This is a genomic window from Sphingomonas sp. LY29 (assembly GCF_035593985.1).
Lineage (GTDB): Bacteria > Pseudomonadota > Alphaproteobacteria > Sphingomonadales > Sphingomonadaceae > Sphingomicrobium.
The window spans coordinates 2,333,155-2,442,082 of record NZ_CP141587.1; the positions used below are offsets into that span (position 1 = coordinate 2,333,155).

General features: G+C 64.4%; 117 protein-coding genes, 1 tRNA gene, 2 pseudogenes and 2 riboswitches (2 of these 122 running past the window's edge). Of the genes and pseudogenes, 59 read left to right on the forward strand and 61 right to left on the reverse strand.

The features are described from left to right. The 4 genes from cphA to SH584_RS11950 all read right to left on the reverse strand — a co-directional run. Positions 1-1,785: the 5' portion of a cyanophycin synthetase gene (gene cphA / locus SH584_RS11935; RefSeq protein WP_324807348.1), read on the reverse strand. 1,014 nt of this gene lie to the left of the window's left edge; only the first 1,785 of its 2,799 coding nucleotides appear in the window; the start codon lies at positions 1,783-1,785; its stop codon lies beyond the left edge, outside the window. 43 nt (positions 1,786-1,828) lie between these two features. Further along, positions 1,829-2,677 (reverse strand): cyanophycinase, encoded by an 849-nt coding sequence (locus SH584_RS11940; protein ID WP_324807350.1) that lies wholly within the window; start codon positions 2,675-2,677, stop codon positions 1,829-1,831. A gap of 200 nt (positions 2,678-2,877) precedes the next feature. Next, positions 2,878-2,954: transfer RNA gene (locus SH584_RS11945), tRNA-Arg, on the reverse strand. Positions 2,955-3,006: 52 nt separating this feature from the next. Beyond that, positions 3,007-4,311 (reverse strand): SLC13 family permease, encoded by a 1,305-nt coding sequence (locus SH584_RS11950; RefSeq protein WP_324807352.1) that lies wholly within the window; start codon positions 4,309-4,311, stop codon positions 3,007-3,009. Positions 4,312-4,683: 372 nt separating this feature from the next. Between SH584_RS11950 and SH584_RS11955 the strand changes: the two genes are divergently transcribed. The 8 genes from SH584_RS11955 (at position 4,684) to alr (ending at position 11,746) form a co-directional block, all read left to right on the forward strand. After that, the gene (locus SH584_RS11955; protein WP_324807353.1) at positions 4,684-5,172 is read left to right on the forward strand and encodes a hypothetical protein; all 489 of its coding nucleotides are present in this window, start codon (positions 4,684-4,686) and stop codon (positions 5,170-5,172) included. A 79-nt stretch (positions 5,173-5,251) separates the two neighbouring features. Beyond that, complete coding sequence (gene phaR, locus SH584_RS11960; RefSeq protein WP_324807355.1) at positions 5,252-5,791, forward strand: polyhydroxyalkanoate synthesis repressor PhaR; 540 nt, start codon at positions 5,252-5,254, stop codon at positions 5,789-5,791. Continuing rightward, the gene (locus SH584_RS11965) at positions 5,788-6,207 is read left to right on the forward strand and encodes a hypothetical protein (RefSeq protein ID WP_324807357.1); all 420 of its coding nucleotides are present in this window, start codon (positions 5,788-5,790) and stop codon (positions 6,205-6,207) included. Before phaR ends, SH584_RS11965 begins: the two co-directional genes overlap by 4 nt. Before the next feature lie 306 nt (positions 6,208-6,513). Then, positions 6,514-7,047, forward strand: coding sequence for a hypothetical protein (locus SH584_RS11970; protein ID WP_324807359.1), 534 nt, complete (start codon positions 6,514-6,516; stop codon positions 7,045-7,047). Between the two features lie 100 nt (positions 7,048-7,147). Beyond that, the gene (gene glmU / locus SH584_RS11975; protein ID WP_322840943.1) at positions 7,148-8,503 is read left to right on the forward strand and encodes a bifunctional UDP-N-acetylglucosamine diphosphorylase/glucosamine-1-phosphate N-acetyltransferase GlmU; all 1,356 of its coding nucleotides are present in this window, start codon (positions 7,148-7,150) and stop codon (positions 8,501-8,503) included. Beyond that, positions 8,504-10,327, forward strand: coding sequence for a glutamine--fructose-6-phosphate transaminase (isomerizing) (gene glmS, locus SH584_RS11980; protein WP_324807362.1), 1,824 nt, complete (start codon positions 8,504-8,506; stop codon positions 10,325-10,327). It begins immediately after the preceding gene. Further along, complete coding sequence (locus SH584_RS11985; protein WP_322840941.1) at positions 10,324-10,707, forward strand: GFA family protein; 384 nt, start codon at positions 10,324-10,326, stop codon at positions 10,705-10,707. Before glmS ends, SH584_RS11985 begins: the two co-directional genes overlap by 4 nt. A 10-nt stretch (positions 10,708-10,717) precedes the next feature. Next, positions 10,718-11,746 carry an alanine racemase gene (gene alr, locus SH584_RS11990; protein WP_324807364.1) on the forward strand — a complete coding sequence of 343 codons (1,029 nt, stop codon included), beginning with the start codon at positions 10,718-10,720 and terminating at the stop codon, positions 11,744-11,746. On the opposite strand, the gene SH584_RS11995 is transcribed toward alr, so the two are convergent. The 6 genes from SH584_RS11995 to SH584_RS12020 all read right to left on the reverse strand — a co-directional run bounded on the left by SH584_RS11995 (position 11,743) and on the right by SH584_RS12020 (position 15,078). Then, positions 11,743-12,120, reverse strand: coding sequence for a tetratricopeptide repeat protein (locus SH584_RS11995; RefSeq protein WP_324807365.1), 378 nt, complete (start codon positions 12,118-12,120; stop codon positions 11,743-11,745). The genes alr and SH584_RS11995 overlap by 4 nt on opposite strands. 74 nt (positions 12,121-12,194) lie before the next feature. Then, positions 12,195-12,851: an endonuclease III gene (gene nth / locus SH584_RS12000; protein WP_324807367.1), complete on the reverse strand. Its 657-nt coding sequence runs from the start codon at positions 12,849-12,851 to the stop codon at positions 12,195-12,197. Then, positions 12,848-13,561, reverse strand: a complete 714-nt coding sequence (gene dapB, locus SH584_RS12005; RefSeq protein WP_324807369.1) for a 4-hydroxy-tetrahydrodipicolinate reductase — start codon at positions 13,559-13,561, stop codon at positions 12,848-12,850. The genes nth and dapB overlap by 4 nt, the downstream gene beginning before the upstream one ends. Positions 13,562-13,583: 22 nt before the next feature. Next, complete coding sequence (locus tag SH584_RS12010) at positions 13,584-14,342, reverse strand: DUF72 domain-containing protein (RefSeq protein WP_324807371.1); 759 nt, start codon at positions 14,340-14,342, stop codon at positions 13,584-13,586. A gap of 36 nt (positions 14,343-14,378) precedes the next feature. Next, entirely contained in the window at positions 14,379-14,780 is a 402-nt protein-coding gene (locus SH584_RS12015; protein WP_322840935.1) for an acyl-CoA thioesterase, read from the reverse strand. Between the two features lie 34 nt (positions 14,781-14,814). After that, positions 14,815-15,078 carry a DksA/TraR family C4-type zinc finger protein gene (locus SH584_RS12020; protein ID WP_324807373.1) on the reverse strand — a complete coding sequence of 88 codons (264 nt, stop codon included), beginning with the start codon at positions 15,076-15,078 and terminating at the stop codon, positions 14,815-14,817. Between the two features lie 67 nt (positions 15,079-15,145). Here SH584_RS12020 and SH584_RS12025 point away from each other — a divergent pair, with 67 nt between their 5' ends. Continuing rightward, positions 15,146-15,853 (forward strand): NAD-dependent deacylase, encoded by a 708-nt coding sequence (locus SH584_RS12025; protein WP_322840933.1) that lies wholly within the window; start codon positions 15,146-15,148, stop codon positions 15,851-15,853. On the opposite strand, the gene era is transcribed toward SH584_RS12025, so the two are convergent. Genes era through lepB form a run of 3 tightly spaced genes read right to left on the reverse strand, consistent with a single transcriptional unit; the run spans position 15,850 to position 18,250 of the window. After that, positions 15,850-16,743: a GTPase Era gene (era, locus tag SH584_RS12030; RefSeq protein ID WP_322840932.1), complete on the reverse strand. Its 894-nt coding sequence runs from the start codon at positions 16,741-16,743 to the stop codon at positions 15,850-15,852. The genes SH584_RS12025 and era overlap by 4 nt on opposite strands. Beyond that, positions 16,740-17,402 carry a ribonuclease III gene (gene rnc / locus SH584_RS12035; RefSeq protein ID WP_324807376.1) on the reverse strand — a complete coding sequence of 221 codons (663 nt, stop codon included), beginning with the start codon at positions 17,400-17,402 and terminating at the stop codon, positions 16,740-16,742. Before rnc ends, era begins: the two co-directional genes overlap by 4 nt. Next, positions 17,399-18,250, reverse strand: a complete 852-nt coding sequence (gene lepB, locus SH584_RS12040; RefSeq protein WP_324807378.1) for a signal peptidase I — start codon at positions 18,248-18,250, stop codon at positions 17,399-17,401. The genes rnc and lepB overlap by 4 nt, the downstream gene beginning before the upstream one ends. A 79-nt stretch (positions 18,251-18,329) precedes the next feature. Here lepB and pgi point away from each other — a divergent pair, with 79 nt between their 5' ends. The 4 genes from pgi to SH584_RS12060 are packed head-to-tail and all read left to right on the forward strand — an operon-like array spanning position 18,330 to position 23,978. Next, entirely contained in the window at positions 18,330-19,841 is a 1,512-nt protein-coding gene (gene pgi / locus SH584_RS12045) for a glucose-6-phosphate isomerase (RefSeq protein WP_324807380.1), read from the forward strand. Beyond that, the gene (gene gorA / locus SH584_RS12050; protein ID WP_324807382.1) at positions 19,838-21,184 is read left to right on the forward strand and encodes a glutathione-disulfide reductase; all 1,347 of its coding nucleotides are present in this window, start codon (positions 19,838-19,840) and stop codon (positions 21,182-21,184) included. Before pgi ends, gorA begins: the two co-directional genes overlap by 4 nt. Then, on the forward strand, positions 21,184-22,776 hold the full coding sequence (locus SH584_RS12055) for a phytoene desaturase family protein (protein WP_324807383.1): 1,593 nt from the start codon (positions 21,184-21,186) through the stop codon (positions 22,774-22,776). Before gorA ends, SH584_RS12055 begins: the two co-directional genes overlap by 1 nt. Further along, positions 22,773-23,978 carry a CaiB/BaiF CoA transferase family protein gene (locus SH584_RS12060; RefSeq protein ID WP_324807384.1) on the forward strand — a complete coding sequence of 402 codons (1,206 nt, stop codon included), beginning with the start codon at positions 22,773-22,775 and terminating at the stop codon, positions 23,976-23,978. Before SH584_RS12055 ends, SH584_RS12060 begins: the two co-directional genes overlap by 4 nt. On the opposite strand, the gene SH584_RS12065 is transcribed toward SH584_RS12060, so the two are convergent. Together SH584_RS12065 and SH584_RS12070 are read right to left on the reverse strand one after the other, a co-directional pair. Then, positions 23,975-24,697 (reverse strand): hypothetical protein, encoded by a 723-nt coding sequence (locus SH584_RS12065; RefSeq protein WP_322840925.1) that lies wholly within the window; start codon positions 24,695-24,697, stop codon positions 23,975-23,977. The genes SH584_RS12060 and SH584_RS12065 overlap by 4 nt on opposite strands. Beyond that, entirely contained in the window at positions 24,694-25,914 is a 1,221-nt protein-coding gene (locus SH584_RS12070) for a toxic anion resistance protein (protein ID WP_324807386.1), read from the reverse strand. Before SH584_RS12070 ends, SH584_RS12065 begins: the two co-directional genes overlap by 4 nt. 219 nt (positions 25,915-26,133) lie before the next feature. Between SH584_RS12070 and SH584_RS12075 the strand changes: the two genes are divergently transcribed. From SH584_RS12075 to SH584_RS12085, 3 genes are read left to right on the forward strand one after another with little or no spacing between them, the layout of a single operon-like run. Then, entirely contained in the window at positions 26,134-27,444 is a 1,311-nt protein-coding gene (locus tag SH584_RS12075; protein WP_324807388.1) for a pilus assembly protein TadG-related protein, read from the forward strand. Continuing rightward, entirely contained in the window at positions 27,444-27,902 is a 459-nt protein-coding gene (locus tag SH584_RS12080) for a TadE/TadG family type IV pilus assembly protein (RefSeq protein WP_322840923.1), read from the forward strand. The genes SH584_RS12075 and SH584_RS12080 overlap by 1 nt, the downstream gene beginning before the upstream one ends. Beyond that, positions 27,899-28,285: a TadE/TadG family type IV pilus assembly protein gene (locus tag SH584_RS12085; RefSeq protein ID WP_324807390.1), complete on the forward strand. Its 387-nt coding sequence runs from the start codon at positions 27,899-27,901 to the stop codon at positions 28,283-28,285. The genes SH584_RS12080 and SH584_RS12085 overlap by 4 nt, the downstream gene beginning before the upstream one ends. Here SH584_RS12085 and SH584_RS12090 read toward each other — a convergent pair. Then, positions 28,282-29,046, reverse strand: coding sequence for an enoyl-CoA hydratase-related protein (locus tag SH584_RS12090; protein ID WP_324807392.1), 765 nt, complete (start codon positions 29,044-29,046; stop codon positions 28,282-28,284). The genes SH584_RS12085 and SH584_RS12090 overlap by 4 nt on opposite strands. Before the next feature lie 93 nt (positions 29,047-29,139). Here SH584_RS12090 and fsa point away from each other — a divergent pair, with 93 nt between their 5' ends. Genes fsa through SH584_RS12105 form a run of 3 tightly spaced genes read left to right on the forward strand, consistent with a single transcriptional unit; the run spans position 29,140 to position 31,309 of the window. Then, on the forward strand, positions 29,140-29,793 hold the full coding sequence (gene fsa / locus SH584_RS12095; RefSeq protein ID WP_322840920.1) for a fructose-6-phosphate aldolase: 654 nt from the start codon (positions 29,140-29,142) through the stop codon (positions 29,791-29,793). Between the two features lie 38 nt (positions 29,794-29,831). After that, a complete protein-coding gene (locus tag SH584_RS12100) occupies positions 29,832-30,395 on the forward strand; it encodes a DUF484 family protein (RefSeq protein ID WP_324807394.1) in 564 nt (187 codons plus the stop codon). Further along, positions 30,377-31,309: a tyrosine recombinase XerC gene (locus SH584_RS12105; protein WP_324807396.1), complete on the forward strand. Its 933-nt coding sequence runs from the start codon at positions 30,377-30,379 to the stop codon at positions 31,307-31,309. Before SH584_RS12100 ends, SH584_RS12105 begins: the two co-directional genes overlap by 19 nt. A 2-nt stretch (positions 31,310-31,311) precedes the next feature. On the opposite strand, the gene SH584_RS12110 is transcribed toward SH584_RS12105, so the two are convergent. From SH584_RS12110 to rsmI, 4 genes are read right to left on the reverse strand one after another with little or no spacing between them, the layout of a single operon-like run. Beyond that, on the reverse strand, positions 31,312-31,944 hold the full coding sequence (locus SH584_RS12110; RefSeq protein ID WP_324807398.1) for a DedA family protein: 633 nt from the start codon (positions 31,942-31,944) through the stop codon (positions 31,312-31,314). After that, complete coding sequence (gshB, locus tag SH584_RS12115) at positions 31,941-32,891, reverse strand: glutathione synthase (protein WP_324807400.1); 951 nt, start codon at positions 32,889-32,891, stop codon at positions 31,941-31,943. The genes SH584_RS12110 and gshB overlap by 4 nt, the downstream gene beginning before the upstream one ends. Positions 32,892-32,922: 31 nt before the next feature. Beyond that, positions 32,923-33,273, reverse strand: a complete 351-nt coding sequence (locus tag SH584_RS12120) for a YraN family protein (protein WP_324809565.1) — start codon at positions 33,271-33,273, stop codon at positions 32,923-32,925. After that, on the reverse strand, positions 33,270-34,109 hold the full coding sequence (gene rsmI, locus SH584_RS12125) for a 16S rRNA (cytidine(1402)-2'-O)-methyltransferase (RefSeq protein WP_324807402.1): 840 nt from the start codon (positions 34,107-34,109) through the stop codon (positions 33,270-33,272). Before rsmI ends, SH584_RS12120 begins: the two co-directional genes overlap by 4 nt. A gap of 16 nt (positions 34,110-34,125) precedes the next feature. On the opposite strand from rsmI, the gene SH584_RS12130 reads away from it, so the two are divergent. After that, on the forward strand, positions 34,126-35,283 hold the full coding sequence (locus SH584_RS12130) for a penicillin-binding protein activator (RefSeq protein ID WP_324807404.1): 1,158 nt from the start codon (positions 34,126-34,128) through the stop codon (positions 35,281-35,283). On the opposite strand, the gene hemW is transcribed toward SH584_RS12130, so the two are convergent. Then, positions 35,280-36,458: a radical SAM family heme chaperone HemW gene (hemW, locus tag SH584_RS12135; RefSeq protein ID WP_324807406.1), complete on the reverse strand. Its 1,179-nt coding sequence runs from the start codon at positions 36,456-36,458 to the stop codon at positions 35,280-35,282. The genes SH584_RS12130 and hemW overlap by 4 nt on opposite strands. Between hemW and SH584_RS12140 the strand changes: the two genes are divergently transcribed. After that, complete coding sequence (locus tag SH584_RS12140; RefSeq protein WP_324807408.1) at positions 36,457-37,014, forward strand: CAP domain-containing protein; 558 nt, start codon at positions 36,457-36,459, stop codon at positions 37,012-37,014. The two genes, hemW and SH584_RS12140, sit on opposite strands and share 2 nt — an antisense overlap. Here SH584_RS12140 and rdgB read toward each other — a convergent pair. Further along, entirely contained in the window at positions 37,011-37,616 is a 606-nt protein-coding gene (gene rdgB / locus SH584_RS12145) for an RdgB/HAM1 family non-canonical purine NTP pyrophosphatase (protein ID WP_324807410.1), read from the reverse strand. The two genes, SH584_RS12140 and rdgB, sit on opposite strands and share 4 nt — an antisense overlap. Beyond that, positions 37,613-38,329, reverse strand: a complete 717-nt coding sequence (gene rph, locus SH584_RS12150) for a ribonuclease PH (protein WP_324807412.1) — start codon at positions 38,327-38,329, stop codon at positions 37,613-37,615. The genes rdgB and rph overlap by 4 nt, the downstream gene beginning before the upstream one ends. A gap of 82 nt (positions 38,330-38,411) precedes the next feature. Between rph and hrcA the strand changes: the two genes are divergently transcribed. Both hrcA and grpE read left to right on the forward strand, forming a co-directional pair. After that, positions 38,412-39,443, forward strand: a complete 1,032-nt coding sequence (gene hrcA / locus SH584_RS12155; protein ID WP_324807414.1) for a heat-inducible transcriptional repressor HrcA — start codon at positions 38,412-38,414, stop codon at positions 39,441-39,443. After that, a complete protein-coding gene (gene grpE, locus SH584_RS12160) occupies positions 39,440-39,988 on the forward strand; it encodes a nucleotide exchange factor GrpE (RefSeq protein ID WP_322840909.1) in 549 nt (182 codons plus the stop codon). The genes hrcA and grpE overlap by 4 nt, the downstream gene beginning before the upstream one ends. Here grpE and SH584_RS12165 read toward each other — a convergent pair. Continuing rightward, on the reverse strand, positions 39,985-40,440 hold the full coding sequence (locus tag SH584_RS12165; protein WP_324807416.1) for a vgr related protein: 456 nt from the start codon (positions 40,438-40,440) through the stop codon (positions 39,985-39,987). The two genes, grpE and SH584_RS12165, sit on opposite strands and share 4 nt — an antisense overlap. A gap of 87 nt (positions 40,441-40,527) precedes the next feature. Here SH584_RS12165 and SH584_RS12170 point away from each other — a divergent pair, with 87 nt between their 5' ends. From SH584_RS12170 to mltG, 3 genes are all read left to right on the forward strand, one after another. Next, positions 40,528-40,764 (forward strand): acyl carrier protein, encoded by a 237-nt coding sequence (locus SH584_RS12170; RefSeq protein ID WP_322840907.1) that lies wholly within the window; start codon positions 40,528-40,530, stop codon positions 40,762-40,764. Between the two features lie 136 nt (positions 40,765-40,900). Then, positions 40,901-42,163: a beta-ketoacyl-ACP synthase II gene (gene fabF / locus SH584_RS12175; protein ID WP_324807419.1), complete on the forward strand. Its 1,263-nt coding sequence runs from the start codon at positions 40,901-40,903 to the stop codon at positions 42,161-42,163. A gap of 4 nt (positions 42,164-42,167) precedes the next feature. Then, the gene (gene mltG / locus SH584_RS12180; protein ID WP_322840905.1) at positions 42,168-43,133 is read left to right on the forward strand and encodes an endolytic transglycosylase MltG; all 966 of its coding nucleotides are present in this window, start codon (positions 42,168-42,170) and stop codon (positions 43,131-43,133) included. Here the strand turns inward: mltG and SH584_RS12185 are convergent, their stop codons facing one another. From SH584_RS12185 to SH584_RS12205, 5 genes are all read right to left on the reverse strand, one after another. Further along, the gene (locus tag SH584_RS12185) at positions 43,134-43,499 is read right to left on the reverse strand and encodes an SH3 domain-containing protein (protein ID WP_324807422.1); all 366 of its coding nucleotides are present in this window, start codon (positions 43,497-43,499) and stop codon (positions 43,134-43,136) included. It abuts the gene before it with no gap. Next, a complete protein-coding gene (locus SH584_RS12190; RefSeq protein ID WP_416222257.1) occupies positions 43,435-43,788 on the reverse strand; it encodes a MarR family transcriptional regulator in 354 nt (117 codons plus the stop codon). Before SH584_RS12190 ends, SH584_RS12185 begins: the two co-directional genes overlap by 65 nt. A gap of 148 nt (positions 43,789-43,936) precedes the next feature. After that, positions 43,937-45,328 (reverse strand): leucyl aminopeptidase family protein, encoded by a 1,392-nt coding sequence (locus SH584_RS12195; protein ID WP_324807426.1) that lies wholly within the window; start codon positions 45,326-45,328, stop codon positions 43,937-43,939. A 46-nt stretch (positions 45,329-45,374) separates the two neighbouring features. Then, complete coding sequence (gene rimO, locus SH584_RS12200; protein ID WP_324807428.1) at positions 45,375-46,724, reverse strand: 30S ribosomal protein S12 methylthiotransferase RimO; 1,350 nt, start codon at positions 46,722-46,724, stop codon at positions 45,375-45,377. Positions 46,725-46,777: 53 nt separating this feature from the next. Then, positions 46,778-47,869: a potassium channel family protein gene (locus SH584_RS12205; RefSeq protein WP_324807430.1), complete on the reverse strand. Its 1,092-nt coding sequence runs from the start codon at positions 47,867-47,869 to the stop codon at positions 46,778-46,780. Between the two features lie 106 nt (positions 47,870-47,975). Between SH584_RS12205 and SH584_RS12210 the strand changes: the two genes are divergently transcribed. The 3 genes from SH584_RS12210 to SH584_RS12220 are packed head-to-tail and all read left to right on the forward strand — an operon-like array spanning position 47,976 to position 51,931. Continuing rightward, a complete protein-coding gene (locus tag SH584_RS12210; protein ID WP_324807432.1) occupies positions 47,976-49,295 on the forward strand; it encodes a UDP-glucose dehydrogenase family protein in 1,320 nt (439 codons plus the stop codon). A gap of 11 nt (positions 49,296-49,306) precedes the next feature. Then, on the forward strand, positions 49,307-50,626 hold the full coding sequence (locus SH584_RS12215) for a nucleotide sugar dehydrogenase (protein WP_324807434.1): 1,320 nt from the start codon (positions 49,307-49,309) through the stop codon (positions 50,624-50,626). 24 nt (positions 50,627-50,650) lie between these two features. Next, on the forward strand, positions 50,651-51,931 hold the full coding sequence (locus tag SH584_RS12220; protein ID WP_324807436.1) for a sugar transferase: 1,281 nt from the start codon (positions 50,651-50,653) through the stop codon (positions 51,929-51,931). Here the strand turns inward: SH584_RS12220 and SH584_RS12225 are convergent. The 3 genes from SH584_RS12225 to parE are packed head-to-tail and all read right to left on the reverse strand — an operon-like array spanning position 51,928 to position 55,727. Further along, positions 51,928-52,959 carry a 3-dehydroquinate synthase gene (locus SH584_RS12225; protein ID WP_324807437.1) on the reverse strand — a complete coding sequence of 344 codons (1,032 nt, stop codon included), beginning with the start codon at positions 52,957-52,959 and terminating at the stop codon, positions 51,928-51,930. The two genes, SH584_RS12220 and SH584_RS12225, sit on opposite strands and share 4 nt — an antisense overlap. Then, the gene (locus SH584_RS12230) at positions 52,956-53,729 is read right to left on the reverse strand and encodes an aldolase/citrate lyase family protein (RefSeq protein ID WP_324807438.1); all 774 of its coding nucleotides are present in this window, start codon (positions 53,727-53,729) and stop codon (positions 52,956-52,958) included. The genes SH584_RS12225 and SH584_RS12230 overlap by 4 nt, the downstream gene beginning before the upstream one ends. Before the next feature lie 15 nt (positions 53,730-53,744). Next, complete coding sequence (parE, locus tag SH584_RS12235; RefSeq protein WP_324807439.1) at positions 53,745-55,727, reverse strand: DNA topoisomerase IV subunit B; 1,983 nt, start codon at positions 55,725-55,727, stop codon at positions 53,745-53,747. 222 nt (positions 55,728-55,949) lie between these two features. Between parE and SH584_RS12240 the strand changes: the two genes are divergently transcribed. Together SH584_RS12240 and SH584_RS12245 are read left to right on the forward strand one after the other, a co-directional pair. After that, positions 55,950-56,423 (forward strand): Hsp20 family protein, encoded by a 474-nt coding sequence (locus tag SH584_RS12240; protein WP_322840893.1) that lies wholly within the window; start codon positions 55,950-55,952, stop codon positions 56,421-56,423. A 163-nt stretch (positions 56,424-56,586) separates the two neighbouring features. Further along, complete coding sequence (locus SH584_RS12245; RefSeq protein WP_324807441.1) at positions 56,587-57,171, forward strand: J domain-containing protein; 585 nt, start codon at positions 56,587-56,589, stop codon at positions 57,169-57,171. Positions 57,172-57,199: 28 nt separating this feature from the next. Here the strand turns inward: SH584_RS12245 and SH584_RS12250 are convergent, their stop codons facing one another. Beyond that, a complete protein-coding gene (locus tag SH584_RS12250; RefSeq protein ID WP_324807443.1) occupies positions 57,200-57,916 on the reverse strand; it encodes a GcrA family cell cycle regulator in 717 nt (238 codons plus the stop codon). A gap of 61 nt (positions 57,917-57,977) precedes the next feature. Here SH584_RS12250 and SH584_RS12255 point away from each other — a divergent pair, with 61 nt between their 5' ends. The 9 genes from SH584_RS12255 (at position 57,978) to queE (ending at position 65,742) form a co-directional block, all read left to right on the forward strand. Continuing rightward, positions 57,978-58,805: an ABC transporter permease gene (locus SH584_RS12255; RefSeq protein ID WP_324807445.1), complete on the forward strand. Its 828-nt coding sequence runs from the start codon at positions 57,978-57,980 to the stop codon at positions 58,803-58,805. A 120-nt stretch (positions 58,806-58,925) separates the two neighbouring features. Then, the gene (locus SH584_RS12260) at positions 58,926-59,426 is read left to right on the forward strand and encodes a hypothetical protein (RefSeq protein WP_322840889.1); all 501 of its coding nucleotides are present in this window, start codon (positions 58,926-58,928) and stop codon (positions 59,424-59,426) included. Between the two features lie 172 nt (positions 59,427-59,598). After that, entirely contained in the window at positions 59,599-60,786 is a 1,188-nt protein-coding gene (locus tag SH584_RS12265) for an aspartate aminotransferase family protein (protein WP_324807448.1), read from the forward strand. After that, on the forward strand, positions 60,783-61,703 hold the full coding sequence (gene argF / locus SH584_RS12270) for an ornithine carbamoyltransferase (protein WP_324807450.1): 921 nt from the start codon (positions 60,783-60,785) through the stop codon (positions 61,701-61,703). The genes SH584_RS12265 and argF overlap by 4 nt, the downstream gene beginning before the upstream one ends. Before the next feature lie 45 nt (positions 61,704-61,748). Further along, entirely contained in the window at positions 61,749-62,546 is a 798-nt protein-coding gene (locus tag SH584_RS12275) for a glucose 1-dehydrogenase (RefSeq protein ID WP_324807452.1), read from the forward strand. Between the two features lie 45 nt (positions 62,547-62,591). Further along, complete coding sequence (gene hslO / locus SH584_RS12280; RefSeq protein WP_324807454.1) at positions 62,592-63,491, forward strand: Hsp33 family molecular chaperone HslO; 900 nt, start codon at positions 62,592-62,594, stop codon at positions 63,489-63,491. A 597-nt stretch (positions 63,492-64,088) separates the two neighbouring features. After that, positions 64,089-64,439, forward strand: coding sequence for a DUF3147 family protein (locus SH584_RS12285; RefSeq protein ID WP_324807455.1), 351 nt, complete (start codon positions 64,089-64,091; stop codon positions 64,437-64,439). Beyond that, positions 64,436-65,113, forward strand: coding sequence for a 7-cyano-7-deazaguanine synthase QueC (gene queC / locus SH584_RS12290; protein WP_324807456.1), 678 nt, complete (start codon positions 64,436-64,438; stop codon positions 65,111-65,113). Before SH584_RS12285 ends, queC begins: the two co-directional genes overlap by 4 nt. Continuing rightward, the gene (gene queE, locus SH584_RS12295) at positions 65,110-65,742 is read left to right on the forward strand and encodes a 7-carboxy-7-deazaguanine synthase (protein ID WP_324807459.1); all 633 of its coding nucleotides are present in this window, start codon (positions 65,110-65,112) and stop codon (positions 65,740-65,742) included. Before queC ends, queE begins: the two co-directional genes overlap by 4 nt. Before the next feature lie 77 nt (positions 65,743-65,819). On the opposite strand, the gene SH584_RS12300 is transcribed toward queE, so the two are convergent. Together SH584_RS12300 and lipB are read right to left on the reverse strand one after the other, a co-directional pair. Further along, a complete protein-coding gene (locus tag SH584_RS12300; protein WP_322840881.1) occupies positions 65,820-66,062 on the reverse strand; it encodes a hypothetical protein in 243 nt (80 codons plus the stop codon). A gap of 85 nt (positions 66,063-66,147) precedes the next feature. Next, positions 66,148-66,810 carry a lipoyl(octanoyl) transferase LipB gene (gene lipB / locus SH584_RS12305; RefSeq protein WP_324807461.1) on the reverse strand — a complete coding sequence of 221 codons (663 nt, stop codon included), beginning with the start codon at positions 66,808-66,810 and terminating at the stop codon, positions 66,148-66,150. A gap of 96 nt (positions 66,811-66,906) precedes the next feature. Between lipB and SH584_RS12310 the strand changes: the two genes are divergently transcribed. Further along, complete coding sequence (locus SH584_RS12310; RefSeq protein WP_324807463.1) at positions 66,907-67,713, forward strand: DUF7847 domain-containing protein; 807 nt, start codon at positions 66,907-66,909, stop codon at positions 67,711-67,713. 4 nt (positions 67,714-67,717) lie between these two features. Here the strand turns inward: SH584_RS12310 and hemF are convergent, their stop codons facing one another. Together hemF and SH584_RS12320 are read right to left on the reverse strand one after the other, a co-directional pair. Then, complete coding sequence (gene hemF / locus SH584_RS12315) at positions 67,718-68,560, reverse strand: oxygen-dependent coproporphyrinogen oxidase (protein ID WP_322840878.1); 843 nt, start codon at positions 68,558-68,560, stop codon at positions 67,718-67,720. After that, positions 68,557-69,006 (reverse strand): tRNA (cytidine(34)-2'-O)-methyltransferase, encoded by a 450-nt coding sequence (locus tag SH584_RS12320; protein ID WP_324807464.1) that lies wholly within the window; start codon positions 69,004-69,006, stop codon positions 68,557-68,559. Before SH584_RS12320 ends, hemF begins: the two co-directional genes overlap by 4 nt. Before the next feature lie 172 nt (positions 69,007-69,178). Between SH584_RS12320 and petA the strand changes: the two genes are divergently transcribed. From petA to SH584_RS12340, 4 genes are all read left to right on the forward strand, one after another. Further along, the gene (gene petA / locus SH584_RS12325) at positions 69,179-69,754 is read left to right on the forward strand and encodes a ubiquinol-cytochrome c reductase iron-sulfur subunit (protein ID WP_322840876.1); all 576 of its coding nucleotides are present in this window, start codon (positions 69,179-69,181) and stop codon (positions 69,752-69,754) included. 14 nt (positions 69,755-69,768) lie between these two features. Next, positions 69,769-71,097 carry a cytochrome b gene (locus SH584_RS12330; RefSeq protein ID WP_324807465.1) on the forward strand — a complete coding sequence of 443 codons (1,329 nt, stop codon included), beginning with the start codon at positions 69,769-69,771 and terminating at the stop codon, positions 71,095-71,097. Positions 71,098-71,112: 15 nt separating this feature from the next. Further along, complete coding sequence (locus SH584_RS12335; protein ID WP_324807467.1) at positions 71,113-72,051, forward strand: cytochrome c1; 939 nt, start codon at positions 71,113-71,115, stop codon at positions 72,049-72,051. 176 nt (positions 72,052-72,227) lie between these two features. Continuing rightward, positions 72,228-72,836: a hypothetical protein gene (locus tag SH584_RS12340; protein WP_324807469.1), complete on the forward strand. Its 609-nt coding sequence runs from the start codon at positions 72,228-72,230 to the stop codon at positions 72,834-72,836. 3 nt (positions 72,837-72,839) lie between these two features. Here SH584_RS12340 and SH584_RS12345 read toward each other — a convergent pair whose 3' ends face one another. Next, on the reverse strand, positions 72,840-73,310 hold the full coding sequence (locus SH584_RS12345) for a MaoC family dehydratase (protein WP_324807471.1): 471 nt from the start codon (positions 73,308-73,310) through the stop codon (positions 72,840-72,842). 56 nt (positions 73,311-73,366) lie between these two features. Further along, positions 73,367-74,467 carry a redox-regulated ATPase YchF gene (gene ychF, locus SH584_RS12350; protein ID WP_322840871.1) on the reverse strand — a complete coding sequence of 367 codons (1,101 nt, stop codon included), beginning with the start codon at positions 74,465-74,467 and terminating at the stop codon, positions 73,367-73,369. Between the two features lie 140 nt (positions 74,468-74,607). Between ychF and SH584_RS12355 the strand changes: the two are divergent. Next, a pseudogene (locus SH584_RS12355) lies at positions 74,608-76,299 on the forward strand (sensor domain-containing diguanylate cyclase); the annotation flags it as partial. Between the two features lie 65 nt (positions 76,300-76,364). On the opposite strand, the gene SH584_RS12360 reads toward SH584_RS12355, so the two are convergent. The 8 genes from SH584_RS12360 to SH584_RS12395 form a co-directional block, all read right to left on the reverse strand. After that, a complete protein-coding gene (locus SH584_RS12360) occupies positions 76,365-76,964 on the reverse strand; it encodes a TIGR02466 family protein (protein ID WP_324807473.1) in 600 nt (199 codons plus the stop codon). Next, entirely contained in the window at positions 76,951-77,526 is a 576-nt protein-coding gene (pth, locus tag SH584_RS12365) for an aminoacyl-tRNA hydrolase (protein ID WP_324807475.1), read from the reverse strand. The genes SH584_RS12360 and pth overlap by 14 nt, the downstream gene beginning before the upstream one ends. Positions 77,527-77,607: 81 nt before the next feature. Beyond that, complete coding sequence (locus tag SH584_RS12370; protein WP_324807476.1) at positions 77,608-78,285, reverse strand: 50S ribosomal protein L25/general stress protein Ctc; 678 nt, start codon at positions 78,283-78,285, stop codon at positions 77,608-77,610. A 104-nt stretch (positions 78,286-78,389) separates the two neighbouring features. Further along, the gene (locus SH584_RS12375) at positions 78,390-79,196 is read right to left on the reverse strand and encodes a TraB/GumN family protein (RefSeq protein WP_324807478.1); all 807 of its coding nucleotides are present in this window, start codon (positions 79,194-79,196) and stop codon (positions 78,390-78,392) included. A 149-nt stretch (positions 79,197-79,345) separates the two neighbouring features. Further along, positions 79,346-80,242 (reverse strand): TraB/GumN family protein, encoded by an 897-nt coding sequence (locus tag SH584_RS12380; protein ID WP_324807480.1) that lies wholly within the window; start codon positions 80,240-80,242, stop codon positions 79,346-79,348. 24 nt (positions 80,243-80,266) lie between these two features. Then, positions 80,267-80,941, reverse strand: a complete 675-nt coding sequence (locus SH584_RS12385) for a hypothetical protein (RefSeq protein WP_324807482.1) — start codon at positions 80,939-80,941, stop codon at positions 80,267-80,269. Further along, positions 80,938-81,138, reverse strand: a complete 201-nt coding sequence (locus SH584_RS12390) for a helix-turn-helix transcriptional regulator (RefSeq protein WP_322840863.1) — start codon at positions 81,136-81,138, stop codon at positions 80,938-80,940. The genes SH584_RS12385 and SH584_RS12390 overlap by 4 nt, the downstream gene beginning before the upstream one ends. Continuing rightward, positions 81,135-81,524 (reverse strand): hypothetical protein, encoded by a 390-nt coding sequence (locus SH584_RS12395; RefSeq protein ID WP_324807485.1) that lies wholly within the window; start codon positions 81,522-81,524, stop codon positions 81,135-81,137. Before SH584_RS12395 ends, SH584_RS12390 begins: the two co-directional genes overlap by 4 nt. Positions 81,525-81,675: 151 nt before the next feature. Between SH584_RS12395 and SH584_RS12400 the strand changes: the two genes are divergently transcribed. Together SH584_RS12400 and glyS are read left to right on the forward strand one after the other, a co-directional pair. Then, complete coding sequence (locus SH584_RS12400) at positions 81,676-82,542, forward strand: glycine--tRNA ligase subunit alpha (protein ID WP_324807487.1); 867 nt, start codon at positions 81,676-81,678, stop codon at positions 82,540-82,542. Next, positions 82,539-84,662: a glycine--tRNA ligase subunit beta gene (gene glyS, locus SH584_RS12405; protein ID WP_324807489.1), complete on the forward strand. Its 2,124-nt coding sequence runs from the start codon at positions 82,539-82,541 to the stop codon at positions 84,660-84,662. The genes SH584_RS12400 and glyS overlap by 4 nt, the downstream gene beginning before the upstream one ends. Positions 84,663-84,665: 3 nt before the next feature. On the opposite strand, the gene SH584_RS12410 is transcribed toward glyS, so the two are convergent. The 8 genes from SH584_RS12410 to SH584_RS12445 all read right to left on the reverse strand — a co-directional run bounded on the left by SH584_RS12410 (position 84,666) and on the right by SH584_RS12445 (position 92,154). Then, positions 84,666-85,082 (reverse strand): hypothetical protein, encoded by a 417-nt coding sequence (locus SH584_RS12410; RefSeq protein WP_324807491.1) that lies wholly within the window; start codon positions 85,080-85,082, stop codon positions 84,666-84,668. Positions 85,083-85,144: 62 nt separating this feature from the next. Further along, positions 85,145-86,137, reverse strand: coding sequence for a type II secretion system F family protein (locus SH584_RS12415; protein WP_322840858.1), 993 nt, complete (start codon positions 86,135-86,137; stop codon positions 85,145-85,147). Positions 86,138-86,150: 13 nt separating this feature from the next. Continuing rightward, positions 86,151-87,122 (reverse strand): type II secretion system F family protein, encoded by a 972-nt coding sequence (locus SH584_RS12420; protein WP_322840857.1) that lies wholly within the window; start codon positions 87,120-87,122, stop codon positions 86,151-86,153. A gap of 72 nt (positions 87,123-87,194) precedes the next feature. After that, positions 87,195-88,460: a pilus assembly protein CpaE gene (locus tag SH584_RS12425; protein ID WP_322840856.1), complete on the reverse strand. Its 1,266-nt coding sequence runs from the start codon at positions 88,458-88,460 to the stop codon at positions 87,195-87,197. Then, a complete protein-coding gene (locus SH584_RS12430) occupies positions 88,460-89,086 on the reverse strand; it encodes a CpaD family pilus assembly protein (RefSeq protein WP_324807493.1) in 627 nt (208 codons plus the stop codon). The genes SH584_RS12425 and SH584_RS12430 overlap by 1 nt, the downstream gene beginning before the upstream one ends. A 29-nt stretch (positions 89,087-89,115) precedes the next feature. Beyond that, a complete protein-coding gene (locus SH584_RS12435) occupies positions 89,116-90,573 on the reverse strand; it encodes a type II and III secretion system protein family protein (RefSeq protein ID WP_324807494.1) in 1,458 nt (485 codons plus the stop codon). Position 90,574: 1 nt separating this feature from the next. Further along, a complete protein-coding gene (gene cpaB, locus SH584_RS12440) occupies positions 90,575-91,636 on the reverse strand; it encodes a Flp pilus assembly protein CpaB (RefSeq protein ID WP_322840853.1) in 1,062 nt (353 codons plus the stop codon). 44 nt (positions 91,637-91,680) lie between these two features. Further along, positions 91,681-92,154: an A24 family peptidase gene (locus SH584_RS12445; protein WP_324807498.1), complete on the reverse strand. Its 474-nt coding sequence runs from the start codon at positions 92,152-92,154 to the stop codon at positions 91,681-91,683. 53 nt (positions 92,155-92,207) lie between these two features. Between SH584_RS12445 and SH584_RS12450 the strand changes: the two genes are divergently transcribed. Beyond that, positions 92,208-93,302, forward strand: coding sequence for an NAD(P)/FAD-dependent oxidoreductase (locus tag SH584_RS12450; RefSeq protein WP_324807500.1), 1,095 nt, complete (start codon positions 92,208-92,210; stop codon positions 93,300-93,302). 62 nt (positions 93,303-93,364) lie between these two features. Here the strand turns inward: SH584_RS12450 and SH584_RS12455 are convergent, their stop codons facing one another. The 4 genes from SH584_RS12455 to ispH form a co-directional block, all read right to left on the reverse strand. Beyond that, positions 93,365-96,970 carry a DUF5801 repeats-in-toxin domain-containing protein gene (locus tag SH584_RS12455; RefSeq protein ID WP_324807503.1) on the reverse strand — a complete coding sequence of 1,202 codons (3,606 nt, stop codon included), beginning with the start codon at positions 96,968-96,970 and terminating at the stop codon, positions 93,365-93,367. A gap of 267 nt (positions 96,971-97,237) precedes the next feature. Beyond that, positions 97,238-97,843, reverse strand: coding sequence for a helix-turn-helix transcriptional regulator (locus tag SH584_RS12460; protein ID WP_324807505.1), 606 nt, complete (start codon positions 97,841-97,843; stop codon positions 97,238-97,240). 137 nt (positions 97,844-97,980) lie between these two features. After that, positions 97,981-98,424: a ribonuclease HI gene (rnhA, locus tag SH584_RS12465; protein ID WP_322840848.1), complete on the reverse strand. Its 444-nt coding sequence runs from the start codon at positions 98,422-98,424 to the stop codon at positions 97,981-97,983. Beyond that, a complete protein-coding gene (gene ispH, locus SH584_RS12470) occupies positions 98,421-99,374 on the reverse strand; it encodes a 4-hydroxy-3-methylbut-2-enyl diphosphate reductase (RefSeq protein ID WP_324807508.1) in 954 nt (317 codons plus the stop codon). The genes rnhA and ispH overlap by 4 nt, the downstream gene beginning before the upstream one ends. 46 nt (positions 99,375-99,420) lie before the next feature. On the opposite strand from ispH, the gene SH584_RS12475 reads away from it, so the two are divergent. The 8 genes from SH584_RS12475 (at position 99,421) to SH584_RS12510 (ending at position 106,736) form a co-directional block, all read left to right on the forward strand. Beyond that, positions 99,421-100,113, forward strand: a complete 693-nt coding sequence (locus tag SH584_RS12475) for a hypothetical protein (RefSeq protein WP_324807509.1) — start codon at positions 99,421-99,423, stop codon at positions 100,111-100,113. An 80-nt stretch (positions 100,114-100,193) separates the two neighbouring features. Then, a riboswitch (glycine riboswitch) is annotated at positions 100,194-100,282 on the forward strand. Between the two features lies 1 nt (position 100,283). Further along, a riboswitch (glycine riboswitch) is annotated at positions 100,284-100,382 on the forward strand. Positions 100,383-100,441: 59 nt separating this feature from the next. Continuing rightward, positions 100,442-101,566: a glycine cleavage system aminomethyltransferase GcvT gene (gene gcvT, locus SH584_RS12480; protein ID WP_324807511.1), complete on the forward strand. Its 1,125-nt coding sequence runs from the start codon at positions 100,442-100,444 to the stop codon at positions 101,564-101,566. After that, the gene (gene gcvH, locus SH584_RS12485) at positions 101,563-101,934 is read left to right on the forward strand and encodes a glycine cleavage system protein GcvH (protein ID WP_324807513.1); all 372 of its coding nucleotides are present in this window, start codon (positions 101,563-101,565) and stop codon (positions 101,932-101,934) included. The genes gcvT and gcvH overlap by 4 nt, the downstream gene beginning before the upstream one ends. Further along, entirely contained in the window at positions 101,916-102,677 is a 762-nt protein-coding gene (locus tag SH584_RS12490; protein WP_324807514.1) for a class I SAM-dependent methyltransferase, read from the forward strand. Before gcvH ends, SH584_RS12490 begins: the two co-directional genes overlap by 19 nt. Further along, entirely contained in the window at positions 102,677-104,035 is a 1,359-nt protein-coding gene (gene gcvPA, locus SH584_RS12495) for an aminomethyl-transferring glycine dehydrogenase subunit GcvPA (RefSeq protein WP_324807516.1), read from the forward strand. The genes SH584_RS12490 and gcvPA overlap by 1 nt, the downstream gene beginning before the upstream one ends. Next, positions 104,032-105,627 (forward strand): aminomethyl-transferring glycine dehydrogenase subunit GcvPB, encoded by a 1,596-nt coding sequence (gcvPB, locus tag SH584_RS12500; protein ID WP_324807518.1) that lies wholly within the window; start codon positions 104,032-104,034, stop codon positions 105,625-105,627. Before gcvPA ends, gcvPB begins: the two co-directional genes overlap by 4 nt. Beyond that, complete coding sequence (locus tag SH584_RS12505; protein ID WP_324807520.1) at positions 105,628-106,086, forward strand: ABA4-like family protein; 459 nt, start codon at positions 105,628-105,630, stop codon at positions 106,084-106,086. Next, the gene (locus tag SH584_RS12510; RefSeq protein WP_324807521.1) at positions 106,083-106,736 is read left to right on the forward strand and encodes a DUF938 domain-containing protein; all 654 of its coding nucleotides are present in this window, start codon (positions 106,083-106,085) and stop codon (positions 106,734-106,736) included. Before SH584_RS12505 ends, SH584_RS12510 begins: the two co-directional genes overlap by 4 nt. A gap of 12 nt (positions 106,737-106,748) precedes the next feature. Here SH584_RS12510 and SH584_RS12515 read toward each other — a convergent pair. After that, a pseudogene (locus SH584_RS12515) lies at positions 106,749-107,324 on the reverse strand (phosphatase PAP2 family protein); the annotation flags it as partial. Between the two features lie 50 nt (positions 107,325-107,374). On the opposite strand from SH584_RS12515, the gene SH584_RS12520 reads away from it, so the two are divergent. Continuing rightward, positions 107,375-107,785: a PilZ domain-containing protein gene (locus tag SH584_RS12520; RefSeq protein ID WP_324807523.1), complete on the forward strand. Its 411-nt coding sequence runs from the start codon at positions 107,375-107,377 to the stop codon at positions 107,783-107,785. Here the strand turns inward: SH584_RS12520 and SH584_RS12525 are convergent. Then, positions 107,769-108,434 (reverse strand): PilZ domain-containing protein, encoded by a 666-nt coding sequence (locus SH584_RS12525; protein ID WP_324807525.1) that lies wholly within the window; start codon positions 108,432-108,434, stop codon positions 107,769-107,771. The two genes, SH584_RS12520 and SH584_RS12525, sit on opposite strands and share 17 nt — an antisense overlap. Positions 108,435-108,609: 175 nt before the next feature. Between SH584_RS12525 and SH584_RS12530 the strand changes: the two genes are divergently transcribed. After that, positions 108,610-108,928, forward strand: the 5' portion of a protein-coding gene (locus SH584_RS12530) for a retroviral-like aspartic protease family protein (protein ID WP_324807527.1). It continues 596 nt past the right edge of the window; 319 of the gene's 915 nt are visible here — the first part of the coding sequence; its start codon is at positions 108,610-108,612; its stop codon lies beyond the right edge, outside the window.

Below are 108,928 nucleotides of genomic sequence, written 5' to 3' on the forward strand. Positions count from 1 at the left end.
GAGATGATCGGACGAGACGTTGAGGCAGGCGGAAATGTTGGTGCTGTCATAGCCGAGCCCGCTCCGCACCAGTCCACCGCGTGCCGTTTCGAAGACGGCAAAATCGACGACAGGATCGCGCAAGACCATCTGTGCTGACTTCGGTCCTGTGGTATCGCCTTTGAGAGTCTGCTTGCCGTTGACGTAGATGCCGTCGGTCGTCGTGAGCCCCACGGTCTTCCCGCACGTCTTGAGGATATGCGCCAGCATTCGCGACGTCGTCGTCTTGCCGTTGGTACCGGTAATTGCGGCGATCGGAATCCGGCTGGGCGTGCCGGGCGGGAACAGCATCGCAATGACCTTGCCGGCCACATCGCGCGGCTGGCCTTCGCTCGGGGCGACGTGCATCCGGAAGCCCGGTGCCGCGTTAACCTCGACGATCGCGCCACCGATGTCCCGGTAGGATTGCGAAATGTCGTCGGTAAGGAAATCGACGCCCCCGACATCGAGTCCGACCGCCTGGATCGCGCGCACCGCCATTTCCCGATTATCCGGATGAACGACATCAGTCAGGTCGATCGCGGTTCCGCCGGTCGACAGGTTCGCGGTGTCGCGCAGATAGAAAATCTGGCCCGGTTCGAGCACCGTGTGTTCGTCATAGCCGGCATTGCCAAGCAGGCGTCGCGCCTGAAAGTCGAGTTCCAGCCGGGTCAGCACCTTCTCATGGCCGACACCGCGCCGGGGATCGTCATTCACCTGGTCGATCAGTTCGGCGATATTCCGCTTGCCGTCAGCGACGACATGGCCCGGCACGCGCTTGGCGACCGCGACCAGTTCATTGTCGACCACCAGCATTCGATGGTCGAACCCGGTGACGAAATTCTCGACCAGCACGGCCTTGCTCGTCCCCTGTTCCAGCGCGAGGTCGAAGGCGCTTCGCACTTCCTCGTCATTGGTCAGGTGGATTGACACGCCGCGTCCGTGGTTGGCGTTGAGCGGCTTTAGCACCACCGGAAAGCCGATGATTTGTGCAGCGGCGACCGCCTCCTCCGCGTCGTAGACCATATGCTGGCGCGGAACGGGCAGGCCGAGGTCGTTGAGCAGGTGGCGCGTGTCTTCCTTGTCGCAACTGATGTCGACCGCGATGTGCTTGGTCTCGCTGGTGATCGTTGCCTGAATGCGCTTCTGATATTTTCCCTGACCGAATTGCACGAGGCTATGTTTGTTGAGCCTGATCCACGGCACATCGCGCTGCTCTGCCGCCTTGACGAGCGATGCGGTGCTGGGACCGAAGGCGTGACGCTGCGCATCCTTGATGAAGCGCCTGAGATCTTCTTGCCAATCGAACGTCGGATCGAGCGCGTAGCCTGTCTGCGCCTGCACATCTTTCGGAAGCAGATGCATGAGCAATTTGATCGCCAGATTCCCCGCGGCAAGGCCGACGTCCCGGTGAATATAGGCGTAGACCATATTGTAATGACCGACCTCGCCCGCGGAGCGCGTCCGCCCGAAGGTCACTTCATTTCCAGCGACGCACTGGAGCTCCAGCGCGACATGCTCGGTGATGTGCGCCATCCACGTGCCTTCTTCCTCGCGAAGCCGCCGGACGAAGCCGCCGCGCTCGCGATAGGAACAGCCATGGTCTTCCAGTCCCGGCAGCGCCGCGATCAGTCCATCGATAAACCCTGAGCCCAGCTTCGCCGACGGCCATTGCTCGAGAACGCCGATGTCCAGCACATGCCGAATACAGCGGAATTGGGCATATTGGTTCGGGCCGACATAAACATTGGTACTCAGGATTTTCATACTTGGTTTCCAATTCCCATGTCGGTCGCGCCGTCACCAATCATCATCGATTGCGCCTGCTTTTCGGGCGCTCGTCCGGCGGATAGGCCTCGCGCTTGCCAAGGTCATAACGACATCGCTGGTCGAGAATATCCAGCTTCAAGCCGATCATCCCAATTCCTTGGGATGGCGACACGCTGTGGGCGGACGAATAGCTCATCGCGCTTCCATCGACGACGGTCACGGTCCCGCTGCCGACGACCTCAACCATTCCGTGGGGGTCGATGAAGGCGGCGGTATCCTCGTCAATTCCCATCCCGAGAAGGAAGGGATTGAGCGACACCGCCGATAGCAGGCGGCCCAAGCGGTTGCGCTGGGAGAAGTGCTGATCGATCACCGCCGCGTTCGTCAGGCCTAATCCGGGCGCGAGGACGACGCCGCCGCCCGATGGACCCTTGTCGGGATCGCCACCGGCAAGCATGTGCTCCGACATGATCGACGCGCCGGCCGACGTTCCCGCGACCAGCGTACCCGTGGCATTCTTGCGCCGGATCATTTGGGCGACGGCCGTTCCGCCCAAAATGCTGCTCAAGCGCAACTGATTGCCGCCCGTCAGGAAGATCCCGGTCGCATGGGCGCATCGCTCCGCAAATTCGGGATTGTTGCAATCGCTGCGCGTGGCGATCGGGATGCTGCTGACTTGTCCTACGCCCAGCTTGGTGAAGACACGCTCATAGTAGGATCCCGTTTCCTCCAGTCGCGATGCCGTCGGCAAGATCACGATATTCGCGTCGCGACCTCCGGCGAGCGCCAGTACGCGCTTCAGGATGACCGGATGGGCGTCCTTGTCCTCACTGCCGCCGATGGGAATGATGTAGCCACGCTCGTCGCCATGGTGAACAGCCGCAGGCATGCCAATATCCTAAACATCAAATTCGCCACCGATCATGCGGAGGTCATGATCCGGTCGGCGGTACAGAGCAATCCGCGGCAATTCGAGTCAATATCGCAGGGTCACGCCGGCCCATACTAGGCCCATGACAGCTTCTCTCCAGAAGTCGTTGAAGACGCTTCAGACGGATCTGGCGGACTGGTGTCGCGATCAAACGGAAATGGCGCACCCAAGAGGATTCGAACCTCTGGCCTCTGCCTTCGGAGGGCAGCGCTCTATCCAGCTGAGCTATGGGTGCGTTGCGGTCCGCTTAGCTTGGCCGGTCCGCGCTCGCAAGCGCCGCGTGGGCTTCAGAAGGGGAAGAAGGCCTGGATCGCTACGATCGCTGCGATCATCGTGATGATGTTGAGCGGCAGGCCGACCTTGACGAAGTCGAGATAGCTGTACCCGCCCATCTGGTAGACGATCACGTTGGTCTGGTAGCCGAAGGGAGTGGCGAAGGCCGCGCTTCCGGCCATCATCACCGCGACGAGAAAGGGACGGGGGCTGACGGCGAGGCTTTCGGCCAAGGCGACCGCGATCGGGGTGACGAGGACTGCTACGGTGGCATTCGACAGCAATTCGGTCAGCAGCAGGGTTGCGCCGTAAAGGATGATGAGGGCGAGCAGCGGGCTGAGCCCGTCCATTGTCCCGATCAGCCCTTCGGTGGCGATGCGGGCAAGGCCGTTCACTTCGAGCGCGATGCCGAGCACGACCATGCCGACGATCAGCATCAGGATTTCGGGACGAAGGCCACGATAGGCTTCGTCGGCGCTGATGACCCGAAGCAGGATCAGCGACACTGCGCCCGCGAATGCCGCGGCAGCGATCGGGATGATGTCGAAAGCGGCGAAGGCGATGACGGCGGCGAACACCGCCAATGCGGTCAGGGCTTTGATCTTATTCAGCGGGTTATGCTCGGCGAAGACCTCGGGCGAGCCGATCTGCCCGGTCGACATGTCCGGATCGTGGCGGCCCAGGTCCCGCTGCTCGGTTTCTGGCGCGTCTTTGCCAATCAGCTTGCCGCTGAAAAGCAGAAGAAAGACTGCACCCGACAGCGCAACGGCCAGGCCGACAGGCGTGATCTCGAACAATCCGAAACGTGGCTGGCCGGCGACGCGCGCCATGTCGCTGACGAGCAGGTTGGTCGAGGTGCCGATCAGCGTCAGGCATCCGCCAAGCACGGCGAGATAGGAAAGCGGTATAAGGTAGCGCCTCGGCGATCGCCCCAACGATTGCGCCACGTCGCGAACGACCGGCGCGCCGAGTACGACGATGGGCGTATTGTTCAGGAAGGCGGATGCGCCACCGCAAAGGATCATGAGCAACCACAGACCGATCGTGCCAATCCGCTTGCACAAGGCGACCGCCCAGCGGATCAATTGGTCGAGCAATCCAGAAAGCTCGAGCGCATAGGCAATGACGAACAAGGAGCCGAGTGCGATAATTGCGGGGCTGCCGAACGCGCCTTCGACTTCGGACGGACGGACTGCGCCCGTGACCAGCAAGGTGGCGGCGCCTGTTAACGCGACGATGTCCGCGCGCACCTTGTCCAAGATCAGCGCGCCGACCACCGCGACGAGCACTGCCAGCGTGATCAACTGCGCTGCTGTCACCGGCGGAGGATATCTGGAAGAAGCATCATATTCTGCTAACAACCGTCAATGACCGCGCCAAGCCGCATTCGCTATCGAACTTTTCTTGCATCGGCCTTGGCCATCGCTTGTGCCGGGGCCGTCGGTGGTTTCCTTGTCGGGAGAAGCACGGAGCCGCCGCCGCCCGTCGTCCAGGCTCCGACGACACCTCAACCCGAGCCGAAACCGAAGGATGAGCCGGCCATTCCCCGCGCGCTCGACCGTGCCTCGATCATCGGCGCCATTAGCGCCGCCATCAATGCCGCCGCCACGCCCACGGGCAATGAGCCGCTGGCTGGTCGGGCCTTCGAAGTGCGGATTGCTTTTGGGTGTGATGGCCCTGCCGGCGACGAAATGGCGACCGGCTGGCAGCTATCCGACGATGGCAAGTCGATGACTTTGTCGGTTTCCCCGGAGGACTGGTCGGGCCTTTCACTGATCGCTCCATTCGTGGAAGAAGGCTCGGTGGAGGCCGCAAGAGGATTCTGGGTGACGCGCCCGTGGTCGAACGACGCGCGCTGTCCGCCGCCTGCGGCGACCTCGGCGTTGGGACTGGAGCGGAGCATCGGCATCGCGACTTTGTTCGCGGCCGAAAGTTCGCGGGTCGGTCGGCTGACGGAACCGCTCCGAGCGACGGTCTCGCTCAACGAGCCACGTGACTTTGGTGCAGGCCTCCAGCTTGCCGTTGCCGGGCGCATTGCGCGCTGGCCGGACGGGCGCGCCATTCGCTGCCGCTCCGAAGACCCGATGCTCCGTCCGTCGTGCCTCGTCGCCGCTGATATCGACCGAATTTCCGTCGTCGACCCCGCCACTGGCGAAACGCTGTCGACCTGGAATCCCTGAGCCGCCTGGCGCCGAGCGTGCGATGTTGCGGTGCGGGAGGTCGGGGTCTAGGCTGCCGGGACATTACAGGAGCGTATGCATGGCCAAATCGGCGAACGGCCCGGGCGGCAAGGTGACGATCAAGAAATATGCGAACCGCCGCCTCTACGATACCGATAGCAGCAGTTACATCACCCTTGACCGACTGGCGGAGATGATCCGGGAAGGGCGCGACTTCGAGGTGCTCGATGCCAAGACCGGCGAAGATATCACGCACCAGGTGCTGACGCAGATCATCGTCGACGAAGAGTCGCGCGGATCGACCATGCTGCCGGTGAATTTCCTTCGCCAGCTAATTGGCCTGTATGGCGGTCAGATGCAGGGATCGGTCCCGCAATATCTCGACGCCGCGATGGATGCCTTCGCCAAGAACCAGGCGGCAATGGGCAGCGCCTTTCCCGCGACCGTCTTTACCGACCTTGCGAAGCGCAACATGGCGATGTTCGAGGACGCCGCGAAGATGATGACGGGCAAGGGAGCCGCGAGCGCAGCCCCGGCGGGTGATGGGACCAGCGAAATCGAGAAGCTGAAGGCGGAGCTTGCCGCGTTGCAGGCCAAAGTGGACAAGCTCGGCAAATGATCGGACGGTTCATCCTCGCGGCGATCTTGAGCGCCAGTGCTGCCACCGCCCAGGTCGCACCGCTGTCTTTCGACGCGGCCAAGGCCTTGCCGATTACTGCGGGGCAGTGGGTCTACGTGACCACCGCGACGGGATCCGAGGCGCGTTACGGCAACAGTCTCGTGATTCGGTGCAATCGCTCGGCGCGATCGGTGGCGATCCAGCGCCCCGCGTCTCCATCGTCACCGCTCAATATTCTGACCAGCTCGACGAGTCGTGCGATTCCGGCCGGAGGCGTGTTGAATGCGCGCGATCCGATCCTCGACGCGATCGCGTTCAGCCGGGGACGATTTCTGGTGATGGGCGGGGTCGGCGCGACGCTGGCGATCCCAAGTTGGCCGGAAGCGGCGCGAAGCATCGAAGATTGCCGAATCTAAACACTATTACAAGTCTTGTTCTTTCACTTGCGACGCAACATGTTGGGGTTGCCAACAACGCAGCGAAAGGAGGTGATCCGATGTCTCATGGTTCAGCTAAGAGGTCGGAAAAGTTCGCTTGGAGGACGGCGGCCTAACCAGCCAGTCTTTTGTCTTCCGGGCTAGAGCGCCCGGTCGCTGACCATGTCGAAGGGCGCTGCCATGTGGTGTGGCAGCGCCCTTTTACTTGTCCGCTTCACGAGAATGGGGAACCGTTTCGGCTCTGGACCGTCTTTACGCGCAATGGATTCAACGGGAGGTTCCACCATGGCGAAATCGACGACCCGCAGCAGCGGAAGCAAGAAAAGCAGCGCCTCGACCACGTCGAGCACCACCAAGTCCAATCTCGACAAGATCGCAAAGGCGGCAATGAGCCGCGAAATGCTCGCGGCCGGTCTGACCGCAGCGGCTGCGGCGATCGCCGCGAGCCCCAAGGCGCGCAAGGCCATCCGTGATGCGGGTCTCGACGCCGCCGACAGCGCGAGCAGCGCAGCCTCGACCATGATGAGCAATGCATCGAAGCTTGGCTCGCTGATTGCCGAGGCTGTCGCCGAAGCCGCCCAGCGCGTGATGTCGGGCAAGTGGACCGATGACGACAGCTCGTCTTCGTCATCGACCAAGTCGACCGCTTCGGCGAAGCCTGCCGCCAAGCGCGCCGCTCCGCGCAAGACCGGCGCGGCCCGCAAGGCGCCGGCCGCGAAGGCCGCCAGCACGACCGCGCGCAAGTCGACCGCGACCAAGCGGCGCTCGAGCGCGACGGCGCGCAAGCGTCCGACCAAGCCGGCCACCCCGGCCAGCTAATCGTCGGCGACGACGTTTTGTTCGAAGGGCTTCGGGACATGATCCCGGAGCCCTTCTTTTGCGTTGGAAAGTCCGGGGTTTGCATGTCATGACACCGCGCATGAGTTCGCCAGATTTCGCCGTCATCATCCTTGCCGCCGGGCAGGGCACCCGGATGCGTTCGGACACGCACAAGGTGCTTCACCCGATCGCCGGCAAGCCGATGTTCCTTCACCTGCTCGACATGGTCGATTCGATCGGCGCGTCGCGGCGCGTGGTCGTGGTCGGCAAGGGCCGCGAGCAGATCGAGGCGGCGCTGGAAGGCCGCGGCGTTTCGGTTGCAGTTCAGGCGGAACAGAAGGGCACGGCTCACGCGGTTCGAATGGCGGAGGAAGCGCTGGCCGACTTCGACGGGCCCGTGGTCGTCCTGTACGGCGATACGCCTTTCGTGACCGAGGCGACCCTGCGCCGGATGCTCGAGCGGCTCGGTCAGCCGGATGATCCCGGCATCGTCGTGCTCGCCAGTTCTCCGCAGGACGGCAAGTCCTATGGCCGTGTTATCCTGGAGGGCGGCGACCGCATTTCGAAGATGGTCGAATATAAGGATGCCAACGAGGCCGAGCGCGCGGTAAAGCTGTGCAACAGCGGAATGCTCGCAGCGGGATCGCGCGACCTGTTCCGCTGGCTCGCCAGCGTCGGCGCCGACAATGCCGCGCACGAATATTATCTGCCCGACGCGGTGATGGTGGCGAAGGCCGATGGTCGGCACCCGGTCGCGATCGAAGGTGAGGCCTTCGAGACCGCGGGCGTCAACAGCCGCGCCGAACTCGCGCACCTGGAACTGGACTGGCAGCGGCGGCGGCGCGAGGAAGCGCTCGATCAGGGCGCCACCCTGATCGATCCCGATAGCGTCTGGTTCAGTCACGATACCAAGCTCGGTCGCGATTCCACCGTCGAGCCCCACGTCGTCTTCGGCCCCGGAGTCACGATCGCTGACGGAGCGGTCATCCGCGCCTTCTGTCATATTGAGGGGGCGACGATCGCGACCGGCTGCGAAGTCGGCCCGTTCGCCCGCCTGCGTCCTGGCACTACCTTGGGGAAGGGCGCCAGGATCGGCAACTTCGTCGAGGTCAAGAAAACGGCGCTGGGCGAAGGCGCGAAGGTCAATCACCTCAGTTACATCGGTGACGCGGAGGTCGGCGCGAAGGCGAACGTCGGTGCGGGGACGATCACCTGCAACTACGACGGCTTCGGCAAGTATCGGACCCAGATCGGGGCAGGTGCCTTCATCGGGTCGAACAGTGCGCTCGTCGCGCCCGTCTCGATCGGCGCGGGCGCGATCGTCGGCGCGGGGAGCGTCGTGACGAAGGATGTGGCCGCCGACGAGCTTGCAGTGGCTCGCGGTGAGCAGACGAACAAATCAGGCTGGGCTGCACGCTTTCGCAGCGAGCGGCAGGCCAAGAAGGAACAGCGTTAAATGTGTGGGATTGTCGGGATTGTCGGGCGAAGCGCGGTCGCGGGGCGTCTGTTTCACGGACTGCGCCGCCTTGAATATCGCGGGTACGATTCCGCCGGTATCTGCACGATCGACGGTGGCGACTTCGACCGCCGACGCGCGGAAGGCAAGCTCGACAATCTGAAGGCCGAACTCGATGCCGATCCGCTGGGCGGCGACGTCGGCATCGCGCACACGCGGTGGGCCACGCACGGCGCGCCGACCGTCGGGAATGCGCATCCGCACATCGTCGGTCCGGTCGCGCTGGTGCACAACGGCATCATCGAGAATTTCAAGCCGCTGCGAGATGCGCTGATGGCCGAAGGACGCGAGTTCAAAAGCGAAACCGACAGCGAAGTCGTCGCGCATCTCGTCGCTCGCGAGATCGAGCGCGGCGCGGCCCCGCGCGACGCGGTCGCGGCGGTGCTGCCGCAATTGCACGGTGCATTCGCGATCGCCTTCCTGTTCCGCGATGCGCCGGACCTGGTGATCGGCGCGCGCATGGGGGCGCCACTCACCGTCGGTTATGGAGAGGGCGAGAATTACCTCGGCTCCGACGCGCTTGCGCTGGCGCCGCTGACGCAGCGGATCGCCTATCTCGACGAGGGCGACTGGGTCGTGGTCGAGCGCGACCAGGTCCAGATCTTCGATCGCGCCAATCAGCCCGTCACTCGGGAGATTGTCGAGTCCGGGGCCAGCGCCGCGCGCATCGAGAAGGGCAATCACCGCCACTACATGCAGAAGGAGATCTTTGAGCAGCCGGTGGTCGTGGCGCAGACGCTGCAAAGCTATGTCCGCACGCTCGAAGGACGCGTCGCGCTGCCTGACATCGACTTCGACCTCGGCGCGGTCAATCGCGTGACGATCGTTGCCTGCGGGACCAGCTTCTACGCCGGCATGGTCGCCAAATATTGGTTCGAACAATTCGCGCGGGTGCCGGTCGACATCGATGTCGCCAGCGAATTCCGCTATCGCCAGCCGGTGCTGGAGCCGGGCGGTCTGGCGTTGTTCATCAGTCAGTCGGGCGAGACGGCCGACACGCTGGCCGCGCTCCGCCATGCGCGCGAGGAAGGACAGACGATCGCGGTTGTCGTCAACGTGCCGACCAGTTCGATGGCGCGCGAGGCCGACCTGCTGCTTCCGACCCACGCCGGCCCCGAAATCGGAGTCGCCTCCACCAAGGCGTTCACTTGCCAGCTGGCGGTCCTCGCCGCGCTTGCCGCCAATCTGGCGCGGGCCAAGGGCCGGATCGACGCCGCCGAGGAACGCGAACTGGTCGAGCATCTCCGCGAGGCGCCCGAGGCGATGAGCGAAGCGTTGAAGCATGACGACGAGATCGCGGCGATGGCGCACCTCGTCGCCCCGGCGCGCGATGTGCTCTACCTTGGCCGCGGCCCGGAATATCCGATGGCGCTCGAAGGCGCGCTCAAGTTGAAGGAGATCAGCTACATCCACGCCGAAGGTTACGCCGCAGGCGAGATGAAGCATGGCCCGATCGCGCTGATCGATGACCTCGTCCCGGTGATCGTTCTCGCTCCGTCGGGACCGCTGTTCGAGAAAACGGTCAGCAACATGCAGGAAGTGCGCGCGCGTGGCGGCAAGATCATCCTGATCAGCGACGCCGCCGGGCTGGCCTCGGCGGGCGAAGGCTGCATGGCGACTATCGAAATGCCGCAAGTCCACCCATTGATCGCGCCGCTGGTCTATGCCGTTCCGGTGCAACTCCTGGCTTACCATGTCGCGGTGGCCAAGGGGACCGACGTCGACCAGCCGCGCAACCTGGCGAAATCGGTGACGGTCGAGTGAAGGCGAGCGGCGGTTGCCACTGTGGCGCGGTTCGTTTCACCGCCGCCCTGCCGCCGCCCCCAGTACCGGCACTCGATTGCAATTGCTCGGTCTGCTCGATGACCGCTTTTCTCCACCTGATCGTCCCACATGGTGATTTCAGTCTGGAGCGCGGGGAAGACAAGCTCACCAGCTATCGCTTCGGGACTGGCGCGGCCGAGCATCTCTTCTGCTCGGTGTGCGGGGTGAAGAGCTTCTACCAGCCGCGCAGCCATCCCGATGCGTGGAGCGTCAATGCCCATTGCCTCGACCAACCGGTCGCCTTGGCGATCGAGCGGTTCGACGGACGCGACTGGGATCGCGCGAAGGCCAGTCTCGACGCGAACGGCACCGCCGACTAGGGCGAACGCCATGCATCGTCCGCTTCGTCTCCGCCTCGATATTGCCGCGCTTCAGTCGAACTGGAAGTGGCTGTCGCGGTTCAGCGGGGTAGCGACAGGGGCGGCGGTCAAGGCCGACGGCTATGGCCTTGGCGCCCGCCAGGTGGTGAAGCATCTGGGTGAGGCGGGTTGCCGCGATTTTTTCGTCTCCACATGGGCGGAAGCAGAAGCATTAGGCCCGCTCCCGGCTGATGCACGACTGAGTGTGCTTCATGGCATCGGCCCGAACGATGCCGCAGCGGCGCTCGCCTTGGACGCCCGACCGGTGCTCAACACGCCCGAACAAGTGGCGCGATGGAAAGAGGTGGCCTTGGACCGCTCTTGCGACGTGATGGTCGATACCGGGATGAACCGCCTCGGCGTTCGCGTCGACGAGATCGCCTTGCTTGATGGTTTGGCGATCGAAACGCTGATGAGCCACCTCGCCTGCGCCGATGAGGATAACGCGATGAACGGGGCGCAAAAGGAGCGGTTCGGCGCGGTCGCCGCTGCAGTGCCCGCCAAGCGCTACAGCCTCGCCAATTCCGCCGGCATCTGCCTTGGGCGGGAGTACGCCTTCGATCTCGTGCGTCCGGGGCTGGCGCTCTACGGCGGCATTCCCCGCGACGAAGCGCTGGGCCAGATCCAACAAGTCGCGACGCCAGAAGCGCAGGTGGTCCAGCGCCGGACGGTGCCGGCGGGCGAAACCATCGGCTACGGCGCGACATGGAGGGCTCGCGACGCCACCGAGGCGGCGATCGTCAACATCGGCTATGCCGACGGCTACCTGCGCTGCTTCGCCGGCAAGGGATCGGCACGCGTCGGCGATGCCGCGCTGCCGCTTCTTGGTCGCGTATCAATGGATCTCGTCGCGCTCGACTGCAGTGACGCGCCCAACCTCGCCGAGGGCGACTGGGTGCAGATGGATTACGACCTGCCGTCCGCCGCCGAGGCGACGGGCCTGTCGCAATATGAACTGCTGACCGGGCTTAGTGCCCGGTTTGAGCGACGCTGGGCCTAACGGCTGGCGACGACGGCCTTCATCCGCGTCAGTGCCTTGTCGGCGGCGGCGCGCGATCCGATGACACGCCCCGACGCGAGCACCAGTTCGACATCCTGTGCAGCCATTGCCGCCTCGAACATCTTTTCGGCTTCGGCGTAGCGCCCGGTCTTTGCGTAGACCTGGCCAAGGTTGATCAGGCGGGCTGGATCGCTGCGGTCGATCTGGCTGGTCCGAAGCTGAAGTTCCGCCGCTTCCAAATTGCCGCTGACGAGCGCATCATAACCGAGCGAGCCTTGGGGATAGTTTACCTCGCCCTTGGCCGGCGTCTGGGCCGCGGCGGGTGGAACGGCGAGCATCACTGCCAGCGGGGCGAGAAGAAATGCACGTGCCATGGCCCGACTCCCTGTTTGATCGGACGGAACGTAACCTTCCTCTCATCGAACTGCAATATTACTGAAATATTCGGTCAGCTCGTGCGGGCGCTCTTGGGCGGCGGGGTCTTCGGGCGATAGGCGCACAGGTCGACCACCGGGCAACGCCAGCATTCGGGCGTACGCGCCTTGCAGACGTAGCGACCGTGCAGGATCAGCCAGTGGTGCGCATGAGCCATGAAAGGTTCGGGCGTCACCTTTTCCAGCTTCAATTCGACCGCGAGCGGCGTCTTGCCCTTGGCCAGACCGGTACGGTTGCCGACCCGGAAAATGTGCGTATCGACCGCGATCGTCGGTTCACCGAACGCGACGTTGAGGACGACATTGGCGGTCTTCCGGCCGACGCCTGAAAGCATTTCGAGCGCGTCGCGCTCGCGCGGCACCTCTCCACCATGCTGGTCGACGAGGATGCGCGCGGCGGCGATCACGTTCTTTGCTTTGGTGTTGAACAGGCCGATCGTCTTGATGTGCTGCTTCAATCCCTCCTCGCCGAGGTCGAGCATCTGCTGCGGCGTCGTCACTTTCGCGAATAGCGCGCGGGTCGCCTTGTTCACTCCGACGTCGGTCGCCTGCGCCGACAGCGCGACCGCGACGAGCAGCGTGTAGGGGTTCACATATTCAAGCTCGGTCTGGGGCGAGGGGTCCGCTTCCGCCAGCCGCCGATAGAATTCGAAGACGTCGGCGCGCTTCACTTGGCGTCGAGCACGTCGCGCATCGTGTAGCGGCCGGGAGCACGTCCGCGCAGGAATTTGGCAGCAGCGACCGCGCCGCGCGCGAATATCGAGCGGTTCTCGGCGCGGTGCGACAGGATCACTCGCTCGTCGGGGCCAAGAAACAGCACTTCGTGATCGCCCGCGACCGTTCCTCCCCGGACCGCGGAATAGCCAAGCGCTCCCGCCTGACGCGCGAGCCCGGTGCCGTCGCGCCCACGTTCGCTTGGCAAGGTCGTGCCGCGGCCCCGCTCGGCGGCGGTGCCCAGGTGTAGCGCGGTGCCCGACGGCGCATCGGCCTTGCGACGATGATGCGCCTCGACGATCTCGATGTCCCACTCGTCCGGACCAAGCACGGCCGCCGCCCGCTCTACCAGGTCGGCGAGCAGCGCGACGCCGAGCGACGTGTTGGGGGCGACCAACACCGCGATCGACCGCGCGGCCTCGTCGATCATATTGTCGTGGTCGGCGGTCAGGCCGGTGGTCCCGATCAGGATGGGAACCCCCGCCGACAGGGCGCGGTCGAGGCTGTGATGCAGTGCGTCGGGCGCGGAAAAGTCGACGAGTACGTCGCCCACAGCACCCGCGATCTCCGCCCCCTCGTCGCTCGCGGCGGCGTCGGCGATCGCACGGCCCATGCGGCCTTCTGGTGCGAACAGGGCAATGCGGACGGGTTGCTGGTCGGTGCGCATGGGAAAGCTGATGGCGCAGCGATCAGGCGGGCGCAATGCCCAGACGTTCCTGAAGCGAAGTCGCAGCGGCAGGGGCACGCAACTTCGCACCGTTGATCATGAAGATGTAGGAGTCGCGGCCGTCGGCGGCCCAGCGCCCGGCGCGCTCGGCGAAGGCGTCGAGCGCTGCGTCGTCGTATCCGGTAGCGACCTCCTCCTGCATCCGCTGGAGCCGAGCGTAAGCGAAGCTTGCCGTGTCGGCGTCGATGCACGGAAACTCGTCATCGTCCCCGAAAACGACTGCGACGTCATGACGCCGAGCAAGCTCGAAGAAGCGCTCGTCGCGGAAGCTTTCGTGACGCGGTTCGATGACGTGGCGGAGGCGGACGCTTTCGTGTTCTGGCGGTAGGAGCGCGAAGAAAGCAGCGATGTCGTCGGCGTCGAATTTCCGCCGTGCGGCCAGCATCCACAGGATCGGACCGAGCTTATTGCCCAATGCGGTCACCCCCTGCGCCAAAAAATTGCCAACCCCTTCGCCCGCGTCGGCGAGGGCGGGACGGGTGACGCAGTAACGCGACCCCTTGACCGCGAATTGAAAGCCATCGGGAGCGGCCTCGCCCCACTTCTCCCAGGTCGAGCGTGCCTGACGTGAGTAGAAGGTGCCGTTAATCTCGATCGCGCCGAAGCGGCTGGCGGCGTACTCAAGTTCCGCCCGCTGAGGCAGTCCCGGCGGAAAGAAGACGCCGCGCCAGGGCGCGTAGCTCCACCCGCCAATCCCCACCCTGATCGTCGCATCAGTCATGGTCGCCAGCCTGTACCCCGGCGATCCGGCTTGCAACTAGTCGGCGATAAACCGTGCAGCGATATCGCGGGCGAGGCGCGCCGGACGCTTGGTGACCGCATCGAGGCAGCACCAGCTAGAGGTTACTTCCGCCAGCACGGTCTCGCCGCGTTTGATGACGGTGGTGAACAGCGCCTTGGCGCCTTCGACCTTTTGCGCGACGACGTCGGCAACGACCACATCGTCGAGGAAGGTCGGGCGGCGATATTTGATCTCGTGGCTCAACGCGACCCACAGGTGCCTTGCGACCGCCTCGGGCGGGGCAAGGCTCTCCCAATAGCGGATCACCGCCTCCTGCACCCATTTGAGGTACACGCTATTGTTGACGTGACCCATATGGTCGATGTCGGCAGCGACGATGCCGATCGGATGATGATAAGCGGCTGGCGTCATGGTCATTTCATGCTTGTTGCTGACAATAGTGTCAATATCATTACCGCAGCTGGCTGTCCTTGCTGCCCCGACGATTGATGCCCGACGCGACCCGCGCGGCGTCTCGCTTGGCCTGGCAGGCGATGCAGGTGCGGGCCGAGGGCAGCGCCTTGCGACGTGCGGCGGGAATGTCCTCCCCGCAATCGTCGCATTCGTCGCTTCCATCGCCGGCCAGCAATGCCGCGCGGGCGGACAGCACCGCGTCGGTGATAGTGTCGTCAATCTGATCCTGCACCGCGCCGTCGCGCGTCCATCCACCGGCCATCTTATTCTCCTGATTAAGGAAATGGTGATCCGATCACATGGTTCCAAGCGCTTGCTATCGCCGAGTCATGCGCGAAATCCGCAACATCGTCATTCTGACCGGCGCAGGCATTTCCGCGGAAAGCGGCATTCGCACGTTCCGCGCCGCCGACGGCCTGTGGGAAGATCATCGGATCGAGGACGTAGCAACGCCCCAGGCCTTCGTGCGCGACCCCGCTCTGGTGCATCGCTTCTACGATGCTCGGCGCGCCAATCTGGAGACGGTGAAGCCCAACGCGGCCCATATCGCCCTGGCCAAGCTGGATGCAGAGTGGAAGGGCGACCTCCTCATCGTCACGCAGAACGTCGACGACCTTCACGAGCGCGCTGGGGCGAACCGCCTGCTCCACATGCATGGCGAGCTTCGCAGCGGCTGGTGCCTGCGCTGTAATGAGCGGTCGGGCTGGAGCGGCGCGATGGGAGAAGATTCCACCTGCCCAGCGTGCGAGACGGTCGGCATGGTCCGCCCCGACATCGTCTGGTTCGGCGAGATGCCCTACGAGATGGAGCGGATAGACGAGGCGATCATGAAGGCCGACCTGTTCGTGTCGATCGGAACGTCGGGCGCGGTCTACCCCGCAGCGGGATTTGTGCAGACCGCCAAATATTGTGGCGCCGACACGCTGGAAATCAACTTGGAGCCCAGCCAGGGGAGCATCTTTTTCGACGAGCGGCGATACGGGCCGGCCAGCGTCGAAGTGCCGAAATGGGTGTCGGAACTGCTGGCGAGCGGTTAGTCGGCCCAGTCCAGCCCGATATCCTTGTAGAGCCCGCGATCCTCGTCCCAGCGCGGATTGACCTTCACGTGCAGGAACAGGTGGACCTTGCGGCCCAAATGCTCGCCGATCGCTTCGCGCGCTGCCGAGCCGATCGCCTTCAGCCGGGCGCCGCCCTTGCCGACGACGATCGCCTTCTGGCTGTCGCGCTCGATCAGGATCTGCTGATGGATCACCGCCGAGCCGTCCTTGCGATCTTCCCATTTCTCGGTCTCGACTGCGGCCGAATAGGGCACCTCGGCATGAAGCTGCAGGTAGAGTTGCTCGCGCGTCAGTTCCGCGGCCACCATTCGGTCGGTGGCGTCGGTCAACTGGTCCTCGGGGAAGTGCCAAGGGCTTTCGGGCATCGCCGCGGCGAGGTGCGCCTTCAGGTCGGCGACGCCATCGCCGGTCGAGGCGGAGATCATGAAAATACGCTCGGGCGACAGCCGCTCGGCAAGGCGCGCGGCGAGGACCAGCAGCGTTTCCTTGTCGGCGATGTCGACCTTGTTGAGCACGAGGATGCGCGGCTCGGAGCGAGCCTCGACTCCTTCGATCACCTGTTCGACGCGCGGGCCGACCTTGGCCGCGGCGTCGATGACCAGCACGACGCGGTCGGCATCGTCGGCGCCTTCCCACGCGGCCTTCACCATCGCGCGGTCGAGGCGGCGGTTGGGGGTGAAGATGCCGGGCGTATCGACCAGCAGCATCTGCACGTCATCCTCGATGGCAATCCCCATCAGGCGGGCGCGGGTGGTCTGCGCCTTGGGGCTGACAATCGCGACCTTCTGGCCGACGATCGCGTTGACGAGGGTCGACTTGCCGGCGTTGGGCGCGCCGAGCACGGCGACGAGGCCGCATCGTTGGGTCACTTCAATGTCTCCAATAAAGCCGCGGCGGCCGCGGTTTCGGCTTCCTGCTTCGATGCGCCTTCGGCTTCGGCGCTGCCATACCGACCTAGCGACACCTGCACCTTGAAGCGTGGGGCGTGGTGAGGGCCGAAGCGGCTGACCAATTCATAGGCGGGAACGCCGAGGTTGCGCGCGGCGGCGCGTTCCTGAAGCGCGGACTTGGGATGAACCGGCGCCTTCACCTGTCCGTCGAGGAATGGCGCCCAGTGGGTGCGAATGAACGCGTCGGCCTTGGCGAGGCCGCCCAACAGAAAGATCGCGCCGAGCAGAGCCTCGACGACGTCGCCGACGACATTGTCGCTGAGATTGGCATGGTCTTCGCGTGCCTGTTTGCCGAGCCGGATGAAGGGCGAGACTTCCAGCGCACGGCCGACCTCGGCGCAGGTTTCGCGCGCGACCAGCGCATTGTAGCGGCGGCTCATCTTGCCTTCGGGTTCGCTTGGGAAGCGCTCGTACAGCCAAGCAGCGACGACCAAGCCGAGAACGCGGTCGCCGAGAAACTCCAGCCGCTCATAGGTGTCGCCGCCGTGGCTTCCGTGCGTCAGCGCACGTTCGATCAGCGCCGCATCGGTTGGCGCGCCGCTAAGAGCTTGGGTGACGAAGGGCGGGATGCGGCTCATGGATTATAGTCGTAGCCGAGGCGATCGCTGCGGAGGGCGCTGAACCAGGTCCACGGCTTGATCAGGCTCGCGCTGCCGTCGGTCGACCAATAGGCGCGCTCGGCGCGGCCGACGAGGCGGTCCATTGGGATGAAGCCCATGCCGGGGATCGGCCCGCTCGGCGAGAAGCGGCTGTCGGCGCTGTCGTCTCGATTGTCGCCCATCATGAAGACATGGCCTTCAGGGACGACGACCGGTCCGAAATTGTCGCCCGGCAGGCCGTCCGCCTGATCGAGCGTTACATAGCTGACGCCCTCGGGCAGCGTTTCGCGATAGGCGGGGTACAGGCAGAGCGTCCCACCATCGGCCGCGCGGCGCGTGGCACCTTCGAGCGCATATTGCACGCGGCACGGGCTGTTCGGGCTGACGGGCATCGCATAGTCGGCGATCCGCTGCCGAGGGACCGGACGGCCGTTGATCGACAGCACGCCCTTTTCGACCGCGATGAGGTCGCCGGGAAGGCCAATCACGCGCTTGACGACGTCGGCGCCTTCCGGACCGACGAACACGGCGACGTCGCCGCGGTCGGGGTTCGATCCCAGCACCCGTCCCGCGAACGAGGGAACGTGCCAGGGGAAGCTCGCGCTCGAATAGCCGTACGGCCACTTCGACACGAACAGGTGGTCGCCCATCATCATCGTCGGAAGCATCGATCCGGTCGGAATGCTGAACGGCGCGACGATCAGGCTTCGAAGCAGCCATGCCAGAAGCGCGATGACCGCCAGCGAACGAAGGAAACTGCCGGGCGATTCCTTTTTGGCATCGCTGGGTTCGGTGTCGGGGCGGCGTTTGGAGAAGGGAAGGGCCATTGGCGGGGCTTCTTCGCGTGTGCGCGCCCAAGGTCAAGCGGGGATGGTAAATCGGGAGCGTCCGACTATGAGACTGGACATGACGATTCTCCCCCATGATGCGGCCTGGGCGGCCGTCGATGCGCTCCAGCCCCGTCCCTTGATCGACCTGTTCGCGAAGGATGCTGAGCGGGTGGCGCTTTACTCGCGCGATGTCGCCGACATTCACTTCGACTGGTCCAAGACGCCACTCGACGGTGACGTGCTCAAGGCGTTCGAACAACTGGCCGACGCCGCTGGCTATCGCGCCGCACGCGACCGCCTGTTCGCGGGCGAGGTGGTCAATCCGACCGAGGGGCGTCCCGCCACCCACGTTGCCGAGCGCGGGCAGGGGTCGGCAGAGGACAATCGTCTGGCGGCGGAACGGCATGGGCGGATGCGGAGCCTGGTCGACGCGATCGAGGCGGGGGCGTTCGGCGAGATCGACGCGATCCTGCATATCGGGATCGGCGGTTCGGCGCTTGGGCCCGACCTGATCATCGACGCGCTCGGTCGCGACGCGGACCGGTTCGACGTGCGCGTCCTTGCCAACATCGACGGCGAAGCGTTCGACGAAGCGGTTGGCGGGCTCGACCCGGCAAGCACGCTGGTCGTCGCGGTCAGCAAGACCTTCACCACGATCGAAACCCTGACCAACGTCGAGGCCGCGATGGAATGGCTTCGCGAGGGCGGAGTCGCCGACCCGTACGGCCAATTGATCGCGGTGACCGCGGCGCCCGAGAAGGCCGTCGAATATGGCATCGACGAAACGCGGGTGCTGGCCTTCAACGAAGGCGTGGGCGGACGTTACAGCTTGTGGTCGACGGTCGGCCTGTCGATCGCGCTCGCGCTCGGCTGGGGCGCGTTCGAGGAACTGCTGGAGGGCGCGGCGGAAATGGACCGCCATGTTCGGCTGACCGACGGCGCCGACAATGTCGCGCTGCTGGCGGCATTCGGCGACCTGTTGTCCACGCAGATCGCCAAGGCGGGCAGCCGCGCGGTGATGGCTTATGACGAGCGGTTGCGCCTGCTCCCCGACTATCTCCAGCAACTCGAGATGGAATCGAACGGCAAATCGGTGAACGCCGACGGCAAGCCGCTCGGCCGTCCGTCGGCACCGGTCACCTGGGGCGGGGTCGGGACCGACGCGCAGCACGCGGTGTTCCAGTTGCTCCACCAAGGCACGGCCGCGATCCCAGTCGAGTTCGTTGCGGTGATCGAAAATGAGGACAGCCTCGATCCGCGCCACCACCAATTGCTGCTCGGCAATTGCTTCGCGCAGGGAGCGGCGCTCATGGCCGGCCGCGCCCACGAGGACGGCGCGCGCGCTTATGCAGGCAACCGTCCGTCGGCGACTGTGCTGTTGACCCGGCTCGATCCGCGCAGTCTCGGCGCACTGCTGTCCTTTTACGAGCATCGCACTTTTGCCAACGCGGTGATGCTGGGCATCAATCCGTTCGACCAGTTCGGGGTCGAGCTTGGCAAGGAAATGGCGAAGAAGCTCGACGACGAGACCGGACGTGCGAGCCTAGACGCGTCGACCCGCGATCTGATCGAAAGGGCCGGGCTGTGAGCGGCTACGACGTCGACCTGTTCGTCATTGGTGCCGGATCGGGTGGGGTCCGCGCGTCGCGCATCGCGGCCAGCCATGGCGCGAAAGTCGCGGTGGCCGAGGAGTTCCGCGTCGGCGGCACCTGCGTCATCCGCGGCTGCGTCCCGAAAAAGCTGCTCGTCTACGGCGCGCACTTCGCCGAGGACCTCAACGATGCCGCGATGTTCGGCTGGGACGTGCCGGAAAAGCGGTTCGACTGGAACGTGCTACGCGACAACGTTGCCGCGGAAGTCGGGCGGCTCGAAGGCCTGTATGGCGAGACGCTGAGCAACAACAAGGTCGAGGTCATTTGCGAACGCGCAGTGCTCGATGGTCCGAACAGCGTTCGGCTGGAGAGCGGCCGGAGGATCACGGCGGGCAAAATCCTGATCGCCAGCGGCGCGAGGCCGTTCATGCCCGAGATCGAGGGCATCGAGCATGCGATCAGCTCGAACGAAGTCTTCCTTCTCGAGCAATTGCCGAAGCGGATCGTGATTGCCGGCGGTGGCTACATCGCCAACGAATTCGCTGGCATTTTCAACGAGTTCGGGTCGAAGGTGACGATCGTCAATCGCGGCGACACGATCCTGCGCGGCTATGACGAACAGATGCGCGATCGCCTGCTGCAGATCTCGATGACCAAAGGGATCGAGTTCCGCTTCAATTCGACCTTTTCGGCGATCGAAAAGCGCGAGGATGGGACGCTGCTGGCGCGGATGGACGGATGTGACGATCTGGTCGCGGACCAGATCATGTTTGCCACGGGGCGGGTGCCCAATATCGAAGGGCTCGGGCTCGAGCAGGTCGGGGTGAGGACCGGCCAGCGCGGCCAGATCGAAGTCGACGACGAGAGCCGCACCAGCATTCCGAGCATCTTTGCGGTCGGCGACGTGACCGATCGCATCCAACTGACCCCGGTCGCCATCCGCGAGGGCCATGCCTTCGCGGACTCACAGTTCGGCAACAATCCGTGGACGGTCGATCATGGCTGCGTGCCGAATGCGGTCTTCTCCCACCCGCCTATCGCCGGCGTCGGCCTGACCGAGAGCGAAGCGCGCAGCAAATATGGGCAGATCCGCACGTTCACGAGCGATTTCAGGGCGATGAAGAACGTCCTTGCCGGCCGCAACGAGCGCTCGCTCTACAAGTTGATCGTCGATTCAGCGACCGACCGGATCGTCGGCATTCACATGATCGGTCCCGATGCGCCGGAAATCCTGCAGTCCGCGGCGATCGCAGTGAAGGCTGGACTGAAGAAGCAGGACTTCGACAACACGGTCGCGCTTCACCCGACGATGGCCGAAGAACTGGTGCTGATGCGCTGATGCACGACGTGCTGATCATCGGCGGTGGGCACAACGGCCTGACGTGCGCCTATTACCTGGCCAAGAAGGGCCTGAAGGTCGCGATCCTCGAGGCGGCGGAAAAGGTCGGCGGGGCGGCGGTCACCGATGAATTCCATCCCGGCTTTCGCAATTCGGCCGCCAGCTACACCGTGTCGCTGCTGCAGCCCAAGGTCATCCGCGACATGAAGCTGGAGCGGCACGGGCTCCAGGTCGTGTTACGCAAGATCGACAATTTCCTGCCCGGTCCGAAGCGCAGTTACCTGCTGTCGGGACGCGGCGGACTGACGCGGTCGGAAATTGCTCGGCACGTTCCCGCCGACGGTGCGGCCTACGATCGCTACAGCGCCGAGTTGGAAACGGTCGTCCCGCTCATTCGCAAGTGGATCCTGCGCGCGCCGCCCCAGTCGGGGGGCGGGATCAAGGGCCTGGCTGCGCTTGCCAGCCTTGGCCGAGATCTCGTCGGCCTGTCGCGCGACGAAGTTCGGATCGTCCACGAGTTCGCGACGAAGAGCGCGGGCGACATCCTCGATCGTTTCTTCGAAGGCGATCTGACCAAGTCGCTATTCGCCTTCGACGGGATCGTCGGCAACTTCGCGTCGCCCTACACGCCGGGGACGGCCTATGTGCTGCTGCACCACCTGTTCGGCGAAGCCGCCGGCGTGCCCGGCGCGTGGGGCCATGCGATCGGCGGGATGGGGTCGATCACGCAAGCGATGGCGCGCGCGTGCCGCGAGGCGGGAGTCGACATCGTCCTCAACGCCCCGGTCGGTGAAGTGATCGTCGACAAGGGCCGCGCCGCGGGCGTCGTCGTGCAGGGCAAGGCGTGGCGCGCGGGAACGGTCGTCGCCAACGTCAATCCCAAGCTGCTGTTCGATCGCCTGGTCCCGAAGGGCGCGGCGGCGCGCCCGGTCGAAGAGCATTTCGCGCACTGGGGCTGCGAAAGCGCGACCTTCCGCATGAACGTTGCGCTCGACAAGCTGCCCAACTTCACCGCGCTTCCCGGCCGGGGCGACCACCTCACGGCGGGGATCATCATCGCGCCGTCGATGGACTATATGCACCGGGCCTACGCCGAGGCGGCGCTGCATGGCTGGACGACCAAGCCGGTGGTCGAGATGCTGATCCCGTCGACGCTCGATCCGGGATTAGCGCCCAAGGGCAAGCATGTCGCGTCGCTGTTCTGCCAGCATTTCCGTTATGCGCTGCCCGACGGTCGCCGCTGGGACGACGAGCGCGAGGAGGCGGCCGACGCAATCATCGCCACGGTCGACGAACAGGCACCCGGCTTCGCCAAGTCGGTGATCGCGCGCCAGATCCATTCGCCGCTCGATTTGGAACGTCGCTTCGGGCTGATTGGCGGCGACATCTTCCACGGCAAGATGGGGTCGGACCAATTGTTCAGCGCCCGCCCGATGATCGGCGCGGCGGACTATCGGATGCCGCTTCCGGGCCTGTACCTGTGCGGATCGGGCGCGCATCCGGGCGGCGGGGTGACCGGTGCGCCGGGGCATAACGCCGCGCAGGCCGTACTGGCCGATGTCAGGCCGCGCCTGTGGAAACGGCGCGCGTGAAGCCGCTCGACGGCATCCGCGTCCTCGACCTCAGCCGCGTCCTCGCGGGGCCGTGGGCGACGCAGACACTCGCCGATCTGGGCGCGGAGGTCATCAAGGTCGAGCAGCCGGGCGCGGGCGACGATACCCGCCACTGGGGTCCGCCGTGGCACGAGCATGACGGCGAAAAGGTTGCCGCTTATTTCCTCGCGGCCAATCGCGGGAAGCGCTCGGTCGCGATCGACTTTTCGTCGCCGGACGGGGCTGCGCTGGTGCGCCGGATGGCAGAAAGCTGCGACGTGCTGGTCGAAAACTTCAAGGTCGGCGGGCTCGCCAAATTCGGGCTCGACGCAGCTTCTCTGCGCGCCGCCAACCCGCGTCTGATCTACGCTTCGATCACCGGATTCGGGCAGGACGGGCCGTACGCTCAGCGCGCAGGGTACGACTATATCATCCAGGCGATGGGCGGACTGATGAGCCTGACTGGCCAAACCGACGGCGTGCCCGGCGGCGGCCCGATGCGGACCGGAGTCGCGGTCGCCGACCTGTTCACCGGCATGTACACCGCCAATGCGATCATGGCGGCTTTAGTCGGGCGTGCGCGGACCGGGAAGGGCGCGACCATCGACATGGCGCTGTTCGACACCCAACTCGCCATGCTTGCCAACCAGGCGTCCAATGCGCTCGTCAGCGGGCGCGACCCTGGCCGGCAAGGGGCGGGGCATCCCAACATCGTGCCGTATCAGCCGTTCGACGCGTCCGATCAGGCGGTGGTCGTCGCCGTCGGCAACGATCGCCAGTTTGCGCGGTTCGCGGACATTCTCGGTCATGCCGAGTGGGCGAGCGACGCGGCCTATTCAACCAACGCCGCACGGGTTGCCTCGCGCGATCGACTAGTGCCGATGATCGAGGCGATTATGGCCGAGCATCCTGCGGCCCATTGGCTCGAAAAGCTCGAAACGGCCGGAATTCCCGCCGGGCCGATCAACGGTGTCAGGCGGGCGCTGTCCGACCCACAGGCGCGTCATCGCGGCGTCCGAGTCACCGCGGGTGGCGGCGCGCTCGGCGAAGTGCCGATGGTCGGCTCCCCGATCCGCATCGACGGCGAACGTCAGGACGCGCCTCTGCCGCCGCCCGCGCTTGGCGAGCATGGCGACTTGCTGCGTGAATGGCTCGGGAACGACGAACTCGAGCGGCTGCGCGCCGCCGGTGTCGTCGGCTAGTCCAGCTTTTCTTCCTTGTAGCGCGACTGGATGAAGCGGCCTTGCGTTTCGAACGCGGCCAAGTCTGCCCGGGCCAGCTTTTCCGAAATATCTCCGAGCGCCTGCCGGCCGGCGGCTAGCGCGTCGATCAGGCGCTGATCGACGCTGACGCCTTCGCCATCGGCGTCGCCGCGATAGGCGGCGGGTACGTGGAGATAGCGGTCGATGAGGCCGGGAAGGTGGGTCGACATCAGCCGCCGTGCGTCCTGCGCATTGGGATCCATCTGATCGACCCGCGCCAGCGTTTCGCGCAAGGGCGGCAGCGCTGCGGACAGTTGGTCGATCTGCGCCTGCGCGGGCGCGGGGAGCGCCTTGCGGGTGCGATAGATGTAGCTGTCGAACTGCTGAACCATCTCGTCGTTCGGAAGCTCGGTCGAAATCGACGGCGCCTTGATGCGGTCGATCCCGCCGATCAACGTGACCACCGCAAGCGCCATCGCCAGGCTGACCGCGGCGAGGAAGCCAATCATTCCGATCGGAACGAACAATCCAATCACGATCGTTGCGATCGACACGGCGAGCACAAGCAAGGTCGCCCGGGTCAGCGCACGGCCGAACCGACCGAACATGCGGTCACGCTCACGCAGCGCGGCCGATCGCACCGGCCCCTTGCGCTGGTCGACCTGCGCCATCACCCGATCGGCCCGCGCGAGGACCATGTCGAAGCGCTCGGTGCTCATTTCTTGTCGATCGGCGTGAACGGCGAGGTCGCATTCTCAAGCCGGCCCTGCGACACGCCTTCGGCGCGGGCGATGTAGCCCTTGGACTTCTCGACTTCGCTGCCGAGCGTGTCGACGGTCTGCTTCATGTTGGCGAGCGCCTGAAGCTTGAAAGTGTCGATCTGATCCATCGTCTCGTAGATGTTCTGGAACGCGCGCTGGAGCGTTTCGAGCGGAATCGTCGAGGTCGCGGCCTGCTCGTGGATCGCGCCGGTCTGGGTACGGAGCAGCTCGCCGGTGGTGTCGATCATGTTGGCGGTGGTCGTGTTGAGCGCGCTGACCTGCTCCAGCACCAGCCGCTGGTTGGTCATCGCCTGCGCGACCGTCACCGCGGTACGGAGCGCCGCCACGGTCGTGGTCGAGGCGCGGTCGACGCCCTTCACCAGCTCGACATTGTTCTTCTTGACGAGGTCGAGCGCGAGGTAGCCCTGCACCGTGACCGCCATCTGCGTCAGTAGGTCGGTGGTGCGCTGGCGCGTGTAGAACAACGCCGTCTCGCGGATGGCTTTGGCCTTGGCCGGGTCGGTCGCATCGAGCTCGTTCGCCTTGTCTTCCAGCGTCTTGTCGAGGCTCTTGGAGATGTGGATCATCTGCTCGAGCCGGTGCATCGTCTTCCACAGGCCCGACCGCTCGGTGTCGATCGCGGCATTGTCCATCAGCAGTTCGTCCTTGCCATTGGCAAGGCGGCTGAGGATTGCCGAGATGTGTGTCTGGCTGCTGCGATACTGGTCGAAGTAGTTGTTGATCTTGTTGCCGAAGGGAATGATGCCGAGGAACTTGCGGCCGCTCATCGCCTTTCCGTTTTCCTTCGGGTCGAGCTTTTCGACCGTGCGGCGAAGCTCGGTCAGGTCGGCGCCAATGCCGGTATCGCTGTCGATCGCCTTGACCGGTCGGTCGAGGAAGCGGTTCGACGCGCCGGCGGCCTCGGCGATTTCCTTGCGGCCCATCGCGGTAAGCTGATCGACCTTTTTGCCGAATTCGGGGCTGTTGGCGTCCAGCGCCGCCAGTTCGTCGACGAACTTGGCGACCTTGGAGTCGAGCTCGGTGGTTTCCTCGCCTTTCAGCGGGACCAGCCCCGCGGCCTCGTGCACCGCGATCGGCTGCAGCGCCTCCGGCGGCTCCAGCTTGATGCGGGTCGCGGTGGCGGTCGGCGTTTCGATTGGCGCGTCGCTGGCCATGGTCACTCGTTCCTTCTTCTCAAGCCCTTTGCGCGAGGGTGAACGGCCCACCGGACCCGCGCAAGGGGTCATAGCTGTATTATAGGGCTAAGACGCACCGCTTCAAGCCGATAGGCGGTGGGAATGGTTACCCAGCCGTCAACCATAGAGCGGAACGACTTGCTTACCGTGACCGAGATAGAGCGGGCGCAGAAAAGTCGACCGACCGGGGGTTCAGCCATGTTCAAGGCACTCAAAAAGCTGTGGAATGACGATCGCGGGAACATCCTGGTGATCGGTGCGGTGACGCTGCCGCTTGTCGTGGGATCGGCGGGCCTTGCGACCGATACGATCCAGTGGGCCCTGTGGAAGCGCCAGTTGCAGCGCGCGGCGGACTCGGCCGCGATGGCGGCGGTCTATGAGCGCGTGCGGGCAGCGGGCGAGACGACGAACGTCAGCGGCGTCGTCACGCGCGATCTCGAGCTGAACCAGCACACGGGCATCGATCTCATCACCGGATACCCTAAAATCACCTTTCCGGCCGACACGACCGACAAGAAGCGGCAAGTGTACGTTCAACTCGCGGTGAAGCGCGAGCTGACTTTCAGTTCCATGTTCATGCGATCGCCCCCCAACATCATTGCCGGGGCTACCGCCGCGGCGATTCCGAGCGCCGAAGTGTGCGTGCTTGGGCTTGATCGTCGCAACGTAACGGCGCTTGAAATTGGCGGCAGCACCAGCGTCAATCTCGACAAATGCTCTGGTATGTCGAATTCCACTCACCCAAATCAGGCCGCAACAAACGTCGGAAATGGCTCGACGTTCACAGCCAATAAGCTAATGGCCGCAGGCGGCGTACAGGGTTCGAAATCGGATAAATGGCAGGTCGGCAGCTACGAGCCCGCGACGCCAGCAATCGACGATCCTCTTGCCGCGTTACCCACTCCGTCGACCTGCGACAAAACGATTACGATCTCCGACAAACAACAGGATTATCCTATTGATAGGTCGGGAAGCGGTTGGGATGACGCCGGCAAAGTCACCTGCATCACCGGCGGCCTCGATATTAAAGGCAAGCTTACCCTCGGCAGCGGAACATACGTCGTCAACGGCGGCGATCTGACGATGCACGACTCAGGGACGAAGCTGATCTGCACGAGCTGCACCATCATTCTGTCGAACATGTCCAATCCGGCTGCGACTGGAAACTTCAGGATGAATGGCGGCGAGGTCAGCGTCTCTGCTCCATCGTCGGGCACTTACAAGGGCGTAGCGTTCTATCAGGATCGCCGAGCGACCGACGACAACCAATACTCGACGGCGCAGAATTTCGTGAACGGCAACAGTGACGCATCGATCACAGGAGCGATCTACACTCCGGGTCGATCGCTGAAGTACAACGGTGGCGGGGGCACGACCGGTTCGTGCATGCAAGTGATTGGCAAACGCGTCTCGTTCAGCGGAAACTCGAAGTTCAAGTTGAGCACAGAATGCGGCGCCAATGGTCCTCCGCCCATCCAAGGTGGCCAGCGCATTCGGCTGGTCGGGTAATGAAGCGTTTCCTCTCATCCCTGCGGAACGATCGGCGCGGGGTGGCGACCATTGAACTCGCCATCATGGCCCCCGTCCTTGCCACCATGATCGTCGGCGTCGTGGACCTGAGCAACGCATTCGGACGCAAGTTGGCCCTTGAACAGGCCACGCAGCGTGCCGTCGAAAAAGTCATGCAGACTACGCTGGAAGCAACTGCAGAGGACGTCATCAAGGGCGAAGCTGCAGCGCAAGCCGGGATCGACACGAGCGCAGTAACAGTGACCTACCAGTTGGAATGCAACGAGGTGAAGCAGGCCCTATATTCCTCTGAATGCGCGGCAACCGAACGGGAATCGCGATACCTGCTTGTGACGGCGAACGATAAATATACTCCGATGTTTCCGGTGAAGTTTCTCGGCATCAATGCCGACGGGACCTACCACCTGAGTTCTACGTCGGGATTGAGGACACAATGATGCGCCTTTCCCGTCTTCTCCGCGATCCCCGGGGTGCCACCGCAATCGAACTCGCATTTGCATTGCCCATTTTCTTGATGATGGTCTGGGCGATCTTTCAGTTTGGCCTGATGTTCCGCGCGATGTCGGGTATGCAACACGCGCTTGGTGAAGGCGCGCGTTATGCAACCTTGTATCCAAAGCCGCCGACGGCGGACGTGAAAACGCTGATCGAAGCCAAGGTGTTCGGGATCCGCCCTGGCACCTTCCGTGTTACCGATCCCGTCGTTGGGACCGGATACCTCGATCTGCAGGTGACCTACACGCAGCCGACCGACCTGATCTTCGTACCCGGGCCGACAATCAGCGTCAGCCGTACCAAGCGGGTGTGGGTCGCGTCCTAACGCGCGGCGCGCGCGGCAAAGAAGTTGGCGATCGCCTGCTTCACTTCGTCGCTCGACAATCGCTCGCTGAAGTGACCATTTTCCATTTCCATCCGCTCCAGCACCTCGGCGCGATCCTCGCGGCGTAGCAGGGCCTGCGTCTGCCGCAGTGCCTCGGCAGGCTTGGCGAGCATCGAGGCGACCACGGCATCGAGCCGCGCCTTAAGTTCGCCCTTGGGCACCGCGTGACTGGCAAGTCCCATGTCGACCGCCTCCTGCGCGCCGAACGGTTCGCCAAGCAGCAGGTATCGCGCGGCGCGGCGCCGACCCGACAGTCGCGGCATCAACAGTGAGCTCGCGGCCTCAGGTACGAGTCCCAGATCGACGAACGGCATCACGAAGCGACTGCCTTCCTCGGCAAGGACGAGGTCGCAGTGAAAAAGCAGAGTCGTCCCGATGCCGACGGCATTGCCGTGGACCGCCGCCACCAATGGCACTTCATTCGCCGCGAGCGCTCGAAGCAACCGCCACACCGGAATGTCCGCATCGGTACCCGGAGCCGGCATTTCCTTCAGGAAATCGCCAAGGTCGTTGCCCGCGGTGAAGTCCTCGCCCTGACCCTCGAGCGTGACCAGTCGGATGGTCGGATCGGTCGCCGCGCTTTCGATCGCGTCGGCCAGCGCCGCATACATGGCGACGGTGATTGCGTTGCGCCGTTCGGGTCGTGTCAGGGTCAGCGCCAGTTGCGCGCCGCGTCGCTCGATCAGGATATTCTCGCTCATCGCCTGCTCTCCACCATCCCGAATCGGGTGACCTTGATGCACCGGGCGGCTAGGGGGGAGCAAATGTGACGCAAACCGCAGGGGCCGATTGCCATGAAATTCTTTGCCGACACCGCCGAGATTGCTGACATCAAGGAATTGGCCGACATCGGCCTGCTCGACGGGGTAACTACCAACCCGTCGCTGATCAAGAAGTCGGGCCGCGACTTCATCGAAGTCGTCAAGGAAATTGCCGGCATCTGCCCGGGTCCGATTTCGGCCGAGGTCGTTGCACTCGACCATGACGGAATGATGCGCGAGGCAGAGACTCTCCGCCGGCTGGCCGACAACATCGCGATCAAGGTGCCGCTAACGGTCGATGGCCTCAAGACCTGCAAGGCGCTGAGCGACGACGGCACGATGGTCAACGTGACGCTTTGCTTCTCGGCCAATCAGGCGCTGCTGGCGGCGAAGTCGGGTGCGACTTTCATTTCTCCGTTCGTCGGACGTCACGACGATATCGGCTATCCGGGCATGGAGCTGATTTCCGACATCCGGATCATCTACGACAATTACGATTTCGCGACGCAGATTCTGGTCGCCAGCGTCCGCAGCCCGATTCACGTCCATGACTCGGCCAAGCTGGGTGCCGACGTGATGACCGCGCCACCCGCGATCATCAAGCAGATGTTCAAGCACCCGCTGACGGACAATGGCATCGCCGCCTTCCTGAAGGATTGGGAAGCGACCGGGCAGAAGATCGGCTGAGGGCGGATTATTAACCGTGTCGCGCTAGGCTGCGCGGCATGGGACAGTTGATTTCATTCGAGGAACGGGCCGTCGCGTCGCTGCGCGATCGCCTGGGTGCCGCCGAAAGCGCGAACGAAGATCTGATCGCCTTCGCGCGCGGCCATTCGGGCGCGACGGCCGCGATTCACGCTGCGGTGCTGTCGTTGATGGATGCCGACGACCTCGACGAACTGTTCGACGTGGTCACGTCGCAATGGCCGCGGATGCTGGGGCTCGACTCGGTCGGGATGGCCATCGTTGCGGACGGGCAGGGCTTTCGAGTCCACGGCGGCGGGATCGAGCATATCGAAGCGCGGATCGTCGATCGCGCGATCGCCAGCCTCGAACCGATTACAATGCGCACTGTTACGCGCGGCCATGCGCTGTTCGGCGCCGCGGCAGATGGCATCCGTTCCGAAGCGCTGCTTCAAATGGCGGCCGAAGCGCCGCTTCCTTATGGATTGCTGATGCTCGGACAGCGCGATGCAGCGTCGCTCGACGCGCGTCACGGCGCGCAATTGCTGGGATTCCTTGCCGACAGTCTTGGCGCTATGCTGCGTCGGTGGCTGATCGACCGCTAACCTTGTCGGAACACCCCGCGCGGGCACTGGCCCAGCGCTGGGACGGCTATCTGGCGCACGATCGCCGCCGCAGCCCCCATACCGTGCGCGCCTATGTCGCCACCGCGCATCGCTTCATCCAGTTTCTCGGCGAGTATCGCGGCGAAGAGATCGGGCGTTTCTCGCTGCTCAACGTTGCGGCGGTCGACCTTCGCGCCTTTTTGGCCGACCGACGCCAAAGCGGGCTGGGCGCCTCGTCGGCTGCGCGTGAGATGTCGGCAGTGCGCGCCTTCCTGACCTTCGCCGCCGAAGATGCCGGCAACGAACCGCAACTGCCAAGAACGCGAGCACCGAAGCGACCGAGGACCTTGCCGCGCCCTGCATCGCCGGAAGACGCCGTCGCCCTTGCCGAAGAGGCGGGGGCAGGGGCGCCGAATGATTGGCTTGCGGCCCGCGACACCGCGATTCTGCTCTTGCTCTACGGTGCTGGTCTTCGCGTTTCCGAAGCCATGAGCCTTACCGCGCGCGTGCTTCCGCTCGGCCAAGCGATGCGAGTGACTGGCAAGCGATCGAAGACGCGGATCGTCCCGCTCGTCCCCGCGGTGCGCGATGCGATTCAGGGCTATGCTGCGCTATGTCCCTATCCGCTGTCTGGCGATACGCCGATGTTCGTTGGGGCGAAGGGCGGGCCGCTCAACGCCGATCTGGTTCGCCGCGCGGTGCGTGGGGCGCGCTCGCGGTTGGGGCTTCCCGACAGCGTGACACCGCACGCCCTTCGCCATAGCTTCGCGACTCACCTGCTTGCGCGCGGCGCTGACTTGCGGTCGCTTCAGGAATTGCTGGGGCATGCCAGCCTGTCGTCAACCCAGATCTACACCGAGGTTGATGCGGGGCGCTTGCTCGACGTCTACCGTCACGCGCATCCGCGCGCCTGAGTTCAGGAATTCTTGTTTTCGCCGTCGTCGGCGTCGACCGGCATGTCGCGATGGGTCCACACGCGGTAGATGTAGCCCAGCACGAGCGCACCGAGGATTGCGCTGGAGGCCGGACCAAGCAGCTTGTCGATATCGGCATATTCCTCGCCGAGCTTATATCCCGCCGCCGCCAGGAGGGCGGTCCACCCTGCAGTGCCGAGCGTCGAGGCCCACAGGAAATTCTTGAATCGCATCTTGAGCAGGCCTGCCGGAATCGAGACGAGGCTGCGCACCGTAGGCAGCAGTCGGCCGATAAAGACGAAAAAGGTGCCATGGTCGGCAAACCAGCGTTCGGCGCGCTTCACCTCGGCCCAGTTCATCGTAATCCACCGACCCCAGCGACGAATGATCGGTTCGAGCCGCTGGATGCCGAGTGCGCGCGCGGCGAGATACCAAAGGATATTGCCCAGCATCGCGCCGGCGGTGCCCGCGGCGACAACCAGCCCATAATGAAGCTTGCCCTGGCCCGCCGCCACGCCCGCGATCGACATGATGATTTCGGACGGAATCGGCGGGAAGACCGTTTCCAGGAACATCAGGAAGGCAATGCCGAGATATCCGGTCTTGTCGATCAGATCGACGATCCAGTTGGTCATCGCGACGCGACTTTTCGTTCGATCGCGTCCCAGATCATGCCCGGCGTATCGCTCCCATCGAATTGGTCGATCGCGACGATCCCGGTGGGCGAGGTGACGTTGATTTCGGTGAGGTGTCCGCCGATCACGTCGATGCCGACGAACAGCAGGCCGCGCGCCTTCAACTCCGGCCCCAGCGCATCGCAGATTTCGCGCTCGCGATCGCTGAGCTGGGTCGCGTGGGCGGTACCGCCAGCGGCCAGGTTGGAGCGGATTTCGCCCGCACCTGGTTTGCGATTGATTGCGCCGGCAACCTCGCCGTCGACGAGGACGATGCGCTTGTCTCCCTCGGCCACGGCCGGAAGGAAGGCCTGCGCAATGTAGGGTTCGCGCCAAACCTGCCCGAACAGTTCGGCAAGCGCGGCGAGATTCTGTCCGTCGCGCCCGATCCGAAAGACGGCGGCGCCGGCATTGCCATGCAACGGCTTGAGGACGATCTCGCCATGCTTGGCGTGGAAGACCTTAAGATCGGACAGCGATCGCGTGATCAGCGTCGGCGGCATGAAGTGCGAGAAGTCGAGGACGAACAGCTTCTCCGGCGCGTCGCGGACCGAGCGAGGATCGTTCACGACCAGCGTCTGGTCCGCAATCCGTTCGAGCAGGTATGTCGCAGTGATGTAGCCGATGTCGAACGGCGGATCTTGGCGCATCAGCACCACGTCGACGTCGTCGACCAAATCGATGGCCGCCGGCTCGGCGGCGGTGAAGTGATTGCCCTGGACCGCCTGCACCGTTACCGCGCGGGCCAGCGCGGAGACGCGGCCGTCCTCATAGCCGAGGTCCTCGGCCAGATAGTGGTACAGGCGATGCCCGCGCGCTTGCGCCGACAGCATGAGGGCGAAGGTCGAATCGCCGGCAATGCCGATCGATTCGAGCGGATCCATCTGGACGGCGACACGAAGGCTCATGTCGGGCGCCTAAAAGAAGGGGCGGGATTTGTCACCCGTGCCAGACATTGGTCAGGTGGCGAGGCAGGCGACCGGGGACGATGAACAGCGCGTCGATCCTTATGGTGTCGTCCGCCTTCGCATATCGGGGCGCCAGCCGCTCGGCGGCGACCGCGACCCGCCTCAGCCGATGACGATCGAGCGACATGGCAGAAGCCTCCTCGCTTTGCCGTTGCTTGACCTCGACGAAGGCAAGCGTCCGTCCCCGCCGTGCAACCAGATCAACTTCGCCGCCCGGCACGCGCGCCCGCTGCGCCACGATGCGCCAGCCATGAAGCCGCAGCCACCATGCGGCGATGGTCTCGGCACGCCGACCGCGAGCCTCGGCGAGCCGTCGCCTCAGCCGTCTTGCCCAATTTCGAGGGCGCGGGCGTAAGCGCGCTTGCGTGGAATATTGAGCGACGTCGAAACCGCTGCCGCAGCCCGCGACGGCGTCATGCTGGCAAGAGCGTCGCGGAGCGCCTCATCCAGGTCGGCGTCGCTGGCTGCGGCACGCTCGGCGGGAGGACCAACGACGATGACGATCTCGCCCCGCGGCGGGCTCGATGCAAATCGCTGGGCAAGATCGCCGAGCGTGCCCGTCACCGTCTCCTCGTGGAGCTTGCTGATTTCACGGACCACCGCGGCATCGCGGTCGCCGAGGCCCTCGGCAAGCGCTGCGAGCGCGTCGGCGGTGCGCGGGCCGCTTTCGTAAAGCACCAGGCTGGCACGGATTGACGCCACGTCGGCAATCGCGTCGCTACGCGCCTTGGCCTTGGCCGGCAGGAAGCCGAGGAAGAGAAAGCGATCGGTCGGAAGGCCCGCCAAGGTGAGCGCGGCGACGGCGGCACAGGCGCCGGGGAGGGTGTGGACGTCGATCCCTGCCTCCCGCGCGGCGCGCACCAGCTTGTAGCCGGGATCGGAGATTAGCGGGGTTCCGGCATCGCTGACGAGCGCAATCGACTGGCCCGCCATTTCGGACACCAGGCGGTCGCGAAGCGCGGCATCGCTATGGTCGTGATAGACCGACATCGGCGCGGTGGCTCCAAGGTGGGCGAGAAGCTTCGCAGTCACGCGCCTATCTTCGGCAAGGATGCGATCGACGCCGCGCAGCACGTCGGCGGCGCGCGCGGTGATGTCGCCGAGATTGCCGATCGGCGTGGCGACGATGTAGAGGCCGGGGGACAAGGACGATTTCATAAAGGCAGGCCAACGCATGGCATCATCGCTGACGAACACGCAAGCGCGCCGCGCGATCCTGCTTGGCCTTGCCGGAGCGGCATTGGCGCTGGCGGGGTGCCAGACGGGTCGTCAAGGACCGCCACCGCCGTCCGGGCCGCTGCCCGGTCCGGTGCTGCCGCTTCCGCCGGGCGAGACGCCGAAGAATGGCGTCGCGGTGATCGTGCCGATCAGCGGGTCCGATGGTCCGGTGGGAACCTCGATCGCCAATGCTGCCCGGCTTGCGCTCGCCGAAACGGGGGACAAGACCATTCGGCTCAGCGTCTATGATAGCGCCGCGGCGGGCGGCGCGGCGGCGGCCGCGAACAGAGCGATCGCCGACGGCAACCGGCTAATCCTTGGACCCTTGCTGGCGGAGGACGTCCGCGCCGCCGCCCCGGTCGCCCGGCGCGCCGACGTGCCCGTGATCGCCTTCACCAATGATAGCAGCGCGGCGGGCAACGGTGTGTTCGTCATGGGCCTGTCGCCCGACCAGTCGATCAACCGCGCGGTCGCCTTTGCGCGGGGACGCGGGTCGGCGCGCTTCGCCGCGCTGGTGCCGACCGGGCTTTACGGGCAGCGCGCCGCGCAGGCGCTGTTGGGCGCAGTCCGGCGGCACGGTGGGTCAGTCGCCGCGATCGAGAATTTCAATCGCACGCCCGCCGCCGCTGGCGTTGCTGGGCGAAACCTTAACGCGCGCGGCGCATTCGACGCGGTCCTGATCGCCGACGCGGGCAGGGTCGCGGCCGCTGCCGGAGCAGCGGTCAAGGTCGGACCGCGGCGGATCGGAACCGAGCTTTGGGCCAACGACAAGACGCTGGGGCGGACGCCGGCGCTTCGCGGTGCCTGGTTTGCGGCCGCGCCCGATGTGCAATTCGATCGAATGGCGACTCGCTATCGCGCTCGTTACGGCAAGACGCCGTACCGACTGGCTAGCCTTGGATATGACGCGGTGCTCCTGGCGGTGCGGAGCGCGCGCGACTGGCCGATCGGTCGTCCGTTCCCTGCGCGAAAGCTGATCGAACGCGACGGCTTCGGCGGCGTCGACGGGTCGTTTCGCTTCGGTCGTAACGGCGTCGCGGAGCGCTTGCTCGAGGTTCGGCAGGTAACCGCGAACGGGTCGATCGTGGTGTCGCCAGCCTCCGCGGCGTTCTAGGCGGCGATCTGCGCGAGTACCGAATCGAGCAGCAGGCGCCCGGTCCGGGTCGTCCGCAGGATGGGGCCATCGGTCGCGAGCAAGCCGCGCGTGACCATGGCCTGCACCGCTTCTTCGTCCACCAATCGCTTCACACCAACGCGTCTGGCGAGGGCAGCGGGGTCGATGCCCTCGGCCAAACGCAGGCCCATGACAAGCGCTTCGTCCGCCGCTTCGCTAGGAGTCAGCATCGCCTCCTCGCTCAGTCCGTGCCCGTTGCGCGCGATCGCGGAGAGGAAGTTTTCCGGCTTGCGATGACGCACGGTGCGCTGGCCCAATCGCCGCCCATGCGCACCGGGACCCACGCCGGCGTAATCGAGGTAGCGCCAATAGGCGAGATTGTGCCGGCTCTCACGTCCGGGACGGGCGTGGTTCGAAATTTCGTAGGCGGGCAGGCCGGCGGCGGCGGTGCGATCCTGGGTGAGATCGAACAGGTCCGCGCCAAGGTCGGGATCGAGCGGATCGAACTCTCGGCGCGCAACCATCGAGGCAAAGCGCGTGCCGGGCTCGACCGTCAGCTGGTAGAGCGAAAGATGCTCGGTCCCGAGCGCGAGCGCGCGTTCGAGCGCCGCCGACCAGCGACGCTCATCGTCACCGGGGAGCGCATAGATGAGGTCGAAGCTGACACGGTTGACCGCTGACTGGGCAGCCTCAAGAGCGCGCTGCCCCTCCGAAGCGGAATGGGCGCGACCGAGGAACGCGAGGCTGGCGTCATCAAAGCTCTGAAGGCCAAGGCTGATCCGGTTCACGCCCGCTCGCGCCAGATCGGCGAACCGTTCGGCCTCGGCGCTGTTCGGATTTGCCTCCAGCGTGATCTCGATATCGTCGTCGGCGGGCCAATATCCTCGCGCTGCGCTGATCACTGCTTCCACCGTGGCCGGCGGCATCAGCGAGGGAGTGCCGCCGCCGAAAAAGATCGAAGTCAGGCGATGACCGGGGAGCAGCGCCGCTTCGTGAGCAAGGTCCCTCAACAGGGCGTCGCGCCAATGTTGCTGGTCGACGGACTCACGAACGTGACTGTTAAAGTCGCAATAGGGGCATTTCGAGACGCAAAACGGCCAGTGAACGTAGAGTGCGAGCGGGGGCGCTTGCGTTTGGCCCGCGTTAAGGCGGGCAAGGGTAGCGGTGGTGGCCATGATCGCGAAGCTCCTTACGGCGATGGCCGTCATCCTTCCAGCCGCCAGCGTCGCGGCCCCTCCGCATCGCATCGACATGCCCTGGGTCGACCGACGGCCCCAGCCGCGTGGAGCGGCCTTGCTGAAGGCCACGATGATGAAAGCACACAACGACGCACGGTCTGCGGTCGGGGCGGCGGCCCTGGTGTGGGATCCGGCGCTTGCGGCCGATGCGACCGTTTATGCCGCCGAGATGGCGCGCACCCGGGTGTTCCGCCATGACCCGCGTCCCGAACGGCGACGGCTGCAGGGTGAGAATATCTGGATGGGGACGCGCACCGGCTTTTCCTACGCGACGATGATCGGGCAGATGATCAACGAACGCCGCGACTTCCGCGCGGGCGCCTTCCCCAACGTCAGTCGAACGGGCAAATGGAGCGACGTCGGCCATTACAAGCAGGTCATCTGGCCGACGACGACGCGGGTAGGATGCGGGACCGCGGCGAACGCGACCGACGACTTTCTCGTCTGCCGCTACTCGCCGCGCGGGAACATGCCCGGAATCCAGCTGCCCTAGTCGATCGCGTCGACCAGCTTGGCAAAGGCATCGGCGCGGTGGCTGATGCGGTGCTTCTCGGCGGGGTCGATCTCGCCGAAGGTCCGGTACATGCCGGCCGCGACGAACATCGCGTCATAGCCGAAGCCATTGGTGCCACGCGGCGGCCAGACCAGCGTGCCGTGCACCTTGCCTTCGAAGCTTTCGACCGTCCCATCGGGCCAGGCGAGCGAGAGCGCGCAGACGAAATGCGCGTCATGGCCAGCGTCGGGTCCTTCGGCCTCGACCTCGTTCCACACCCGCTCCATCGCGCGCCCAAAGTCGCGATTGCCCGCCTCGTCCTCGGCCCAACGCGCCGAATGAATACCGGGGCGTCCGTGGAGTGCATCGACACTGAGGCCGCTGTCGTCAGCGAGCGCGGGAAGCCCCGTCAGATCGGCGGATGAGCGAGCCTTCAGCTCGGCATTGTCGACGAACGTGACGCCGGTTTCCTCGGGCTCGGGCAGGTCGAGCTCGGCCGCGCCGACGCATTCGATCCCGTGCGGCGCGAGCAGGTCGCGAATCTCGCGAAGCTTGCCTGCGTTATGGGTCGCGATGACCAGCTTGGGCCCGATTGCCTTCACCGGCCGGTCGCTTTCAGCTGGGCCGCGAAGATGTCCTTGCAGCCGATCTTGGCAAGGCGGAGCAGGCGGAGCAATGCTTCCTCGTCGAAGGTCGCACCCTCGGCGGTCAATTGCGCCTCGACGATGTTGCCGTCGCCGGTCAGCACGAAATTGCCGTCCGAATGCGCATTGCTGTCCTCGATATAATCCAAGTCGAGAACTGGCGTGCCGTCATGGATGCCGCAAGACACCGCCGCGACCTGCGTGGTGATCGGGTCGGTCGCAAGCGCGCCCGATGCCATCAGCTTGTCGATCGCGATGCGAAGCGCCACCCAGGCGCCCGAGATGGACGCCGTGCGGGTCCCGCCGTCCGCCTGGATGACGTCGCAATCGATCACGATCTGCCGCTCCCCAAGCGCCTTCAGATCAACGACCGCGCGGAGGCTGCGCCCGATCAGACGCTGGATTTCCTGGGTCCGGCCCGATTGCTTGCCCTTGGCGGCTTCACGATTTCCGCGAGTGTGGGTGGCGCGGGGCAGCATCCCATATTCAGCGGTCACCCAGCCGGAACCCTTGCCGCGAAGGAATGGCGGCACCTTTTCCTCGACGCTGGCAGTGACCAGCACGCGTGTATCGCCAAAGCTGACGAGGCAGGCGCCTTCGGCATGCTTGGTGAAGCCTGGCTCGAATGTCAGGTCGCGCATCTGGTCGGGGGTGCGGCCGCTGGGGCGCATATCATTCTCCGTGAAATGTTGGTTGGCAGCGCCTTAGGCCCGGCGGTTCCGTTTTCCAACCGCGACCCCTACATGGGCCAGCATGAGCGAGCCGATCGGCGATCTTTCCAACCGCATGCGCGACATCTTCCGGCTGGTGGTCGAGGCCTACCTCGATCGCGGTCAGCCGGTCGGGTCGAAGACGATCAGCCAGTCGCTGAGCCTGTCGCCCGCGTCGATCCGCGGGGTGATGCAGGCGCTGGAGGAGCGCGGCCTGCTGAGCCATCCGCATACGTCCGCGGGACGAATTCCGACCGAGACCGGGCTTCGCCTGTTCGTCGACGGGATCATGCACGGCGGTCTTCCGCCGGCACGCGAAAGGGCGGCAATCGAAGCGCAACTGACCGACCGACCCGTCGAGGAGGCCTTGGCGGCGGCGACGGCCACGCTGTCGGGCCTGTCGGCCTGCGCCGGTGTGGTGCTCGCGCCCAAGGCGGAGATCCGGCTGAAGCAACTGAGTTTCGTTCCGCTCGACGCTTCGCGCGCTCTCGCCGTGTTGGTCGGTGTCGACGGCAGCGTCGAGAACCGCGTCGTGCCACTGCCGCCTGGCGCCAGCGCTATTGGTCTGTCCGAAGTGGCCAATTACGTCACCGCTCGGCTGTCGGGGCTGACGCTGCCCGAAGCGGAAGCACGGCTGCGAACCGAAATGGCCGAACGGCGTGAAGCGGTCGACATCGTTGCAGCCGAACTGGTCGCGAAAGGCCTTGCGGACTGGAGCGAGGACCAGGCGCAGCGCCCGGTGCTGATCGTTCGCGGTCAGGCCAATCTGATCGACGAGGCGACCGCCGCCGACTTGGAACGCGTTCGCCGACTTCTCGATGAGTTGGAGGACCGGCAGGAAATCGCCCGCCTGCTCGACGCCGCGCGTGAAGGGCAGGGGTGCCGAATTTTCATCGGCAGCGAGAACCGGATGTTCGCTTTGTCGGGCTCCTCGGTCATCGCTGCCCCCTATCGTGGAAGCGACGGTCGCGTAGTCGGCGTGGTCGGGGTTATCGGCCCGACGCGATTGAACTATGCGCGGGTCGTCCCCATGGTGGATTTCACAGCCCAAGCCCTGACGAGATATATGAAATGATCGACGACAAGAATTTGCACGACGACGCCGAAGCGATCCGCGAAGAGACCGCCGCCGACGCCCCCGAACTGGCCGAGCATGATCGCGTGGCGGAACTCGAGCGCCAGCTGGAGGAAGCGAAGAACAAGGCGCTTTACGCCGCCGCCGACACGCAGAACGTCCGCCGTCGGCTCGAGGCCGAAAAGCAGCAGGCGTCGACATACGCCGTCACCGGTTTCGCCCGCGATATGCTCAGCGTTCGCGACCACCTCGACCGCGCTCTATCGCACGTACCCGAAGCGGCGCGCGCCGATGAGAAGCTGAAGAGCTTCGTCGAAGGCATCGAAACTACCTTACGCGAAATCGATTCCATCTTCGGCCGCAACGGCATCGAGCGTGTCGCCGCCAAGGGACTTCCGCTCGACCCGAACCGTCACCAGGCGATGATCGAGGTCGCGACCGACCAGGCCGAGCCCGGCACGATCGTCGAGGAAATGCAGTCGGGGTACGTCCTCAAGGACCGCCTGCTTCGCCCGGCCCTCGTGTCGGTGGCGAAGGCGGGTTAGCCCATATCGAAGGGCAGCAGGCTCCGGTCGGGAGCCTGCGCCAGTTTGAAGCCGCGATCGGCCATGAAGCGATGGCGGACCAGTTCCGCCTGCTGCTCGAGGCCGTAGCGTTCGAACCTGCGGCCTTCCTGGAGGGTGTAGCCGTAACGGCAAAAGGGATGCCGCATCAGCGGCAGGTACCAGCGGCCGCTTTTCTGTGTCTGCCAGACGTGCGTCATCTCATGGACGAACAGTCCCTGCAGGCTAAGCGGCGCGGTCGAAAAGTCGTCGCGATACAAGTCGCTGTCGGGGTGGAAATGAATGTTGCCGGTCGGCGCCATGACGATGCCGCGCGGCTGGAACGGCCACCACTTGCCGCGGACCATGCATACTTGGTCGTAGTCGATCGAATTGCCAAAGATGCTTCGGGCGAGTTCGACTTCGCCGGCTGTCAGGTTACGCGCCAAATTCATGGCCGCTACGTAGGGTCGCGAAGGGTGCTTGCCCAGTGGCGCGGGGGCGGCTAGGGCATCGCAAAATTCAACGGGAAGGAAATCCACATGAGCGAGACCGCCGATCGGGTAAAGAAGATCGTCGTCGAACATCTCGGCGTCGAAGCCGAGAAGGTCACCGAGGAAGCGAGCTTCATCGATGATCTGGGCGCGGACAGCCTCGACATTGTCGAGCTGGTGATGGCGTTCGAAGAAGAATTCGGTGTCGAAATTCCCGACGACGCCGCCGAGAAGATCGCCACCGTCAAGGACGCGATCGTCTACATCGACAGCAACAAGGGCTAATTCGCCCACCATACCGTCTGCCCTCAAGCCTGTCGAAGGGCGGTTTGCGCTTCGGCGCGACAGAGGGCGGAAACGGGGCTTCGACAGGCTCAGCCCGCAGGGGTCTTGAGCCTGTTTTGCTATTCGGAGGATGCCGATGCGGCGAGTGGTTGTAACGGGTCTTGGTTTGGTCACGCCGTTGGGCGCCGACGTCGAGACCGTCTGGTCGAACATTCTGGCGGGGAAGTCGGGCGCTGGCCCGATCACGCGCTTCGACGCCAGCGATCAGAAGTGCCGCATCGCCTGTGAGGTGAAGCCCGCCGACCACGAGTATGGCTTCGATCCCGACAAGCGCGTCGACCACAAGGTCCAGCGCCAGGTCGACCCGTTCATCGTCTATGGCATCGACGCTGCCGGACAGGCGATCGAGGACGCCGGCCTGACTGACATGACCGAGGAAGTGCGTTTGCGCGCGGGTTGCTCGATCGGGTCGGGAATCGGCGGCCTTCCGGGTATCGAAAAGGAATCGCTGGTTCTTGCCGAAAAGGGGCCGAGCCGGGTCTCGCCGCACTTTGTCCACGGACGGTTGATCAACCTCATCTCTGGCCAGGTCAGCATCAAGTACGGGCTGATGGGACCCAACCATGCCGTCGTGACGGCTTGCTCGACGGGAGCCCATTCGATCGGTGACGCGGCGCGGATGATCCGTGACGATGACGCCGACATCATGCTTGCGGGCGGCGCCGAGGCGACGATCTGCCCGATCGGTATCGCTGGATTCGCCCAGGCGCGCGCGCTGTCGACCGCGTTTAACGACCAGCCCGAAAAAGCCTCGCGACCCTATGACAAAGACCGTGACGGCTTCGTCATGGGCGAGGGCGCCGGCGTCGTCGTGCTGGAGGAATATGAGCACGCCAAGGCGCGCGGAGCGAAGATTTATGCTGAAGTGGTCGGCTACGGGCTCTCGGGCGATGCCTATCACGTGACCGCACCGCACCCCGAAGGATCGGGCGCGTTTCGCTCGATGGCGATGGCGCTTAAGAAGGCGGGCCTGTCGCCGGACGACATCGACTACATCAACGCGCATGGCACCTCGACCCCGCTCGGTGACGAGCTTGAGTTGGGTGCGGTTCGCAAGTTGTTCGGGGAAGCGATCGACAATGTGTCGATGAGTTCGACCAAGTCGGCGATCGGCCATCTTCTCGGCGGTGCAGGGGCCGTGGAAAGCATTTTCTGCATCCTCGCGCTGCGCGACCAGGTCGTGCCGCCGACGCTCAACCTCGACAATCCGAGCGAAGGCACGGCGGGTGTCGATCTCGTGCCGCACACCGCCAAGAAGCGCGAAGTGCGGGCAGTGCTCAACAACAGCTTCGGCTTTGGTGGGACCAACGCCAGCCTGGTGATGAAGAAGGTCGACTGACGCCGTGCTTCGGCGGCTCGCCTGGCTGATCGGCTTTGCGCTCGGCGCAGTGGCGGTCCTGACGTGGTTGTTGTGGTTCCGTGCCGGACCGACCGACAAGCCGCAGCCGCTGCTGGTCGAGCAGGGATCGTCGGTCGCCGCCGTTGCGAAGAAACTTGAGCAGGCGAAGCTGATCCGAGGCGATGCGACGACCTTCCGCGCCTTCGCAAAATTTCTTGGCGGCGGTGACCCTGTCCAAGCGGGCGAATTCGACATTCCTGCGGGGTCCAGCCCGGCGGCAATTCTCGACCTGCTGCAGCATGGGCGTCCCGTCCAGCGGCTCCTGACGATCCCGGAGGGAATGCCCGCGGTGCTGGTCCAGGAACGGCTGGCGGCGATGCCCTTCGCGACGGGTCCGGCGCCGCTTCCGGCGGAGGGGCGAGTTTTGCCCGACAGCTACACCTATGAACGTGGCGAAGCGCGGGCCGCCGTGCTCAAACGCATGACCGACGCGATGGACAAGGAACTGGCAGTCTTGTGGGCGAAGCGAAAGCCGGCCTGCCCCGTGAACACGCCGCAAGAGGCCGTGACGCTGGCATCAATCGTCGAAAAGGAAACGAGCAAGCCGTCCGAACGCCGCACGGTGGCCGGGGTGTACTGCAACCGGCTGAAGATCGGAATGAAGCTCGATGCCGACCCGACCGTCATCTACCCGATCACCAAGGGAAAGCCGCTCGGCCGACGGATCCTTCGGTCGGAGTTGAACTCGATTACCGGCTACAACACCTATCGCGAGGTGGGGCTGCCGGCGGGACCGATCGCCAATCCCGGGCGCGAGAGCATCGCGGCAGTCCTCGATCCCGCGCCGACGAAAGCTCTGTATTTCGTGGCAGACGGGACCGGCGGCCACGTGTTTGCGGACACCCTGCAACAGCACAATGCCAACGTCGCAAAATGGTACGCCCTGCGCCGGTCGCGCGGGGAAATGTGATCAGCCGGCGATGACCGAGGCAGGCACGTAACCGACGCGGCCGCTTGCCGCATATCCCCAGGCCCATCCGCGACTGCAGTCGAGCATCTGAAATTGTTCACCTGCGGCTAGTTCGCCCGCGACGGCAGAATCGTCCGCCCCATCCTCATACAGCGGCGTCGCGGTGGCGAGCGTACGGACGAGCGGCTCCGCATAATGCGAGGCGATCACCCGGCCAGCGAGCGAGGTATCGGCAAGATCCTTGCGGTAGGCATGCGTGGCGGGGTCGGGCAGGTCCGAGACGCCAGCCAGGGCGAAACCCTCAACCGTTGGCGAAAGCGGGTTCCTTGGACCGCTGGGCGATGATCCCACGGCCTTCGCCGCCATCGTCGGCGCGGACGTAACGTTTAAACCCTTCAAGGAAATCGGCCCCATTGTTGGTGCGCACGACGAACACGTTGCGACGGTCGTCCTGGTCACGTTCGCGGCGGAGATAGCCGAGGCCGCCCAATGTATTCAAGGCGCGTGTGACGACCGGCTTCGAAACGCCGAGCACTCGGGCCAGTCCGCGGACGGTGTGCGGCCCAGGGGTGAGATAGACCAGCATGAGCAATGCCATCTGGCGGTTGGTCAGGTCGGGCTCGCCTGAACGGACGTATCCGATCAGCGCGCGCATCCATCCTGTTAGCGAAGCCTCGCCCATTGGTCCGGAATCTCCAAATTCGCGTCTTGGCGGAGATAACCGAACAGGGGCCGTTTAGTTGCGTTAACCCGCGTTGATGACAGGAAATTTCCTACGAGTTTCGCCGGTCGATGCGGCTCCGTTACGCCTTGTATCGCGCTTCGAGCATCGCGAATGCGGCGCGTAAACCCAGCGCTTCTCCGCCTTTCGGGCGTCCGGGCCGGGGCACTGGCCGCCACGCGAAGGTGTCGAAATGAGCCCACGGAATTTCCGTCGGCACGAAGCGGCGGAGGAATAGGGCAGCGGTGACGGCTCCAGCCATCGGCGAATCCGCTGCGTTGGCGATGTCCGCCAGATCGGACTTCAACATCTCGTCGTATCCATCCCATAGCGGCATCCGCCAAAGGGGATCGTGAACGTCGCGCGCCGCTCTTTCGAGCGCGGCGGCCAAGGGATCATCGTTGGCGAACATCGCAGGCAAATCGGGACCGAGCGCCACGCGCGCGGCACCGGTCAGGGTCGCGAAGTCCAAGATGAGTTCGGGCTTCTCCTCCACCGCCCGCGTCAACGCATCGCTAAGCACGAGACGGCCCTCAGCGTCGGTATTGTCCACCTCGACCGTCAGGCCCTTGCGGCTGGTCAGCACGTCGCCGGGGCGGAAGGCATTGGCCGATACGCTGTTCTCAACCGCCGGGATCAGCAGGTGAAGGCGCACGGGTAGCCGCTCGCGCATCACGAGCCATGCCAGCGACAGGGCATGGGCGGCTCCACCCATGTCCTTCTTCATTAGGCGCATGCCGCTGGCCGGCTTGATGTCGAGGCCTCCGCTGTCGAAGCAGACGCCCTTGCCGACGATCGCGACGCGCGGTGAGTCTTCGCGTCCCCAGACCAGTTCGAGCAGGCGCGGCTGTCGGTCTCGGGCGGCGCCCTGGCCGACAGCTGCGATCATCGGATAGCCTTGATCGAGCGCGTCGCCCTTCGTGACAGTCGCGGCCGCGCCGAACTCGTCGGCCAGCGCGAGCAGCGCAGCCTCCAACTGTTCTGGTCCAAGGTCCGAGGCGGGCGTATCGACCCGGTCGCGCACCTGGGCGGTAGCGCTGGCGAGATTGACGTGGTGGTCCACCAGGGCCGCTTCGCCCGACAGCAGCACGGCGGCGCCGGAGTCCGGTCCCGGGCTCGTCTTGTACCGGTCGAAGCGATGCTGGGCGAGGAGCCAGCCGATGGCGGCGAGGCCGGGTTGGCCCTCGGCCAAGCGGTACGTGCCCTTAGGCAGGCTCCCGCCAGCCCGCGCAAGGCACCACGGAGTGAGGGATTTCGTCGATCGAACCGTGACGACCTCGAAATCTTCGCGCGCCACGGGAAGGATCGCGTACTGTCCCTCGGACTTCCCGTCGAAGCGCATGGCTTCGAGCAGCGCGCGTCGCTCGGGCGGCTGGCGCTTCAGCCAATCTTCGAACCCGGCCTTGTCGACAAGGTGGATCGTGCGCGCGGATTGTCCGCGGTCGGGCTGAAGCAGCGAGGCGAAGTCGGTCATGCCTCCGTCCTAGCGGGAGTGGGCAGTCCTCGACAATGCGCCTCGCTCAGTTCGCGAGCGCTCCGAACAGATCATGCTCATCGCTATCCTCGACCACGACCCGGACGATGTCTCCCGGTGACAGGTGCCCGGCATCGCGAAGATGGACTTCGCCGTCGATCTCGGGCGCGTCGGCCTTCGACCGTCCGGTCGCGCCGCCTTCGTCCGCATCGACCGCGTCGATCAGCACGTCGATCGTCCGTCCGACCTTTTCAGCGAGCTTCTCCGTCGAAATTTGCGCGGTGAGTTCCATGATCCGAGCGTAGCGCTCTTCCTTGACCTCTTCGGGCACCGGGTCGGGCAGGGCATTGGCGGCGGCGCCCTGGACGGGTTCGAAGCGGAAGGCGCCGACGCGGTCGAGGCGCGCCTCGGTCAGCCAGTCGAGCAGATACTGGAAGTCTTCCTCGGTCTCGCCCGGGAAGCCGACCACGAAGCTGGAGCGGATGGCGATGTCGGGGCACACCGAGCGCCAGCCGGCAATCCGCTCGAGCACGCGCGCCTCGTTGGCGGGACGGCGCATCGACTTCAGGATCTTCGGGCTGACATGCTGGAAGGGGATATCGAGGTAGGGCAGCACCAAGCCTTCGGCCATCAGCGGAATGACCGAGTCCACGTGTGGGTAGGGGTAGACGTAATGCAGTCGAACCCACGCGCCAAGCTTGCCTAGCTCCCGCGACAGGTCAGTCATGTGGGCGCGTACCTCGGTCGGCTCGCCGTTGCGCGGGCGCCACGGCCAGGAGCCGAACTTCATGTCGACACCGTAGGCCGAGGTGTCCTGGCTGATCACCAGCAATTCCTTCGTGCCCGCCGCGACGAGCTTCTCGGCTTCGCGCAGGATCGCATCGGGCCGGCGGCTGACGAGGTCGCCGCGGATCGACGGAATGATGCAGAAGGAGCAGCGGTGATTGCAGCCCTCCGAGATCTTCAGATAGCTGTAGTGGCGCGGGGTCAGCTTCAGCCCGGCTTCCGGCACCAGATCGAGATAGGGTGAGGGCACCGGCGGCGCCGCTTCGTGCACCGCTTCGACCACCGCTTCATATTGCTGCGGGCCGGTGATCGCGAGAACCGCCGGAAAGCGCTCGCGGATCAGGTCGGCGTCATTGCCCATACAGCCGGTGACGACCACTCGGCCGTTCTCGGCGATTGCCTCGCCGATCGCCTCGAGGCTCTCGGCCTTGGCGCTGTCGAGGAAGCCGCAGGTGTTGACCAGCACGACGTCGGCGCCGGCGTAATCGGGCGACAGCTCGTAGCCGTCGGCGCGAAGCTTCGTCAGGATTCGTTCGGAATCGACCAGCGCCTTGGGACAGCCGAGCGAGACCATGCCGACACGCGGCGGGGTGGGGAGAATGGTAGCCATGGGAAGCTGCCGCCCTTAGCGCGAGTTCGCGGCAAAAGCGAGGCGGCGCTTGGTCAGGCGGGTGCGACCCCGTCCTTGCCGAAGGTCGGGATGATCTCGATCACCCGGTCGCCTGTCTGAAGCGCCTTCGCGCCTTCCTCCCAGAAGCCGATCGGCTTGCCGTTTCGCCAGATCCGCAAGCCGACACCGACCGCGGCATCGGCCAGCGACTTGCCGACTTCAAAATGTTCGATCTCGCGCTCGTGGAGTCGGACGCGGCCGCTGGCCGAGGCGAGATCGGCCATATAGTCGGCGATTCCGTTCCCCTCGACCGACCCCGCCAGCAGCAGGCCGGCGAAGCTGGTCGGATTTATGACGCAATTGGCACCCGCTGCGCGTGCCGGAAATTCATTGTCCTCGGCCTTTACCGACACGGAGATGGGCAAGTCGGGCGAGAGGTGACGGGCCGTAAGGCAGATCAGGATCGACGTATCGTCGCGGCCCGCCGAGACGATGATCATCCGCGCCCGATCGATGCGCACCGACTGCATCGTCGTGTCCCGCGTCGCATCGGCCATGAGCACCGCGCACCCGCACGCCTCGGCCTTCGCCAGCGCGCCGGCTTGCGGGTCGATCACGACGATCCGCTTCGGATCGGTGCCGCGCTCGATCAGTTCGTCGACCGCTTCGGATCCGGTCGTGCCATATCCGGCAACGATGATGTGGTCGGAAAGCGCGTTCTGCAGTCGGGTCATGAGCCAACGGTCCCAGCTTTTCTTGATGACGAAGGTGTAGGCGGTGCCTGCAAGGATCAGGATGAGGAAAATCCGGATCGGGCTGACGATCAGCGCGTCGAACAGCCGCGCCCGGTCGCTGATCGGCACGATATCGCCGTAGCCGGTCGTGGTCGCGCTGATCATCGTGAAGTAGATAACGTCGACGAAGCTGACCTTGCCGTCGTAACTGTCCTTGAAGCTGTCACGCTCGAACCAGTGGACGGCGACGATCAGGCCCAGGAGCGCAAAGACGATTCCGATCCGGATCGCCAGTTGCGACCATGCCGATAGCGACGACCGGCGGTGCAGGAGCGGATGCGCCGGGTCGGACGACCATTTTTCCAGTCCCAACGTGCTTCCCTTTTCGACGGCTGCGACGGTGCAAGCCATGAGCTAGGCCAACTGTTCCGCCAAAGACAATCGGATTGCGCGCTGGCTTATGCCGGATTGCGCCGGTAAAGGCCGCTCGAACTCCAGCAGCACAGTGGTAAATGCGATGCGTATTGCGATGATCGGCACAGGATATGTGGGCCTGGTGTCGGGGACCTGCCTTGCCGATTTCGGGCACCACGTCATCTGCGTGGACAAGGATCCCGCCAAGATCGAGGCCCTTAACCGCGGCCAGATGCCGATCTGGGAACCCGGCCTCGAAGGCCTGGTGAAGGCCAATACTGCGCGTGGCCGCCTGTCGTTCACGGGTGACCTTGCCGAAGCGGTTAAGGATGCGGACGCGGTGTTCATCGCGGTGGGCACGCCGTCCCGCCGTGGCGATGGACACGCCGACCTCAGCTTCGTCTTTGCCGCAGTCGAGGAACTGGCGAAGACGCTCGACCGGCCGGTGGTTGTGGTTACCAAGTCGACTGTTCCCGTGGGCACGGGTGACCGCATCGCGGCGCTGCTCGCAGAACATGGGGCGCCTGATGGCTGTTCGGTCGCGTCCAATCCGGAATTCCTGCGCGAAGGTGCTGCGATCGCCGACTTCAAGCATCCCGACCGGATCCTCGTGGGCGCCGAGGACGAACGCGCCCGCGCGGTTCTCGCCGAAATCTATCGCCCGCTGTTCCTGAACAAGGCGCCGCTGCTGTTCACCAGTCGCCGCACCGCCGAACTCACCAAATATGCCGCCAACGCCTTCCTGGCGATGAAGATCAGCTTCATCAACGAGATGGCGGACCTGTGCGAAGCCGTTGGCGCGGACGTGCAGGATCTGGCTCGCGGGATCGGGCTCGACAATCGCATCGGTCCGAAATTCCTGCACGCCGGACCGGGGTATGGCGGAAGCTGCTTCCCCAAGGACACGCTTGCCCTTCTGCGCACCGCCGAGGAGGCGGGCGTCACGCAGCGGATCGTCTCAACGGTCGTGTCGGTCAACGACGATCGCAAGTCGGCCATGGCAGGGCGGGTCCGCGATGCACTCGGCGGCGACCTCCGCGGCAAGCGCATCGGCTTGCTGGGCCTGACGTTCAAACCAAACACCGATGACATGCGCGACGCCCCGTCGATCCCGCTTGCGGCTGGGCTCGTCGAAGGCGGCGCCGACGTGGTCGCCTTCGATCCCGTGGGTCGTGAGCAGGCCGAGCAGGTGATCAGCGGGATCAGCTTCGCGAACCGCGCCGAGGATGTCGCGGAAGGCGCGGATGCGCTTGTGGTCGTGACGGAGTGGGACGAATTTCGTGGGCTCGACCTTCGCAGCCTGGCGTCGACGATGCGCGGACGCGTCCTCGTCGATCTTCGCAATATCTTCGATCGGGCAGACGCCGAGAAGGCCGGTCTCGACTATCGCGGCATCGGCCGCGGCATGTCCGCCAAGTCCTAAGGAACAGCATCGTGCAATCGATCGACCGGAAACCTCCGGAATGGACCAACAAGGCGCATCGCAAGGTCGTCGTCGTCGGGCTTGGCTACGTCGGGCTGCCGCTGGCCGTCGCGCTGGCGCGCACGCATGACGATATCGAGCTGGTCGGCTTTGATGTTTCGCAGTCGCGGGTCGACGAACTGACCGCGGGTCACGACCGCACCGGCGAGGTCGAGCCCGACGCGCTCGCGGCGGCACGGATGCAGTTCGTCACCGACGACGAGGCGTGCCGCGGTGCCGACATCATCATCGTCACCGTGCCGACTCCGGTGGACGATCAGCATCGACCTGACTTCGGCCCGTTGCTGTCGGCATCCAAGCGGCTGGCCGGCTGGATCGACGCCGCAAAGCGGCCCACAATTGTCTATGAAAGCACGGTCTACCCGGGTGCCACCGATGAGGAATGCGCACCGGTGATCGAGCAGGTGTCGGGCCTGACGCGCGGACGCGATTTCCGGCTTGGCTACAGCCCCGAGCGGATCAATCCGGGTGACAAGGTCCACCGCGTCGACAAGATCGTAAAGGTCATCGCGGGCGAAGATGCCGAGGTGACCGAGGAACTCGCGCATCTCTATGGCGCGATGACCGAAGCGGGCGTCTTCCGAGCCGCGTCGATCCGTGCCGCCGAGGCCGCCAAGGCGATCGAGAATGCGCAGCGCGACATCAACATCGCCTTCATGAACGAGATTGCGCAGATCCTGTCGAAGACGGGCGTCTCCGTCTGGGATGTGCTCGATGCCGCCAGGACGAAGTGGAATTTCCTTCCGTTCGAGCCGGGCTTGGTTGGAGGCCACTGCATCGGCGTCGACCCCTATTATCTCAGTCACCACGCACAGCGGATGGGCCACGACCCGCGCGTGATCCTGTCGGGACGTGGGACCAACGACGCAATGGGCGCTTGGATTGCCGACGAACTTCATTCGCGCATCGGTCCCGATCCAAAGCGAGTCCTCCTGCTGGGCATCACCTTCAAGGAAGACGTGCCCGACGTGCGCAACAGTCGGTCGATCGACGTCATCGACCGGCTGAAGCACCACGGCCATGACGTCAGCGTGGCCGATCCGCTGGCAGACCGGGCAGAGGTCGAGCATGAATATGGTTTGGCGCTCGTCGATCCGGCGAACGCCGCTCCATATGATTGCTTGGTCGCGGCCGTCAGTCATGCCGACTATCGCGCGCTCGACGCCGACGGCATCGCGGCACTGACGACAGATGACGGGCTTGTCGCGGACCTGAAGGGAATCTGGCGCGGGATTGACCTGCCGCCCGGCTTGGGTCGATGGTCGCTGTGATGCCGGTCGAGGCGCGTTAAAGCCATGCTGCACATGTCGCCAACAATGCTGAAGACTCGCCGCAGCTTTTTTGCGCGGCAGCGCTTCAACTTGCTCGGCGCCTTGGTCGCAGCGGCGGTGATCCCGTTCGTCGGTCGCGCCTTCCTGACCACCGACGCGACCTTCTTTGCAAGTTCCATCAACGCGTTCATTTTCAACGTCGCCGCGGTGATCATCGCCTTCTGGACGCGGCTGTCGATCGAAACCTATCCGGGCAACCGGTCGGCTCATACCATCCTGCCGTCCGCGATCCTGGCGCATGGCGTCGTTATTGCGGTGCTATTGATGGCGCGGTTGCCATACGATCGATTGGCGCTGCTCGCCGGATTGATCCTGCACATCGTTTGGGGCTTCGTGCTCTACATCGCCGTCCAGCGGCGCATTCGTCACCGTATCGCTGTCGTCCCGTTCGGCGATGTCGAGCGGCTGTTCGCGATCGAAGGCGTCGATTGGCATCGGATTGACGGGCCGGATCTAGAGCGGGTCGCGGGATGCGATGCTTTGGTGGCCGACTTCACCGCCGACATCCCCGACGAGTGGCAGGCATTCCTGGCCGATGCCGCGATCGAGGGCCGCATGGTCTACCAGGTCAAGCAACTCGACGAGTCGCTGACGGGCCGGGTTGCGGTCGACCATCTGTCGGAAAACAGCTTCGGAAGCCTCGTCCCGACCCGCGGCTATGTCTATCTCAAGTCGGTCGTCGACTTCATCTTCGCGCTGCTGCTCGTCGTGCCGTTGATGCCGTTTCTCCTTCTGGTCGGCATCGCCGTCCGGCTGGACAGCAAGGGTCCCGCCTTGTTCCGGCAGCGCCGGGTGGGCCGTGGGGGCGTTCCGTTCCAGGTCATTAAGTTCCGGACAATGACGCATGACGTCGGCATCGGCGATCGCGAGGCGGCGATCACGGACGCGGGCGATCTTCGCGTCACAAAGCTGGGCGGGTTCTTGCGCAAATCGCGAATCGACGAACTTCCGCAGATCTTTAACATTCTTGCGGGGCAGATGAGCTGGATCGGTCCCCGTCCGGAGGCCGAGGTCCTGTCGTCATGGTATACCGGGGAAATTCCCTTCTATCGGTATCGCCACGTCGTTCGCCCGGGGATCAGCGGGTGGGCGCAGGTCAACCAGGGACACGTCGCGTCGGTCGACGAGGTCCACGCCAAGCTTCAGTACGACTTCTACTACATTAAATACTTCTCGGCGTGGCTCGACATCCTGATCACCTTCAGGACCATCCGTACGATGCTGAGCGGTTTCGGCGCTCGCTAGGCGAGGACGCGTTCGACGCACGCACGGATTAGGGCCGCCGTCTCCACGTCACGCGGCAATCTTCTGATCGCCAGACGGTCGTCCTGATCGGGCAGAATCAGCGTCAGACTGTCCCGCGAGTGTTTCTTGTCGCTGACGAACGACTCCATCATCCGGTCGACGTCGATGGCCGCTGGACTGGGGAGGCCGCCGAGCATCTTCGCGATGTGGGTGCCAAGCAGGTGCGTTCGCGTCCCTGTCGCGGTGCCTAATCGCCGCGCCGTTTCGATCGCGACCCGCATGCCCATGCCAACCGCCACGCCGTGAGGCACGGCGAAGTCGCTTGCGTCCTCGATCGCATGCGCGAAGGTATGACCAAAGTTGAGCTTCAACCGCTCGCCGCGATCGAACTCGTCATGCTCGACGAACCACTTCTTCGATACGAGCGACAGGCCGATGATCGCGGCCAGTCGGTTCTCGTCGAGCGGCTCGTCGGGCCGAAGGGCGAGGTAACGGTCGAAGCGCCGCGGGCTCATCGCGAAACACACCTTGGCTGCTTCGCACAGCCCGCCGCCGATCTGTTCGGCCTCAAGCGTTTTGCAGAAGGCGGGGTCGATCAGCACGTCGCGCGGCGGATGGACCGTTCCAAGCAGATTCTTGAGGCCGCCGACGTTCACGGCCGATTTTCCGCCGATGCAGCTGTCCACCATGGCGAGGAGGGTGGTCGGCACGAAGCGCCATGCGATCCCCCGCATGTAGATTGATGCGACGAACGAGCCTACGTCCTGCACGATACCGCCGCCGACCCCGACGAGGGTTGTCCCGCGGTTGGCGCCCATGGCGCGCATTGCGGCACTGATCCGTTCGACCTCTCCCAGCGACTTGCGTTCTTCGGTAGCGGGCATGCTCACCGTGCGGTCGACCGGAAGCATCGCCGCGAAACGCTCGTCGGTCAGAAAGACGATGTCGCCGGGGTCGTTCGACAGGTCGGCAAGTGCGTTCGGGACGAAGCAGACCCGATAATCGCCGAGCGAAGAGCGGATCCTCACCGCTCTACGCGCGAGTCGAGCAGCGCGAGGCGGGTACGGTCTTCGTCGGCCCATTCGAGGTAGCGCTCGCGCTTCGCCAGCAGCCATTCCCGCTCGAATGCTGCGCCGGCGTCGATCGCTGCGGTCGCCAACCCGCTCTCCAGGACCGAGGCATCAAAAACGACCTTCCTCGACTCAAATCGGTCGAGTCGGATCCGCCGTGCAGCCTCAAGCAGTGGTAGCGATCGTTCAGACAGGCCACCGCCGACGATGAACTCCAGGTCGCGCTCGGCGCAGCTACGGGCGATGCAAACGGCCGCCTCCGTTACTGCCTCGCCGTCGGCGTCGTCGCGGGTCAGGCCGCAAGACAGGCTGAAGTCGATCCGCCCGAATACGATCCCGTCGACGCGACCCGCCGCCACGTCGATCAGTGCATCGATGTTGGAAAGCGCGGTCGCCGTCTCGACAATGAATAGGAAGCGACAGTCGTCGTCCCCATGCGTGCGGTCCTTCGCGGCAATATATTTGGACAGCGCAAAGGGCGTCTCGACCATCGGCGCGACCAGCAGATCGACGTTAAGGTCGCGCGCATCCTGGAGGTCCGACAGTGCTTCGCACCCGCCGATCTTGAGCGCGACGTCGAGGCCTGCGCGGCGGGCAAGGTCCGACAGGCGGAGCAGTTCGTGCCGCCGCGTGCCCTCGGCCTCGAACTCGGCCTTGACCGCAAGGAAACCAAATTCGTCGCGCCCGCGCTGCAGCAGGTCGAGCATTGTCCGGTCGCGGCGGTTCATCCTCGTCGTCCCTGGTCAGGCGTCGATGACATCCTCGTCCACTCCCGCGGCATTGGCTTGAATGAAGTTGAAGCGATGCTCGGGGTTCTTCCCCATCAGACGCTCGACCAGATCCTTGACCGGTTGGCGGTCCTGATATTCCGTCGGCAGCGTGATCCGGATCAGCGATCGGCTCGCCGGATCCATCGTCGTTTCCTTCAACTGGTCGGGGTTCATTTCGCCCAGGCCCTTGAACCGCGCGACTTCGACCTTCTTGTTCTTGAACTCGGTCCGCTCGATCTCGGCGCGATGCGCGTCGTCACGGGCGTAAGCCGATTTCGCTCCGGCGGTCAGTCGATAGAGGGGCGGTTGTGCCAGGAACAGGTGCCCGCGACGCACCAACTCAGGCATTTCCTGAAAGAAAAAGGTCATCAGCAGGGTCGCGATATGCGCGCCGTCTACGTCGGCGTCGGTCATGATGATGATCCGCTCGTACCGAAGCGCGTCTTCCTGCCACTTGTCGCGGATGCCGCAGCCCAGCGCCTGCTGAAGGTCGGCAATTTCCTGGTTGCCGCGGATCTTGTCGGCGGTGGCACTGGCGACATTCAAAATCTTGCCGCGGATGGGAAGGATTGCCTGCGTCTTGCGGTTGCGCGCCTGTTTGGCGCTACCGCCGGCGCTGTCGCCTTCGACGATGAACAATTCGGTGCCTTCGGGCGCGTCGTTTGCGCAATCGGTCAGCTTGCCGGGCAGGCGGAGCTTGCGCGCGCTGGTGGCAGTCTTGCGCTTGACCTCGCGCTCGGCGCGGCGCTTCAGCCGCTCGTCCATCCGCTCTAGGATCGCGCCCAGCAGGGCACGTCCGCGGTCCATATTGTCAGCCAGATAGTGGTCGAAATGATCGCGAACTGCCGCCTCGACGAAGCGCGCGGCCTCCAGGCTGGTCAGTCGGTCCTTCGTCTGGCTCTGAAAATGCGGGTTGCGGATGAAGACGCTCAGCATCAGCTCGACGCCGTTCATCACGTCGTCGGCCGTGATGTCCTTCGCGCGCTTGTTGCCGACCAGATCGCCAAAGGCGCGAACGCCCTTTGTCAGCGCGGCGCGAAGGCCCGCCTCATGCGTTCCGCCATCCGGGGTGGGGATGGTGTTGCAATAATAGCTTTCGTTGGAACCCTCGCTCCACAGCGGCCAGGCGACCGCCCATTCGGCCGACCCTTGCCCGTCGGGAAATTCCTGCCGCCCGGCGAAGGCGGGGGAGGTGACGCACTCCCGCGTCCCCAACTGCTCGCGGAGATGGTCGGCAAGTCCGCCAGGAAAGGTGAACACCGCCTGCCCGGGCACGTCGGCGCTGGCCAGATAGGGATCGCAGCGCCAGCGTATTTCGACGCCGGCGAACAGATAGGCCTTCGACCGCGCCAGCTTGTACAGGCGCTCGGGCACGAAGGTCGCGTCGGCACCAAAGATTTCGGGATCGGGAGTGAAGGAAACGGTCGTCCCGCGGCGGTTCGGCGCGGCGCCGACTTCTTCGAGCTTCGATACGGCGATGCCCTTGGCGAAGAGTTGGCGGAACAGCTTCTTCTCGCGCGCCACTTCGACCACCGTTTCAGTGGACAGCGCATTGACGACGCTGATGCCGACGCCGTGCAGGCCGCCTGAGGTCGAATAGGCCTTGCCTTCGAACTTGCCGCCCGAGTGGAGCGTGGTGAGAATGACCTCGAGCGCCGACTGTCCCGGGTATTTGGGGTGAGGGTCGACCGGGATGCCGCGGCCGTTGTCGCTGACGGTCAGACGATTGCCGGTTTCCAGCGTGACTTCGATCCGGCTCGCATGGCCGGCGACCGCCTCGTCCATCGAATTGTCGATGACCTCAGCCGCCAGATGATGGAGCGCGCGCGCATCGGTCCCGCCGATGTACATGCCGGGCCGGCGCCGTACGGGCTCAAGGCCTTCCAACACCTCGATCGCGGAGGCGTCATAGTCGGAGGGCGGCGGGGCGCTGCTGGTCTGGAACAGGTCGGACATTAGGCGAACAGCTATAGGGGCTGGCGAATTGCCGATGCAACGCGTTTGCGGACTGGGCAGGACGCTTTCACTCCGCCTGCGACATTTTCGCGCGAAAGGTCTTGAAAACGGGAAGCCCAAAACCAGATTTTTTCCGCCGGGCGCCGCTTGGGCCCGGTGACGGGTCTGGGCCCGCCTAGGGCCTCCTCCCGTCGACCATGTTGCTCAACGGAGGACATTGAAATGCGCAGTGCTTTTGACTTCTCACCCTATCGTCGATCGAGCGTCGGGTTCGACCGATTGTTCGACATGCTGGAAAACAGTGCGGTCGGGCAGAGCGGCGAGAATTACCCGCCGTTCGACCTGATCCGCATCGACGACAACAGCTATCGCATCGAATTGGCCGTCGCCGGCTTCGCCCGGGACAACATCGACATCACCGCGCAGCAGAACGTGCTGATCATTCGCGGCGAACGACCCGACGACAAGGGCGCCGACTACGTCCATCGCGGGATTGCCAATCGGTCGTTCGAACGTCGCTTCGCGCTAGCCGACCATATCCAAGTGCGCGGCGCCGACCTGAAGGACGGGATGCTGGCGATCGACTTGGTGCGTGAGATTCCGGAGGCGATGAAGCCGCGCCGGATCGAGATCGGCGGAACCGGTCCGTCTCACGACCCGATCGATGCCAAGGCCATCGACAAGGTCGATTCCTAATCCTCAACCCACGCCCCGGCGCGATCGGCGCCGGGGCGCTTTGCCGTGACCGCCTCGCCCCCATTGCGAAGCAAAGACGATCGTGGGACGATGGCATCGTCGTTGGGGCTGCGTTTACTACCCGCGCCGAGTTTGGTCACCGCTGAGATGGGGCGATTGTCGGATGACGGGCGAGCAACCATTCGTCGATTATTACGACGTGCTGCAGGTCGATCCGGGCTGCGATGATAAGGCGCTGGAAGCGGCGTATCATGACTTGGCCAAGCTGCATCACCCCGATCATTCAGGGGCCGAGGACACGACCAGGTTCAACGAGGTGACGCAGGCCTATCGAGCGCTGCGGTCGCCTGAAAAGCGCGCCGAGTACGACCGGCTTCATGTGAAGTTCGGGCGCCGAAGCAATTATCGGCACACGTCGAACGACGATCTGAATATCGAGGAGAAGGGCGCGCTGAACGATGCGGACGATCATAGCCGCATCCTTGTCTATCTCTATCGCAAGCGCCGCGCGGATCCGAACAATGCCGGCGTGGTGCCCTTCTACATTCAACAGATCCTTCAATGCTCGGACGAGCATTTCGAATTTCACAAATGGTATCTGAAGGAAAAGGGCTTCATCGTCACCACCGAGCAGGGGACGATCGCCATCACGATCCAGGGTGTCGACCACGTCATTTCGATGTCTCGCACTGCGGAAGAGCAGCGGCTGCTGACCGCAAGAACGGCAGATACAGGCGAGGGGCCATAAAAAAGCCCGGCGCTTGGCCGGGCTTTTGTTATCGGACGCGCGGGCCGCCGAACGGTAGCGGCGGGGGCGGGCGGCGGTCGCGGCGGGGCAACTGCGCCTGATAGGCGACCCCGCAGTGATCGACGCAATAAGGGTAACCCGGATTGGCGTCGTTGCCGCAGAAGTGGAAGTCCGGTTCGCCCGGATGGCCCATCGGCCAACGGCAGACACGATCATTGAGATCGAGCAGCGAGGTCTTGTCCGACACCTCCGACGACGGCTTGGCGGGGACGAGCCGGCGAGGCGGGGCCGGCGGGATCGGCATCTGCGTGTCGCCGGGACCCTGGCGGATGAAGCCGCCCGGGCCGACCGACCGATACTGGATCGACGCAGGATCCGCATTCTTGGACGCAGGCGTCAGGACGGCCTGCGACGTGCCGGCAACCAACTGAGGGCTCGACCGCTCGGGCTTCGGCGCCGGTGCAGGAGCGACCGTCTCGGCGGCGACGGGCGCTGCCTTGGGCGCGGGGGCTGGCTTCGGCGAAGCGGGCTTCGGCGCTGCCGGAGCAGCCTTGGCGGCGGCCTTCTTTTCTTTCTCCTCACCCGCTTTCACCGGCGACGGGCGCGACTCAAGGCCAAGGCGATGCGCCTTGCCGATGACCGCGTTACGGCTGACGCCGCCTAGGTCGTCGGCGATCTGGCTGGCGGTGGAGCCTTCGGTCCACATCTTCTTGAGGCGCTCGATGCGCTCGTCGGTCCAGCTCATAATCTTGTCGATGCTCCATTCGTGTTGCGCGCAGGCTCACCTGCCGATAGGCGACTATCCGGTGACAAACCAGACTCCTCCTTGGGCCAATAGCGAACCGGGCAAGCCGACCCTTCAAGGCGTCAATTGGGGTGGCCTTTCGACCCTCTATATCAAGGAGGTGCGGCGGTTCTTCAAGGTCCAGATGCAAACCGTCTGGGCGCCGGCGATCACCACGCTGCTGTATCTCGTCATCTTCACGGTCGCACTGGGCCGCGAGGGGAAGACTGTACTCGGCGTTCCCTTCGCCGATTTCATCGCGCCGGGCCTCATCATGATGGCGATGCTCCAGAACAGCTTCGCCAACGCCAGCTTCAGCCTGATGGTCGGCAAGATGCAGGGGACGATCGTCGATTATCTGATGCCGCCGCTGTCGGTGGGCGAATTGATCGCGGCATTGGTCGGCGCGGCGGTGACCCGCGCCCTGCTGGTCGGCGGGGCGGTCTGGTTGATCATGGCGCTATGGCCGGGCGTGCACGTGACGCCGATCCACCCTCTGTCGATCATCTGGTTCGGCCTGATGGGCGCGCTGCTGCTCGCCTTCCTCGGCCTGCTGACGTCGGTGTGGGCCGACAAGTTCGACCATGCCGCGGTCGTCACCAACTTCGTCGTAACCCCTCTGTCGCTGCTGTCGGGCACCTTCTACTCGGTCGAGCAATTGTCGCCAACCTTCCGTGCGGTGAGTCACCTCAATCCGTTCTTTTATGTCATCTCCGGCTTCCGTCACGGCTTCCTGAGCGAGGCCGACTCGCCGATTTGGATCGGTGCGGTGGGCCTGCTGGTGCTGAACGCGCTGCTGTTCGTCGCCTGCTATCTGGTCCTTCGCAGCGGCTGGAAAATCAAGAACTGAGCCTGGGCAACGGATTAAACGGTTAAGGTCGGTGAACGGCGGATAACGGCCGCGTTCAGCCTGCCCTCAACCCGACTCGGCGATAAGAGCGCATCACCGCTTCTCAAAGGAGAGAGCAACATGCGTAAGTTTTTCATTTCCGCCGTGCTTGCGGCTTCGACCGTCGCCATTGCCGCCCCGGCGGCCGCGCAGTGGGCTCCCCCCGCGCCGCAGGGCTATGCCTATGGCTATAACAACCAGGGCCAGGTTCGCCGCCTTGAGGTTCGTCTGCAGCGCATTATCCAGCAGATCCGCCAGCTCGATCGCCGCAATGTGCTGAGCAATCGCGAAGCCCGTCGCCTCGATGCGGAAGCTCGGAATTTGCAGATCCGCGTCCGCCAGCAGGGTTACAACGGTCTCAGCCAGCGTGAACGTTACGACATTGAAATGCGGATCAACCGCCTCGAGCAGCGCATCTTCCGCGATGCCCGTGACGGCAATCGCTACCCTGGCAACGGCTATAACGATGGCCGCGACCGCGATCGGGATGGCGTGAACGACCGCTACGATCGCCGCATTGACCGCGATCGCGACGGACGTGACGACCGCTACGAAGACGATCGCGGCCGTTACCCCGGCTAACCGATCCGAGCCCTCGGGCTCCTGTACCGCGTAATGAAGGGGCGGCCTGGCAACGGGTCGCCCCTTTTCGTTGCCCAGTGTGTTTGACCTCCCTTCGCACGCGGCGGTATAGGCGGCGGCGGGCGGTCCAGCAGGGTCGCCCTTTGCCGTTCCAGCACTAGAAGGACCCACCATGGCCATCACGCCCCTCATGCCCGTTTATCCGCGCTCCGAAGTGCGGCCGGTGCGAGGGGAAGGAGCCTATCTGTATGGCGAGGGCGGCGAGAAGTATCTCGATTTTGCCAGCGGCATCGCGGTCAATCTGCTCGGTCACGGCCACCCGCATCTGACCAAGGCGATCCAGGAGCAGGCCGCGACGCTGATTCACGTGTCGAACCTGTATGGCAGCCCGCAGGGTGAAAAGTTTGCGCAGCGGCTGGTCGACCTGACCTTCGCCGATACGGTGTTCTTTACAAATTCGGGCGCCGAAGCGGTCGAGTGCGCGATCAAGACCGCGCGCCGCTACCACCACGTCGCGGGCAATCCGCACAAGCATGACCTGATCACGTTTTCGAATGCTTTCCACGGGCGGACAATGGCGACGATCAGTGCGACCGATCAGGAAAAGCTGCGCGACGGCTTTGCGCCGCTTCTGCCCGGCTTCAAGGTCGTCGAGTTCGACAATCTGGAGGCCGCATTGGCCGCGATCGACGACAACACCGCCGGTTTCTTGCTCGAGCCGGTGCAGGGCGAAGGCGGCATCCGTCCCGCTTCGCAGGAATTCATGACCGGCCTTCGCAAGGTCTGCGACGAGCGCGATCTGATGCTGGTGCTCGACGAGGTCCAGTGCGGTGTGGCTCGTACCGGAGCACTCTACGCCCACGAGCATTACGGCGTCACGCCCGACATCCTCGCCTCTGCGAAGGGTATCGGCGGCGGTTTCCCGATGGGAGCGTGCCTCGCCACCGAGCGCGCGGCGGCGGGCATGGTGATCGGCACGCACGGATCGACCTATGGCGGCAATCCGTTCGCGATGGCGGCGGGGCAGGCGGTATTTGACGTCGTCGCGAACGATGAGTTCCTGGCGCAGGTCCGCGCGACCGGCGAGCGCCTTCGCGCCGCGCTGGAGCAGATGATCCCCAACCATGACGGCATCTTCGACAGCGTACGCGGACTTGGCCTGATGCTGGGTATCAAGATGAAAACCGACAGTCGCGCCTTTGTCGGCTACCTCCGCACGCGCGGAATCCTAACCGTCGCGGCCGGCGACAACGTCGTTCGTGTTCTTCCGCCGCTCAACATCGAAGAAGCGCATATCGCCGAATTCGTCGAAGGCCTTTCGGCCGCGGCGAACGATTATGTCGTGCCCGAGGCGGCATGACGACGCGGCGCTTCCTCAACCTTGCCGATGCGGGAAGCGAAGGCATCGCGGCGATCCTGGCCGACGCTGCCGCGCGAAAGTCGGCGAGGAATGGCTGGCCGAAGGGGCGGATCGATCAGGACCGCCCGCTCGACGGCGCCGTGCTGGCGATGATCTTCGAAAAGAATTCGACCCGCACCCGCGCCAGCTTCGACCTGGCGATCCGGCAACTCGGTGGCTCGTCGCTGATTCTCGACAGCGGATCGTCGCAGCTGGGACGCGGTGAGACGATCGCCGACACCGCACGCGTCCTGTCGCGCTACGCCGACGCGATCATGATCCGCACCGATCATCATCACAAGGGCGAAGAGCTTGCCGACTTCGCCGACGTGCCGGTCATCAACGGTCTGACCGACTTGTCGCATCCGTGCCAGTTGCTCGCCGACATGCAGACGGTAATCGAGCGGCAGGGGCCGCTGGTTGGGACGCAGTGGGCTTGGCTCGGTGACGGCAACAACGTCTGCAATTCGCTAATCGAGGCGGCCGGGCTGACGGGCTTCGACCTCACGGTTGCATGCCCGATCGGCTACGAGCCCGACGCGACCTTCGTCGAGGCAGCCGGGTCGCGTGTTCGAGTGACCAGTGATCCCGACGACGCGGTTGCTGGCGCGACGGTCGTTATTACCGACACCTGGACGTCGATGGGACAGGATGGCGAAGAAGAGCGCCAAGAGTCGTTGGCGCCGTTCCAGGTCGACGAGGCGCGAATGGCGGCGGCGGCTCCCGGCGCAACATTCTTGCATTGCCTTCCTGCGCATCGCGGCGAGGAAGTGACTGACGCGGTGCTTGATGGTCCGGCATCGGCGGCGTGGGATGCGGCGGAAAATCGACTGCACGCCCAAAAGTCGCTGCTGCTGTGGGCGATGGGCAAGCTTTAGGGCCGTCGGGTTGCCGCGCCTGCGGATGACTGTCAGGCTCGGCCCATGAACCGTCTCAAAGACAAAGTTGCTCTCGTGACCGGCGCCGCTCGCGGAATCGGCGCCGGGATTGCGCGCGCCTTTGCTGCCGAGGGGGCGAAGGTGTGGGTGACCGACATTGACGAGGCAGGGGCGCATGACGTCGCGGCTGAACTCGGCGATCGGCACCGGGCCGGGTTGCTCGACGTTGGTGACGAAGCGCAGTGGATTGCGGTCATCGACGAGGTCGTCGCGGCGGAAGGACGGCTCGACATCCTGGTCAACAATGCCGGGATCACGGGGTTTGAGGAGGGCACGGGTCCGCACGATCCTGAGCATGCAAGCCTCGACGAATGGCACCGCGTCCACCGCGTCAATCTCGATGGCACCTTTCTTGGCTGTAAGCACGGCATCCGGGCGATGCGACCGGCGAAGCGCGGCGCGATCATCAACATGTCGTCGCGATCGGGGCTGGTCGGGATTCCCGGTGCCGCGGCCTACGCCTCTTCCAAGGCAGCGATCCGCAATCACAGCAAGTCGGTCGCGCTATGGTGCGCGCAGCAGGGGCTCAACATTCGCTGCAATTCGGTCCACCCGGCCGCGATCATGACCCCGATCTGGGAAGCGATGGTCGGTGACGGGCCCGATCGCGAGGAAAAGATGGCCAAGCTGGTCAAGGATACGCCGTTGCGCCGCTTCGGCACGGTCGAGGAAGTTGCAGCGCTGTGCGTGTTCCTCGCCTCGGATGAAGCGCCCTACATCACCGGGTCGGAACTCGACATCGACGGCGGCCTTCTTGCCGGTTCGGCGGCCTCACCCGGCTGAGGCGATAGTTGCGCTTTTGGGTCGCCGCACCCATCTGGCCCGCTCATGACCGACAAATCCCTACTCGAAGACGTCGCCTTGGGCGTCACCGTGCCTTCGCGCCATGCACGCGGACGCGCCGCCCGACTTGGCCCCGTGCTTGATTCCATCCTGGCCAACCATGCCTATCCTCCGGTGCTGGAAACGCTGCTGGCCGAAGCGCTTGTTCTGACCGCGCTCCTCGGCGCGCTGCTCAAGGATCCGGGCGGGCAGCTTACGATCCAGGCGCAGACCGAGAACGGCATCGTCGACTTGCTGGTGTGCGACTATAAGGGCGGGGAACTACGCGGATACGTGCGCCATGATCCCGATCGGCTGGCGGAAGCAGGGCCGAGCCCGTCGCTGTTCGCCCTGTTCGGCAAAGCCTATCTCGCGATTACCTTCGATCAGCCCGCCACCGATGAGCGGTACCAAGGCATCGTCCCGTTGGAAGGCGAGGGGCTCGCGCAGGCGGCGCAAAGCTATTTCGCGCAGTCGGAACAGATTCCGTCGATCGTCCGGCTTGAGGCTAAGCGTGATGAGAAGGGATGGGTCGCCGGCGGCCTGATGTTCCAGCATTTGCCCGAGGGCGAAGAGGGCCGCGAGCGGCTGCACACGCGGCTCGATCATCCAGAATGGCCGCATGTTGCGACGCTGGTCGGATCTGCCAAGCCCGAAGAACTGACCGACCGGACCCTACCGCTCGACGACCTGATCTGGCGCTTGCTCCACGAGGAATCTGAAGTGCGGACGCTCGATCCGGTGTCCTTGTCGAAGGGATGCCGCTGCAGTCCGGACTATATCGCGTCGGTCATTTCCCGCTTCCCGGCGGAAGAACGCGCGGAGATGGCGGGGGAGGACGGTCTGATCCGAGTCGATTGCGCTTTTTGCGCGACGAGTTTTCCGATCTCGGTCGATGCGGCGTGAAGCTGGTCGAATAATTGCGGCGACGGTTCGATGTGGCTGCTAAGGTGACGACGTGAGGAATTGGTCCAGAATAGCCGGTGTATTTGGCATTGCCGCGGCAAGTCTGGGAACGAGCGCCGCGTCTCCACCGCAGCCGCTTTCGCTGGCGCCCGGCGGTCTGTGGGAAGTGAGCCGGGACGCGACCGGACACGATTCGCGGCGGATCTGCCTGCGCGACTCGGGCACCCTCGCAATGTGGGAGCATCGCGGCAATCGGTGCGTGCGGACGACAATCACCACCGAAGGTGGGCGTGCCCTTATCGGTTATCGCTGCGTCAATGGGGATTTCGGCCAAAGTCGCATCACGCTCATCACGCCGCGGACCCTCCGAATCGAGACGCAGGGGATCTCGGGAGGCTTGCCGTACCATTATCCGCTGCACGCTCGCCGATTGGGAAATTGTCGGCCCCGTTAAGGCTGCTTTAACCATGACCAGCTAAAAGGACGTGGTGCTTTCGACGGCACGCGTTCCTCCCTGTCGGATTTTACGATCCGCACCTAGGCCGCCCGTACCGGGCGGCCTTTCTTTTTCGCCTTTGTCGCGAGTAAAGGGCGGCCATGTTCCTGTTCATCATCAAGGCGGTGCTGTCCGGCATCTTGGTCGCTGCCATTTCCACGGTCGCACGCCGTTATCCCGGGTGGGGCGGCCTCCTAGCGTCGCTGCCGATGGTGTCGGTGCTGTCGATGCTGTGGCTTTATGGAGAAACCAAGGACAGCGAGCGGGTCGCCGCTCTATCGATGGGCGCGTTCTGGTTCATCCTTCCTTCGCTGCCGATGTTCATCATCATCCCGCTGATGCTCCGCGCCGGTGTCGGTTTTACCCTGACGATGCTGGTCGCCGCAGCCATCACGGTCCTGCTCTATGCGAGCTTCGCCTGGATCGCGCCGCGGTTGGGGGTGTCGATATGAGCGGCCGTCGTGCCGTCGTGCTTTTGTCCGGCGGACTCGATTCGATGGTGTGCGCCGCGCTGGCGCGCGAGCAGGGCTATTCGGTCCTTGCGCTGACGGTCGACTATCATCAGCGGCACCGCGTCGAACTCGACGCGGCGACCGCCATCGCGAAAAGGTTGGCCGATCGGCACATCGTCTTGCCCATGGATTTGTCGATGTTCGGCGGCTCGGCGCTGACCGACGATATCGACGTTCCTAAGGACGGGGTCGGCGATGGCATACCCGTCACCTACGTCCCGGCGCGCAACACCGTATTCCTCAGCCTTGCGCTTGCTTGGGCCGAGGCAGCGGGCGCGCGCGACCTCTTCGTCGGCGTGAACGCGCTCGACTATTCGGGCTACCCCGACTGCCGGCCGGAATTCATCGCCGCGTTCGAAGCGCTTGCCAACACCGCGACCAAGGCAGGGGTCGAGGGCAGGGACTTCACCATCCATGCCCCGCTGCAGCACATGACCAAGGCCGACATCGCGCGCGAGGCCGACCGTCTGGGGCTGGACGCGGGGATGAGCCACAGCTGCTACGATCCGGCGGCCGACGGAGGCGCTTGCGGCGAGTGCGACGCGTGCCGCCTGCGTGCCAAGGGCTTCGAGGACGCGGGCCTGCCCGACCCGACCCGCTACGCAAGGCCATGAGCTACGCGGTCAAGGAAATCTTCCTGACGATCCAGGGGGAAGGGGTACAGACCGGCAGCCGTGCCGTGTTCCTGCGCTTTGCCGGATGCAATTTGTGGTCGGGACGTGAACAGGATCGCGCGACCGCGCAGTGCCGCTTCTGCGACACCGATTTCGTCGGTATTGACGGACCGGGGGGTGGCAAGTTCACCGGGGCCGACGTTCTCGCCGATGCTGTCGCGGCCTGCTGGGGAGAGGGCGAGGAGCAGCGGCTGGTCGTCATCACGGGCGGTGAGCCGATGCTCCAACTCGATTCCGCGTTGATCGACGCGCTGCATGCGCGCCATTTCCGGATCGCGGTCGAAAGCAACGGCACGCTGCCCGCTACCCCTGGCGTGGACTGGCTGTGCATCAGTCCCAAAGCGGGGACCAATGTCGTGCAGCGGACCGGCGACGAGTTGAAGCTGGTGTGGCCGCAGGACGGGATCGATCCGGCCGGTCTCGAGCAATGGGACTTTGCGAACTTCCTGATCCAGCCGATGGATTGCATCGAGGCTGACGCGGCGCGTGACGCGGCGATTTCGCTCGTCATGGAGCGCCCGCGCTGGCGACTTTCGCTCCAGGCGCACAAGGCGCTGGGTCTTCCGTAAAAGAAAAGGGGCCGCCGGATGTCCGGCAGCCCCTTTCCCGAAAACCATTCGGACCGCCAGTGGCGGTCCGAAGGGAATTACATAGCGTTGTTCGTCATCGTGTCGTTCGACATCGTGTTCATGTCGTTCATCGACATGTTCGAGTCCATCGACATGTTGGCGTCCATGCCGTTGGTCGCGTCGATCGCCATCGTGTCGTTGGCAACAACGTTCTCGGTGGTCAGCGTCTCGTCGACGTTCATGGTATTTTCGGCTGCTTCGTTGCTGCTGCAAGCAGAAACCGCCAGGGCCGCACCGGCGACCAGGATAAGAGCACGCATTCAAAACTCCCTTGATTATGAGACTTGCCGTAGAGTTTCCCCACGTCGCAAATCGAGCGCACAATAGTCGGCATGGCCTTGCGCCTCAAGCCACTATCGTCGAGCCCTCCAAATCATTGAGAAAGCGCGGAAAATGGGCCTTTAGCGCGGTATCGAGCGATGCGAGGTCCGCGTCCAGGCCCACGTGCTGAAGGCTAGTGACACCATATTCCGCAATTCCGCACGGAACGATTCCGCCGAAATGCGAAAGGTCCGGACTGACGTTGATCGAGAAGCCGTGCATCGTCACCCAGCGCTTCACGCGAACTCCGATTGCGCCGATCTTCGCTTCGTTCGGCCCGCTCCCCGTCCAAATGCCGATGCGACCCGGCTCACGCCGCGCAGTCACGCCCAGATCGGATAGTGAGGCGATCATCCAGCCTTCGAGCGCGTGAACGAATCGCCTGATGTCACGCCCACGCTTGTCGAGGTCGAGGACGAGGTATCCCACCCTCTGGCCTGGCCCGTGATAGGTATAGCGACCACCGCGCCCGGCCTCGAACACGGGAAAATCGCGAGGATTGAACAACTCGGCCGAATCGGCGCTGGTGCCGGCGGTGAAAAGTGGGGGATGCTCCAGCAGCCACACGAGCTCGCTTGCTCCGCCGCTGCGAACGGCGGCGGCGCGCGCCTCCATCTCGGCGAGCGCCTGTTCGTAAGGCACCAATTCCTCGCTGACGCGCCATTCGATGTGTTCGGTCTCGCTCATCGACGAACGACATGGCGCTCCGCATTCCGACCGGCAAGAGCGATTGCCTTGCGTGGCCTTGGCCCACATAGATGCGGTGAAATCTTGGGAGGTATTGTGAGCAAATTGTCGATCGGGCGGGCGTGGGAAGAAACGGCGTCGTTCCTGAAGCACGAAACGCGGCTGGTCCTGCCGATCGCGCTTGCGACGTTCGCGATTCCTTCGGCGCTGGCTACCTGGGCCAATCCCGGCGGAGAGCGTGCCAGCCAGAGCGGCATCGGAACCGTCCTGACGTTCTTGGTGCTGGTTGCGGCGCTGATCGGGCAGATGGCGATCGCCGGGCTGGCCTCGGGGCGGCGAGAGAGCGTGGGCGAGATTCTGCGGCTGAGCTTCCGGCGGGTTTGGGGCCTGTTCGCTTCCTACCTCATTCTCTTCGCGCCGATCGTGCTGGTGGCCATGCTGATCCTGGGAACGCTGCTCTCCTCGAGAGGGCTGACCGATCCGGCCTCGGTGACCCCCGAAGCCTTGGCCGAAATTCCTGCCGTTGGCGCGATCCTGCTGGCGATCCTGCTGATCTTCGTCGTTATCGCCATTCGGATGTTCCCGGGCGCAGCGATCGCCATCAACGAGACGTCCCGGCCGATGACGCTGATTCGCCGCAACTGGCAGATCACGAAGGGCAATTCCTTACGCCTGCTCGGGGTCGTGGTCGGGATCTTTCTTGCCGCGCTCGTTCTCGGTCTCGCCGCCACAGCAGTCATTGGATCGGTCCTGACGCTGGTCAGCGGCGCGCCGGAGCCGTTTAGCCTGTCGGCATTGTTGCTCGGTCTTGCCAGCGGCGCGGTCAGCGCTGCGGTTACCGCGACCGCCGCCGCACTGGTGGGGCGGATCTACGTCCAACTGGCGGATCGACCCGCCGCCTGATTTCTCAGGACCATTTGGCGAGCGGGGGCAGGCTCATCAGAATGGCGTCGATGTTGCCGCCCGTTTTGAGGCCGAACAACGTCCCGCGATCATAAAGCAGGTTGAATTCGACATAACGCCCGCGAAACTCGAGCAGACGATCCATATCCGCGTCGGTGTAGGGCATGTTCATCCGCTTGCGGACGAGCGCCGGGAAGATATCCAGGAATGCCTCGCCGACATCACGCGTGAAGGCGAAATGCTCGTCGAAATGGCCCTCGAGGCGGTCGAAGAAAATTCCCCCGACACCGCGGGCGACCTTCCGATGGGGCAACCAGAAATATTCCTCCGCCCACTTCGAGAAGCGCGGATAGAAGGTCGGATCGTGCGCGGCGCAGGCGGCGCGAAGGCGCGCGTGGAAGGCTTCCGTGTCGTCTGCGTAGGGGATGGCAGGATTGAGGTCGGCCCCCCCGCCGAACCAGCGGCGCGTCGTCGTCAGGAAGCGGCAGTTCATGTGGACTGCGGGAACGTTGGGATTGGCCATGTGCGCGACCAGGCTGATCCCGGTGGCGAAGAAGCTCGGGTCGTCTTCGGTTCCGGGTATCGACGCAGCAAATTCCGGACTGAATGCGCCGCCGACGGTCGACACGTTGACCCCGACCTTTTCGAACACCTTGCCGGTCATCTGGCCCCGAACCCCGCCGCCGCCGGGCGAGCCGTCGTCGTTCAGGCGATCCCACGGAATGAATTGGAACGAGGCGTCGCTGCCGGCTTCACGCTCGATGGCTTCGAAGGCGTCGCAGATGCGTGTGCGAAGGGCCTCGAACCAATCGCGCGCTTCCTGCTGCTGGTTGTCGAGCGGTTTCATCGGGGCAGTCCTCCGGTCTGACGAAGCGCCTCGCCCAAGGCGAGCGCCGCGGACGTGGCAAGGTTGAGCGATCGAACCTCGGCGCGGATCGGAATTCGTACGCGGCCATCGCAGATGTCGGACACTGAAGAAGGGACGCCTGCGCTTTCCTGACCGAAGAGCAGCACATCATCGTCTCGAAAGCCGAAGTCGTAGACCGACTCCGACGCTTTGGTCGTCAGCAGGATGAGGCGTCCTTTCGGGCTTGCCCGGAACGTCTCGAAGTCTGGATGCCGCACGACTTCGACATGATCGATATAGTCCATCGCCGTGCGCCGGACGCGCTTGTCGTCCCATGCGAATCCCAACGGTTCGATCAGGTCGACGCCGATGCCCATGCACGCACCAAGCCGCATGACCGCGCCGACATTGCCGGCGATTTCGGGTCGATAGAGGGCGATCCGCATGGCCGGGGCGATAGTCGCCAAACGGTCTGCCGCACAAGTCGGGCAATTTGACCATTTGCATCGGCGGGGGGAGGCGCTATCAGGCCCGCCAATCGCCTCGGCTTCGGTCGGGTGCGATGTCGTATCCGGTGCCTGACGGCACTGCCGCGAATTTTACGTCTTAAGGGTGAGCATGGCCACGCTGGAACAAACCAACGCTGTGGGCGAAACGGAAGCCAAGGGTCCCGACGGCGTTCGCCGCCGCGATTTCATCAACATCGCAGCGGTCAGCTTCGCTGGCGTGGGGGCCGCCGCGGTCGCCATTCCGCTGGTTCGTCAGATGAACCCATCGGCCGACGTTCTCGCGCTCGCGTCGACCGAAGTCGACATTTCGAAGATCGCGCCGGGGCAGGCGATCAAGACCAGCTGGCGCAAGCAGCCGGTGTTCGTGCGCAACCTCACCCCGCAGGAAATTGCCGCGGCCAACGCCGTCTCGACCGCCGAGCTTCGCGATCCGCAGAGCCTTGCCGAGCGGACCAAGCCGGGCAAGTCGAACTGGCTGATCACGCTGGGCGTCTGCACCCACCTTGGCTGCGTTCCGCTCGGTGTCGGCGAAGGCGAAAATCGCGGTGAGTATGGCGGTTATTTCTGCCCGTGCCACGGGTCGCACTACGATACGGCCGCGCGCATCCGCAAAGGCCCGGCGCCGACCAACTTGGTCGTGCCCGAATATGAATTTTCGTCCGACACCGTCGTGACCATCGGCTAAGGGGAAACGGACCGATGAGCTTTTCCTGGGCCAAGCCCTACGAACCCAAGTCCGATCTGGCACGCTGGTTCGACGATCGTCTTCCGCTCCCGCGGCTCGTTTATGGTGCGGTCGGCGGCGGATACCCCGTTCCGCGCAACCTGAACTATGCGTGGAATTTCGGCGTCCTGTCGGGCATCTTTCTGACCATCCAGATCGTCACCGGTATCATCCTGGCGATGCATTATTATGCCTCGGTCGACGGAGCGTTCAATTCGGTCGAGCACATCATGCGCGACGTGAATGCGGGCTGGATGCTGCGCTACGCGCACGCCAACGGCGCCAGCTTCTTCTTCATCGTCGTTTACATCCACATCTTCCGCGGCCTCTTCTACGGGTCGTACAAGGCGCCTCGCGAGCTGATCTGGATGCTCGGCCTTGTCATCTACCTGTTGATGATGGCCACAGCGTTCATGGGCTACGTCCTGCCGTGGGGGCAGATGAGCTATTGGGGTGCGCAGGTCATCACCGGCTTCTTCTCGGCCTTCCCGGTCGTCGGTGAGCCGCTGCGTGTCTGGCTGCTGGGCGGCTTCGCCCCGGATCAGGCTGCGCTGACCCGCTTCTTCTCCCTCCACTATCTGATGCCGTTCGTGATTGCCGGCGTCGTCATTCTTCACATCTGGTCGCTGCATATTCCGGGTTCGTCGAACCCGACCGGCGTCGACGTAAAGACCGAAAAGGACACGCTGCCCTTCCACCCGTTCTACACGGCGAAGGACGGTTGGTTCGCGGGTGCTTTCCTGACGCTGTACTGCGCGGTGCTGTTCTTCGCTCCGAACGCGCTCGGCCACCCGGACAACTACATTCCGGCCAATCCGCTCGCGACCCCGGCGCATATCGTCCCCGAATGGTATTTCTGGCCGTTCTACGCGATCCTGCGCGCCTTCACGGTCGATCTGGGCATTCCGTTCACCGACATCGTGATCGCACCGGCCAAGCTGCTGGGCGTGCTGGCGATGTTCGCGTCGATCCTGCTCCTCTTCTTCCTGCCGTGGCTCGATCGCAGCCCGGTCCGGTCGGGACATTATCGTCCGGTGTTCAAGCGCTTCTACTGGATCCTAGTCGCCGACGTGCTGATCCTCGGTTTCTGCGGCGTCATGCCGGCCGAGCAGCCGTACGTCGCTATCAGCCAGATCGCGGCCGCCTATTACTTCGCGCACTTCCTGATCATCCTGCCGCTCATCTCGAAGTTCGAGCGGCCGCTGCCACTGCCTTCGTCGATCACGGCGTCGGCGTTGCACGGCGAGCAGGAAGAAAGCGCACCTTACGGGCTCGACAAGACCGCGCCCGCGACGGCGAATTAAGGGGACATCGGGACCATGGTCCGCATCATTGCATTCATCGTCGGGCTCGGCTTCGTCGGCATCCTGCTGCTCAGCCTCGTCGTCAACGCGGTCGGCTATTTCCAGGAACCGCCGGCGGAGTCGGCGGAGCACAAGTTCCATCTGGCGGCCAAGGACCTGGATCTTCCGTCGAACGGCCCGCTCGGCAAGTTCGACGAGCAGCAGCTGCAGCGCGGCTTCCAGGTGTACAAGGAAGTGTGTGCGGGCTGCCACGGGCTGAGCCTCGTGTCGTTCCGCGATCTTGCGCAGCTTGGCTATTCCGAAGCCGAGGTGAAGGCGATCGCGGCGCAGTGGCCGACTGAAGTTCCGACGGTCAATCCGGAGACGGGTGAGACGGCGACGCGCAAGGCGACCCCGCCCGACCGTTTCCCGAGCCCTTATGCCAACGAGACCGCTGCTCGTGCGGCGAACAACAATGCTCTTCCGCCCGATCTCTCGCTGATCGCCAAGGCGCGTGAGGGCGGGGCTGCCTATGTCTATTCGTTGCTGACCGGCTATGCCGACGCGACGAAGTATCGCAACAAGGAAGGCGAAGCGGTTCCGGCTGCCAACCGTCCGGGCCAGGGCCTGCACTTCAATCCCTATTTCGCCAACCTGAACCTGGCGATGCCTGCACCGATCACCAGCGACGGTCAGGTGACCTACGCGCCCGGCAATCCGGAGCCCACGGTCGACCAGATGTCGAAGGACGTGTCGGCATTCCTCGTATGGACGGCCGAGCCCAGCCTGGCTCGTCGCCACGGCTACGGGTTTGCCGTCCTGATCTTCCTGATCGTTGCTACGGTGCTTGGCTATTTCAGCTACCGCAACATCTGGGCGGAGGCGAAGCGCAAGGTCGCGCCGGTCGGTCCGTTGGACCCCGAGCATATGGCGCATCGCGAGCATGCCAAGGACGAGGCCGGGATCGCCGGCTGACCCTAGCAAACACCTTTGAGGAGAGCGGCGTCGGGCTTGTGTCCGGCGCCGTTTTCTTTTGGCCTGAGACCTGGGAGCGCCGCCGCCTGATCTCTTCCACTCTCAGCGGTTCACTTGACGTTCAATTGCCGACGCCCATCTCCTTGTCACAACAAGATATTTTGCGGAGAGTCGCGATGTTTGCATTCCGAATTCGTAACGCCGTGCTGGTCGGCGTCGCAGCGCTTGGTCTAGGCGCCTGCGTTGGTCCCTATGGCGGCGTCGGCCTGGGTGTCGGCACTGGCTATGGCTACGGCGACCCCTATTACGGCGCGGGCTACGGTGGCGGCTATGGCAGCTACGGTTATCCGGCCGGCGGTTATGGCGGCTACGGCTACGGTTACCCGCAAGGTGGCTACGGCAGCTATGGCTACGGCTACCCGTCAGGCGGCTGGTACAACGACTATTATTATCCGGGCACCGGCTACTACGTCTACAATCGCAGCGGACAGCGTACTCGCTGGAGCGGCGACCAGCAGCGTTATTGGGAGCAGCGTATCCGTGAGCGCCGCGAGGATCGTCGCGAAGTCCGTGGCAATCGCCAGGATTACCGCCGCGACGTCGGCGCTGCACGCCAGGAATATCGTCAGGACCGGCAACAGATCCGTCAGCAGGTCCAGGCCGGCACGATCGACCGGTCGACGGCCCGCCAGCAGCGCCAGACCGAGCGCCGTGAGCTGAACCAGACCCGGCGCCAGGAGCGTCGCGAACTTCGCCGCGAGAACCGTCAGGACCGCCGCGACTAACCGTCAGGCGGCCGGCGTGGCCTTCGGGTCTGTCGGCCGCCGCCGCATCAGCACGATTGATGTGTAGGTCATCACTGGGACATCGTCCTGGTTGGTGACCCGCGTTTCGGTGCGAACGCTGCCAATCTCCGGCTTCGACCGCGAGGGCGTCTTGTCGACGATCTTGCCATGCACCGTTAGGCGATCGCCGGGATAGACCGGCTTCAGCCAGCGCAATTCATCGACCCCGGGGGAGCCAAGACCGGCCTGCTCATCCTCGGAGATGTGATTGACGATCACTCGCATGGTCATCGCGGCCGTGTGCCAACCCGACGCAGCGATCTTCTTGAAGTGCGTCTTGGCCGCTTCCTCGTCGCTCAGGTGGAACGGCTGCGGGTCGTAGGCGCGGGCGAACTCCAGCACCTCTTCGCGAGTGACGTCGTAGTGGCCGAACAGGGCTTCGCTACCGACGACCATGTCTTCGAAATATTTCATGGGCCGATCATCGCAGCGGCGACCGGCCATGAAAAGTCTTATTTTGCTACCGATCGTCAGACGTTGAATTTGAAGTGCAGGACATCTCCGTCTTTCACGACATATTCCTTGCCTTCCTGCCGCAGTTTGCCTGCGTCACGCGCACCAGATTCGCCATTCAGCGCGATATAATCGTCATAGGCGATCGTCTCGGCACGGATGAAGCCGCGCTCAAAATCGCTGTGAATCTCGCCCGCCGCCTGCGGAGCCTTTGAGCCGACTTCGACCGTCCACGCGCGCGCTTCCTTGGGGCCGACAGTGAAAAAGGTGATGAGGTGCAGCAGGTCGTAGCCGGCGCGAATGACGCGGGCGAGGCCGGTTTCCTCAAGGCCCATCTCGCCGAGGAACATCAGTCGCTCCTCCATCTCCATTCCGACAAGCTCGCTCTCGATGGCGGCCGACACGACGACGGCATTCGCGCCCTCCGCTTTGGCCTTTTCGAAGACGCGCGCGGAGTAGGCATTGCCCGCCGCCGCTTCGTCCTCATTGACGTTGCACACGTAAAGCACGGGCTTGGCAGTGATCAGCTGCGCCTGCGAGAAGAGGCGAGCCTCTTCCTCGTCGCGCGGTTGCGTCAGGCGGGCCGGCTTGCCTTCGCGGAGCAGCTCGAGCGCCTGACCGAGGACGGCGGCCGCGACCTTCGACTCCTTGTCGCCCTGTTGCCCGCGCTTGATGAGGTTCGGCACGCGCTTCTCGAGGCTTTCGAGGTCGGACAACAGCAGTTCGGTCTCGACCACCTCGGCATCGGCGATAGGGTCGACGTGATTGTCGACATGCTGGATGTCGTCATTTTCGAAGCAGCGCAGGACGTGCACGATCGCATCGACTTCGCGAATGTTGCCAAGGAACTGGTTGCCAAGGCCCTCGCCCTTCGACGCGCCCTTCACCAGGCCGGCGATATCGACGAAGGCAAGCTGGGTCGGAATGATTTTCGCCGATCCGGCAATCGCGGCCAGCTTGTCCAGGCGAGGGTCGGGCACCGACACCTGACCGACGTTGGGCTCGATCGTACAGAATGGATAATTGGCGGCCTGCGCCGCCTGCGTCTCGGTCAGCGCGTTGAATAGGGTCGATTTGCCGACGTTGGGCAGGCCGACGATGCCGCATTGAAAGCCCATGAAATGGATGTCCGTAAGTTGGGAGATGATCTGTTGCGCGCGATAGAGGGTGAGGCGCGGGATGGGAAGCCGGGCGTCGCTCCGTCCAAAGCCGATCGAATGGTAAGGCAACGCTAACCGTGTCGAGTCATAGCGAAACCGTGTTCCTTCCGCGTTCCTTCCGCGCGCCGCTTTCGATCGGCTTCGCCTATTTTCTTGCAGCGTCTGCAACGGTCGCCCTGACGCGCTTCGACGGGGGCGTCGCCTTCCTGTGGCTGGCAAGCTCACTGCTGATCGCGCATCTGGTGATTTCGCCGCGCCGCCATTGGCGAAGCAGGATCGCGGCCGCCGCGATCGGGAGCTTGCTCGCCACGGGGTTATTCGGGCTGGGGTGGACGCTCGCCATTCCCTTCATGCTGATCAACATGACCGAGGCCGTGCTTGCCGCGGCGGCGCTTCGGCGCAGTCGCCATCGCACGCATCCGTTGGGATCGCTGGCGTGGCTTGCCCAATTCCTGTTCGCCGTAGCGGTCGCCGGCCCGATCGTAGCCGCAGCGATGGCTGGCACCGTCATGGCGGCGATGGGCAATGACGGTCTGTCAACGTTTTTCACCTTCTGGACCGGGCATGCGCTTGGCAACATCACCTTCACCCCCCTGATGCTGCTCGCCTTCCGGGGCGATCTTGCGAAGGCCTTTGCACGGATCAAGGCGCGCGATGCGGTCGAGATCGCTTCGCTGATCCTCGTCGGGTCGGCGATCACCTTCATGGTCTTCGCGCAGGAGCAGTTGCCGCTGCTCTTCCTCCCGATCCTGCCGATCATGCTGGCCACATTCCGACTGGGTCGCGGTGGCGCCGCGGCGGGGATCGTCATTCTCGCTTTGATTGGTGGGGCGCTCACGGCGGCGGGGCAGGGGCCGATCCAGTTGATCGTCGCCGACTCGGGTAGCCGAATGCTGTTCTTCCAGGCCTATGTCGCGGCGACCGTCCTGACCGTCCTACCGGTCGCGGCCGACCTCAGCCGTCGTGCGCGCCTTCTCCGCGAAGTGCGGCTGAACGGAGACCGCTTCCGTTTGCTCGCCGATCATTCGACCGACATCCTCATGCACCTCGACCTGGACGGGCGGATCCTGTTCGTCTCGCCCTCTGTCCGGCAACTTGGCGGTTACGATCCGTCCGCGCTGCTCGGACAGAACAGCAGGGTCCTGATCGCGCCGACGCATCGATCGGCGGTCGAGCAGGCCCATTTGGCGACGATCGCGGCGGCCGGGGCCACGCACAGCTTCGAATATCTGGCGCTGACGGCGGACGGAGACGAGCGCTGGTTCGAAACCCGCGCCCGCGCCATCACGGATGACGACGGGGAGGTCGAGGGCGTGCTCGCCATCGTCCGCGACGTGTCGGCGAGAAAGGCGACCGAGGCCCGGCTGAGCGAGGCGGCGATGACCGATCCGCTGACCGGCCTCGCCAATCGCCGGGCGTTCAAGGCGATGGTCGAGGAGCGGCGGGCCGAGCGGACGCCGCTCGATGCGCTGGCCATCATCGACATCGACCATTTCAAGCGCGTCAACGACCGCTACGGTCACGACACCGGCGACGAGGTTCTTCGTGCGCTGTCACGGATCGCCCGGAGGATGCTTCGCCATGGCGATGTGATCGCGCGCATCGGTGGCGAGGAGTTTGCATTGCTGTTTCCCGATAGCTCGATCGAACAGGCGATGCTCGTCTGCGATCGGCTTCGCGCCGAGGTCGCGGGCAATTCGATCCGCGTGGGCGGGACCAAGGTGGAAGTGACGATCAGCGGCGGAGTCGCGATGATCGACGAGCGCGGCCTGGATCACGCCTACAAGATCGCCGACGCGGCGTCTATCGCGCCAAGGAGGAAGGTCGGGACCGCTTCCTGCTCGCGGCCTGAGAGTCAGGCGAAATTGAAGCTGATGCTGAGCCGGTCGCCCTTGGCCGGTCCGGCGAGAACTTCATGGCGGAGGAAGCTTTCCCACATCAGCAGCAGGCCCGGACGAGGATCGATCGTGACGAACGAACGTCGCGCCTCTGGTGCGTCGGCAAGGCGGGGCGGGGACGCCATCAGCATCGACGAGCGCGGATCCTCGAAGCGGATCGCGCCGCTCCCGGTGGGAATCTCGACATAGAGCGTGCCCGACAGGAAGCTGTTCGGATGAAGGTGCGCGCTGTGATGCCCGCCAGGCTTGAGCAAATTGACCCAGAGACTGTCGAGGCGCGGCTTTCGAGCAAGGTCGAGCGCCAGTCCTTCGGCGAAGCGGACCGCATGCCTGGTCAGCAGCTTTGCAAGGTCGGCGAAGGCGGGGTCGCGGCGGGGGAGGTCATCCAGCGAGGCGTAGCTCGTATAGCCCTTGTAGCCTTTCTCCCGGCTCCAACGGCGGCCGGCGACGTCATCGGCGGCGAGCGTGCGGATCGAATACGCAAGCTCGTTGAGCAGGGTCTCATCTGCAATCTCGGCTTCGTAAAGCGGGGTCGCGAATAGCTCACGCATCATCATGCATCCGCCGCGCGACCTCGCTCATGAACCGGACGTCGTCGCCATCGGCAAGCCATTCGGCCTCCCCGCCGATCGCGCCGAGCAGGTCGGACAGGGGTTCGATCTCGCTCTTGGCATAGTTGCCGAGGACGTAGCCGGTGACCCGGTCCTTGTGACCCGGATGACCAATGCCGATCCGCACCCGGCGGAAGTCGGGGCCAAGCGCGGCGTTGATTGAGCGCAGGCCATTGTGGCCCGCCGTCCCGCCGCCATGTTTCACCTTGGCCTTCATCGGGGCAAGGTCGAGTTCGTCGTGAAAAGCCGTGAGCGCTTCGACGTCGAGCTTATAGAAATGGAGCGCCTGCTGAACGCAGTCGCCACTGTCGTTCATGTAAGTTTGCGGTTTGAGCAGCAGGACGCGATGGCGACCGATGCGTCCTTCGCTGATCAGGCCGCGGAATTTCTTCTGCCACGGACCGAAGCGGTGAAGCTCGGCAATGATGTCGACGGCCATGAAGCCGACGTTATGGCGGTGCATCGCATATTGCGCGCCCGGATTGCCGAGGCCTGCCCAGATCTGCATGGCGCGTGTCCTTCAAGCAAAAACGCCCACCCCGCAAGCGGGATGGGCGTCGTTGTTCGCGAGTGGTGCGAGTTGGCGCCGTTAGGCGTCCGAACCACCCTCGGCTGCGTCGTCGCCGCCTTCGGCGTCTTCGTCACCGATGACCGGCACGTCGCCAGCTTCGGTTTCGGTGTCGCCTTCTTCGGACTTCATCGCCGACGGAGCGACCAGCGTCGCGACGGTGAAGTCGCGGTCGTCGATCGCCGACTTCACGCCCTTGGGCAGGGTGACGTCGCTGATGTGGATCGAATCGCCGATTTCCTTGCCGGTCAGGTTGATTTCGATCTGCTCGGGGATGTGCGCCGCGTCGCAGACGAGTTCCAGGTCGTGACGGACGACATTCAGGACGCCGCCGCGCTTCAGGCCGGGTGCTTCTTCCTCGTTGAGGAAGACGACCGGCACGTTGACCTTGACTTCGCTATGCTCGCCGATGCGCAGGAAATCGACGTGGATCGGGCGGCTGGTGACCGGGTGGAACTGCACGTCCTTCGGCAGGGTGCGGTTGGCCTTGCCACCAATGTCGACCATCACGACCGAGTTCATGAAGTGACCCGTCGACAGCATCTTCGTCAGAAGCTTTTCCTCGACGTGAACCGAAACCGGCTCCTTCTTCGCGCCGTAAATCACGCAGGGCACCCGTCCGCTGCGACGCAGGTCACGGGAGGCTCCCTTGCCAGCCCGTTCGCGTTGCTCGGCGGGCAGCGTCAGCTGTTCGCTCATTTTTCTATTCCTTCGTGTAATGCCCCGCCACGCCTCCAGGGATGACCATGGGTGGGCAAGCGCGCGCCTATAGATAAACGGCCGTTATTTGGCAAGGTAAGCGCCTAGCCGACGCGGGTCGCCTCGATCCCGCGGGCGAGCAGCCATTCCTGCATGCTGTCCTTGCCGGCAAGGTGTCCCGATCCGACCGCGACGAAGACCGTCCCTGGTTGTTCGAGCCGGTCGGCCACCCACTGGCCCCAGCGCGCATTGCGGTCGGCGATGAGGGTTCTGTAGGCGTCGGGCGCCTTTGCCTCGAACCCCGACAACATGGTCGACATCGCGCCGGTGTTGCCGGTCGTCCAGGCGTTCAGCAGATCGCCAGCCGTGATCGCGGGAATCGCCGTTCGGGTCGACGAAAGTGTCGGCGACGTGGCCTTGATGCCGGCAAGCGTGCTCAGCTGGTCTGCGAAGAGTTCGAGCCCGCCGACCCGCTTGCCCCGCTCTTCCGCGACCCGACGAAGGACGGCATCAACCCCGCGGTCGACAGTCAGTCCCGCCGCACGGTTCTGGTCCACAGCCGAGCGGGTCTGGATCATGAATTGGGCGGGACGGCGCACGCCATTTTCCACCACCGTCGCGGCCGCCCGTGCGGGGCGAAGGCCTTGCGGGTTCGTCGGGACGACCGTCTCCAGCACAAGTTGTTCGGACCGGTCGAAGGCGTCGCGCACTTGCGAATCGAACCACACCGTTCGGGCGTCGAGCGAGTGGAAAGTGCCGAAGAGGTAGATGACCGTGTCGGCGTCGCGCACTTCCCATAGCGCAGGGGTGGCGCGGACGACCGAGGGGGCGGGGACGGCCGGCATGAGGGCGCCGGCCACAGTCGGTTGCGCCGCGATCAAGGCGCAGGCCGTACCGAACCATTTCGACATTTTGGCGATCCGTGTCGGAACGCCTCCGCTTCTTCCATGCTTCACTGGCGACCCCCCGCCGATTGAGGAGGTATCGTCAGCGAAGCATGGTTAACCGTCAATAAACCGGCGATATTTTCACCCGAATATGCGGCGAAGCGATTCCGGATCTATTGAACGCGGGCGACCTTCAAGCCCTGCCTCTCGAGCATGGCAACGACCGACTGGTCCCCGGCCAAGTGACCGGCGCCGACCGCGACCATTACCGTCCCTGGCTGGTCTAGTCGCGTCTTTACCCACTTCGTCCAGTTGGCGTTGCGCTGGGTGAGCAAGGCGTCGCGAAGCTCGGGAGACTCGTCAAGTTCGTCGTTGAACGACTTGGCCATTCCCGCGACGTCGCCGCGCGCCCAGGTGGCGAGCATGCTGCCGAACTGCTTTTTCATGTCACCCGGGTTCTCGAGCATGCCGTCGAGGAATTCACGCTGAGACTTTTCCGACAGGCGATCGAAATATCCCAGTTGCTCGGCGTTGGTTTCAAGCTGCCCGATCGTCTTGCCGCTGCTCGTGAACTGCTTCTTCAAATCCGACTCGACGCCCGAACCGGGTTGCAGGCCCAGGTCCTTGAATTGTCCGCCAAGCAGCAGGAACGCCGCCGCCCACGTTTCCATCTTGTCGAGCGCCGCGATCGGAATGCCCGCTGCTGCGACGGCTTTCTCGAGCGCGGCCTTGCGCTCGGGCTTCACGCGCTCGGACAGCGGCGGCAGCCCTGGCGAGATCGCCAGCTTGAACAATTCGGCAATGGTGGCCTGGGGATTCTTGTCGTCGATGTCGGTTTCGATCACCAACGTGTCGGCACCGGCGGCGGCCTTGTCGAACGCCGCGCTGCGCCACCTCGTCCCTTCAGGAAGCAAGTGGATTGTCCCGAACAAATAGATGGTCGTGTCGGCATCGGCGACGCGCCACATCGCGGGCTTGGCCTGGGCCGGGGCCGCCTGGGCATTGGCCATCGACGAGAAGGAAGTGAGGCCGAGCAGGGCAGCGGCGATACGACGGGTGAACTTTTTCATGAGAACTCCATGCCTTGGGAAACATCAACGAAACTTGAACCAGGCCCACACTCCGCCCTGGATGACGAAGGACGCGAGGAGGAGCAGCATGGCTATTCCCGACGTCAATGTGGGGACGACGCCGCCGCGTTCCAGCAGCCAGTAGACCGGCAGTGCGAACGCAAGGGCGTAAAAGGCGACCTGAGAGCCCCATAGGTAAGCGCGCTCCTCATGGTCATCGATGGTGCGATGATAGAGAACGGTCGCGCCGCCGAGCGTGGCGAGGAGCAGGACCGACAGCAGGATTGCTGCATTCGCGGGGATCGGTCCCGACGTGAACGCGGTCTCGAGAACTGCCTCGGGCGCCGGGCTCGGCGACAGGAGCGCGATGGCGACGCCGATCGGCAATCCGAGCGATCCGACCCAGATCCACATCTTCGAATAGCGCTTTTCGAACCGAGTCAGTCCGTCGGTGAAGGACGGTGCAAGCAGCGTGCGGATGAGCCAGAAGAGGCCGACCGCCGCAAGGATCATCCCACTCAGCGCAAGCCAGCCGAGAGCTTTACGCGGAAGAAGGTGGCCATTCTCGATCGACGCATAGAAGAAGCCGATGAACATGCCCGCCACGAAGACCGCCAGCACCGAGGCGATCAGCAAGGTCGCCACGCGGGTACCCTTGCTCATTCGATGCGCCCAATTGGGGGTGGTTACCTCGCTCATGAGTCCGCTCCGTCGTTGAAAATCTGTTCGATCGATTGTTCGAAAAGCCGCGCGATCTTGAACGCCAGCGGAAGTGACGGGTCGTATTTGCCCGTTTCGATCGCATTGACCGCTTGGCGCGACACGTCGAGGTGGCCGGCGAGATCCGCCTGGCTCCAGCCTCGCTCCGCGCGAAGGACCCTGAGCCGATTGTTCATGGGCGCTCTTTCACCATCGCGACGTGAAACCCGACGTAGAAGGCGGCAAGGGCGGCGAGACCGACGTTGAAGGCCCCGATGCCCGGCGTTCCGGTCGGCGTGTCCAGCGTTGCACTGGCGAAGCCGGTGACAATGTCGGCCAGCAGCGTCAGGCCCAGTGTGACGATGAACGCCGCGGCCGTACCGACATTCCACAACCGCTGAATATATTCGTCGCGCAGCTTGCTCCAGAACAGGACCAGGACAAGCACGACCAGCATGCCGACGGCGAAACCCTTTACGAAATCGGGAAGATCGAGCGCGTAGGCGAGCCCCAGCGCGACCATTAGTGCCGCTCCTCCGTGTGCGACATTCAAATACATCTGTGCCTTGAGTGCCCTGGACATCCTATCCCCAACCGAATCATTGTGTCATGTGTCCCTGACATAAAGTCACGTCTCTATGACACTGTCAACAACCCCTTACATTTTGTCAGCGACAGGTGACTTTCGGCGTCATCGCTTGCGGCGGCGAAAGGCGCCCTTTAGGGCCGTCGCCATGTCACTTAGCTTCCAAGATCTGATCCTCACGCTGCACCGATATTGGGGCGACCACGGCTGCGTCATTCTGCAGCCCTACGACCTGGAAATGGGGGCGGGCACGTTCCATCCGTCAACCGTGCTGCGTGCGCTCGGGCCTGATCCATGGAAGTGTGCGTACGTACAGCCGTGCCGCCGTCCGACCGATGGCCGCTACGGCGAGAACCCGAACCGCCTCGGCGCTTATTACCAGTATCAGGTGATGCTGAAGCCCAGCCCGCCCGACTTGCAGCAGCTTTATCTCGGCTCGCTCGACGCGATCGGCATCGACCCGCTCAAGCATGACATCCGTTTTGTCGAGGACGATTGGGAAAGCCCGACACTCGGCGCCTGGGGTCTGGGCTGGGAAGTGTGGTGCGATGGAATGGAAGTGACCCAGTTCACTTATTTCCAGCAGGTTGGTGGCTTTGACTGCAAGCCGGTCGCGGGCGAATTGACCTACGGGCTCGAACGGCTGGCGATGTATATTCAGGGCGTCGATAACGTCTTCGACCTGAAGTTCAACAACGCCGGCGTGACGTACGGCGAAGTGTTCCTCGACAATGAGAAGCAGATGTCGACCTGGCATTTCGAGGTCGCGGACACCGACGCGCTGTTCGATCTGTTCCGCAAGGCGGTTGCCGAGAGCGAGAACTGTCTGAAGCGCGACAAGCCGTTGCCGATCCCGGCCTATGAGCAGGCGATCAAGGCAAGCCACATCTTCAACACGTTGCAGGCGCGCGGTGTGATCTCGGTCGCCGAGCGGCAGGCCTACATCGGACGCGTGCGCGATCTCGCCAAGGGTGCCTGCGTCGCCTGGATGGCCGACAAGGGATATTCGGCATGAGCGGTCGCGACTTTCTCCTCGAACTCTTGTCGGAAGAAATTCCTGCGCGGATGCAGGCACGTGCCCGCGCCGACCTCGCGCGGCTGTTCGCGGATCAATTGGCGACTGCGGGTCTCTCGCATAACGGGATCGTCACCTATTCAACGCCTCGCAGGCTGGCGCTGATCGCCCGCGGACTTCCCGAGACGACGCAGGCGGTGTCGGAAGAGGTCAAAGGGCCGCGCACCTCCGCCCCGCCTCAGGCGTTTGAGGGCTTCCTTCGCAAGACGGGCCTCACCCAGGATCAGTTGACCAACCGCGACGGCGTGTGGTTCGCCGTCATCGACAAACCCGGGCGGGCGACTGCCGACGTGCTCGCCAAGGCCGTGGCCGATGTCGTTCGCGATTTTCCTTGGCCCAAGTCGATGCGCTGGGGCGAGGCGTCAGCATCGTCGGCGTCAATGCGCTGGGTTCGTCCGCTTCATTCGATCGTGGCGCTGTTCGGCGAGGAGATCGTTCCGGTCGAGATCGATGCAGTCACGTGCGGCGCTGCGACGCTTGGCCATCGCTTTCACCATCCCGGTGCCATCACGATCGGCGGCGCGCACGACTATGTCGAAAAGCTGCGCGCCTGCCATGTCCTCGTTGACCAGGAAGAGCGTGAGACGATCATCCGCGACGGCGCGATCGAGGCAGCGGAAAATGCCGGCTTCCTGCTCGTCGAGGACGAAGGCCTCGTCATCGAGAATGCCGGGCTGACCGAATGGCCGGTACCGCTGCTCGGCAGCTTCGATCCCGACTACCTCGACGTGCCCGAGGAAGTGATTCAGCTCAGCGCGCGCACCAATCAGAAATACTTCGTCATCCGCGACGGGCAGGGGAAGCTTGCGCCGCACTTCGTCTGCACCGCGAACATTGCCGCCAACGACGGCGGAACCGCCATCGTCGCTGGCAACGAGCGCGTACTCACTGCACGGCTCAGCGACGCGCGCTTCTTCTGGGAGCAGGACCTCAAGGTGCCGCTCGAAAGCCAGGCCGCGAAGCTTGGGCAGATCGTGTTTCACGAAAAGCTCGGCACCGTTGCGGACAAGGTCGATCGGGTCGCGAAGCTGGCGCGCTGGCTCGCTGAAGAGGGCATCGTCACAGGCGCTGATCCCGCACTGGCCGAGCGCGCTGCCCGGCTGGCGAAGGCGGATCTTGTCACAGGGATGGTCGGCGAATTTCCCGAATTGCAGGGCGTGGTCGGCGGCTACCTTGCGCGCGCGCAAGGCGAGCCAGATGCGGTCGCCGATGCGGTTCGCGACCATTACAAGCCGGTAGGTCAGGGCGACGAAGTGCCAACCGCGCCAGTCACGGTTGCCGTTAGCCTCGCCGACAAGCTAGATTCGCTGCAGTCGTTTTTCGCCGCCGGGATGCACCCGACCGGATCGAAGGACCCCTTCGCGCTTCGCCGCTCCGCGATCGGTCTGCTCGCCTTGATGATCGAGAATGACGTCCGGCTTCCGGTCGGTAGCGAGCACGGCCTGTTCGATTTCCTGGTCGATCGCCTCAAGGTTCAGCAACGTGATGCTGGCGTCAGGCATGACGTGATCGATGCGGTGGTGTCGTCGGGCAACGAGCGTCTTTTCGTGCCGCTGCTCGCGCGCGTGTCGGCTCTGCAATCTTTCCTTGGCACTTCGGACGGCACCAACCTGCTCGCCGGCTACAAGCGTGCGGCCAACATCCTGAAAAAGGAGAATTGGAGCGGGGGCGGAGTCATGTCGACCCGTGGATCGCAAGGCATTGCGCAAACGGGTGAGGAAGATCCGCTGAGCGAGGTCGAGGAGCCCGCCATTGCCGATGCGGTGGCTGAGATGGCCGATCGCCGCGCGCATCTGATGGGAACGCTCTTGCCGGAGGAAGCGGCGCTGATCGACGCGCTGGACAGTGCCGAGCCGAAAGCGTCGGTGGGCATCCATGGTGAGGATTACACCTCGGCGATGGCGGCGCTGGCCTTACTGCGTGCGCCGATCGATACGTTTTTCGACGCAGTGACCGTCAACGATGCCGATCGGGCTGTGCGTGCCCGACGGCTCGATCTCCTCGCGCGGTTCCGCGACGCGGTTCACCGCGTCGCGGATTTCTCCAAGATCGAAGGCTGATTCTTAAAGCGGGCGACGATCGCGGTCGTCGATCGGATCGCGGTCGTCGGGAATTCCGTCGCCGTCCCGATCGCGGCCGAGCATGCGGTCGACAATCCCCGGCTTTGTTTCGGTCGGGCTGATCACACCGTCGCGATTGCGATCGCGCACCGCAGCGTCGCGCAGGCTGTCGCGTTCGCGCCATTCGCGCTCACGCTCGGCATGCGTCTTTTCCAGATCGGTCCGGCGCGTGACTTCCGCATTGTAGCGCTGCTTCCACTTGCGACCGCCGCCCGAGAACAGGAATCCGCCGACCAGCAAGCCGAGCACGAAAATCAGCAGGATGATGATCCACTGATCGGTGGTGAAATTGAGCATGTCGTTCCCCTGTATCTTGTTCTTGAGGCCAAACTGACGCGCGACGCATACAGTTCCGCTCATGCGAAACCGCCGCCGCCCATTGCTGGACGACGGCGGTCGTTTCCGGCCCGATTTGAGAGGCTTTAGCCCTTCATCAGATTGTCCGAGATCGAACAGGCTGCCGGGCCCAGGATGACGATGAACAGGGTCGGCAGAATGAACAGGATCAGCGGGATGGTCATGATCGCAGGCAGGCGAGCCGCCTTTTCTTCCGCACGCATCATGCGCTCGTTGCGGAACTCGGCCGACAGCACACGGAGCGCGGAGGCGAGGGGCGTCCCGTATTTCTCGGTCTGGATCATGGTGGTCACGACGCCGCGCACAGCCTCGAGGTCGACGCGATTGGCCAGATTCTCGAACGCGTTGCGGCGTTCGGCAAGGAAGCCCAATTCGATGGCGGTCAGGCCGAATTCGTCGCCCAGCTCGGGATAAGCCTTGCCCAATTCCTTGGCGACGCGGTTGAACGCGGCGTCGACGGTCAGGCCAGCCTCGGCGCAGATGACGAGAAGATCGAGCGCGTCGGGCAAACCCTTGCGGATCGCGTGGCTGCGCTTGGTCACCTTGTTCTTCAGCCAGATGTCCGGCGCCTTGTAGCTGCCGACCAGCGTCGCCGCGACGAAGCCGTACTTCTTGTAGAAGGCCCAGTCGGGGAAATAGTCGATGACGTAGATCAGCACGATCGCGCCAGCACCGAGCACGACCGGCATGACGAAGCGCGCGAAGATGATGAAGAAGGCCAGGTCCTTGGTGCGAATGCCGGCCTGCATCAGCCGCATCTGCGTCTTCTGGATCTGGTCGTCCTGCAGCATCCGGAAACTGCCCAGGATGCCACGGACGCGATCGGCCGCGACGTTGCGGTTGGTCAGTTTCTTCCGCTTGTTGGTCGAGGCGACGATGCCCGCCTTCAGCTGCTCGCGGCGTTCGTTGAGCGCTTTGACCCGGCGCGCCATCGGGTCCTTGACCGTGGTGGCAGCGTAGAGTGCGAGAAGGACGGCGAACGTCGCGACCGCGCTGAGCATCGTCGCCACGAAGATGACGTCGAAGCCAAGCAGGGTCGGTCCAGTGGGAGAGGTCATGTCGATGTTCCCGTCAGATCTCGAAGTTGACCATCTTGGCCATGATGAAGACGCCCATGCCCATCCAGCAAAGGCCGCCGATGCCCGCGATGATCAGGCGCTCGTCGGAGAAGAAGCCCGCCATGTATCCAGGGTTGATCATCCACACCATCGTGAAGACCACGAACGGTAGCGATCCGACGATGTAGGCCGATGCCTTGGATTCCGAGCTCATCGCGCGGATCTTAAGCAGCATCTGCCCGCGCTTGCGCAGAACGTCGGCAAGGTTGGACAGCGTTTCCGCCAGGTTACCGCCGGTTTCGCGCTGGATCGCCAACGTGATGACGAAGAACTGAAATTCCGCGGTGCCAAGACGGTCCGAAGTTTCCTGAAGAGCGGCCTCCATCGTGCGACCAATCTTCATCTTGTCGCTGACCGCGCGGAACTCGACGCCCACGGGTCCACCGATTTCGCTCGCGACGATGCCCAGCGTTTCCGTGACCGGAAGACCCGAGCGAAGGCCGCGGACCATCAGTTCGATCGCATCGGGGAAGTTCGTATTGAATTTCTGCAGGCGCTTCTTGATCAGGAAACCGACCACGAAGTGTGGAACGCCGACGCCGGCGAACAGCCCAACGAAAAGCGCCAGCAAGAAGGGAGCGCCCTGGAACAGCAACAGCAGCATGACGACGAACGCGAGGCCCATCGAATAGAGCATGTACTTGCCGAGGCTGATCTTCTTGCCTGTCTGCTCCAATCGCCGACGCATCAGCGCCGGCTTCGGGATCAGGGTGTTGGCAAAGCTGTCGATGCGGTCGTTCCGCGCCTGAAGCAGCTTGCGGATCTGAGCCTGCGCATTGGCAGCAAGCGCCGAATCGCCGTGCCGTTCCTTGACCAGTTCCATGCGGCGCTTGATCGCCTTGCGCGGATTGGGACCACTGACCGCCTTGGCGCCGAGCAGGAGAACGCCCAGAATGCCGACCGCCACGATGATGATTGTAAGCATGTTAAAGTCCGTTCGTCCTGATCCATGCGTGACGGGTAGGGCGGGCGAACCCGCGCCTATCGTGGCGGTTGCTTAGGCAGCCTTTTCCTTGGGCTTCGACAGCATCGACTTCAGGTTGCCGACCAGGCTCTTCGCGGCCGCGTTGCGCGTGTCGGGGATGGCCCCTTCCTCGCTGGCGTGGCTCAGTACCATGTTCGATAACTGCGCGAAGGGCGCGGCCATCTTGCCGGTCGCGATCTCGGCCATCGGCTTGCCCAACTTCGCCGCCTGCGCGGCAACCTTGCGGTCGTCGGGGAAGAAGATGTCGATCTGGCGCTCGATCGACTGTTCAAAGTCCTTCTTGCTGATTTCCAGCGCGCCACCCGAGGGGACGCGGTTGGCAGCGACGATGACCTTGGTCTGCGGCGCGTTGGACTTCAGCCAGGCAAGGACCCGGATGGTGTCCCGCGTCGCTGCAAGCGTCAGTTCGCTGACGATCACCGCGACATGCGCGTCGTGCACCATGTGCGGATATTGGATCAGCATCTGGCGCGGCAGGTCCATGACCGTCGATTCGAACGCGTTCTTCATTTCTTCCTGAAGCTGGAAGAAGGCCGCGCCGTCAGTCGCCAGCGGCTGGTGAAGCGGCGCTTCGGCCGACAGCACCGACAAGCGTTCGTTGGCGCGGATCATCGCACGTTCGATGAACAGGCCGTCGATGCGGCTCGGATTTTCGATCGCGTCGGTAAGGCCGCGGCCAGGCTCCAGGTCGAGCGCGAGCGCGCCGGTCCCGAAGTGAACGTCGAGGTCGAGCAGGGCAGTCGAACGCCCCGACTTTTCGCTCAGCATCCACGCCAGGCTGGTGGCGATGGTCGAAGCGCCGCTGCCGCCGCGCGTGCCGATGACCGCGGTCATGACGTGCGGCTTCTCGGCCTGCGCTTCGCCGCGCGGTCCCGACAGGATCGACTGGGCATGCGCGAACGTGTCGCGCAGCTGGTCGACCGTGAACGGCTTGAGCAGATAGTCGTGGATGCCGCTGGCGACGAGGTCGCGATACAGGCGGACATCGTTGACCTGTCCGGCCGCGATCACGATCGTGCCGGGCTCGCAAACTTCGGCCAGCGCGTTGATGTCGTTCAACGGATCTGCGGATTCGCTGAGGTCGACGAACAGGATGTTGGGGCTGGCCGACACCGACAGCGACTGAACCGCGTTGCGGAGGCCGCCTTTGTTGACCTTTTCCGGCGACCAGCCGTGCTCGACCGCAACCGGGCGCAGCATGTCGGCAGTGGCGTCGTCGCAAACGAAGGCGGTGAAGGGGTCACGCAGACCCGCACGCGCCTGAAATGGAGCATTCATCACTCTTCACCCTTCGTGCTGATGTCTTTGAGGCCGCCCTTGCCGGTCGGTGCGGTCGTCCGGTAATCCTGGACGGCCCGCGCGGCAGTGATGGCGTCGCTGACGCCGCTGCCTTCGCGGCCGCTGACGAGATCGCCTGGGTTGGCGATCATCGCCGCCAGGTTGTTGTTCACCGCGCAGCCGAAGTTCGACATCGTCGCGTTGTACATGTTCGGCTGCGACGGGGCGCTCCAGTTGGGGCATCCCGGCACGCTGGCGCGAGTACGGGTAACCACGACCCGGACCGACCCGGGCGCAACCTGGCCCTGCGTCACGGGCGAACCGCTCGCGACGAGCAGGCCGTATTGGCCCGCAATCCGCGAGACGTCCTGGCGGGCGCCGTCGGCATAGACGCCGTCCACATAGACGGTGTCGCCATAGCCAAGCTGCATCGACCGGAACCACGCGTCGAGGCGCGCCGCGTCGTTCGGCGACAGCGTGCCGTCGGGCGTTGCGGCGTCGAACACATAGTCGGCGCGCGAAATGACGGGCACGTTGATCGATTCCACGCCGCGCGTGGTTGCAGGATTTTGCGAACAGCCTGCCGCGGTCACCGCGAAAGCAAGCAGGGCGAATTGACGGCGCATCGTCATTCCTTTCGAGAGTTCGAGACCGATCACAGCTTGAAGCCCGGGCTGGCGGCGGCGGTCGTCGCCGTGCCGGTGATGGCCGGAGCGGGAGCAACGGCGACCGGACGCGGAGCCGAGACACCCTGGAACGTCTGTCCACCAAGGACCATGTCGGCGGTGTTCGGAGCGCGATAGCCATCCGTCGGCAGTGCCAGCTGGCCCGAGGTCGGGCGCACCAGGTACGGCGTCACGATGATCACCAATTCGGTTTCCGCCCGGCGATAGCTGGTCGAGCGGAACAGCGCGCCGAGGATCGGCAGGTCGCCGAGGAACGGGGCCTTGCTGATGTTGTTGGTGTTGGCGTTGCGCAGCAGGCCGGCGATCATGAAGCTCTGTCCCGAGCCCAGTTCGACGGTCGTTTCGGCGCGGCGCGTCGTCAGTGCGGGAACGTCGTATCCGTTGAGCCGGATCGACCCTTCGTTCGACAATTCGCTGACTTCCGGGCGGACGCGCATCGAGATGCGGCCGTCGGCCAGCACGTACGGCGTGAAGGCCAAGCCGACGCCATATTGCTTATACTCAATCGTCACCGCGCCGAGGCTCTGCGAGATCGGGATCGGGAATTCGCCGCCGGCCAGGAAGCTGGCGGTTTCACCCGACAGAGCGGTGAGGTTCGGTTCGGCAAGCGTCGAGACGAGGCCGTCATTTTCGGCAAGGTCGAGCGTACCGAGGACATCGAGGCCCAGAACCCGACCGAACAGTCCCAGCGAGGTACCGTTGGTGATCGTGTTGAACACCGTCGGCGTACCCGGCACCGTGGGCGTGGACGGCGTCCCGATCGTGCCGGGGTTGCCCTGGCCGATGCCGAACAGCGTTCCGCCGCCACGATCGCGCGACAACAGATTGACGCCGATCGACTTGACCAGGCTGCGGTTTACTTCCGCGATCTTGACCTTGAGCATGACCTGCAGCGGCGTTGCCGAGCGTAGGCGGCTGACCACCTGCGTGCCGGTGCCGACATAGGCCTGAACCAGGCGCTGTGCCTCCTCGACGTCGTTGGGCGACGAAACGGTTCCGGTCAGCAGGACCAGGTTGTTCATCGGCGTCGCCTGAATGCTTGCTTCCGGCATCGCCAGGCGCAGCATTTCGCCGACCGATCCGGCATTGGTGCCGACACGGACGTTGGCGGCGTAGACTACGCGGCCCGACTTGTCGGTCGCATAGACGGTCGTTTCGCCCGAGCTCTTGCCGAAGACATAGAGCTGGGTGGACGAGCGCACCTGGACGTCGGCGATGCTGTCGTTGGCGATGAACACGTCGCTCATCGGGGACGACAGGCGAACCAGCGTTCCGGTGTTCTGCGACAGGGTCAGCGTTTCCGACGGCCGCGCAGCGCGCGACTGGGCAAGGGCGGGAGTGGCGACGGCAACGCTGCCGAGGCACAGGGCCAGCGCGGCGAGGGCGGTGCCCACGGGTGCGCGGCGGATCATCTTACGGCTCGTCATCTTACTTGCCTCCCACCGGAACGACGGTGACGTTATTGCCGCGCGAAACCCGGACGACCGGACCGGTCACCGGCGCAGGACCTGCGCTTGCGGCGGTGGACATCGGACCGGCTTGGCGGCCCATCATGGCGTTGGCGAACTTGGTCATCGGGTCCGACGATGTCGGCGCCGCGGACGCTGCCCGCGGGACGCTGCGGCGCTGGAAGCGCGACACGTCGCCGCCGGTGACATAGGTCGTGTTGTTGTCGGCCGGACGATTGGCGATGGCGAGGAGCATCTGGCGCTCCTGCGCCGGGTTCGCGCCGGCCGGGACCTTGACCTCACCCGCAGCGACGGCGCGCTCGAGCTCGGCAGTGTTGTCCGCGATCGAGCGGAGCGACAGCGACAGCGTGCCGACCGACTGGCTGACCGCGATCTTTTCCGCAATGCGCGGGGTCGCCTCCAGCGTGACGGTGGTGAAGGTCTTGACCTCGGTCTTGCCTTCCTCGTTCTTGCTGTCGATGCGCTGATCGGTGGCGAGCACACGCAGGTTGCGAACGATCGTTTCCGAAACCTTCAGGGGCGGGCCTTCGCCGCCGCCGGTCACGTCCTGGGTCAGCATCATGTCGACGCGGTCGCCCGGGAAGATGAAACCGCCGACGCCGGTCGTGGTCGACACGGGAACCGTGACGGCACGCATGCCCGGCCCGAGCGCGGCGGCCAGAAAGCCGCGGTCGTTGGGGCCGACGAGCGCGCCGCGGGTCAGCGGTTGTCCCGCGGTCACCGGATTGCGAACGACGGTGCCCAGAAGCTTCGACATGTCGGCTTCAGGCGTACCCTCGGTGTAATAGGCGTTCTGGACGAGCTCCTTGGGCCATGCCTGGAAGGCAAGGCTTTCGGCGTCGATGATGGTGCCGACCGGCAGCGCCTTGCGGGCTACCAGGACTTTCGGTCCCATCGGAACGACCGGTGCGGCATTGGCCTGATCGGCCCCGGCGCCGGCAAACATGTTCTTGGCCATGACGGCGGTAACCACCGCGATGACCAAGGCTCCGATGAGCAGTGCAACTTTCTTCACGTCCATGGCGAAATCGCCTCCCCTAGAGGGTTCCCTCGATGCTCAGAACATCAGGCAAATTGGTTAAGAAACCGTTGGGCGAGTAACCATAGCCCGCCGATTGCGATCGCGACGCCGTAGGGAACTTCGGTTTTCCCCTCTGCGCGCGCTATTTTGTGATGGTAAAAATAGGCCGCGCCGCTGACGAAACCGCCGGCGATGCAGGTAATGACGAACAACTGCAGGGTTGCGAGCGGAGCGAACCAGAGCGCGAGTGCGCCCCCCATCTTGACGTCCCCGCCGCCCATTCCGCCCAGGCAGAACAGGCCGAAGAAGGCGACGAACAGCAGATACGCTCCGCCGATCCGCTCCAGCACGTCGGGATAGAAGTCGATTCCCGCCGCCAACCAGTAGACGGGCGCCAGCACCGCAATCGTCACGTTCAGCCAGTTCGGAATCGTCCGAGTGGCGATGTCGATGGCCGCCGCGGCGACCAAGAGGACCGCCAGCAGGATCAACAAGATCAGGGTGAATTGCATGTTCATCATTCGACCACCCCTAGACGGACGGTCTTTCGAAACCGTAACCAGCCCAGACCATGCAGCATGTCGATGTTCTGATCGTTGGGGCCGGGATCGCCGGCGCAAGCCTCGGCGCGCGCTTGGCGGGCCTTCGGTCGGTGCTGGTGATTGAGGCCGAGAGCCACTGCGGCTATCATTCGACCGGACGGTCGGCGGCTTTTTGGCAGGCAAGCCTTGGCGGCGGAACGCCGGAGCAACAACTCAGCCTGCGTTCCCGCCCAATGTTCGACGCGCGCTGGCCCTCGGCCCCCGTCGACCTGCTTCATCCCCGCGGAGCGGTGCACCTGACCGGTCCGTCCGGAGAGCAAGTCGAACATGCCGACGAGTTAAAAGGTGCCGATCGTCCGGTCCGGCTGGATCGCGAGACGCTGAACCGTCTGGTGCCGGGACTGCGCTCGCAATGGTCGGGTGCCTTTTACGAAAAGAGCTGCGCCGACATCGATGTCGCCGCTTTCCACGCCGCATGCCTCGCGGAAATTCGCAGGCTCGGCGGCTCGATCTCGACCGATCGTGCCTTTAACGGCGCTTGCCGGGTTGGCGAGCGGTGGGAAATGGAAACGCCGAACGGACCGGTTTCGGCCTCGATCATCGTCGATGCAGCCGGGGCGTGGGGCGACGCGGTCGCCGTTGCCGCGGGGGTTAAACCGCTCGGGCTTCAGCCGATGCGCAGGACCGTCGTCCAGTTGCGGGTAGCGAAAGACGGACTTCGCAAGATTCCGTTCGTCACCGACCTTCATGCCAGTTTCTATTTCAAGGGGGAGGGCGACCGAAGCGTGTGGGTGTGCCCGCTCGACGAAACGCCGTCCGACCCGTGCGATTGCGCGCCGGAGGAAATCGACGTTGCTCTTGCGATTGACCGGTTCGAGCGCGCCGTCGATTGGCCGGTCGAGGCGGTGGAACGAAAGTGGTCGGGGCTTCGCACCTTTGCCCCGGATCGGCGGATGAAGTTCGGCTTCGACCGCGAAGCCCCGGATTTCTTTTGGTGCGTGGGGCAGGGCGGCATGGGCATCCAGACCGCACCGGCGGCTTCCCTGTTGTGCGCGTCTCTCATTTTAGGGGAAGCGTTGCCGGCCGAGCTAGCTGGCATCGATGCTGCCGCGTTCGCTCCCTGAATAATCTACCGGGTCGACGGGGATGGCTATCTCGTCGACCCGGTAGCTCGCTCAGCCCGTCGTCACAGCAGCAGTGAGTCCGGGTGGATCGAATAGGCACTCGCGAACAGGTCGAAGCCTGGATCGTACATCTCGCGGAACAGCGGTAGCGCCATCGCATCGACTCCGCTGACCGAGTCGTCGTCGTTGACGCCGGTTCCGTCGATGCCGACCGACCAGCTTTCGAACGCGCTGTCGCCGTCGCCGTCGGTCACCGTCGCGGTGAATTCGAGCAATTGGTCGGGCGTGTCCTGCCCCTGGTTCAACCCGAAGCCACCGATGTCGAATTTGCCCGCCAGCCCGGTAATCCGGACCTGGTCATGATCGCCGTTAGTGTCCCATTCGATCTTGTACCCGGCATTGAGGCCGGAGATGTCCGCGACGCCGCCCGTGATCGTGATGACGATCGCGGCATTCTGCTGCCCGGGCAGTGAGCTGTCTTCCAGCAAGGTGCCGTTCGCCGAATAGACCCGAACCGCCGTGATCGACACCGCCGGATCGACGCCAAGATGGTTCAGCGCGAGGTTTTGACCCTGCGGCGCACCGGCGACATTGAACGCCTCGATCCGCATCGACGCCAGCGCGTTGCCCTGGATCTGCGCGATTTTGCAAAAGGCGGAATCGACTTCCGTGGTCGATCCGTACTGCATGTTGTCGGCGTCGTCCGCCTCGTTTTGGTCGAGTCCCCCGGGCGCTCCAGCCAGATAGTTTGCAACCGGATTGGTGACGTAGGTGAACACCGCGCCGTCGCCAGGATCGAACATCTGGTTGTCGATGCCGATCGTGACCGGCCCGCCGCCCTTCGACGTGTTGATCGTGTCGCTGGCGTTGGTGAATGTGCCGTCCCCGCTCAGCACCGGCGCGCGACCGATGACAATCAACGCAGAAGAAGCCGTCCCGACGGTCCCAAACAGATTCTGTCCCGACGGCAGGTCGTCGAAGTTGAATTCGGTGACTGACGGCGGCGGGTCGATCAGAACGTCGAAGGTGTAGGTCCCGGCGGCGGCCTGATCGAGCGTCATCCGATAGTAAGCGGTATCGCCGGCATTGCCGAAGATGTCGTCGCCACCGGTATCGGCCCAGTAGGTGACAGACCGGCTGTCGCCGGCAAGCACGCCTTCGAGATCAACGCCATTGATCGTCAGCGATTCTGTGTAGTCGGTCAGCGTGTAGGGATTGGTCTTCACGTCGGAACCCACTGCGCCGTTCAGGGTCTTCGTAACCGAGTCCCCGGCCTCGAAGTCCACCAATCCGTCATCGATCGGACCGATCGCCGGACCGTCGTCCTCAAATCGAAGCGCGGGACCGATGTCGGCGCTGGCACTGTCCTGGTCGCCATCGCCATCGGTGACGGTCCTTACCGCCGATACCTTGCTGGCGGCGATCGACAGATAGGTATCCGCCTCATCCGGGTCGTCCGGGTCGCCGTGCACCATCGCTCGCGACTGATCGAGCGTCACATCGCCCGTGTCTTCGTCGATACTGATCCGGAAGACTTCGATCCCGCCAGCAATCCTCCCGACGATGTCGTCACCATCGACATAAAGGTAAACCGACAGGTTGGTCGCAGTATCGACCAGGCCCGAGTCCGCGCCCGGAGCAGAGAGTGCGAGTGAATAGGCCGACGCATCGGCGCCCCCGCCGTCGCTGCCATAGGCCTCGTCCGTGGCGAACAACACCGCGCCCGATACGGTTACCTTTCCGAGCGACGTCGTCTCGTCCTCGAAATCGTTGGCACCGATGCTTTCGTCGACGCGAACCTCTGCACCCGCTCGCAACGAAAGAGTAACGCTCGGTCCATCGTCTTCGATCTTCATCGCCGGTCCGATATCGGCGCTGGCGCTGTCCTGATCGTCGTCGGCGTCGGTAATCGTGCGCACCGCAAATATGAGGCCCGATGCAATCGACAAAGCCGTGTCCGCTTCGTCCGGATCGCCCGTGTCGCCATGAACGAGCGCCCGCGACAGTTCGAGCGTGACCGCGCCGGTGTCGCTGTCGATACTGATCCGCAGCACCTCTATCCCGCCCGAGATTCGCCCGACGATATCGGCGCCATCGCTGTAAAGCAGGACGGCTTCGCCCGACGCGGTGTCCACCAAGCCGGAGTCGGCGGCCTCATCGGACAGATCCAGCGACCAGTCCGAGCTGTCAGCCGCATGGCCGTCGGTGCCGAAGTCGGCATTGCCGCCGAACAGCGCCGCTGCTGCAACGGTGACCTTGCCAAGCGAGGCGCTCTCATCCTCTCCGGGATTCTCGTCCAGGCTTTCGTCGACTCGAACCTCGGCATTCGCGACTAGCGAGAGGGTCACGTCCGGACCGGCATCCTCGAAGATGAGCCGATCGCCGATATCGACGTTGGCGCCGTCCGGCCGATCGACTCCGAAGCCGCCGATGTCGAACTTGCCGGCCACGCCCTGGATCAGGACCTGATCGTGGACTCCATTGGTCGACCACTCGATCTTGTATCCGGCGTTGAGGCCGGTGACGGTGTAGCTTCCGTCGGCGTTGGCCGTCGGCGCGTCGATCGTCTGGACGATGACTCCCGCGCCGTTCTTCACGACAATCTGCGTAATGGTCACGACGGACCCGGTGCCCAAACCGCCGCCGGCCCCCGTGCTTGCGAAGGCGCGACCATCGAGGTCGTTATCGCCGTTGAAGGCCTTGATCGACAGGCTCGCCAAGGCATTGCCCTGGATCTGGGCGATCTTCACGAAACCGCCGTCGGCCTCGATACGCTCTCCGAACTTGATGTTGTCGGCATCGTCGGCCTCATTCTGGTCAAGGCCTCCCACCACGCCGGCCAGATAGTTCGGATCGGGCTGCGTCACGAAGGTGAAGTAGGCGCCGTCGCCGGGGTCGAACATCTGGTTGTTGATGCCGATCGTGGTCGGGCCGCCGCCCTTCGACGTGTTGATGGTGTTGCTGGCGTTGGTGAACGTGCCGTCGCCGGATAGGTCGGGCGCCATGCCGATCACGACCAGCGCGTTGTCCGCATCGCCGACAATCCCGAACAGGTTTTGACCCGACGGAAGGCTGTTGAAGTTGAATTCCTGCGACACGCGTGCGGAGACGCCGATCGCGTCGAGCAGGTTGACGGGGTCGTCGGGATCGTCCGCGTTGGGATTGTGCAGCGGTTGAAACTGAACCATTTCGACGCCCGCGCTGCTGAGGTCGCCGCTCGGCGAAAGATGGATTGCGAAGACGATCGTGCCATCGGCGGTGCGCCCAAGGACCATCTGGTCGCCCATTTCCGCGTCGGTGGACAGATAGATCGCCTCACCGTCGAGCGTCTCCAGATCGGTCAGGACGCCGGGATCGCCAGGTTGCCAGGTGGCGAGCGCGTTGCCGTCGCCGTCGACGAAGCCCAGCCCGATGATCGAGGTGTTGGGGCTGGATACGGTAATGAAGTTCGACCCACGGACGGCGACGCCGTTGGCGGTCGCAAAGCCCGCATCGAGGCCGAGGCCGTCGAAGAGTCGTTCGTAGAAGGCCGCACTGCTCCCCATGAGGGAAGCAAGCGAGACATCCTGATCGTTATTGTCTTCGGAGCCCTGAGCCACGCCACCGGTCTGCAGGCCGAACGATTCGTCCAGGACGCAGTTGCCGTCGATGATGATGTTGGTAGCCATTGATCTTCTCCGGACAGAAGAGGGCAAGAGCCGGAGTCGATAAACTCCGACCGGCCCAAGGATTGGGTTCGGCTGGACTGGGCAATGCCAGTCGCTGATCTGCTGAAAGTAAGCGCCCCTCACCGAAACAACGGTGTCGCCCCAACCATATCTACCTAGTCGAAGTAGGCGACCATGGTGATACTTGGCGTATATCCAATTCGCTTTCGACCGCCGCGAAAGCTTGCGGTGGATCTATATCCTTTTGGAAAGTCGCAGGACGCGTTCTCAGTGGACGCGGTCGCTCGGCGCATTGGGGCGATCGAAGGACAGCTGGCGCCGTCGCTCGTAGCCGAGCTTGTGCAGGATGTTGTGGACGTGAGTCTTGATCGTCCCGTCCGAAAGATTGAGCGCGCGGGCGATATGCTTGTTGCTGAGACCTTCCGCGGCGAGGCGGGCAACCTCTTCCTCCCGCCGGCTGAGGCCGTCCCAACTATGGCAATTCTTCCCATCCGGGCAGGGACGGGCGGCGAAATGCGGATCGACCCAGCGTTCGTTGCGCTTCACGCTCTTCAGGCAATCGAGAACCGACTCACGCGATGCCGTACTGAGCAGCAATCCCGTGATCGGCGACGCCATGAAGTCGGCGAGCGGCAGCTGGTCGGTGGCATGGAGGATGACGACGACCGGCAAGAGCGGGCGCGCTGAGCCGTTGACGGCGCCAATCAAGGTCGATGGCAGCTTCGTCAGCGCGACGAGCGCAATCGCGCTGGCAGGGATGTGTTCCGGGGAAAACTCCTCGACGATCGAGGTTTCGTATCCGACTGCGGAAAGAACCGCCGAAACGCCTTCCACCCAGATATCACAGGGGTCGGTGATCGTGACCGCGGTCATCTGCTCCTTCCTCAAGAAAGAATTGCAGCGCGACGTTTGGCGCACCGCAGGCAGCGCAAAGCACGAATTACAGCGTAGTTAACAAAATATTTACGGGAAAAGCGGTCGTGGCACAAGGGTTGGGGATGCGGAGCGACCTATCGACGTGCGTCTGCTTCCGCGCAGGCCAGAACATCAGCCCGTTCATTCTCGGGGTGGCCTGCGTGGCCCTTCACCCAAAGCCATTCGACACGATGCGGCGTGGCCGCCTCGAGCAATGCTTGCCACAGTTCGGCATTCTTCACCGGCTTGCGATCGGCAGTTTTCCAGCCATTCTTGCGCCAGCCATGGATCCACTTCGTGATCCCGTCGCGAACGTAATTGCTGTCGGTGGTCAGCCTGACACGGCAAGGCTTGGTCAACGCCTTGAGCGACTCGATTGCCGCCATCAACTCCATGCGGTTGTTCGTCGACGGATTCTCGCCGCCCGAAAGCTCGCGCTCACGGTCTCCGAACCGCAGGATCGCCCCCCAGCCTCCCGGACCGGGGTTCCCCTTGCATGCGCCGTCGGTGAAAATCTCGACCTGCGGAAGTTCGCTCATGCAGCCGTGAGCAATTCGCGGGGAAGCTTGAAGACCATGTCCTCGGTGACGTGCGCGGCTTCTTCCTCGGTCACTTCGAAGCGCTGAGCGATCGCGTCGACCACTTCGCGAACGAGGACCTCAGGAGCCGAAGCGCCCGCAGTGAGGCCGACGGTCTGTGGCTGCCCCAGCCATTCCCAGTCGATGTCGCTGGCGCGCTGGATCAGTCGGCTGGGAACGTTCATCCGCTGAGCGACCTCGGCGAGGCGAAGCGAATTACTGCTGTTCGGAGCGCCGATGACCAGCACGCGATCGCACTGCGGCGCGATGACCTTGACCGCCGCCTGTCGATTGGAAGTCGCGTAGCAAATGTCCTCGCCGCGCGGCGCCCGGATTTCGGGAAAGCGGCGCTTGAGAATGTCGACGATCTCCGCTGTGTCATCGACCGACAACGTCGTCTGGGTCAGGAAGCTGAGGTTTGACGTGTCCGTGACGACAATGTTTTCGGCGTCCTCGGCCGTCTCCACCAGCGTCATCGCGCCGACAGGCACTTGTCCGAAGGTCCCGATCACCTCGGGATGGCCGTCATGACCGATAAAGAGGATGTGCATCCCCGCTTCGATCAGGCGCTGCGCCTGGCGGTGGACCTTGCTGACCAGCGGGCAGGTGGCGTCCAGATAGTCGAGCCCGCGCGCCTGCGCGGCGGCCGGAACGACTTTCGGAACGCCGTGGGCCGAAAAGACCACGGGACGGCCGTCCGGAACCTGATCGAGTTCCTCGACGAATACCGCGCCAAGGCCGCGCAGCCGATCGACCACGAAGCGGTTGTGGACGATCTCGTGGCGTACGTAGACCGGGGGTCCGTAACGCCCGATCGCCTTTTCGACGATGGTGATTGCGCGATCGACACCCGCGCAGAATCCGCGAGGGGCGGCGATTAGCAGGTGGAGCGGGGGCTTGGCGGGGGGCATGGAGCGCGATGTAAGCGATTGCTTGCAGCCAGCCAAGGCGCTTCCTATGAACGACGCCAAGAACACCGCCTGCCACGGGCAGAAAAAAAAAGAGGAACCCGCCATCGTGATGCGCCGCCTGACTGCCCTGGCCCTGATCCTCCTTGCCACTGCCTGCTCACGCGAAGGCGAGATTGGCGGCGGCGGCATCTATATCACTCGTTCGTCCTGCCCGCAGGTCGGTATCCCGGCCGCCACCGGCGACATCACGCTGTTCAACCCGTCGAATCGCACCGATGCAGCTGCGCTCGACGTGTCTGCCGCGCTCACCAACCTGCGCGCGACCTGCGACGAGACGGGCGACAATGTCGTGTCCACCGCGACCTTCGACGTCGTGGCGACCCGGCGCGATGCCGGCCCGGAGCGCACCGTCGTGCTCCCTTACTTCAACGTCGTGATGCAGGCCGGCACCCAGGTCGTCGCCAAGAAGGTCGGCACCGTCGGACTGACCTTCGCGGCGGGTAGCCAGCGCGCTTCGACTCGGGGCCAGGCGACGATCCAGGTCGCGCGAGGCGCCGCGACGCTGCCGGAAAACGTCCGCGCCGAACTGACTCGCGAACGCAAGCCGACCGACGCCGACGCGGCGGTGGATCCCTTGTCGGATCCCGCGATCCGCGATGCCGTCGCCAAGGCGACCTTCGAGCATCTGATCGGCTTCCAGCTTACCGCCGAGCAACTGCGCTACAACGCAACCCGCTGATCGCTTGGTCGCGGGCGCGTTGACACGCCCCCGCCGCCTCGCCACAGCGAACACGTCAGCTGGCGCCGCTCGCGGGGCCGGAAACAGACGCGGGAGAGTCCCCGGAGACGGGGCGCCGAAGGAGCAACCGCCCCCGGAATCTCTCAGGCAAACGGACCGCGTCTGTCCGACAGTCTGGAAAGTGTCCTCTTCGTTCAGGAGAAGACCGCCGAAGGGGTAACCCCGGACAACGCTCCGGGGGAAAGCTCTCAGGTTACCGCGACAGACGGGGGCCCGATCTACAAGCGCGGGGGACCTCCCTCGTGACGGGCTTTCGAGGATGACGCGCATGGCCGAGACGACCGAACCGACCCACACCTTGCCGCTCGATCGCTGGCACCGAGACCAGGGCGCGCGCATGGTCCCGTTCGCGGGCTATGAAATGCCCGTCCAGTACGAAGGCATCATGGCCGAGCATTTGTGGGCCCGCACCCACGCGGGGCTATTCGACGTCAGCCACATGGGCCAATTGCTGTTCCACGGCCCCGATCTCGACAAGGCGCTCGAAACGCTCCTTCCCGGCGACCTGCAGATGCTGAAGGACGGGCGCCTCCGCTACTCGATGCTGCTGTCCGAGGATGGCGGGATCATCGACGACCTGATGGCCACGCGCCGCGGCGATCATTTCTACCTCGTCGTCAACGGCGCGACGAAGGACGGCGACATCGAGCAGTTCGAGCGTCGCCTGCCGCGCACGGTCGCGATGGACCATATGAAGGAGCAGGCGCTCCTTGCACTCCAGGGTCCCGAGGCCGCCGCGGCGCTCGACGCGATCGTCCCGGGCGTGGGCGACCTCGTCTTCATGCAGGCGGCGCTGTTCCGCTGGAACGAAAAGCCGCTGTGGATCAGCCGCTCGGGCTACACCGGCGAGGACGGCTTTGAAATTTCGGTGGCGTCGCGCGATGTCGAGGCCTTGGCCGACGCTTTGCTTGCCGATGAGCGCGTGAAGCCAATCGGCCTCGGCGCCCGCGACTCGCTCCGGCTCGAGGCCGGTCTGCCGCTCTACGGCCACGACCTCGACGGCGGCACCACGCCGGTCATGGCCGACCTCACCTTCGCGATCGGGAAGCGTCGCCGCGCCGAGGGCGGCTTCGCCGGCGCGCTCCGCATCATGGCGGAACTCGACAATGGCGCCGCACAGAAGCGCGTCGGCCTCCTCGTCGACGGCAAGCAACCGGTGCGCGAAGGCGCGCTGATCCTCGACGACGAGGGCAATGAGATCGGACGGGTTACCAGCGGCGGCCATTCGCCCTCGCTCGGTCGCCCGATCGCCATGGGCTATGTCGCGACCGCCGCCGCCGAGCCAGGCACCCGCCTAAAGCTGGAGCAGCGCGGCAAGATTTTCGAGGGCGAGGTGACGGCGATGCCGTTCGTGCCCCATCGCTACCATCGCAAGCAGGGAGTAACCGCATGAGCCTCTATTTCACCGGCGAGCATGAGTGGATCCGGGTCGAAGGCGACACCGCGACCATCGGCATCAGTGACCATGCGCAGCACGCGCTGGGCGACATCGTCTTCGCCGAGGTGCCAGAGCAAGGCCGCGCGCTGAATAAGGGTGACGAGGCCGCGGTGGTCGAATCGGTCAAGGCTGCCAGCGACGTCTACGCCCCGATCGCGGGTGAGGTGATCGAGGGCAATCCGGCGCTCGCCGACGACCCGTCGCTCGTCAATCGCGATCCCGAGGGCGAGGGCTGGTTCTTCAAGATGACGCTCGCCGACGCGGCCGAACTCGAAGGCCTGATGGACGAGACCGCCTATCGCGAATGGGTGAAGACGCTCTGATCCTCAATGCCGCCTCGACTAGCCAGTGGGATGCGGGCGACTACGCCCGCGTCGGTGGTTTCGTGTCTGCCCTTGGTCAGGCGGCGCTCGACTTGCTCGACCCCCAACCCGGCGAGCACATTCTCGACGTCGGTTGCGGCGACGGCACGCTGACCCTCAAGATCCGCGAGGCGGGGGCGGACGTCGTCGGCATCGACAACAGCCTTAGCATGATCGGCGCGGCGCGGGCCAAGGGGCTCGACGCCCGCCTGATGGACTCGGCCGAGCTGAAATTCGCCGAAGCGTTCGATGCAGCGTTCTCCAACGCGACCCTGCACTGGGTGATCGACAAGGAACGCGCCGCCCGCGCGATCTGGTTTGCGCTCAAGCCCGGCGGCCGCTTTGCCGGGGAGATGGGCGGGGAGGGCAACTTGGCCCGATTGCGCCAGGCGCTCGACGACGAGCTCGTCGCGCGCGGGTTCGGTCCGCCGACCTATGCCGCCAACTGGTATCCGTCGGTCGAGGAATTCGTTGACGTCTACGAAGCTGTCGGCTTCCGCGACGTCGATGCACGTCTGATCGAACGCCCGACGACGCTGGATCATGGCGTCGCCGCCTGGGTCCTGACCTTTCGCGCCGGCTGGCTCGACCGTGCCGGCGTCCCGCACGACGACCGCCAATCCATTGCCGATGCCGTCGCCGATCGCATCGGTGGCAATGTCGCCGATTATGTCCGCCTTCGCTTTACCATGAGGAAGCCCTGATGCGTTATCTGCCGCTGAGCGACGAGGATCGCTCTGCCATGTTGTCGACGATCGGGGCCGCCTCGATCGACGATCTGTTCAAGGACGTACCGGAAGAAGCGCGGCTAACCGGCCCGATCCACGGCCTGCCGATGCATGCCAGCGAATTGTCGGTCGAACGGCAGCTTGGCGCGATGGCGCGCAAGAACATGGTCGCGGGCGACGTGCCCTTTTTTCTCGGCTGCGGCGCCTACAAGCATCACGTCCCCGCCAGCGTCGATCATCTGATCCAGCGCGGCGAGTTCCTGACCGCCTACACGCCCTATCAGCCCGAAATCGCGCAGGGCACGCTGCAGGTACTGTTCGAATTCCAGACGCAGGTCGCGCGCCTGCTCGGCTGCGAGGTCGCCAACGCGTCGATGTACGACGGCTCGACCGCCTGCTGGGAAGCGATTGGCATGGCGCGGCGGATCACGCGCAGGAAGAAGGCGATTTTGTCGTCCGGGCTCCACCCGCACTACGTCTCCGTATGCCGGACGATGGCGAAGTTTACCGGCGACACACTTGAGACCGCCGTGCCAACGCTCGAACCCGCGACCGACGCCGACCGACTGATCGCCGCGATTGACGGAGAGACGAGCGCCGTCGTCGTCCAATATCCGGACATCCTTGGTCGGATTGCCGACCTGACCCCGATCGCCGAGGCAGCGCACGCCAAAGGCGCGCTGCTGATTGCGGTAGTGACCGAGCCGGTGGCGCTTGGGCTGATCAAGTCGCCGGGTGAAATGGGCGCTGACATCGTCGTTGGCGAAGGCCAGTCGATCGGTGTCGGCCTTCAGTTCGGTGGGCCGTATGTTGGCCTATTCGCCTGCCGCGAAAAGCATGTCCGCCAGATGCCCGGCCGCCTCGCCGGGGAGACCGTTGACGCTGAGGGCAAGCGTGGCTTCGTGCTGACCCTGTCGACCCGCGAACAGCATATCCGCCGCGAGAAGGCGACATCGAACATCTGCACCAATTCAGGGCTTTGTGCGCTGGCGTTCAGCATCCACATGACCTTACTCGGCGAAAATGGCCTTGGCCAACTCGCCGCGATTAATCACGAGCGCGCGGTCGAGGTCGCCGGCCGTCTGGCTGCGATCCCGGGTGTCGAAATGGTCAACGACAGCTTCTTCAACGAATTCACACTGAAGCTTCCGGTCGAGGCACGCCCCGCGGTCCACGCGATGGTCGAAAAGGGTGTGCTTGGCGGCGTGTCGCTCGGCCGGCTCTATCCGGACGAAGCCACGCTTGCGAACGGGCTGGTGGTCGCGGTGACCGAAGTCGTCACCGATGAGGATATCGACGCGCTGGAAGCCGCGCTTAAGGAGGTGTGCCGATGACCATCAACCAGAGCGGCTGGAAGCCGAGTTCGCCGGTCGCGGCAGCGGGCGAGGGGACCACGACGACGGGCAATCGCGCGCTGATGCTTGAGGAGCCGTTGCTGTTCGAAATCGGCTCGCGCGAGCAGACCGGTGTCGACTTCGATCGCAAGCCTTCCAAGTCTGGCGACCGACTTGGCGGACTGGCGCGCGACACGCTCGAACTTCCGGGTCTCAGCGAACCCGAGACGGTGCGCCACTATACCCGCCTCAGCCGGCAAAATTATGCAATTGATCTCGGGCTGTTTCCTCTGGGCTCATGCACGATGAAGCATAATCCGCGCCTCAACGAGCGGATGGCGCGCCTCCCGGGTTTCGCCGACATCCATCCGCTGCAGCCGCAGGAAACGGTGCAGGGCGCACTCGAACTCATCAATCGCCTGGCGTTCTGGCTGATCGACCTGACCGGGATGCACGGCGTGGCGATGAGCCCTAAGGCGGGTGCCCACGGCGAACTATGCGGCATCCTGTGCATTCGTGCCGCGCTCGAAGCACGCGGTGATGCGCGGTCGGTCGTGCTCGTCCCCGAAAGCGCGCACGGCACCAATCCCGCAACCGCCGCCTTTGCCGGCTACAAGGTCGAAGATATTCCCGCGACCCCGGCCGGACGCGTCGATCTCGACGCGCTCAAGAAGCGGCTCGGGCCCGATGTTGCTGCGGTGATGATCACCAATCCCAACACTTGCGGTCTGTTCGAACCCGACATGAAGGCGATCAGCGACGCGGTCCACGAGGCAGGCGGGTTCGTCTACTGCGACGGCGCCAACTTCAACGCGATCGTAGGCAAGGTTCGTCCGGGCGATCTCGGCATCGATGCGATGCACATCAACCTTCACAAGACCTTTTCGACTCCGCACGGCGGCGGCGGCCCGGGTTCGGGTCCGGTGGTGCTGTCCGAAGCGCTGTCGCCCTACGGCCCGCTTCCCTTCGCGGCGAAGTATCCGGACGGCAGCTTCAAGATGGTCGAGGAGGAAGACGCCGCGTCAGAGCATCCCGACGCATTCGGTCGGATGGTCGCCTTCCACGGGCAGATGGGCATGTTCACCCGTGCGTTGAGCTACATCCTCAGCCACGGCGCCGACGGCCTGGCGCAGGTTGCCGAGGACAGCGTCCTCAACGCCAACTATATCCTGCGCAGCCTCGAGGATGTCCTCGATGCGCCGTTCGCGCATTCGGGACCGTGCATGCATGAGGCGATCTTCAGCGATAAGGGATTTGCGGAAGGTTTCTCGACCATCGACGTCGCCAAGGCGCTGATCGACGAGGGCTTCCACCCGATGACCATGTATTTTCCGCTGGTCGTCCATGGTGCGATGCTGATCGAACCGACCGAGACCGAGTCGAAGGCCGCGCTCGACCAGTTCATCGCCGCGCTGCGATCGATCGCGGAGCGGGCTCGGGCAGGGGATGAGGCGCTCAAGGCGGCGCCGATCCACGCCCCACGTCGCCGCCTCGACGAGACGCTTGCCGCGCGCAAGCCGATCCTCGCCTACAAGACGCCGGCGCCCGATGGCGCCGACTCGGGCGAGGGCGCGGAGTTGGGCGGCCGCTAGATGGTCTGGGCAACGCTCTTCTCGGCGACCAACGCGATCGCGCTGGTCGCCTGGGCGTTGCTGATCCTTGGCGCGCGCGGGCCGAAGACCGCGTCAGCGATCCTCTACCTCGGCGTGGGCCTACTCTGCCTGACCTATGTCGTCGCGCTCGGCCTGATCCTTGGCGGCGTGGTCGATCCGGGCAAGCTGCCGGGATCGGGGACGACCAGCTTTTCGACCATCGAAGGCATCCGTTCGATCTTCATGAGCGATGCGGGGGTGGTCATCGGCTGGACCCATTATCTCGCGTTCGACCTGTTCGTGGGCCAGTGGATTGCGAAGGACGCCGACAACAAGGGCTTCGCGCGGTGGCTTCAGGCTCCGATCCTGGTGCTGACCTTGTTCGCCGGTCCAGCCGGCTTCCTGCTGTGGCTGATCGCCCGTGAGCGGCGCGCCCGGCGGCACGACCGTCCGGCGTGAGCGAACCTTCCTTTCCGCCTTATAATGTCGGCGATCTCGGCGGCGACGTCCGCCGTCACGCCCCGGCGGCGGCTCGCAATGGCGTTGCCATCGGCGACGTGCTGGCAGACTGGCTTCCTTCCGAAGGAACCGTCCTGGAAGTCGCCAGCGGGAGCGGCGAACACGCGCTGGCCTTCGCTCGGCGCTTTCCCGCGCTGCAGCGGCAACCGAGCGATCCGGACCCGGCCGCCCTCGCGTCGATTGCGGCGTGGCGGGAGGGTGGGCCGGGCAATCTCCTTGCGCCGCTGACCCTCGACGCTTCCAGCGACGCGTGGCCGATCGATCGAGCCGATGCAGTCGTGTCCATCAACATGGTTCACATCAGCCCGTGGCAGGCCTCGCTGGGGCTGATCGATTGGGCGGCACGCCTGCTTTCCGTCGGGGCGCCGCTCATCCTCTACGGCCCGTGGCGCGAAGCCGATGTGCCGACCGCGCCGTCGAACGAAGCGTTCGACCTCAGCCTGAAGGAACGCGATCCGCGCTGGGGCTTACGGTCGGTCGATGAGTTCGCCGGTATCGCGTGGCGGAATGGGCTGGTTCTGGTCGACCGCCGTTCCATGCCCGCCAACAACATCATGCTTCGCTTCGATCGCCAGGATATCGGCGCGTAGCGCGATCCACAGCGCGATCCACACGCTGATCAGTCCAAGCGCCCAGCCACCGACCACGTCGGTCGGCCAGTGCACGCCAAGCAGGGGGCGGGTCAGTCCGATCACGATACTAAGAGCGGCCGCCGCAAGGACGGCTGCGCGGCGATGAATGGCGGGCGCGGCAATCAGCGCGATCGCCACGAAGACGGCCATCGTGTTGGCGGCGTGACCGCTTGGGAAGCTTGCGCTGTGCGTCGCGACCGGATGCATGTCGAGTGCGGGGCGAGCGCGATCGACGAGAAGTTTGAGCCCGTCCATCACCAGCCGCTCGACGACCACGGTGCCGGCTAGCAACAGGGCATGTCGCCCTGCGCCCCGCCACCAAAGCCAGGCGGCAATCGCAAAGCCAAGACCCAGTGTCGCATAGGCGCTGCCTAGGTGTGTCAGGAAGACGAGCGGGCCGGTGATGGCCGGCATTTGTGCCCGCATCGCGGTCGTCCATTCGATTACGCCCAGATCGAAGCGATTGTGCGATCCGCCCGTCAATCCAGCGATCATGAAAATGACAACGAGGGCGATCGCCACCCAGGCTTTCGAAAAATGCTTCATTGGTTGCCGCGTTAAAGCAAGATTTACCGCTCGGCGCTAAGAATCGCGCGATGGACCAAAGCAGCAGCCCGCAGAATCGGAAGACGCGTCGGTCGAACGTGTTGATGACGGCGACGCTCGAACTGTCGGGTGCATCGCTGCCCGTCCGTCTCCGCAACCTGAGTGCCGAAGGCGCGCTGGTGGAGGGCGAGAAGCTTCCGGTGGAAGGCGCCGCTGTGCAGTTTCGCAAGGGCGACCTGGTCGTTGCTGCTCGGATCGCCTGGGTCAAAGGACGCAATGCTGGCGTCGCTTTCTTCGATTCGCTCAATCCCGAGCAGGTGATGCGTCACGTGCCGACCCCGCGTGCCCGGGTGAAGCCGGATTTCCGCCGCCCGGGATTGCGGGTGACCGGGTTATCTCAGGAAGAACGGCTCGCCAGCGAGCATCTGGTATGGGCGGGGCCGGTCAACCTGGGCGATTGATCGCCGGGTCGGGTGCAAAGCTTTCGCGCTGCTGACGAAGCCATTGTACCAGGTCGACCAGCGGAAGCAGGCGATTGAAGGTGATACCGACATGTCCGTCGCTGCACCACCGGATCGATCCGGCGTGCGCCTGGATCCCCGGCAACGTCACCACCGCATCGGCGTCGATCGGAAGAGTCGATGAACATTCCAGTTTCACGCCGCCTTGCGAGATGTCGCAAACCTTGAGGCGGAGGATGTTGGCGCCTTCACGCAGTGTCGCCATGCAGTCGACCTCGATCCGGGGCATCCGCGGGCGTGGTCCGTCCATCGACACCGACAAGATGTCGATCACGTCGATCGGCGCATCGAAGGTGACGCCGGCGTTTTCGTCGCGGACCCAGTTGACGATTCCGTCAATCGGCTGACCGCTCTTCAGTTCGATCTCGACAGCGGCTCCCGCGGACAGTGACGAGTAAGCACGGATCATCATCCCGCCCGCCGAGATGTTCTTGATCAGGCAAAGCTCGCGGCGGTCGCCGATTGTGATCGATCCAACACGATAGAGCGTCATGTGCCGTTCGCCGCCGCGGCGCTCGGGCCGTGCGGTCGGACGAGGCGTATCCTCCGACAGTGAATAAATGGTCGTCTCAAGCGTCTGGCTGGTCACGGATCCGCACCTTTCGTGCACCGGTCCGGCCTCCCTGCCGCCCGTTGCTCCGCCGAAGGCTATGCCGCAGCGCTTACCAACTGGTTGACGATCGATCCGATGTGGTTGCTTGCGCCCCGGTGACAGGAGGCATAGCCTCTGTTCCAGGCAGATTGCCTTACGATCGAGGTGCACGATGTTGTTCGCGATCCTGATCCTCGCCGCCACCACGCCGGTCGCGGCACCGCAGCCGCCGGCAGCGCCGGTCGATAGCGTCAGCCTGGCGAAAAGCCTCGACGATCGAATGACCGTCCAGGTCAAAGTCGCGGGCCAAGGGCCGTATCGATTCCTCGTCGACACGGGCTCCGAACGTACCGTCATCTCGCGCGAGCTGGCCGAACGGCTCGGACTGGCGGGCGGACGGCGGGTGACCCTTCACAGCGTTTTGGGTTCCAGCGGGGTCAACACGGTCGACATTCCGTCGATGAGCATGAGCCGGGGTCAGTTTTCCATCG

What these genes read in the sequence shown, in the direction of transcription:
- SH584_RS12450 (WP_324807500.1), top strand. Translation starts at nt 92,208, where the DNA reads ATGCAGCATGTCGATGTTCTGATCGTTGGGGCCGGGATCGCCGGCGCA.
- SH584_RS12090 (WP_324807392.1), bottom strand. Translation starts at nt 29,046, where the DNA reads ATGAGCGAGAATATCCTGATCGAGCGACGCGGCGCGCAACTGGCGCTG.
- SH584_RS12205 (WP_324807430.1), bottom strand. Translation starts at nt 47,869, where the DNA reads ATGGCTTGCACCGTCGCAGCCGTCGAAAAGGGAAGCACGTTGGGACTG.
- SH584_RS12260 (WP_322840889.1), top strand. Translation starts at nt 58,926, where the DNA reads ATGCGTAAGTTTTTCATTTCCGCCGTGCTTGCGGCTTCGACCGTCGCC.
- rnc (WP_324807376.1), bottom strand. Translation starts at nt 17,402, where the DNA reads ATGAGCCGCATCCCGCCCTTCGTCACCCAAGCTCTTAGCGGCGCGCCA.
- SH584_RS12275 (WP_324807452.1), top strand. Translation starts at nt 61,749, where the DNA reads ATGAACCGTCTCAAAGACAAAGTTGCTCTCGTGACCGGCGCCGCTCGC.
- SH584_RS12460 (WP_324807505.1), bottom strand. Translation starts at nt 97,843, where the DNA reads ATGACCGCGGTCACGATCACCGACCCCTGTGATATCTGGGTGGAAGGC.
- rph (WP_324807412.1), bottom strand. Translation starts at nt 38,329, where the DNA reads ATGCGCCCCAGCGGCCGCACCCCCGACCAGATGCGCGACCTGACATTC.
- gshB (WP_324807400.1), bottom strand. Translation starts at nt 32,891, where the DNA reads ATGAGCCTTCGTGTCGCCGTCCAGATGGATCCGCTCGAATCGATCGGC.
- SH584_RS12110 (WP_324807398.1), bottom strand. Translation starts at nt 31,944, where the DNA reads ATGACCAACTGGATCGTCGATCTGATCGACAAGACCGGATATCTCGGC.
- rsmI (WP_324807402.1), bottom strand. Translation starts at nt 34,109, where the DNA reads ATGAAATCGTCCTTGTCCCCCGGCCTCTACATCGTCGCCACGCCGATC.
- SH584_RS12520 (WP_324807523.1), top strand. Translation starts at nt 107,375, where the DNA reads ATGGACCAAAGCAGCAGCCCGCAGAATCGGAAGACGCGTCGGTCGAAC.
- SH584_RS12230 (WP_324807438.1), bottom strand. Translation starts at nt 53,729, where the DNA reads ATGAACCGCCGCGACCGGACAATGCTCGACCTGCTGCAGCGCGGGCGC.
- SH584_RS12410 (WP_324807491.1), bottom strand. Translation starts at nt 85,082, where the DNA reads ATGAGCGGAACTGTATGCGTCGCGCGTCAGTTTGGCCTCAAGAACAAG.
- SH584_RS12415 (WP_322840858.1), bottom strand. Translation starts at nt 86,137, where the DNA reads ATGACCTCTCCCACTGGACCGACCCTGCTTGGCTTCGACGTCATCTTC.
- gcvT (WP_324807511.1), top strand. Translation starts at nt 100,442, where the DNA reads ATGGCCGAGACGACCGAACCGACCCACACCTTGCCGCTCGATCGCTGG.
- SH584_RS11995 (WP_324807365.1), bottom strand. Translation starts at nt 12,120, where the DNA reads ATGGCACGTGCATTTCTTCTCGCCCCGCTGGCAGTGATGCTCGCCGTT.
- SH584_RS12330 (WP_324807465.1), top strand. Translation starts at nt 69,769, where the DNA reads ATGAGCTTTTCCTGGGCCAAGCCCTACGAACCCAAGTCCGATCTGGCA.
- ispH (WP_324807508.1), bottom strand. Translation starts at nt 99,374, where the DNA reads ATGCCCCCCGCCAAGCCCCCGCTCCACCTGCTAATCGCCGCCCCTCGC.
- glmU (WP_322840943.1), top strand. Translation starts at nt 7,148, where the DNA reads ATGAGTTCGCCAGATTTCGCCGTCATCATCCTTGCCGCCGGGCAGGGC.
- SH584_RS11965 (WP_324807357.1), top strand. Translation starts at nt 5,788, where the DNA reads ATGATCGGACGGTTCATCCTCGCGGCGATCTTGAGCGCCAGTGCTGCC.
- SH584_RS12320 (WP_324807464.1), bottom strand. Translation starts at nt 69,006, where the DNA reads ATGCGGATCGCCCTCTATCGACCCGAAATCGCCGGCAATGTCGGCGCG.
- SH584_RS12190 (WP_416222257.1), bottom strand. Translation starts at nt 43,788, where the DNA reads ATGCGCGCGCTGATCGGATACGTCCGTTCAGGCGAGCCCGACCTGACC.
- SH584_RS12015 (WP_322840935.1), bottom strand. Translation starts at nt 14,780, where the DNA reads ATGACCATGACGCCAGCCGCTTATCATCATCCGATCGGCATCGTCGCT.
- SH584_RS12075 (WP_324807388.1), top strand. Translation starts at nt 26,134, where the DNA reads ATGTTCAAGGCACTCAAAAAGCTGTGGAATGACGATCGCGGGAACATC.
- SH584_RS12185 (WP_324807422.1), bottom strand. Translation starts at nt 43,499, where the DNA reads ATGGCGGCGAAGGCCGTGGGATCATCGCCCAGCGGTCCAAGGAACCCG.
- SH584_RS12010 (WP_324807371.1), bottom strand. Translation starts at nt 14,342, where the DNA reads ATGACTGATGCGACGATCAGGGTGGGGATTGGCGGGTGGAGCTACGCG.
- SH584_RS12395 (WP_324807485.1), bottom strand. Translation starts at nt 81,524, where the DNA reads ATGTCCAGGGCACTCAAGGCACAGATGTATTTGAATGTCGCACACGGA.
- SH584_RS12240 (WP_322840893.1), top strand. Translation starts at nt 55,950, where the DNA reads ATGCGCAGTGCTTTTGACTTCTCACCCTATCGTCGATCGAGCGTCGGG.
- SH584_RS12080 (WP_322840923.1), top strand. Translation starts at nt 27,444, where the DNA reads ATGAAGCGTTTCCTCTCATCCCTGCGGAACGATCGGCGCGGGGTGGCG.
- queE (WP_324807459.1), top strand. Translation starts at nt 65,110, where the DNA reads ATGAGCTACGCGGTCAAGGAAATCTTCCTGACGATCCAGGGGGAAGGG.
- SH584_RS12490 (WP_324807514.1), top strand. Translation starts at nt 101,916, where the DNA reads ATGGGTGAAGACGCTCTGATCCTCAATGCCGCCTCGACTAGCCAGTGG.
- SH584_RS12300 (WP_322840881.1), bottom strand. Translation starts at nt 66,062, where the DNA reads ATGCGTGCTCTTATCCTGGTCGCCGGTGCGGCCCTGGCGGTTTCTGCT.
- SH584_RS12455 (WP_324807503.1), bottom strand. Translation starts at nt 96,970, where the DNA reads ATGGCTACCAACATCATCATCGACGGCAACTGCGTCCTGGACGAATCG.
- gcvH (WP_324807513.1), top strand. Translation starts at nt 101,563, where the DNA reads ATGAGCCTCTATTTCACCGGCGAGCATGAGTGGATCCGGGTCGAAGGC.
- rnhA (WP_322840848.1), bottom strand. Translation starts at nt 98,424, where the DNA reads ATGAGCGAACTTCCGCAGGTCGAGATTTTCACCGACGGCGCATGCAAG.
- SH584_RS12425 (WP_322840856.1), bottom strand. Translation starts at nt 88,460, where the DNA reads ATGAATGCTCCATTTCAGGCGCGTGCGGGTCTGCGTGACCCCTTCACC.
- SH584_RS12170 (WP_322840907.1), top strand. Translation starts at nt 40,528, where the DNA reads ATGAGCGAGACCGCCGATCGGGTAAAGAAGATCGTCGTCGAACATCTC.
- gcvPB (WP_324807518.1), top strand. Translation starts at nt 104,032, where the DNA reads ATGACCATCAACCAGAGCGGCTGGAAGCCGAGTTCGCCGGTCGCGGCA.
- pth (WP_324807475.1), bottom strand. Translation starts at nt 77,526, where the DNA reads ATGCAGATCTGGGCAGGCCTCGGCAATCCGGGCGCGCAATATGCGATG.
- SH584_RS12065 (WP_322840925.1), bottom strand. Translation starts at nt 24,697, where the DNA reads ATGAGCACCGAGCGCTTCGACATGGTCCTCGCGCGGGCCGATCGGGTG.
- SH584_RS12360 (WP_324807473.1), bottom strand. Translation starts at nt 76,964, where the DNA reads ATGATGATGCGTGAGCTATTCGCGACCCCGCTTTACGAAGCCGAGATT.
- ychF (WP_322840871.1), bottom strand. Translation starts at nt 74,467, where the DNA reads ATGGGCTTTCAATGCGGCATCGTCGGCCTGCCCAACGTCGGCAAATCG.
- SH584_RS12165 (WP_324807416.1), bottom strand. Translation starts at nt 40,440, where the DNA reads ATGAATTTGGCGCGTAACCTGACAGCCGGCGAAGTCGAACTCGCCCGA.
- phaR (WP_324807355.1), top strand. Translation starts at nt 5,252, where the DNA reads ATGGCCAAATCGGCGAACGGCCCGGGCGGCAAGGTGACGATCAAGAAA.
- SH584_RS12420 (WP_322840857.1), bottom strand. Translation starts at nt 87,122, where the DNA reads ATGCTTACAATCATCATCGTGGCGGTCGGCATTCTGGGCGTTCTCCTG.
- dapB (WP_324807369.1), bottom strand. Translation starts at nt 13,561, where the DNA reads ATGCGCACCGACCAGCAACCCGTCCGCATTGCCCTGTTCGCACCAGAA.
- pgi (WP_324807380.1), top strand. Translation starts at nt 18,330, where the DNA reads ATGACGATTCTCCCCCATGATGCGGCCTGGGCGGCCGTCGATGCGCTC.
- glmS (WP_324807362.1), top strand. Translation starts at nt 8,504, where the DNA reads ATGTGTGGGATTGTCGGGATTGTCGGGCGAAGCGCGGTCGCGGGGCGT.
- SH584_RS11955 (WP_324807353.1), top strand. Translation starts at nt 4,684, where the DNA reads ATGGCGACCGGCTGGCAGCTATCCGACGATGGCAAGTCGATGACTTTG.
- SH584_RS12340 (WP_324807469.1), top strand. Translation starts at nt 72,228, where the DNA reads ATGTTTGCATTCCGAATTCGTAACGCCGTGCTGGTCGGCGTCGCAGCG.
- SH584_RS12430 (WP_324807493.1), bottom strand. Translation starts at nt 89,086, where the DNA reads ATGCGCCGTCAATTCGCCCTGCTTGCTTTCGCGGTGACCGCGGCAGGC.
- SH584_RS12220 (WP_324807436.1), top strand. Translation starts at nt 50,651, where the DNA reads ATGCTGCACATGTCGCCAACAATGCTGAAGACTCGCCGCAGCTTTTTT.
- SH584_RS12370 (WP_324807476.1), bottom strand. Translation starts at nt 78,285, where the DNA reads ATGAGCGAACAGCTGACGCTGCCCGCCGAGCAACGCGAACGGGCTGGC.
- SH584_RS12245 (WP_324807441.1), top strand. Translation starts at nt 56,587, where the DNA reads ATGACGGGCGAGCAACCATTCGTCGATTATTACGACGTGCTGCAGGTC.
- SH584_RS12020 (WP_324807373.1), bottom strand. Translation starts at nt 15,078, where the DNA reads ATGGCCGGTGGATGGACGCGCGACGGCGCGGTGCAGGATCAGATTGAC.
- SH584_RS12335 (WP_324807467.1), top strand. Translation starts at nt 71,113, where the DNA reads ATGGTCCGCATCATTGCATTCATCGTCGGGCTCGGCTTCGTCGGCATC.
- SH584_RS12140 (WP_324807408.1), top strand. Translation starts at nt 36,457, where the DNA reads ATGATCGCGAAGCTCCTTACGGCGATGGCCGTCATCCTTCCAGCCGCC.
- SH584_RS12210 (WP_324807432.1), top strand. Translation starts at nt 47,976, where the DNA reads ATGCGTATTGCGATGATCGGCACAGGATATGTGGGCCTGGTGTCGGGG.
- hrcA (WP_324807414.1), top strand. Translation starts at nt 38,412, where the DNA reads ATGAGCGAGCCGATCGGCGATCTTTCCAACCGCATGCGCGACATCTTC.
- queC (WP_324807456.1), top strand. Translation starts at nt 64,436, where the DNA reads ATGAGCGGCCGTCGTGCCGTCGTGCTTTTGTCCGGCGGACTCGATTCG.
- SH584_RS12265 (WP_324807448.1), top strand. Translation starts at nt 59,599, where the DNA reads ATGGCCATCACGCCCCTCATGCCCGTTTATCCGCGCTCCGAAGTGCGG.
- SH584_RS12250 (WP_324807443.1), bottom strand. Translation starts at nt 57,916, where the DNA reads ATGAGCTGGACCGACGAGCGCATCGAGCGCCTCAAGAAGATGTGGACC.
- argF (WP_324807450.1), top strand. Translation starts at nt 60,783, where the DNA reads ATGACGACGCGGCGCTTCCTCAACCTTGCCGATGCGGGAAGCGAAGGC.
- SH584_RS12100 (WP_324807394.1), top strand. Translation starts at nt 29,832, where the DNA reads ATGGGACAGTTGATTTCATTCGAGGAACGGGCCGTCGCGTCGCTGCGC.
- parE (WP_324807439.1), bottom strand. Translation starts at nt 55,727, where the DNA reads ATGTCCGACCTGTTCCAGACCAGCAGCGCCCCGCCGCCCTCCGACTAT.
- grpE (WP_322840909.1), top strand. Translation starts at nt 39,440, where the DNA reads ATGATCGACGACAAGAATTTGCACGACGACGCCGAAGCGATCCGCGAA.
- hslO (WP_324807454.1), top strand. Translation starts at nt 62,592, where the DNA reads ATGACCGACAAATCCCTACTCGAAGACGTCGCCTTGGGCGTCACCGTG.
- gcvPA (WP_324807516.1), top strand. Translation starts at nt 102,677, where the DNA reads ATGCGTTATCTGCCGCTGAGCGACGAGGATCGCTCTGCCATGTTGTCG.
- SH584_RS12070 (WP_324807386.1), bottom strand. Translation starts at nt 25,914, where the DNA reads ATGGCCAGCGACGCGCCAATCGAAACGCCGACCGCCACCGCGACCCGC.
- SH584_RS11940 (WP_324807350.1), bottom strand. Translation starts at nt 2,677, where the DNA reads ATGCCTGCGGCTGTTCACCATGGCGACGAGCGTGGCTACATCATTCCC.
- SH584_RS12385 (WP_324807482.1), bottom strand. Translation starts at nt 80,941, where the DNA reads ATGAGCGAGGTAACCACCCCCAATTGGGCGCATCGAATGAGCAAGGGT.
- SH584_RS12400 (WP_324807487.1), top strand. Translation starts at nt 81,676, where the DNA reads ATGTCACTTAGCTTCCAAGATCTGATCCTCACGCTGCACCGATATTGG.
- lepB (WP_324807378.1), bottom strand. Translation starts at nt 18,250, where the DNA reads ATGGCCCTTCCCTTCTCCAAACGCCGCCCCGACACCGAACCCAGCGAT.
- rimO (WP_324807428.1), bottom strand. Translation starts at nt 46,724, where the DNA reads ATGGCTACCATTCTCCCCACCCCGCCGCGTGTCGGCATGGTCTCGCTC.
- SH584_RS12505 (WP_324807520.1), top strand. Translation starts at nt 105,628, where the DNA reads ATGGTCTGGGCAACGCTCTTCTCGGCGACCAACGCGATCGCGCTGGTC.
- SH584_RS12375 (WP_324807478.1), bottom strand. Translation starts at nt 79,196, where the DNA reads ATGTCGAAATGGTTCGGTACGGCCTGCGCCTTGATCGCGGCGCAACCG.
- SH584_RS12445 (WP_324807498.1), bottom strand. Translation starts at nt 92,154, where the DNA reads ATGAACATGCAATTCACCCTGATCTTGTTGATCCTGCTGGCGGTCCTC.
- cpaB (WP_322840853.1), bottom strand. Translation starts at nt 91,636, where the DNA reads ATGGACGTGAAGAAAGTTGCACTGCTCATCGGAGCCTTGGTCATCGCG.
- SH584_RS12345 (WP_324807471.1), bottom strand. Translation starts at nt 73,310, where the DNA reads ATGAAATATTTCGAAGACATGGTCGTCGGTAGCGAAGCCCTGTTCGGC.
- SH584_RS12130 (WP_324807404.1), top strand. Translation starts at nt 34,126, where the DNA reads ATGGCATCATCGCTGACGAACACGCAAGCGCGCCGCGCGATCCTGCTT.
- SH584_RS12380 (WP_324807480.1), bottom strand. Translation starts at nt 80,242, where the DNA reads ATGAAAAAGTTCACCCGTCGTATCGCCGCTGCCCTGCTCGGCCTCACT.
- hemW (WP_324807406.1), bottom strand. Translation starts at nt 36,458, where the DNA reads ATGGCCACCACCGCTACCCTTGCCCGCCTTAACGCGGGCCAAACGCAA.
- SH584_RS12390 (WP_322840863.1), bottom strand. Translation starts at nt 81,138, where the DNA reads ATGAACAATCGGCTCAGGGTCCTTCGCGCGGAGCGAGGCTGGAGCCAG.
- SH584_RS12025 (WP_322840933.1), top strand. Translation starts at nt 15,146, where the DNA reads ATGCGCGAAATCCGCAACATCGTCATTCTGACCGGCGCAGGCATTTCC.
- SH584_RS12085 (WP_324807390.1), top strand. Translation starts at nt 27,899, where the DNA reads ATGATGCGCCTTTCCCGTCTTCTCCGCGATCCCCGGGGTGCCACCGCA.
- SH584_RS12475 (WP_324807509.1), top strand. Translation starts at nt 99,421, where the DNA reads ATGAACGACGCCAAGAACACCGCCTGCCACGGGCAGAAAAAAAAAGAG.
- SH584_RS12055 (WP_324807383.1), top strand. Translation starts at nt 21,184, where the DNA reads ATGCACGACGTGCTGATCATCGGCGGTGGGCACAACGGCCTGACGTGC.
- glyS (WP_324807489.1), top strand. Translation starts at nt 82,539, where the DNA reads ATGAGCGGTCGCGACTTTCTCCTCGAACTCTTGTCGGAAGAAATTCCT.
- SH584_RS12195 (WP_324807426.1), bottom strand. Translation starts at nt 45,328, where the DNA reads ATGACCGACTTCGCCTCGCTGCTTCAGCCCGACCGCGGACAATCCGCG.
- petA (WP_322840876.1), top strand. Translation starts at nt 69,179, where the DNA reads ATGGCCACGCTGGAACAAACCAACGCTGTGGGCGAAACGGAAGCCAAG.
- SH584_RS12435 (WP_324807494.1), bottom strand. Translation starts at nt 90,573, where the DNA reads ATGACGAGCCGTAAGATGATCCGCCGCGCACCCGTGGGCACCGCCCTC.
- fabF (WP_324807419.1), top strand. Translation starts at nt 40,901, where the DNA reads ATGCGGCGAGTGGTTGTAACGGGTCTTGGTTTGGTCACGCCGTTGGGC.
- SH584_RS12285 (WP_324807455.1), top strand. Translation starts at nt 64,089, where the DNA reads ATGTTCCTGTTCATCATCAAGGCGGTGCTGTCCGGCATCTTGGTCGCT.
- lipB (WP_324807461.1), bottom strand. Translation starts at nt 66,810, where the DNA reads ATGAGCGAGACCGAACACATCGAATGGCGCGTCAGCGAGGAATTGGTG.
- hemF (WP_322840878.1), bottom strand. Translation starts at nt 68,560, where the DNA reads ATGAAACCGCTCGACAACCAGCAGCAGGAAGCGCGCGATTGGTTCGAG.
- fsa (WP_322840920.1), top strand. Translation starts at nt 29,140, where the DNA reads ATGAAATTCTTTGCCGACACCGCCGAGATTGCTGACATCAAGGAATTG.
- alr (WP_324807364.1), top strand. Translation starts at nt 10,718, where the DNA reads ATGCATCGTCCGCTTCGTCTCCGCCTCGATATTGCCGCGCTTCAGTCG.
- SH584_RS11970 (WP_324807359.1), top strand. Translation starts at nt 6,514, where the DNA reads ATGGCGAAATCGACGACCCGCAGCAGCGGAAGCAAGAAAAGCAGCGCC.